Origin of the sequence: Psychrobacter sp. NC44, from assembly GCF_904846655.1 — a bacterium.
Classification (GTDB): Bacteria; Pseudomonadota; Gammaproteobacteria; order Pseudomonadales; family Moraxellaceae; genus Psychrobacter.
In genome coordinates this window covers 1-86118 of record NZ_CAJHBN010000016.1, presented here as the reverse complement: position 1 = coordinate 86118, position 86118 = coordinate 1, and the positions used below count along the sequence as shown (strand labels likewise).

Sequence of the window (86118 nt, the reverse complement as noted above, 5' to 3'; positions counted from 1 at the left end):
TCATAGGATTCTCCTGCTGATATATTTTAGCAGTTAATCTCTATTTCTAAGTGTTCTTATTTAGTGGGGGGATTACCATGTAACCAATCATTTAAAATGATGGTTTTAGCAAGTCAATCAGACGCTCAGCCACTTGTGTGCTCTCATCGCGGCTCATATTAAGCGGCGGTAGCAAGCGCACAACATGCCCACCAGTGACATTGATGATGAGCTTTTGTTCATCACGCGCACGATCAACCAACTGACTACAGTCCATGTCTTCAGGCAAAGCGATACCAATCATCATACCTGCACCACGACTGCTGACGCCATATTGTCCTAGTGTATCGACCAGCGTCTCTCGAATAAACAGCCCTTCGGTTACGGCATTGGTCATGATATCACTGTTAGCCAATACGTCATATACGCTATGTACTACACGACTGGCTAGCGGCGTACCGCCATAAGTAGAGCCATGACTACCAGCACCAAACAGGCCATTAGCGCGGCCACGTACCATACATGCGCCTACTGGAAAACCGTTACCCAAGCCCTTAGCCGTCGTCAATACATCAGGACGCGCATTACTATGTTGATAAGCGAAGTATTTACCCGTACGGCCATTACCTGTTTGCACTTCATCCAGCATAAATAGCCAGTTGTGGGCTTCACACTCTGCTTGTAGCTCTTCAAGATATGTAAATCCGTTAGCAGCAGTATTTAAACCCCCTTCACCTTGAATAGGCTCTACAAAGATGGCGCAAATTTCATCATGATCTTGCGCGGCTTGCTTAATCGCGGCAATATCGCCAAAGGGTACACGGATAAAGTCATCATCTAATGTGTAAAACCCTTCACGGGCTTTTGGGTTGGCGGTGGCTGACAATGATAATAAGGTACGACCATGGAATGACTGCTCCATAACGATGACTTTTGGGCGTTTAAAACCTTGCTGATAGGCATATAGACGCGCCAATTTGAGCGCCGCCTCGTTCGCTTCAGCACCACTATTGGCAAAAAACACACTGTCCATTTGGGCGGCTGTACATAGCACTTCACCCGCACGCTCTTGCCAGTCGATACCGAATAAATTACTGGTATGTACTAAAGTCGCTGCTTGCTGCTGAATGGCGTCAGTCACTTGCGGGTGGCAATGCCCTAGACCGCATACAGCAATACCAGTCAGCGCATCTAAATAAGGCGTGTCATCTTTGGTATATAGCCAGCTGCCTGAACCGCGTGTAAAGCTGATTGGCTGACGGTTATAAGTGGGCATCAGATAAGTAGCAGACATATAAAACATCCTTAAAATGATAAATTAGTTAAAAGAGAAGGTGTTGATTATAGCTCGTCAGAAAAAGGCGTGGTTTCTGCAGGTAAGGTATAGTCTTCATTTGCCCATGCACCTAAGTCGATAAGTTTGCATTGACTGCTACAAAACGGCTTGTATTTATTGTCTTGCCATGCTGTTTTAGTGCCACAACGTGGGCAAGGATAGGTTTTAGGGGAGGTGTGGGGGGTAGATTCAGTCATGATAAGGGTGAGAGTATCCTCGATTTATTTGTATGATGAACGTCATTAGCGAGCGGCAGTCGGTAATTGTATCTATTTTCACCTCGTATACGCTTGATAGACTACGATAGCGCGTTACTCGCTGTCGCTATATTACTATTGAAGTGGATTGGCTATATAATAGCATGCGCCCGAATAATGGCAAAAGACAAATACTTTAAGGATAGTAGATGAGCGATAATATTGAGCTTACACATCAGCAACAGCGAGCATTTCAACCAGAAAAGCTTTCAGCACCACGTGATTTTATCATGCCAAATATCATTCACGACAATAAAAGCGCTGTCCCTTTAATATTAGAAATTGGTGCAGGGAAGGGTAAGCATGCGCTTGGTTTCGCCGCAAAAAATACCGATAAGCATCTGATTGCGATCGAACGTACGCGAAATAAATTTGACGCTTTTGCCAAACTGGCAGTGCTACAAGATTCACCGAATTTAACTGCCATTCATGCTGATGCGATCGCATGGATTGTGCATGCCATTGAACCCAATAGTGTCAGTCAAATCTTCATACTGTACCCCAATCCTGAACAGCACAATCCCAACCAGCAATGGCTAAAAATGCCTTTTTTCGAGTTTTTATTGTCACGCTTGCAAGTAGGTGGAGAGGTGGTACTAGTAACCAACATCGAAGCCTATATCAATAATGCAGAGCAGCAAGCAACGGAGATATGGTCGTTGCCTAATGAGCGCTATCAAGTTGCTGATGACAGTCAGCGCACGCATTTTGAAATAAAATATTTAGCCCGTGGAGAGGTATGCTGGGAGCTTAATATGCGTAAGCCGGAGGGTTATAAAACTAGGTTTGATGAGTGGCAGGCAGATATTGTGAATCAAGTTAAATAGCCTAATTAATAAATCAAGACCAATCTTGCCGATATAAGTGCAAATTTGTAATATTTAAAATAGCCTAAGTAAATAAAATACTAAAAGATAAAACCGCCACAAAAAGGCGGTTCAAAAATTGCTTACTATTAAAGAAAATTTGCTTCAATCAAAACTATAAATAAGGTTTTACTAAAGTATCGGAATCAGTATAAGCGTCAAGCACCGTCAAAAAGGTATAAGCACCAATAAATTTTCGACTAATAAACATAAATTCTTTTGGTGGTAAGTTAAACTCAAAAGACTGCATCGCTTTTGTGGCTTGTGTTGAGAGGCGAGAGTGAAGTTTGCTGTTCGCCCAAATATAACGGTCGTCCTTATCTAGACAGTCGATAGGAATATCAGGATTGGTCGCTGGATCACTAAACGGTTCAGTTGCCAATAAAAATAGTGACGCCATATCAGAGCGTACTTTATTGCTCATACTATCAAAGAAGTCATAACCCGTCATCGCAAGCATCATCGCCTGATGGTCATGGCGGTAACCCGCTTTTAGTAAGCCATGCGCAATGGTCAAAAGGTTGTTATCAAATTGACGAATAGCACCAAAATCTAATAATACTAATTTATCGATATCGCCTTCATTTTCACTGACACGAACCAGATAATTACCAAAGTTGGGGTCCGTCTGCATTTCACCCCACACAAAAATCTCTTGCATCATGATTTCGATGGCTGCCTGACCAATAGCGTTACGACGCTCATGAGGTAATAATTGTAATGCCTCAGAAACTACGGTAATACCTGGCTCATAAGACATACAGAGTAGGCGTTTTTTGGAATAAGTGCGATTAATCTTGGGAACTATGTAACGCGGATCATTACTCAAGCGTTCATAAAAGCGTTCTGTCGTCGCGGCTTCAGCTTCATAGTCCACCTCATGATGGAGTAGGTCACGTATTTCTTCGAACCAAGCATCGAGCGAACGGGTCTGCGGAACGATATTACTAACTTTTAATAATTGCTTAAATAAAGCAAGATCTGAGTTGATCGCATCAGCAACACCCGGATACTGAATTTTTAATACAACTTGCTCGCCAGTTGCAATCACGGTGGCTCGATGAACTTGAGCGAGCGACGCAGTACCTATAGGAACCGTATCGACATCTAATTCATGTAGTTTTTCACCCAATAATTGCTGCAGCGTTTGTTGCATGGTTGGCCATGATAGCGTAGCGGTATCGTCATTGAGCGTTTGCAAGGCACGGGTGATTTCTGGTGGCAAAATATGTTCGCCATAAATCGCTAGCATTTGACCAATTTTGACGACCGAACCTTTTAGCTTACCTAGCTCTTCTGCGAGGTAGTTTGCTTGGGCTTCCATAAATACTTGGTTGCGTGCTGTGCGTGCTTCTTTATTTAAGAACATACCAGACACACTATTACCCGCCCAGCGGCGACCGATATTTAAGGAGGTTTTAGCAATCGACATTCGTCTATCAAACCCTGAGGTTTTTAAGTTATCGATGGATTGCTTGGTGCTAGAAGGTTTAGACGTATCATTTGCCATAAATATAATCATTCATCCAGTTGGTATTGATTTGTGGGTTCAAAACCTACAATACAAGGGAGATGCGATGTACGGGTACAAAATTGTATCATATAAAGCACATTTGGTTGATGAGCCTAAGCTTGCCAATAGCAGTTACTTTGTAAGCCGCAGTATATGTTTGCAGACTATAATTTCGTAAAAAATAATATCAAAAAATAAGACCTAGCATGATGCTAGGTCGAATCATAAAAGCTAAGAGTAATTTGGTGTATCAGACTAAAACTGCGAGCAGCTCTCGCCTGAGTAATATTTATTTTTAACTGTTTTCACGAGCAATGGCATGATGACCAATATCACGGCGATACTGTGCACCATCAAAACTAATCGCACCTGTTACCGCAAGTGCGGCTTGCTGAGCATCTGAAATACTATCTGCAAGAGCAGTCACGCATAATACACGTCCGCCATTCGTCACCACTTCTTTTTCACGGTCTATGGCATCACTGTCAGAAAAAGCAGTGCCAGCATGGAAGACTTTGACAGCGTTGTCATTATTGTCATCTAGTTCTGGCAAGCCAGCAATCACATCACCTTTTGATGATGTTTCAGGATAACCTTTTGAAGCAATGACGATACCGAGGGCAGGGCGGCTATCCCATTGAGCATCACTAGGCAACTGTCCTGCTAGACCTTTTGCCACCAAATCTACCATTGATGATTGTAAACGCATTAAGATAGGCTGAGTTTCTGGATCACCAAAACGGCAGTTAAATTCGATCACATAAGGGTCACCTGTTTCATCAATCATGAGACCTGCATATAAAAATCCCGTATAAGGGTGACCAGCATTATTCATTGCATCAACCACTGGTTGAATGACTTGGGTCATGACTTTTTCATGGACATCTTGAGTGACCACTGGCGCAGGAGAGTATGCTCCCATACCGCCTGTGTTCGGCCCTGTATCGCCTTCAAAAGCCCGTTTATGGTCTTGGCTCGTTGCCATTGGCAAGATATTTTTACCATCAATCATGCAGATAAAGCTCGCTTCTTCACCTTGCAAAAACTGCTCAATCACCACGCGGCTGCCTGCATCACCAAACTTATTGTCCGCAAGCATGTCATCGATGGCCTCATATGCCTGTTCGATAGTTTCTGCAACAATGACCCCTTTACCAGCGGCAAGGCCATCGGCTTTGATAACGATGGGTGCACCTTGTTCATCGATATAAGCTTTGGCAGCTACCGCTTCGGTGAAGCCTTTGTAGGCTGCGGTGGGGATATTATTTTGTTCCATGAATTCTTTGGCAAAGGTTTTGGAACCTTCTAATTGCGCACAGTATGCTGTTGGTCCCCACGCTTGAATCCCAGCATCGCGGCAAGCATCAACGATACCAGTGACCAAAGGCGCTTCTGGTCCAACAATGACCATATCAATGGCATTATTTTGGCAAAAATCGATGATTGCACTATGTTCACTAGCGTTCTCGCCCGTAGATACTAGGACAACGTTTTGGCATTTAGGTTCAAGCGCTGTACCAGCATTACCAGGCGCGACGTAGACATTATTGACCTTATCGTCTTTTGCACATTGCCATGCTAGCGCGTGTTCGCGACCACCTGAACCAATCACCAAAATATTCATCATACGTCTTGCCCTTAGCATTAAAATTAGTTATGAGTTAGCCACACACTCTCAAATATACTGGCATATTCTAACAAAAAAGTCGTACCGATTGCCATGAGTATCCACTTGCCAGCAATTAATCATCAATAAACGGAAAAACCTGTCTCATGAGCAAATGTTATCGACATGTTGCTGATTCATGAAATGATGTTGTACGCTTTAGCTGGCGCGCTATGTACGTTACACTTCACTAAATTAATGGCATTAAATCCCAATTGCGACATATTCCTAAAAACAAAGGTGAAAAAAGGAGAGAAACTTAAAATATCAAGAAAAAACAGAATAAATTGCGTAAATGGATATACTGCTCCGCAGCACCAATAATGTTTCACATATTTATGCGGTGCCATTAGTTAGTACGAATTAATAAACTTAAATAAATGATAAATTAAATCTATAAAAAAGGATGAAGGACATGCCAAACTCCCTCAGTATCGCAAAAGAGCGCATCAGCCAGATAAGCGATATTGCTACCAGTTATGTACAAAAAGACAAATCATTATTTGATCATTTTATTCATAGTTATTATCAGCCATTGCACGCAGAGGCAGCTGAGACTATCAGTAATGCTGACCTAGCGGGCATGGTATTACATCATTTTACGTTGCTCCAAGCCTATGATGGTAGCAAGCCACAACTGAAGGTGCTAAACCCCAAAGCAGAAGAGCAGCATTTTCATAGCTCACATACGGTTATTCAAATTGTTGCCTATGACAGACCGTTTTTAGTCGATACGATTTTGATGAGTCTTGAGTCTGAAGGTATCGATGTTCATCGTACTTATAACATCATTGTCAGTGTTGCACGTGATGATAATGGTCATATTACTCATGTCGAAGGCGCACATGAAAGCGCGACCTCTCATTTGTCTTTGATTCATTGTGAAATTGCCTATCAAGATGATGAAGATCTGGCTGCATTACAGCAAATGTTATTGGCAAAAATTGATACGCTAGATACAGTCGTTGGCGATTGGAAGCAGATGCGTGCGCAGTTGACGGATATCAAAGCTGAGCTATCAAACAAGCCACTGCCAGAAGTTTTTTACTCGCAGCAAGAGATACAAGCATTTTTAGATTGGATATTAGACGATCATTTTATATTCTTGGGTTATCGTGAATACCGTTTGGAAGGCGGGCAGGCTGTCGAAGTGAATGCTGAACCTGCTGATTTAGATTTATTCGCCATTGGTAATAGTGGTCTTGGTCTATTACGCGGTGCCGAAGAAGATAAACTGTCAGAAAGTTTTAGCCAATTGCCAAAAGTATTAAAGCAACTATTGACTGAACCGCGAGTATTGATGTTGTCCAAATCAAGCCGTGTATCGCCTGTGCATCGTCCCGTATATATGGACTTTTTGGGTATTCATAAGTTTGATGACAATGGTAAGCTGGTTGGTGAATATCGATTTATTGGTCTATTGACCTCACAAGCGTATCAACTAACGGTACAGCAAATTCCGCTATTACGTGACAAAGCCAATAAGATTATGGCGATGGCAGAATTGCCACGTGACGGTCATGCACACCATAAAATGATGCATGTGATTAACACCTTACCGCGTGACGACCTCTTTCAAGCCAGCGTTGAAGAGCTATATCCTATCGTTTCTGGTATCAGCCAATTGCAAGATAAAAAGAGCCTGCGCCTATTCAGCCGTGTGGATCATTATCAGCGCTTTGTCTCATGCTTGGTCTATATCCCGCGCGACAAGTTCAACACCGAGCTACGTATCAAAGTACAGAACGTCCTAAAAGAAGCCTACGGTGGCACATCATCAGGCTTTACCACAGAATTCAATGAATCAGCTCACGCACGTGTGCATGTCCATGTGCGTACGGTGCCAGGTCAAGTGAAAGACGTCGATACTGCTGCACTTGAAGCCAAACTATCTGCTTTAATGCAATCATGGAGCGACAGCTATCAAAAGATGCTGCTGGATAATGTGGGTGAGCAACAAGCCAATGCTTTAAACCGTCGCTTCTTAAATTATATCCCTGCCGCTTATCAAGAGCGTTTTGATGCCCGTACTGCGGTTGAAGACACCAAGCGTTTGGCTGTATTGACAGCAGAACAGCCGATGATTTGGCATTTATACCAGTCAACGGGCGATGCAAGCAATCAATTACACCTAAAACTGTATGGTCGTGAACAGCCTGTTATTTTGTCTAAGGTCCTGCCAATCCTTGAAAACTTTGGTGTGTCTGTCATTTCAGCGCAAACCTATGAGTTTGATTTGCCAGAGCAGCCCATTTGGATGCAAGAGTATGAACTGACACTAGAGCATGTCGATACTGTCAACATGCAAGTGGTTCGTGGTCAGTTTGAAGACAGTCTCAAACAGATTTGGGCGGGACATGTTGAGAGTGACTCCTTTAACGAATTGGTATTAACGACCAATTTAGACACTTATGATGTGGTGGTGCTACGAGCATTGTCACGCTATATGATGCAAGCAAAAGCACCATTCTCTAGTACGTATATTCAGCAAACGGTAGTAAAAAATAGCGACATTAGCGTGGCGCTCGGTAGTTTGTTTGATGCCCGTATGAACCCTAAATACAGTGAAGGTGAACGCACAGAAAAAACCGCGCAGATTCAACAGAAAATCACGGCGGCATTGGCAGGTGTGGATAGCTTGGATGAAGACCGTATCTTGCGTTGGTATTTAGATTTAATTAACGCCATGGTACGCACTAACTTCTATCAAACCGATAGCGATGGTCAGCGTAAAGATCGTTTATCGTTTAAGTTTTTGGCAGCAGATATTCCTAATCTACCAAAACCAAAACCGATGTTTGAGATATTCGTGTATTCGCCGCGTGTTGAAGCCGTGCATTTGCGCGGTGGTAAAGTGGCTCGTGGTGGTCTGCGTTGGTCAGATCGTATGGAAGATTTCCGCACCGAAGTGCTTGGTTTGGTCAAAGCACAGATGGTCAAAAACGCGGTGATTGTTCCTGTTGGTTCAAAAGGCGGTTTTATCGTCAAAACCAAAACCATGGCAGATGGTCGCGATGCATTCCAAGCCGAAGGCATTGCTTGTTATCAAGCATTCCTACGCGGCATGCTTGATGTGACGGATAATATCGTTGATGGAAAAATTGTCCCGCCAGCCAACACCGTGCGTCATGATGAAGATGATCCGTACTTAGTGGTCGCGGCTGATAAAGGAACCGCCAGCTTCTCTGATATTGCGAATGCCTTGTCTGCTGAATATGACTTCTGGCTCGACGATGCCTTTGCCTCAGGTGGCTCGGTTGGTTACGATCACAAAGCCATGGGTATCACTGCACGCGGTGGTTGGGAGTCGGTCAAACGTCACTTCCGTATGCGCGGCATGGACATTCAAAACCGTGATAACTTTACCGTGGTTGGTATTGGCGATATGAGTGGTGACGTATTCGGCAATGGCATGCTGCTATCAACCCATACCCAGCTGGTCGCTGCATTTAACCATCTACATATCTTTATTGATCCGAATCCAGACGCTGCTGCTTCACACGCAGAACGTGCCCGCTTATTTGACATGCCGCGTTCGACGTGGGATGACTATGAAAAGTCACTTATTAGCCAAGGAGGTGGCGTTTTCTCCCGCCAAGATAAGAGCATCACGCTCAGTGCTGAGATGAAACAGCGTTTTGATATCGCTGAAGACAGCATGGCACCCAATGAGTTAATCAGTGCGTTGTTAAAATCGCCTGTTGATCTTATTTGGAATGGCGGTATTGGTACTTATGTGAAAAGCGTGAATGAGAGCCATGCTGATGTCGGCGACCGTGCCAATGACGCGGTACGGGTCAACGGCAATGAGCTACGTACGGCTATCGTTGGTGAAGGTGGTAACTTAGGATTTACCCAGCAAGGGCGTATCGAATATGCACAAACGGGCGGTCGCATTTATACCGACGCTATCGATAACTCAGGCGGCGTAAACTGCTCAGATCATGAAGTGAATATCAAAATCTTACTTGGCAAAGTGGTCGAGCAAGGCGACATGACTTTAAAGCAGCGTAATGAGTTGCTTGAAAGCATGACTGATAGCGTGGCAGAACTGGTATTGCGTCAAAACTACCTTCAACCACAAGCCATTGAGCTTAGCCACATTCGTGCGGCGGCTAACTTAAGTGATCATCAGCGTTTTATTCAGATGTTAGAAGGTGAAGGGCGTCTTGATCGGGCGATTGAATATCTGCCATCAGATGAAGAAATTGCCAAACGTCAAAAAGCAGATACTGGCTTGACCAACCCTGAGCTGGCAGTTGTCATGGCTTATGGCAAAATGTGGATGTATGACAACTTGTTATCATCAGACTTGCCAGATGATGCGTACTTTATCAATGAGTTGCGTAAGTATTTCCCTGATGAGCTGGCGACGCGGTTCTTTGATGAGATGACTGAACACCGCTTACATCGTGAGATTATCAGCACCTATTTGACCAATAGTGTGGTCAATCGTTTGGGTATTGAAGCACTGTTCCGTCTTTATGAGGAAACAGACCAATCGCTGGCGACCATCGTGCGTGGTTATGCGATTAGCCGTGATGTCTTCAATGTGTCAAAAGCTTGGAACACGCTTGAAGCACTGGACAATCAAGTCGATGCTACATTACTGCTAACTCTTGAGCTGCGTCTACGTGACGCGCTTGAGCAAGGTGTTGTTTGGTTTATAAATGCCTTTGGTCAAGAATTGCAAGTCGCTGACATGATCAGTCGCTTTAGTGATAGTGTTGAGAAATTAACCAAATCAGGCGGCTTTATTGAGCAACAATTTGCAGAATACTTGCAAGAAGATACCACTAGCCTGATGCAGAATGATCTGTCTAATAATGATGCCGCGCTGTTTGCGATGCTGCCTTATCATGTTGATGCACTTGATGCCGCACTGCTCGCTGAGCAATATGAGCGTCCTGTTGATGAGATTGCAACGTTGTACTTTGATGCCTATCACGTCTTGCAGTTAGATTGGATGATGGACAACATCGCCACGTTACCACAGCAAGACTACTGGGATCGCCGCGCGCGCCATGCGTTGATGAACGAGCTGTCACGTAGTCTACGTCTACTGATGGATGCCATATTATCTAAACCAGATGCGAAGCAAGCATTTGGTGAATGGCGTTCACGTCACTTAGATCATTTGGAGTCAGTCACCACAGAGATGAGCAAGTTAGATAATCTGCATAGCAATGATGAAAATGGTCAAATTGGTCTTTCAACGTTGTCAGTATTGATGAGTGAGCTAAGCGGTTTAGTAACTAAGTAATTAGTTATTAAGTAATTACTATTAAGTACTAGTGACTAAGTAAAACGCCTAAATAAATCAATGGTCTTTGACATAAAACCCCACCGTTATAAGCTAACGGTGGGGTTTTTTATTGATTAATACTATCGATCGTATCTACAAAGTACCAAAATTAGATATTTACTCTACTGTTATCAGGGTATTTAAACGTACCAATTTTCCATTGTTCTCAAACCATACTTTATCCGCGTCATCGCGATAACTGTCAAATTTGGGTGTTAGTATCACGTCACCTTTATCATTAATCAGCCCAACCTTGCCAGCCTGTTTAAAGGTATAAAGCTGATGATAGAGCAGTTTTCTAATAGGCGCATTAGAGGAAAAAGTCAGCTTACCATTAGCAGCAACAATGTCGGCACTAATAATATACTCTTGGATATCTTCACTCATAGCAGTCGCTATGTCATCAGTAATCTCATGAGATAAGCTGCTGCGCAAAAATAGTAGTGGATTGGCGTTATTATTAAAGGACTCTATATGCTAATTGGCTGCAAATGGAATGATGACGTCATTATTTTGGTCAATCAGTGCGGTCTCACCTTGCAAACTTACTTGCAGATATAAAGGCTGACCCGTACAAGCGTTAAGCGGATTAATGGCTTCGTACTGCGGCATCACCGCCCAGTAGCCTTTATCATCAAGTAGTCCTGTCAGACTTTTATGATTGCTCGCTGCATTATCCGTTACTAAAAAATAATCTTGGTCATAATCAGGATCATAGTGCGCATGCTGGATATGAGCGTTTGCTAACGGATAAACCCACTCGCCATGACGATTGATAATACCTTGTTTGGTATTGCCCTCTGATGACTTAACGCTGACAATAAAGCTGGTCGTTATATCAGGTTCAGTTTGAATATCGTCATACTCAAAAGGCACAATTATCTTGCCAGCTGCGTTTACGACACCATATTTTCCGTTTTTCTGAGCCAATAAATACTTATCCATCAATATATAGCCGTCTGTCAATCCATCGAGAATAACGGTGCCATTTAAATCTTGTAGCTGCTGCGACCCATCTGTTAATTCGACTAACTTGCCAGCAAAGGGTACGTTAGTTTCAATACGCTCAAAATAGCTATTCGGTAAATAACCAGCGCAGCTGATGGTTGCCTGAGCGGTGCCAGTCGCGATAACCAAGACTCCAACTAAAACAACGGGCAGGGCGTTAGCAATCTTTGCGTTACCCACACTCTGTATAACTCTACTTAGCATCATAATAATATCATCATAGTCCTTTCATCTCTTTCACACTTTAAACAGCATCTTTAGTGGTGACTCTACTACAGCCTTGACCACTTATTTCACTATAACCACCTGAGAGCTTCTTCACGTGAATTTGGGTAAAAATGCGTGCTTTCAGCGCTTGCACATGAGAGATGATACCAATGATTTTACCTTCTTGTTGCAAGTTGGTTAAGGTGTCGAGGGCAATATCTAATGACTCCTCATCAAGCGTGCCAAAACCTTCATCCAAAAACAGTGAATCGACCCGCGTATTTTGGCTGGCCATTTGTGATAAGCCAAGCGCTAGAGCGAGACTGATAATAAAACCTTCGCCACCTGATAGGTTCTTGGTACTACGAATATCACCGCCTTGATAATTATCAATAACGTTGAGCTCTAGCGGATTATTAATATCGGGTGTTAGCAAATAGCGGTCACTCATTTTCTTCAATTGAATATTGGCATGGTCAATCATAATTTTAAAGGTTAAACCTTGTGCAAAATTGCGATATTTTTTACCATCTGCTGAACCGATAAGCTCATACAGCTGCTGCCACACTTGTAAGGCTTCTTTTTGAGCATTTATGGCAATATTTTGCGTTGTTTGCGCCACTTTTTGTTGTTCATTGTCTATTAGTCGCTGCTTAATTGCCCCAATTGCGCCCAATCGCTGCTCATTCTCTAACTTGAGTTCAGTATGCTTACTGGCAAGACTGTCTCGATTCTCATCTGTCAGCTCAGTTAATGCCAAAGATACCTTTTCATCGAATGCATGCTGCGTCTGTTTTAATTGCATGTTGGCATGATTTAAAGCCTGTTCAATAGAGGCGTATTGCTGTTGGAGCGTATCACGTGTCGCTTTCGGCAGACGAGCGTTAAAAAAATCAGTTTCAGTATCGAACTGCGATTGTATTAACACGCTTGAAAACTCACTTTCCTGTGTGCTAAGCGTGATAGAAATCTTACTAAGATCAGTTGATAGTTGTTGGGCACGATTCTGTAGTTGCAACAGCAACTGCTCGTTATTATCTCGTTGCCTTTGTGCTTCTACCTTTTTGGACTTCGCGTTATCAAGTGCTGTATGCAAACGATTGCTTTCTTCATCAGGATCTTTATCAGTGAATTTCTGTGTTCTATCGTCTTGTAATTGCTTAAGCGCTGTTGTTTGTTCTTCGATACTGTTGTTAAGCTTATTAAGCTCAGTATTTTCATTATCCAACTGTACTTGCTTGGCCTCAATTAGAGTGGTTAATTTACTACTTTCCGTTTGTAAGGTTTGGGCGCTGTCTTTTTGAGCATGAAAGTACTGTTTCAGCTGTTTTAAACCCAAACTTAGCTGGCGCAAATGACCAATATATGTATCACTATCCTGTTGATTAACAACTATTTTATCTTGAATGCTATTGTTTAATATTGATAAAGTATTTTTTATTGCAGTAGAATCTGTTATTACACTATGGGTTGAATCATTATCAGATATCTTGCTTAAATGATTTTGATATTGATCAGCCGGATAGGTTTCTACCACAGTCGCTACCGCAGCTATTACTGTGGTCAGCTCCACAAAACTTGCCTGTAGCACGCGATCTATGTCGTCTATTCGTTGAGTGTTGAGCCTAATATCAGTGGTTATCTTATGATTATCATTATGGTAGTGCTGCTGTTGTTTTTGAGTATTATCAAGCGCTTCGGTCGTCTCAGACAGTGTTTGAGTGAAGCTGTCATATTGGTTAAGCGTACTTTTGATCCTTTCTTTTTCTTGGCTCAGTGCTGCTTTAACATCGTTGACGGTAGATAATAAATGGCTAAGCAACTGTGGGTCTGTGCTTATACTGTCGGCAGCATCGCCAGCTAAATACTGAGTAACTGACAGTATTTTATTATTCATATCACTTATAGGCTGAACAATAGTGTTGATAGCAGTGTCAGAATTGATATTATTTTCGATATAGCTATTGATATCGCTACAAAGCGTTTGCGCTTGCATGCGTAATGTGGCGAGTTGATTGCTTTCATTTTGCAGCTGGTTTTGTTTGCCAGCATATTGACTTTGACAATCTGATAATTCGTGCGTCATATTATCTATACGCATATCAATATTAATAATCTGTTGCCGTGTTTGTTCCGTTAATGAGGTCTCATGTTGGCTATTATGACTTTCTAATAGTGGGTGCTGCTGTCCGTAGGGGTGTTCAAGCGCTCCGCATAATGGACATGGCATGCCATCCTGTAACTCGATAATATAATTCTCAAGATTAGCAACTTTCTGTAGTGCTTCAAGATAGTCTTGCTTGTCTTGGCGTTGAGTTTTTTCGCCTTTAATAGCTGATTCATGATTAGTTATTATATCTCTAAGCGTATTCAATGCTTGTTGGATATCTGGCACAGCTGCGCTAACAATAGTTATTCTTTCTGAAACGTCAGCCAGTTGCTGGAGTCCAAGGCGTATTTGTTCACTGTGCTGAGTAAGCGTGTCTATATAATCAATATCAGCACGTAGCTCATTTGGTGACTTATCTTCTAATAATGCCGTTTGCTGCTGTTGTAATTCTTTAAGTACTTGTTGTTTTTGCTCAATAAGCTTGTTATCTGCTTCTTGTTGCTGATTGAGAGTCGAAAGTTGTTGTTGCAACTGGCTATTTGAGTGTTGATACGCCTGTTTATTGTCACTTGATTGAATATTGCTCTGTAGCAATGATTTCATACGAGTGCAATTATTATTAAAGGTAATAATATCGCTATCAATATTATTTAGCGCACTACGCTCGCCTAGATAGCTTGCGATACGAGTCAGCTCACTCTTAATATCTTGCTCTGCTGTTTGATGTATCATTATTTCTTGTGATAAGCGCTGGATACTCGATGATAAGATGTTTTTGCGCTGATTATCAGCGGCTAACGTATGTGTGTGCTGCTGTATTTTGGTATCGATTTTTCGCACGCTATCGATGATGGGCTGGGTATCGCGTAGCTCATTTTCCAGTTGGGATTCAGAGGTATTGGCAACGTTAAAAGTCGTGGTCGCTTGCTCTAATAATGTTGTTTGAGTAGGGATTTTATCAAGTAAATCCTGTTGTTCATTGCTGAGTTGTTTGCTTATATCACGACTGTGCGTCAGTGCTTGAAAAGCGCCTTCAATCTCAAGCGCCTTATTGGCCGCATTTAGACGCAAAGCATTGGGAACAAAGTCTTGCTCATCTTGTGTGGCGTTGGTCAGTGCGGTGAGATTTTGCGCTAAGCTTTGCTTTAATTTCGCAACGTCATCTAGCCAGCCCAGTTGCTTAGTGATGGTATCAAAGTCTTGCTGCTGCGTTGTTTGTAAGCTTTGCTGCGTTTGTAGTTCTGTTATCAGTTGTGCTTCGTTTTCAGCACTCAATAAGGGTAAGCTATCCACACCAGCTTGCAATTTAGCAAGCTCATGCTCCTTATCCCGTTTTTTCTCAAAGACATTTTTAGATATTTGCGCATAAATATCAGTGCCAGTTATTTTCTCTAAAATAGCGGCTCTTTCCCATGTATCTGATTTTAAAAAAGCAGCAAAACCACCTTGCGCCAACATAATTGAGCGCGTAAATTGGCTAAAATCCATGCCAATGAGTTCTTTGATAAACGGCGCTGTTTTAGACTTAGCATCCTCTAAGATATCACCTGTTTCAACGTCACTGATCTCATGGATAATAGAGGCAAGCTTGCCTTTGGGTTTTTTATGCGCGCGATGCTGATACCAAAAGCAGCGATAATGCTTACCGCCAATTTCTATAACCACTTCAGCTGAACACTCGCCAGTACCTTGGGTCATCATCTCATTAGATGCACCTGTGATATCACCCAGTCTCGGAGTCTGACTGTATAGCGCTAAGCAAATCGCATCCAAAATGGTAGTCTTGCCAGCGCCAGTATGTCCGGTAATGGCAAAAATACCTTCGCTAATAAAAGCGGGGTCGGTGAAGTCAATAAGCCACTCGCCTTTGAGCGAGTTTAGGTTTTTTAGGCGTAATTCTATTAGGCGCATGGCAGGGTCTTATAAAATTTGGTAGTAAAATTAGGGTGTTTTATTTTTTGTCATCATTATTAAGCAGGGATTCGCTTAAAAGGCTTGATAAAAAAACGGAAAATAAAATTACTTATAGATTTGAATATAGAGGGTTTGTAGTCATCCAAGATGACAATAAGGCTGGGTAACTGAATTAATTTTTGAAAGCTTTTAGGTAGCACTTTAATATTATTGTGTTCAAAATTAAGTACACTGAGGTTAGTTAGCTGGCCAATACTATCTGGAAACTCATTAAGTTGATTGTTGTCTAGTGTCAGTTGCTCTAACTCTATTAAATCACCAATACTATCTGGAAGTTCAGTGAGTTGATTGTTGTCTAGTAAAAGAACTGCTAATTGATGGAGACAGCCTATATTACTAGGCAATGTGGTTATTTGATTGTTTTCGAGTGCTAGAACAGTCAACGTCGATATATTGCCAATACTGTCAGGTAATATGGATATTTTATTACCACTAAGTGTTAATAGACCTACTTGAATGTCATTTGGAAACTCAGTGATTTTATTATTATTCAACGACAATCCGTATAACTCAGAAAAATCCCTAAAACTATTGGGTAATCGCTCAATTTGGTTGTTATTTACGCTAAGCAGTGTTACTTGTGTGCATCTTGGAAGTTCAGTGAGCTGATTAAAATCCAGATTAAGCGTGTGTAATTGTGTCAAATTAGAGATATTAGATGTGATACTTGATATCTGATTATTAGGCAGATGAATATTTACTAGTGAAGGAACATTATACAAAGCTTCAGGAAATTGAGTAAGATTGTTATCGCTAGCATTAATGATAGATAGCTCGGTAAGCTTACTAATATCATTAGGTATGTGAGACAGGTTGTTTTCAGAGATTTCAAGATGCTCTAATAGATAAAGCTCAGTAATGATTTCAGGGAATTGACTGAAGCTGTTGTTACCAATACTCAGTAGTGAAAGCTGGGTTAATTTGTTCATACTATCTGGTAATTCTTTGAGTTTATTGTCAGATAGCATCAGCTCGTCCAGCGCGGTGAGATCACCAATGCTATCAGGCAGAGAGGAGAGGTTATTTTCATGTACACTTAGTGTTTTTAGTTGCTGTAGTGCACCAATCCAGCTTGGTAGTTCAAGTAATCCACAATCAGAAGCTTCAAGAACTTCTAGTTTAGTAAGGTTGTAAATACAACTGGGTAAGTGTGTTAACGTATTATTTGCAAAAGCTAACTGAGTTAGTTGTGTCAGGCTAGCTATACTATCAGGCAGATTCTTCAAACTATTAAAATTCAGGTTAAGCTTAGTGAGATTAATAAGGTTGCTAAAATTATCAGGTAAGGTCGTTAAGTTGTTAAGGCTCACATCAAGCGTAGTAAGGTTAATAAGATTGCCAAAACTATCGGGCAGATCATTTATTTGCTTGGACGCCATATTTATTTCTGTGACTTGATCCAATTGTCTGACGCTTCTTGGAATAATGTCTTCTGAAATATTATTTTTAATAGCCCAATCAATAATCGGTTTTAATTTTTCGTACTTTGTATCCCAATTTTGTTCGGTCATTATTCTGCTCTACTGTCTGTATGATGAATGGCATGCAGTATTTGCTCATAAGCGTCGCGTAGGCTCAGCTTCTGCGCGTCTGTTACCTCATTAAGCGTCAGACAGCGTTCAAATACTTCTAACTCATTTAAATCTTGTAAGGTTTCAGAGGCTGACTCTTGATTGAGCACCTTATCATAAGTGGAAAGGTTTTTGATTTTCAGTACCTCACATGGCAAGCCGTCTACTATAGCTTCTATTTGTTCACGCAGATTGGCAACAATGTCATCGCCAGTATAAATAACTTCAAGCCAAGTTGACTCTAACGATGAGCACGACTGCGTCAGCGTATGAATGGTTGTCTCAATGGTTTGCATATCACCTGAGACTTGCGCTAATGACTGAAAACAAGGAATGGGGACAGAGAGGACTTGCATGTCACGGTCAGTGTCGTGATGCAGCAATGTCGAATCTTTACTAGGGTTTTTATCTCTCGTAAGTTGAGGTAATAACTGGTGATTACTACTTAGAGGGTCGTTACTTTCTGATTCTGATAACGATATAACTTCCTCTTTAGAAGTATCTTCAAAGCCAAATAAGTCATCCATAAAGTCGTTATTGCTCTTAGTACTGCTCAAGGTTTTCTTATTTTCCGCAGGAGTAACTTCCGTTTGTAGGTCTGAGCTATTAATAACACTATCATTCATGAATTTTTCATTACCAAACCGTACCAATAATACCTGTTTTTGCTGGCGAGCTTCGCCAAAACCCATGGCAATAGGCGAGCCTGAATAGCGAATATGCTCACGTCCTCCAACGCGCTGCGGCACATGCAAGTGTCCAAGCGCCACATAATCAAAGCACTCATCAAACATATCGGCAGATATTTTACCTAAGTTACCGACATATAAGTCACGTACGCCATCATCTGCTGTTGTACTGCCACCAGCCGCAAATAAATGCCCTGTAGCAATAATAGGAACATTATGAACATGGTGCTCAATAGTCTCAGTAAGCTCATATTGCTTGGCTTTGGCAATGCTAGCCACTTCATCGTAATGAGCACGAATGCCTTTGATGACATTGGCATCTTTGCTATCAGCCGACTCGCCAGCACCACTACTTCTAACATCACGGTCACGTAAATAGGGGACGGCAGTCACGATACAATACGGAATATCGTGCTCGTCATTTAGAACCAACACTTCATCATTTAAGTCTTCACAAGCCATACCAATGACATGTACGTTTAAAAACTTTAATACTTGATTGGGCGCATCTAAAAATGTAGGTGAATCGTGGTTACCTGCCACAACAACGATATGTTGACAGCATGATTTTGAAACTTTTCCTAAAAATTCATAATATAGCGCTTGAGCTCTATTGCTTGGGGTCATGGTGTCAAAGATATCACCAGCAACAATTAATATATCCACTTTTTGCAGGCTAATGGTGTCTTGCAACCAATCTAAAAACGATTCAAATTCGTCATAACGCATTCGTCCATAAAGCCTGCGCCCCAAATGCCAGTCGGAAGTATGAAGGATAGTGAGAGGTTTGGTAGTAGATACAGGCATAATTGAGCTTCATGATGGATAAAAGACATCGATTATTCTAGCAAGAATTGGTGCGATTTGCTTTGTTATAAACTTAACAGTAAAGCAAAGTGGATACGAATGAGTAGTGACATTGAGCCGTAAATGAAACGATGAACGTTTATTAAAAATAATGGCTATTTAAAAAAGCTGATTAACAAAGCGGATTGTTAATAGTATTAAGTAACAAATAAATGGTACTAGAAAAGGTCCATATTTAGTAACATCCAAGCCATTATTAATAAGGGTATGTTATGTCGTTTATCAGATTATGCACATTGGCTTTAATTGCCACTTCCTTTTTGGCTGCTTGTAGCAGTTATGAGCAAGCAAATATGAATAATAAAACCAGTGTGAGTCAAATAAAAGATAGCACCGCGTTTGTCCATTCGATTAAACCGAGTCATTCTGACGCAATCATTGGTCAAGTGACTGAGGTCATCTCGCAAGACAGAGAGCAGCAAAAAGTTACTATCGTCGCTCAGGATGGACAGACGTATACCGCAGAAATCAGTAAAGCCAACTTTGCTCAGAAAAACGCCCATCAAATGCAGAAATTAACCATAGGCGATTATGTTGAAGTGATGGGAGAGCAATCGACATTACAATCAGAGATAGATAGTAAGCGCCACATTACTGTCCATGCGATGCCTTATGTTTTACGTAAAATCATCATCGCTGACCATCAAGTAGACTGTGTCGGTGTTGCGCCGCAATCATGTTTACTGACTAAGCCTGCTGAACAAGCTAACGCCGACTGGGAGTATCGATATAGTGGTATAGAAGGTTTTGATTTTGAACCTAATTATGAATACACTTTGCTCATCAAGAATACACCTATTAGCAATCCGCCTGCTGATGCATCATCAATTCATAGCACGCTAATAAAAGTCATTGAGAAACGAAAGACCAAATCTTAATTGTTAAAAACGAATAGCTCATAAAAGATCAATAGCGTTATACTCAAAAGCCCTGCTAATCTACTGGCAGGGCTTTTTGGAAATTTAAAATCATACTTCAACCAATCACTAACTGCTCCAAACCATCATCAGCCGTTGCTAAATTGGCCACCATTGATAACGCATGGGCTTGCTGGCTGGTATGATCTGCCTTTGGTGTAGCCGCTGTGCCACCACGTAGCCAGTTACTAGCTGTAGTGTCACTATTGTTGTTTTTCTGCTGATTTTGCAAATTATACCAAGCCAAATCATGATGGAGTGCGACCACGTCTCCCATAATGAGCAAGGCTGGCGTGGGTAGCTGATTTTTTTCTTGCAACTCAACGATGTCGGCAAGCGTTCCCGTTAATACCTGCTGATTGGGCATACTGGCATTGGAGACGATGGCGATTGGGGTGTCGCTACTGCGCCCTGCATCAATCAAGCCTGTCGTCAAACGCGCCAGCGAATGCAACCCCATATAAAAGACGACTGTTTCATCCGTATTCAAAAAGCTCTTAAAATTGCTATTGGGTGCGCCAGCCTTTAAAAATCCAGTGACAAAACGCACCGACTGCGAATGGTCACGGTGAGTCAATGGAATGCCAGCATAGCTTGCGGCGGCATTGGCAGCGGTAATACCAGGTACGACTTGATAAGGGATACTGTGCGCACGCAAACTCTCAATTTCTTCGCCGCCACGTCCAAAGATGAAGGGATCACCGCCTTTTAGGCGCACCACACGGCGACCTTCTTTTGCGCTATTGACCAACAACTCATTGATGCCCAATTGCGCCACAGCATGATTGCTACGTTTTTTGCCAACAAACACTTTATCAGCATCACGGCGGCATAGGTCTAATACTTGTGGTGAGACGAGCGCATCATAGTAGACGATATCCGCTTGTTGCATCAAACGCAGCGCTTTAAAAGTGAGCAGCTCTGGGTCACCTGGGCCTGCACCAACGATATAGACTTCGCCTATAGCGTTTTCTGTTTCTATTGGCGCATCTGATATCACGGGAGCAGAGGTTGAAGCGGATTCCGCAACAGTGCTAAGCGCATTATCATCTGCGGTATTTTTTGCAGTGATTGCCGCAGTGGTGCTATCTAGATCTAACTTTAATTGCGCAGCTGCTTCCTTTTCATTACCGGCAAACATCAGCTGACTGACTTGACCCTCAAAGGCACGCTCCCAAAACTGTCGACGTCCCGTCAATGTTGGAATTTTGGCTTTGACTTCACTTCGAAACTCGCCAGCCAGCTTGGCCAATTTACCATAACCTTGCGGAATCAAGGTTTCGAGGCGTGCTCGCAATAGACGTGCCAGCACTGGCGCTTTGCCGTTTGACGATATGCCAATCACGATTGGATTGCGATCAACAATCGCGGGGAAGATAAAATCGCACAAATGGGGCGTATCGACTACATTAACTGGAATGTTTAGCTCAGTGGCATCAGCATGTATTTGATGGTTAAGTGTCTCATCGTCAGTGGCAGCAATAATGACGCGCGAGTCTGTCATATAGGTTTTATTATAGTTTTTATAAATCAATTCGTGCTTGCTATCACTTAACAAGGCTTGTATTTCGTGGCTAATGCTTGGTGCAAGGACAATAATACACGCGCCAGCACGGCTGAGCAAATCCGCTTTACGTAGCGCCACATCGCCGCCGCCGACGATAAGTACTTTGCGACCTTCTAATTTAAAAAATAATGGAAAGGTGTTCATAGGATTACCTGTAATTCATTCAATGTAAGGTATGTCGCTATTATGATGTATCACAGGCATACGCTCACGTAGCGAATTGGCATTAGCATATTCGTTTTTGTCATGTTGGTGAGGGTTTTTGGTGTAAAAGGGAATAGATTAGAATGTGCAATCTTAGTCAATATAAGACATAATTTCAGTCTTGAAATTTAAATAGTGAAGATAAGAACCATGATTCTGAACAATAATCGCAGAAAACCAATAACATATTCTTTTGCTATATTTGGATTATCCTTTGGTTTGATGCTAAATGGTCAAGCCGCAACCAATTTAGAGTCTAAATTAGAGAAAGACGATACAAAGGAAATGGTTTATGAGAGCGATAATGATTTTTATGAAGGGATGGCAAGAATAGAGCAAGATGATAAATATGGTTTTATTGATAAGAATAATAAGATAGTCATTCCAGTTAAGTATGACGATGCCAATGCTTTTTTTAAAGGATTATCGCGAGTCAGCCTGAATGGTAAGTGGGGCTTAATTAACAAAATGAATGAACAAATAATCCCCATAGAATATGATGAAGTGAGTCCCAGCTTTGAATTTAATCTAATAGCCGTCAGTAAAGGTGGGAAATGGGGTTACGTCAATAAAAAAAATAAAGTCGTTATTCCTATAATATATGATGAAGTAGGTGGGTTTTCAGAGGGATTGGTTAGCGTACAAAAGGATGATAAGTGGGGCTTTATGAATGATAAAGGCAAGCTAGTCATACCGATAGAATACGATAATGTAAATTATTTAATAGAAGGTTTGGTTGCTGTTGCTAAAGATGACAAGTGGGGTTTCTTTAACAATAAGGGTGAGCAAATTATTTCTTTACAATATGATTACGCCAGTAGCTTTCAAGAAGGTCTAGCGCCAGTCAAGCTTCACAAAAAATACGGATATATCAATAAACTAGGTGAAGGAATTATTGACTTTTCTTATGATTCCGCTGGTAAGTTTTCTGACGGCTTAGCATTGGTTAATAATGCTTATAAAACAACGTACGAGGTCGGTACAGTCGAAAGATATAAAATGGGATTTATTGATAAAAAAGGCAATATCGTCATTCCTTTAATTTATAATTTGAGTGACAAGTTCTCTGAAGGTCTGGTTGCAGTTCATAAAAATGGTAAAGGTGGTTATCTAAATAAAGCAGGACAGACAGTCATTCCCTTTGATTATGATCAAGTTGACTCCTTCCTTGACGGCAAAGCTTATGTTTATAAAGATGGCGAAGGCTACTATATCGATAAACGAGGACAGCGACTGCATTGATTTAGCTCTTATAACTATTTATTTACAGAAAAATTTGGAGCTAAGCTAAAGTCTGATCTTGTGATGAACTTGACCTATCACGTAAGGCATTTGATTTACGTGATAGGCGTAAGAATATCAAACATCTTTAACCGGATGCCAAAACCTATTCAAACTCACTCAGCATCTTAGTCATACGGGCATCTTTTTGTTGCCAGATATCCTCTAACCAGTCAAACATCATTTTTTTGGTGGTTTCATCACGGTCATAGCCGCCGTCCATGATGGCAGCAAATAATTCGTCTGGTATCTTTAAGCGAGTCACATCGACGCCCAAACGGCGAATATTGCCTTTCCATAAATCATCATAGTCAGGCGCGCCGTCTGGGTAGACAATGGTCACGTCTAAGATAGAATCCAACTCAGTGCCTAACGCATTAATTGCTAATGACAAACCGCCAGCCCGTGGTTTTAACAAATGCTGATAAGGGGATTTTTGTTGGTCATGTTTTTCTTTAGTAAAGCGCGTCCCTTCCAAATAGTTTAATAGCGCGAAAGGTTTGTCCTTTAATTGACGACAAGCACGCTTAGCCTCAAGCAGGTTTTGTTTTTTAAGCTCTGGATTCTTGGCCATCGCTTTGGCAGAAAAGCGCTTCATCATCGGAAAGTCTAAGAAATAAAAGGCTTGACCGATAACAGGAATATAAATCAGATTAAACTTGGTAAAAAACCGTGTCAGAGGCAGCGTATCTTGGCTGATATATTGCACAATGCTGGTGTCAACCCACGATTGATGGTTGCTTACCAATAGATACTGCTTGTCTTCGCTCAGGTCGTCAGGCAGGTTAATGCGCCAGTCTTTATGAGGTAGGGCATGATCAATGACGGCGTTATTACTATTAATCCAGTATTTGGTAATCGCAATCAGCGCATCATCCGCAGCTTTTGCTCCTGTCAATACTTTTGCCGCTCCCAAAGTCCAGATGGGCAGACCCACCATCGCACTATTGGCAGTAAGAACACTCGTACCAGTTAAAAAAGAGGCGGTCTTGCCTACCGCTGGTAGCTTATCGTGCAGTTTTTCATAGAGTGAATCGATTTTTTTTATAAAAGACATAATAAATATCCATATTGATGAGCGCGAGTGCCTATAAGGAAATAAAAAAGGATGAGTAACTTTGTCCATGATGCGGCTTTATAGCGTCGGTTTAATGCCGAGCAGCCACTGAGGCAAGCCATAGAATACCGCAATGTTAGACAATAAAACGTTCAAGAAACGTTAATTATTCAAATGCTGACTTCTTTATACAGATAGAGATATTCAAAAATAATAGAAAATTGTCTATTAAGCGGAGTATTTGCTATAGTTTGGCGGCCTCTAATGAATACTTTATATAATAAGCTATTGTGAGGAAGAGTAAGATGTATGTCATGGTTCACCATAGCGTATTAAGCGAGCTGTTAAAGCAATAAACGGTAGTCAATATGATTGTAGTGCTAATCTAAGGTGTTGAACATTATTCCGCGTGGCGCCGTGCTAAGTTTAGCGTCTGCTTTGTTTGGCATCCTTTTATTATTGGCTTTTGTACTGACTCATCAAATAAGCTGGTCGGTTCTTGGCATCTATCGCTACGATCTCTTGTTGGGATACGCTTTAATTATTCAAGTCTTTTTGGTTTATTTCAAGTTAGAGACACCGCGTGAGGTATGGGTCATTGCTATTTTTCATATCATGGCCATGGCAATGGAGCTGTTTTTAACCCATCCCAAAATTGGTTCTTGGTACTATCCTGAACCATCCATTTTTAGAATTGCCACTGTGCCACTTTTTGCCGGTTTTATGTATTCGGCCGTAGGTAGTTTTTTAGCGCGTGGCTTAAGATTGTTTAATGCCTCTTTTACCGACTTGCCACGTTTACTATGGGTGAGTGTATTGGTTATTTTTTCTTATGCCAACTTCTTCACTAAGTTTTTTGTCCCTGATATTCGCAATATATTGTTCATCGCTTCAGTAGTTTTATTTTGGAAAACCAGAGTGTTTTTTCAAATCCATCACAAAAATAATCTTCAATTGCGTGATACCAAGCAATATCAATGTCCATTTTTACCATTACTGTTGTTCCTCGCTTTTTTGGTTTGGTTGGCAGAAAATATTGCTACTTTTACCAATATTTGGCGTTATCCGTCACAAGCGAATGTATGGCATATGGTAGGTTGGGGTAAGCTGGGCTCTTGGTACTTATTACTGATGTTAAGTCTAGTGTTGGTTTTGGCAGTCATGGGTAAAAGGGATGAGAAAGGCGGTTGGCAGTTAGCTCGATAATTTTGATACTTGCGTGTGTTCTCATTGTTTTGGCAGTAGCGCTAGCGCTTGGATTATAGATTCAAATTTTGTGGGACTGAATATTGAATCGAATATGAAAATAAAAAAAGCCCTCTTAAATCATAAGAGGGCTTTTACTTTATGGATTGCTGCTAAAATTACAACTGCGTATGCAAACCACACTCACGGCTTTCTTCTACTTTCGTCGGATCAAAGTAATCAAATTCATTCGGTAAGTTATGCTCTTCGAGATAAACATCTAAATCGGCGTCAGTGTTTTCAAACAATGGTGCTACTTTTAACACGCCATCTTTTGATAGGCTAAGTACATCAAGACCTTGACGGAATTCCGTTTGATCTTTACGAATGGCATTGAACCACACGTCAGGCTTTAGCTCATCTAGCGCGCGGCGGAATGGCTCAAGTTTCACTTGTTCAGTGAACTCGCCATGTTGCGGGTTGTCAATGCCTGGGATGCCATTCATGGTGGCGTCACGATGGGCAGCGGTTTGTTTTGGAATATACGTCACGACGTTGAGATCAAGATCACGAATCAATTTGTTGGCAAACTGATAGGTCGCATCGGTGTTATAGCCTGAATCTACCCATAATACGGTGATGTCAGGGCGCTGCTTGGCAACCAAATGCAAGATCGCTGACTCATAAGGACGGAAGTTGGTGGTGATGATTGGGTTTTTGGCTTGCGTCAATGCCCACTCAACGATTTGCTCAGGTGATTTACCTTGCAAATCTTGGTTTGCTTGGTCGATATCTAGGTTTGGGTGTAATTGGCTCATAATACATTCCTTAATAATTGTTAATATAAAAATAGCGATTTGATAGTGAATAATAAAATCAGTTTTTTGAGAACATCGGTAATGCTGAAGCGTCTCGACCATCATAGCTACTGGCTAGGGCAGTGAAGGCTTGGCTAATATCAGATTTAGCATCATGCTCATTGAGTACAAAGCTAGTAGCACCAGCGCGCAGCAAATAAGCGATTTGATCACGACCAAACGCGCCTGCCATGCGAATATCACCTTCATAACCAAGCTGACGCAGGGTCTGTGCAAAACTAAAACCGCGACCGTCTACAAAACTTGGGACATGAATGACGATCAAGTCTTGCGTCAATAAAAATTCTTTTACATCAGGCAGATCATCAGCATCGGTGTTGGATGTGATCCACACACCCAATCGGCTGCTGTGCTGCTTGAGGATATCCAATACTTGCGCGAGCAAACCGTTTGCCAGTTTGCCATCAGCATTTAATAAATCTGCTAGTGGGACAAGTACATCAACTTTTTCTTGTTTGTGTAACAGCTCAAGTAAGGTCAGGTTTGATAACGCGATACCGTCAGGCAGCTGCGCTGTCGCTAGCGCTTGCCAAGTATCTTCGCCACTGATGTCTGCGCCATGGCTATCAAGCACATGATGATTAGCCATAGACCTTCTCCTTAAAGGGGGCGATACCAACGCGGTCAATCACGTCACCAAAACCCTCAACATCTTGTTCGTTAGTGCCGCGTATATCGAGATACACATCTAAAATGGTTTGTAGCGTGCTGGCCACATCATCCGCTGGCACCGCTTTTCCTAAGATTTTGCCCAATTTGGCGTCATTACTAGAGTTACCGCCAAGGCTAATCTGATACCAGTGCTCGCCTTTTTTGTCCACACCCAAGATGCCGATATCACCTGTGTGATGATGGGCGCAAGCATTCATGCAGCCTGACATGTTTAGGCGAATATCACCAAGATCATACAAGTAATCTAAATCATCAAACTGCTTTTCGATTTGTTCAGCGATGTTATGCGTCGTTGCATTGGCAAGCGAGCAGTAGTCCCAACCTGGGCAGACAATCATGTCAGTTAAGGTGTTGATATTGGCACGCGCTAAATGCAATTCTGCTAGCTGCTGCCACAATTCATAAAGCTCATTGGTTTGCACATCAGCGAATACCAGATTTTGCTGATACGTACCGCGCAATTCACCAAAGCTATAACGATCAGACAAATCGGCAAGCGCATCCATTTGCGCATCACTCAAGTCACCTGATGGCACATAACGACCGTCCACCAGTCCGGCTTTTAAAGAGATCACTACCGCACGGTAACCGTCCACCTTATGTGCCACGGTGTTTTGCTTATACCAATCAGCGAAATCTTTATTGTCTGCCAATTGTGCTTGCAACTCTGATTGTACTGCGAGCGCATCAAATGACTGATAATCAGGCATGCTAAAGTAGCTAGCAGCGGTGTCAAAATTCTCTTCAGTCAAGGTAAGCGGGCCATCTTTAGTATGTGCTTCCCACTCAGCCTCCACCAATTTGCCAAACTGATCGCCACCTAAGCTATCAACCAAAATTTTAATACGGGCTTTGTACTTGTTATCACGGCGACCATGCAAGTTATAAACGCGCAAAACGGCATCGAGATAGCTGAGTAAATGCTCACGAGGTAAAAACTTGCGAATCGTTTTGCCGATAATAGGGGTACGCCCGAGGCCACCACCAACGATCACTTCAAAGCCAAGCTCGCCTGCGTCATTGGTAACGACGTGCAGACCCACATCATGGACTTGCGTCGCAGCTCGATCCGCTTCGGTACCGATGACTGCAATTTTAAATTTACGTGGTAAAAAGGCAAACTCAGGGTGGAAGGTTGACCACTGACGGATAATCTCACAATAAGGGCGTGGGTCAGCAATTTCTTCTTTATGGATACCCGCATAAGGATCCGTTGTCGTATTACGGATACAGTTACCTGAGGTTTGGATGGCATGCATCTGTACTGTCGCAAGCTCAGCCAAAATGTCTGGCACTTCTTCTAGTTTTGGCCAGTTCAGCTGAATATTGGTACGGGTGGTCATGTGCCCATAGCCTTTATCATACTTACGGGTAATCTCAGCCAATTTTCGCAATTGGTAGCTGGCAAGTAGCCCGTAAGGAATAGCGATACGCAACATCGGTGCATAACGCTGAATATAAAGGCCGTTTTGTAATCGCAGCGGCAAAAACTGCTCTTCTGGCAGCTCACCTGCCAAAAATCGCTCGGTTTGGTCGCGAAATTGGGCAACTCGTTCCTCTACCAAAGTCTGGTCAGCGTAATTATATTGATACATGACGTAATCTCAGTTTTGTTTTTAATCTTAAAATCAGCGACGAAAATGATTTGCGTGTGTAATAGGTTTTATTGCCGTTCGCAATGTAAATAATTCAGCTATACATCATATAAGCTTGTAGCCAGAAACATAAATTCCTTTCAGACATATCCATATCCAAACACAGCATAAATTTTCATAACGAAAGTTAGGTAGCCTATGCGTATCAAATTTAATGCCCAGTCGCTAGTACGCTACTTATTATCTAGCGACGGCTTTCTTCTCAGTTTTGTACATTTAATCGCTTTTGCATTTTTGCTCATCTCTTCCAACCATTCTTTTTATAAGAGGTTTTAATAACTATATGTCTCAAACTCAAAGCCAAACCCAATCACAATTCAAATCAAAGCTGGTTCCACCACATGGTAGTGCAGAGCTTAAGCCACTATTATTAAACGGTGCAGCACGTGATCAAGCATTAGAGCTTGCCAGCACATTGCCGACCATCACTCTAAGCTCACGTGAGCGTGGTGATTTAATCATGTTCGGTATTGGTGGTTTTACTCCGTTAAATGGTTTTATGAATCAAGCGGACTGGCAGGGCGTGGTAGACAACATGCGTCTGCAAAGCGGTGAAAACGCTGGCTTGTTTTGGCCAATTCCTATCACTTTGTCTGCGCCAAAAGAGACTGCGGATAATTTGAGTCAAGGCGACAAAGTAGCCTTGGTCGCTCAAGATGGCGAAGTCATGGGTATCTTGACGGTAGAAGAGACTTATACCATCGATAAAGAGCATGAGTGTCAGCAAGTATTTACGACCACGGATTCAGAGCATCCAGGCGTACAACAAGTATTAAACCAAGAAGCCGTCAATATTGCCGGTAGTGTTGAAGTACTTAGCGAAGGTGAGTTCCCAACGTTATATCCAGAAATCTACAAAACGCCAGCAGAAACGCGCGCAATTTTGGATGCTAAAGGCTGGAAAACAGTGGCGGCATTCCAAACGCGTAATCCAATGCACCGCTCACATGAATATCTGGCCAAGATTGCGATTGAAATCTGTGATGGTGTATTGATTCATTCATTATTAGGGGCATTGAAACCTGGCGATATCCCAGCAGAAGTTCGTCAAGAAGCCATCAAAACCTTGATCGACAACTACTTTAGACAAGATACCGTTATCCAAGCAGGCTATCCGTTGGATATGCGCTATGCTGGCCCACGTGAGGCATTATTACATGCGCTATTCCGTCAAAACTATGGCTGTAGCCATCTGATTGTCGGTCGTGACCATGCGGGTGTCGGCGATTACTACGGTGCGTTTGATGCGCAAACTATTTTTGAACACGTTGGTAAAGACGACCTTATCACCCAACCGCTCAAAATTGGCTGGACGTTCTGGTGTAACGCTTGTAACGCGATGGCATCAGACAAAACTTGCCCGCATGACGCCTCTGAGCACGTTAAAGTGTCAGGTACTAAGCTGCGTAAAGCGCTATCAGAAGACGAAGATGTACCAGATAACTTTAGCCGTCCAGAAATACTACAAATTTTGCGTGACTACTATGCCGGCATTGCAAAAGAAGAGCGTGCTGAAGTTAAATTAACGGGTGCATCTGCGGTATAAGGGCAGATCATCAGTATAAATAACCCGTACTAAGCCAGTCATAAAAAAGGTGTCAGACTTATTGTCTGGCACCTTTTTGTTTTTATCACTACTTTTGAAATGAAAAACACGTCCTAACACATGCTAGCGATGACTATTAAATCTCCAAACCTACTGCCAGCTTTTTATATTCTCCAGCAAGCGAGCCTCCACCTGAGCAAAAATAGTTCAGTGCATACTTGTCTGGGCTGTCGATGATGAGGGTGTCATCCTTAAATTGAAAAAAAGCCGTGCTGTCATTTACCTTTGACTGAAAAATCATACCATGAGCAGTATCTTGCCCCATGAATGTCGCTTTACCATCGAAGTGACAAGTAGGTTTTTTGATATCGCTGCGTGAGCGAACTCTAATGTCAATCTGTCGATCACCATCTGCTCGTACCATCACGCCAACCCAATCATAGCCTTGCGCGCGCTTTTCATAACCTTCATCAGCATAATCTCCAACGACTGCTTGCACAGCTGGCATGACATCGGTTATCGGTTGTTTTATAGCTTGGTGATTCACGCTAGGTGTCACGTTATTACAGCCACTTAAGGCAAACAGAGCCGCCGATGTGGTGAAAAATACTGAAAAAAAGCGTGAGTGACGAGGTGGAGACATGATCATTTAAGTACCTTTGATAAAGGAGTGATTAAGAGGAATGGTCGTTATCTAAACGCAACGCCTAACAGCATGGCTGTAAGGATATTAGTTGACCACTACAAGAGATAGTATCGTTTACATAAAGGCTCGTCTATATAGTAAGCAATACCATTACTTACTCAAAAGTGTCTGCTCATCACTATAGCGCAAAATACTTAGAAAAAATAAGCCTTGTAAAATAATTAATAAAATGACTTATGCCAAGTTAATCACTCGATAAGCGCATTTGTCACTAAGCATTTGACTCACATGCTGTTAGCATGTTTCTCATTATCCATAGAACCGCATCCAAAGAATTATGAGCATTAATAAGATTGTTAATGCTGTGGAAAACGCTTCTATTATCAACATTATCGAGAGCACCCATGCAACCAGATAACAAAAGTATTCAGCAAATATCTCAAAAGAGTCATTTTGCTAACCTGCATACCCTTATTGAGGATAAAAAGACGCCAATGCCGCTAGCCAATATCAGTGTTAAAGTTGGTAGCGTACTAGCCTTTGCCATGCTAATGACAGGCTGTAATCCTACCGAAGCCACTCAACAAGACGGCTCGAACGCGACAGGTGATGCAAAAAATATCAGTTTATTAAATGTCTCTTATGATGTATCACGCGATTTTTATAAAGATTATAACGCTTTATTTAGCGCAGATTATCAACAAAAGCATTCAGACAGTCAGGTCAATATCAACCAATCACATGGTGGGTCAAGCAAACAAGCATTGTCGGTTGCCAATGGTCTGCAAGCAGATGTAGTCACTTTAAACCAAGAAAGTGATATGAATCTGTTGGTGAAAAAAGGCTTGGTCACAGCTGATTGGCAGCAAGCGTTCCCGAACAATGCGGTGCCTTATACCAGTATCATGGTGTTATTGGTGCGCGATGGTAACCCCAAAAACATCAAAGACTGGTCGGACTTGGCGCGTAACGATATCGACGTAGTGATACCAAACCCGAAAACCAGTGGCACCGCGCGTTATGCGTTTTTGGGTGCTTATGGTTACGGATTACATCAATTTAAAGAAACGATGCAAAGTCCTGCCAAAACGGATGATTTTATCAAAAAGCTACTGGCAAACGTGGTCACTTATGACAATGGCGCACGCGCCGCAACGACCAGCTTTACTCAGCGCGGGCTGGGCGATGTGCTCATCACGACCGAAAATGAAGCGCATTTAGCCGCCAAGCAATTTGCCAAAGGACAGGTCAATATCATTTATCCCAGTTATTCTATTGTGATTGCGAACCCAGTGGCGGTCGTAACAGCCGTCACTGACAAAGACGGCAAGACGGCAGCGGCGAATGCTTACTTAAAAGGCTTATGGGACACCCCAGCACAAGAGCTGATGGCAGAGATGTATATGCGTCCAAGTAACCCACAAGTGCTGGCAGCTCACAAAGCAACTTTGCCTGATATTGAGACTTTTGAGCCGGTAGCAGTGTTTGGTTATTGGGAGCAGATCATGAGCACTTTCTTTGTCGATGGTGGGCGTTTTGATCAGCTGGCAAGAGTGAAGTAGGGAGCCGTTTATCAAGAGATTGTCAATGGCCTGATACATACTCAAAGTGCTCAATTTGTATGAGCCAGAGCGGGTAGTTAGTAGTGTGTCAGCGTTATGTATTAACGATACTATTTAAGTGATTGATAACCTTGTATTTATCCCTTTGTTATTCCATTTTGGCAATAACATACGCATATTCATCATTAAACATAATAAGATGGCACTGTTAGCATACTTGCATTACTTAACAGATACCTTTGAGGGATTTATGACATACGCTTTGCACTATCAACAAAAAAGTAAAAAACGTAACGTCTTGAGCATTGCAGGCGTTGCATTAACCTTGGGGCTGGCTGGCTGTAGCAATAGCGAGACAGAGACGACTGCTAATGCAGATGGCACCGCTGCCACAGAAGGTCAAAATATTGAGCTACTGAACGTCTCATATGATGTGGCACGTGACTTTTATAAAGACTACAACCCATTATTCGTTGAGCATTATAAAGCGGAAAATCCAAACAGCAATATTCTAATCAAGCAGTCACATGGTGGCTCAAGCAAACAAGCGCTGTCGGTTGCCAATGGTCTGCAAGCAGATGTCGCTACCATGAACCAAGGCTCTGATATTGAGTTACTTGAGAAAAAGGGTTTGGTTGAGTCAGATTGGGAAAGTAAATTCCCAGACAATGCCGTTCCTTTTACCAGCACCATCGTATTCCTAGTCCGTAAAGACAATCCAAAAGGTATCAATGACTGGGAAGATTTGACCAAAGAAGGCGTTGAGATCGTCATGGCAAATCCAAAAGTGACCGGTAATGGTCGTTATGCGTTCTTGGGCGCTTATGGTTATGGCTTACATGCTTTTGATAAAAACGAGACCAATGCCAAAAACTACGTGAAAGACATGCTCAAAAACGTCAAAGTTTATGAAAATGGCGGGCGCGCCGCGACCACCACTTTCGTTCAACGTGGTATTGGTGATGTCCTAGTGACTTTTGAAAATGAAGCCAACCTTGCCGCCACTGATTTCGGTGCGGGTAAAGTAGATATCGTTTATCCTAAATACTCTATTAAATCAGAAAGCCCTGTTGCGATTGTCAAGTCAGTGACAGATAAAAAAGGCACAACGGATGCCGCAAAAGCTTATCTTGACTACTTATGGAGCGAGCCTGCCCAGCAGCTAGCAGCCAATCTATACTTGCGTCCTAGCGTCAAAAGCGTCCTTGATAAAAATGGTGATAAATTACCACCAATCGAAACCTTCCGTCCAAATGATGCCTTTGGCACGTGGGATGAAATCATGGGTACCTACTTCAGCGATGGCGGTGTATTCGACCAGCTCGCCATTAACGCACCGCAGTAATCACTTGCTAAGTGCATAAGAGAAGCTACTGCGCTAGCAAATGCAGTCAGTCACACCGTTAGTCATGCAGAACCTTATAAAGGACATGGTCATATACGCTATGTCCTTTATACCGTAAGCACACTAATAACTACCTGATAGCATGGTTTTATGGACGACATCATCGTTAAATGCTTTCTGTTAAGTGCTCTTTTTAAGTATCAATAGTGAAAACCCACGTGAAGCAATAACAATAAATAGTAATCATCGCTAAGTACGATTGGTTAGGCAATAGGACATCATTATGAGTGCAAAAACATCTCCTGCCAGCGAAGCCCCTGCAAAAAAAGGGTGGTTAACACGTTTGCGCCAACGCAATGTGCTGCCAGGGTTCGGCCTGAGCATGGGTATCACGGTCTTTAGCTTGTCGCTACTGGTGGTATTACCGTTTGCCATGATGGCCTACACCACGACTCAGATGGGTTGGACTGGATTCTGGGAGACGATTAGTCAGCCGCAAGTCACTGCTGCTATCAAGCTAAGCTTATGGATGTCATTTTTGGCGATGCTGACCAACATGGTGTTTGGCACATTGGTCGCTTGGGTACTCGTACGCTACGAGTTCTGGGGTAAGTCGTTGATTAATGCGCTAGTTGATTTACCATTTGCATTACCAACGGCGGTCACGGGCATTTCGCTTGCGACCCTTTATGCCCCTAATGGTTTGATTGGTCAGTGGTTTGATAAATTTGGCATTCAGGTCGCCTTTACACCTATAGGTATTTGGCTCGCCTTGGTTGTGGTCAGTTTCCCCTTTATTGTCCGTGCGGTACAGCCTGTACTCGCTGAGCTATCGGTCGAATTTGAAGAGGCAGCCGCGGTATTGGGCGCCAATCGTTTTACGACGTTTCGCAAAGTAATTTTGCCAGAGCTTTTGCCCGCTTTACTCATGGGTGCAGGCATGATGTTTGCTCGTGCCACTGGCGAGTACGGTTCGGTTATCTTTATCGCTGGCAATATCCCCATGCAATCAGAGATTTTACCGCTCATTATTATTAGTAAACTAGAGCAGTTTGATGTTCAAGGGGCTTCTGCGGTTGCATTATTTATGCTACTGATCTCATTTGTGATCTTATTGACCATTAACATTGTGCAGTGGAAACTGTCGCGCCGTGTAGGAGCTCGCTAATGCAAATATCTAATAGCTATGACTACCAGAGCAATGCAGCGACTAAAGATACGCCATGGATACGCCTTACCTTTATCGTCATCGCAGTGCTATTTATGGTCATCATGTTGGTCATTCCCTTGCTGGCTGTGTTCTATGAAGCCTTTAAAGGTGGCTGGCAGTTGTATATTGCCTCGTTGGTTGACCCAGAAGCCCTGCAAGCCATTAAGCTGACGTTAATTACCGCGGCTATCGTCTTGCCGATTAATATGGTGATGGGTATCGCAATTGCATGGTTAGTGACGCGCTATCAGTTTAAAGGTAAGCAGCTGGTCACCACCTTGCTTGATCTGCCATTTTCAGTATCACCCGTCGTTGCAGGTCTGATGTTTGTTTTACTATTCGGACTCAATTCCACCATTGGCGGCTGGCTTGAAAGCATGGGATTCCAAGTTATTTATGCGGTTCCAGGTATTGTATTGGCAACGCTGTTTGTTACTTTCCCTTTTGTAGCACGTGAGCTGATACCGCTGATGCAGACGCAAGGCGACTCTGAAGAGCAAGCGGCATTGACCTTGGGCGCAACTGGTTGGCAGACGTTTTGGCATGTGACATTACCCAATATCAAATGGGCACTACTTTATGGTTTGATTTTGACCAATGCGCGGGCAATGGGTGAGTTTGGGGCGGTGAGTGTGGTATCTGGTCATATTCGTGGCGAGACCAACACCATGCCACTACTGGTTGAGATTGCTTACAATGATTATAACTTTACCGCCGCTTTTGCCTTGTCAAGCCTACTTGCCGCGCTGGCGCTCGTGACGTTGCTTATTCAACAAGTCATGACTAAGCTACAAGAGCGCAAATTTGCCAAGTCCGAACGGCTGGCAAGTGTGCCTGAATTACTGGTAAGTGCCAACGCTACGAAGGCTACCAATACTACTGATGCAACAACCGCTGAAATTTCGGATAAGTAATACTATCTACACTTGGTCTGAAAGGGCTGGCATTAGATTTAATTTAATAATGTAAATGCGGTAACCAAAAAATCTGCCACCATAGCAAAGATATAATAAGAGAACCCATTATGAGCATCGAGATTCGCAACGTTAATAAAAAATTCGGTCAGTTTACCGCCTTAGATAATATCAATATCACCGTGCCGACTGGCAAGCTGACCACTTTACTGGGACCATCAGGCTGTGGCAAAACGACGTTGTTACGCATTATCGCCGGCTTAGAATATGCTGATTCAGGGCAGATATTGTTTGATGAGATGGATGTGACCAATACGCCAGTACAAAAGCGCCATATTGGCTTTATGTTTCAGCATTACGCATTGTTTCGTCATAAAAATATCGCCGATAATGTCGCCTTTGGACTGACCTTGTTACCAAAGAATGAGCGGCCAAGTAAGGCAGATATCAATAAGCGCGTTGCTGAGCTATTAGACTTGGTGCAGTTACCACAAGTTGCCAATGCTTATCCGCATCAATTATCAGGCGGTCAGCGTCAGCGGATTGCGCTGGCACGCGCCTTAGCAGTGAAGCCAAAATTATTGTTGCTCGATGAGCCTTTTGGTGCACTCGATGCCAAGGTACGTAAAGAGCTGCGCACGTGGTTAAAGAACATCCACCATGAGCTTGGTATTACCAGTATCATGGTCACTCACGATCAAGAAGAAGCCCGCGCCGTCTCAGATGAGATCGTGGTCATGAATCAAGGGCGGGTAGAGCAGGTAGGCACATCGGAGGAGCTGATACACCAACCAGCCAATGCGTTTATTAGTGATTTTTTAGATTTGGCATAGTAAAATTTGGTGCAGTTCTTCTATTATCACCCATAAAAAAAGACCTATTTATTGTAGGTCTTTTTTTATGGGTTAAAGCAGGTCTCAATTTCATTTGGTATCTAGCGTTATTGAGATCAAATGTTGATAGCAATAATGCTAGATAGTCATCATATCTCAGCAGGCTTGGACATATCGATATCTTTGCTAGATATTTGTTTATAAGTAATATCCAAAATCTCTTGGCACCATTCTGGCAAGTCGTCAGCGACTTCATACCACATCCACGTACCGTCGCGAACACAGCTTAAAATGCCGAGTTTCTTTAAATGGTTCAAATGACGCGATATTGTTGGCTGTGGTTGATCTAGTATTTCTACCAACTCACCAACACAGCGCGATTCTTTGTTAAATAGAATTTGAAATATTTTTAAGCGCGTCGGGTCAGATAAGACTTTAAATAACTCGATAGGTCGTATCGTAAAATTATTATCAGACATAGAACAATTCCAATTGGGCTTTGTTAATAGGGGTTCAATATAACAGCAGTTATCTACAAAATCGATTAAAAAATGGGCTAAATTACAGTTCGTCGTTAATTTACTACCTTTCATCATATTCGGTTACACGCACGCTTATATTCACTTACATCAATTAACTGCGTGCAATATAACTCTACTTTGATGACTGTACTTTTATACCAATAATATATCAAATGCTATTGCAAATGATAATAGTTATCGTTATTATACATCAAGCCATAAAAATGACCGTGAATATCAAGACAAACACTCTAATCACCATTTTTATCATCAATGCACTAAATTTATGAGCAATAAAAGCAGTTACCGAATAGCGGTATTCAGAGGAGCCAGACCATGTACGTATGCATCTGTAATGACGTAAAAGAAAAGCAAATCAAAGCAGCCATTGCTTCAGGTATCGATACCCTTGACGGTCTAAAAGATACCCTCGATGTTGCGACTTGCTGTGGCTGCTGCGAACCGATGGTTAACGATTACCTAGATGAGCATCATGCGAGACTCGATGTCTTGGCTTACGCTGTCTAAGCGTTATCAAACCAGAGATTTACTACCCAGCTGTTCATCACCTCATTACACCAATATCACTAGTACGCCTCGATACCACATACATTCAATATTCCGCACTTATCCTTTGGTCATTATACATAAAGGGTAAGTTGCGAGCGTCCATATAACTTTACTCATACACCTACTACAATGATATTGAGCATCATTAGCAGCCATTGTTGCGATAAATCAGTGATTACTAAAGCTAGCTAATTATGATTCTCAATTAGCATCTTATTCTTAGTTCATAACATTACAAGCTGTATAGCGCCTATATGCTACTATATCTGTCTCACGTTGTAAGACGTTTTGTTGATTTTGATCTTTACTGATCAGTTTACCAATAGTACTATCCTTATATGGATAATTATGAATGTACGGTGATCTGTAAAATATAAATAGGGGAGTATAGGTTATGATAGGTAGCCCAAAAGTCATTGATTATTTGAATTTTTTGTTAGGCGGTGAGCTTGCTGCCCGTGACCAGTATTTTATTCACTCAGAAATGTATGCTGAGTGGCATTATGGCAAATTGTACGACCGTATCCATCATGAGATGGCAGATGAGACGCTACATGCCCAATCTATTATTCGCCGTATCCTAATGCTGAGCGGCACGCCGAAAATGACGGTAAATGCCATCAATATCGGCGCGACAGTTCCTGAAATGCTGCAACTTGACCTTGAGCTAGAGTATCAAGTACAACAGCACTTAAAAGACGGTATTGCTCTCTGTGAAGCAGAGCGCGATTATGTCACGCGTGAGATGTTGGTAGAACAACTAAAAGACACTGAAGAAGATCATGCGCATTGGCTTGAGCAACAGTTGCGCTTAATTGATATGATTAGTCTGCCCAATTATCTGCAAAGCCAAATGGCTGAAGTCACTCCCAATCTTGTTTAATGTCACGAAGATATGAACAATAACCATAGTATTTAGCATAAATAACGGCATGAAAGGGAGAGAGATAATGAAAGGGGATAAAGAGGTTATTCGCGCTTTAAATAAAGTGCTCGGACAGTCATTGATTGCCATCAACCAGTACTTTTTACATGCGCGCATTGCGCGCCATTGGGGATTAGAAGCCCTCAATGAGAGTTTCTATAAACAATCCATCGCTGAGATGAAATGGTCTGATGAGCTGATTGCCCGGATTTTATTGCTAGGCGGTTTACCAAACTTGCAAGATTACGGCAAGATGTTCATCGGTGAAGATGTGCCAGAGATTATCGAATGCAACTTGCGCCTAGAAAAACAAAAATTCGAGATCATTACCGATGCCATTACTCTATGTGAAACAAAGTCTGACTATGTGTCACGCCAGCTATTGGTGACGCTAAAAGATGGTAATGAAGAGTATCAAGACTGGTTAGAGACTCAAGAAGACTTGATCGAAAGCATTGGGGTTGAGCGCTATATCCAATCACAAATGGATGATGACGCGCCTTAATGGTTCATTGTTGATGCAATGAGCCGTAATATGCTCTAAAAATGCCAGCGTGTCTTGTGGTTTATAATCACTCACATGCTGGCATTTTTATGTCTCATATTTGACAACGCGTGCTATCTGCACTGCTGACAAAATCAACGCTTAATCAATATTTTTTCAAACTCTTTATTCAAAATCCAAATATCAGCGGCTCAGTATAAGCCGCGTCCATCTTCGGGCTTAAGTCGTAAGAAGTAAAGCCCCGAGAGAATGGTCAAGACCCCAAGTATCCAATAGGTGGTTTGAAACGCTGTCAGCGTATCCATTTGTAGCCTTTCACGTAACAGCGTCAGTACCGCTGCCCCAAAAGCAATACCGAAACTAATCGCTAACTGCTGATTGACCGCCATCAAGCTATTGCCGCTACTGGTTTGAGCGCCTTGCAAATCACCAATAGTAATCGTATTCATCGCGCTGAATTGCATAGAATTACAAGCGCCCATTATGGTCAAAATAGGGATAAACCATAACCACTGTGAGGCATCGGTAAACTGTGCCAACACAATAATGAGCGTGCCCATCAAAAACGTGTTGAAGACCAGCACTTTGCGATAAGTATAACGCTGAATAATTTTACTGACCCATGGTTTAATCCCGATAGCACCGACCGCGATGGGCGCGAGTAGCCAACCTGCCTGCGACGGTGAGTATTCAAACACCACTTGCAGCAACAGCGGCAGCAAAAACGGTACGGCGCTAATACCTAAGCGCGTGAATAGGTTACCAGTGATGCCAATACGAAAGGTGCGAATGTCAAACAAACTCAAGGGGAACAACGGTGCTTGACGACGCTTGGCGTGCCAGATATAAGCGCCTATCAATAAACTGGCCACCAAACTAAGCAACAACCCATAAAACCCTCGACCAGTCTGTGAGCCGAACTCTACAGCAAGCGTAAACCCACAAGCCGCTGCCGCAAACAATAAAAATCCTGTCCAATCAAGCCGCTTGGTATCCTCAAATAGTGCCGGAACCAGTTTTTTGCCCATGATAAAGCCAAAAATACCCATCGGTATATTGATCAAAAATATCCAATGCCAACTGGTATATTGTACGATATAGCCACCTAAGACCGGTCCTACTAGCGGTGCTACCAAAGCAGGAATTACCGCAAAGTTCATAACGGTCAGCAGCTTATTGCGTGGGTAGGATTTGACCAATATTAAGCGAGCCACAGGCGTCATCATCGCCCCGCCAATGCCTTGTATAACCCGTGAGCCAATCAAAAAATCCAACGTTGGTGACGCAGCACATAGCAGTGAGCCAATACAAAAGATAATAATCGCTGCCAAAAATACTCGGCGCGTGCCGTATTTATCCGCCAAAAAACCACTGATGGGAATAAATATGGCCAAAGTTAGCGCATAACTGATCACCGCCCACTGCATTTTTAATGGAGACTCACCCAGCGCCTGTGCCATCTGCGGTAATGACGTATTTAATATAGTGGCATCCAAAATTTGCATAAATAGCGCCACCGCTAGCACATAGGGCAAGTATTTATCTTGTGTCGGGGTTAGCGTTACCATGTAAATCTCATTAGATATCCCATCATAAAATGAACAAAATAGTCTATTGACGACTAATTCGCTATACCAACCGAGTAGTATAAGAAAGACTCAATCATAATAAAAGGGAATCAAAGTAACGGCTGGCGGTTGAGGTTATAGAATTCTGTGTTTAGAGATAATAATATTAACACTGCTTACAAGAGAGGGCTTTAATATCAGGGTTAGTTATCGTTATAGTAAACCCTCGCTAACGACTTAAGCCAACAGATATGCAGTATAGTTAATTTCATCTCAATCATATGAGATTGGATTGACTACCGACGATATAAGTAGAAGCATCAACAATACGATAAAGATAAATTGAGGATATATTATGAGTCAGGAAAATAACAAAGGTTGCAATCATACCGATGGGCAAAACGATAAATATGTACCACCAAAGGTTTGGACGCAGGACAAAGAAAACGGTGGTAAGTTTGCTAGTATCAATCGCCCAACAGCGGGTGCGCGCTATGAGAAAGCGCTGCCAGTAGGCGCTGCGCCATTACAGCTGTACTCGTTGAATACGCCAAATGGCGTCAAGGTTAATATCCTGTTAGAAGAGCTTGCCGAGATTGGTGTTAAAGGTGCTGAATATGATGCCTATAAAATTGATATCTCTCAAGGAGAGCAGTTTGGTTCTGGCTTTGTAGCCATAAACCCTAACTCAAAAATTCCAGCCTTGGTTGATCATTCTGCCGATATAGCTGGCGAGCCGATAGCACTTTTTGAGTCTGGTGCTATCTTGATGTATCTGGCAGAAAAATTTGACCAATTTATGCCTTTGTCACTTGGCAAAGCACGGGCAGAGTGTTTGTCTTGGGTCATGTGGCAGATGGGCAGTGCGCCTTTCTTAGGTGGCGGCTTCGGACATTTTTATGCTTATGCACCTGAACCGCTAGAGTACCCGATCAACCGCTATACTATGGAAACCAAACGCCAGCTCGATGTGCTGGATACCCATCTAAAAGACAGCACATATATGTGTGGCGACAACGAAGCCGATTATAACATTGCGGATATGATTATTTGGGCATGGTATGGACAATTGGTGCTTGGAAAGCTCTATGATGCCGCCGAGTTCCTGCAAGTTGATGACTACAAGCATGTGAAGCGCTGGGCACAGGCAATTGCTGAACGTCCAGCTGTTAAGCGTGCCGTAGACCTGTCATTAAAGCCTATTGACTAAACCTATCGATAAGAGACGCATTAATAAAATCAAGGCTGATAAGCAAATAGCCTATCAGCCTTGATTTTATCCGACATCTTGCTATTCTATATTCATATATGGTTATATTAAAATAGAGATATACTTACCTGTTTACACAATGATACATTAGTACAACAGATAGAAACCTTAGTACGTTAAGATAGCTTGAGTACCTCAAGCATATAACATCTTAATGAGCGGGTATCTATAGTGCTTATTTGATTGGTTTAATATTACTGGGACACCAGCAAGGCGAATAGAGCCACTTATTATAATAGACTGAGTAAATCAGACAGAATATCTGATTGAAATAAGATTGACTATATTGATGGATAATGATTATGAAGGATGATAACCGTAAACGGATCAACTTCTCACGACAGGCGATGGCTAGCGAATTAAAAGTTATCAATACCAAACTCAGCGCCATTTATAACGATCAACAGATAGATGCTGATCGATACTCAATATTGCAATACAAAGCCAACTTAACCACCCATCCTAAAAAAATAAAAAAGATACTCTTATTGATGATAAAAAATAAAATACGATTACCTATGTTTGCTGCTATCAGCGCAGCTTTATTTAGTACAGCGACGATGGCCAGCAATGGCGTTGAATTTACCAATCAAGACTGGCAGGTAGTCTGCGACAATACCCGTACGTGCCGGCTGGCAGGCTATCAAGCAGAAAACAATAGCGAATTCCCTATATCGGTATTGCTCATACGCCGTGCAGGTGCAAATGCTGGTGTGGATGGCAAGGTAAAGCTGGGCGGTGCTAAAGAAAGCTCATCTAAAGCCTTGATGCAACTTGGCAATCGTCATCGTATATCATTGTTCATCAATGGTAGAGACTATGGCGAAACCAAGCCTTTTTCAACTGCAGCAGGTAATGCTGACCTGACCCCAACACAAGTCACAGCGCTACTAGAAGCACTGACTAAGTCAAGCAAAATTGAGCTAGTGCTACGTAACTCACGCTGGCAACTGTCTGATAAAGGGGCTAGTGCCGTCATGCTCAAAGCAGATGAAGCCCAAGGTCGAGTAGGGACGTCATCTGCCTTTATCAATACTGATGGTGCCGCCAAATCAAATAGCACTGTATTGTCACTCAAGTCAGCACCAAAACTTCGCTTTGTGGCGCCCAATCCGAAAGCCGTCGCTAGTAACAATAGAAAGTTTGTGATGAAATCGTCGCAACTAGCGGCGCTGATGAAAAGTACGATGAAAGATGCGGATAGTGACTGTCCCAATCTATCAGACAAATCACCATGGCGTGTGAGCCGACTGAACGGCTCACAGCTGTTGGCACAACATGATTGCTGGACGGGCGCTTATAATACTGGTGCAGGCATCTGGGTCATCAATGACAGTAAACCTTATAAACCGACATTGATAACCACCAACGCCACTGGCTATGATAAGGGTAAAATCACTTCCGTACAAAAAGGTCGCGGCATCGGTGATTGTTTAACCAAGACTGATTGGATATGGACAGGTAAGGCATTTGAAAAAAGTCATGAAAGTACTACAGGGCTTTGCCGTATGATTGAAGCGGGCGGTGCGTGGCAGCTGCCGACGTATGTCACCGAAGTTAAAATGGTGCGATAGCCGCCAATAATACTGCTGATTGTCTTATTACTCAGCATATTGAATGCGTACATCTATAAGTAATTTTGCTCTATTTACCGAGAAATTTAATAAATAGCTACATATAATATTTTATTGTGCTATACTGCGTCGCCACGTTAGCTTAGGCTTTCGTGAATTATGAGATTGATAACATCGCCTGCGATTTTGGGTCTAGGATGACCATAAGTAATTGTTGCCGATGATTTTGTGTACTTAAATAACCTGTAATGAAAATAGCAGTTATTTTTGACTCATATCTTATCTACCGAACCATAAATGTGGTTTAAATTGGTTGCTATTCGCGATTATTTGCTTTGGACAAAGCATTAATAATACGCTTATATCAAACAAGGATGAGACACTCGGCACTACCACCAAAATACGTCAGACAGCACGAACGCATTTATTGTAGAGGCTCTAAGCTTTATTGGCTTGGCTTCTGATTATCGACACTTACATGTGGTCCGGTAATTCTTTAATAAAGGCAGCGTGGTGAACGGTTATCAGTGGTATGCATCAAGCTTGCTGAATTTACAGCAACTTATACTTACCAAGGATTCTCATGACTGATATTTTATCTGCAATCGCCGCTGAAAACGGCATCATCGAAAACACTGATACTCCAAATACTGATACTAATAATCAAGCGGCTACTCCTGACGCGACTGATGAAGATCAAATTACCTTTGCTGAACTAGACATTGCCAAGCCGATTTTGACCGCGCTTGATCGCAGTGGTTATACCAATCCAACACCTATTCAAGCACAAGCGATTCCTTTTGCTCTAGCAGGTCGTGACTTACTATTGTCTGCGCAAACCGGTAGTGGTAAAACAGCGGCATTCGTTATCCCTGTACTTGACCGTTTAAGCCGTGCCACTAGCTTTGATAAACTAACTAAAGCCCTTATCTTAACGCCAACGCGTGAACTTGCTCAGCAAGTACATGATAGCGTACGTACTTATTCTAAAGACATGCGTGGTCTATTCTGCGTACCTTTAGTTGGCGGCGCACCATACAATGGTCAGATCACTGCGTTGAAAAAAGGCGTTCAAGTTATCGTTGCGACCCCAGGTCGTCTACTTGACCATATCAATGCTGGTCGTGTTGACTTATCAAGCCTAGAAATTTTGGTACTTGATGAAGCTGACCGTATGCTAGACATGGGTTTTGCTGATGATATCAGTGACATCCTTCGTGCTGCACCAATTGATCGTCAAACGATTATGTGTTCTGCAACTTGGGATGGCCCAGTAGGTAAAATCGCTGCCAGCTTCACTAAGAACCCTGAGCGTGTATCAATCAAAGTAGAATCTGCACACATCGAAGAAAAAGTGTACTACTGTGATGATTTTGATCACAAAAACCGCTTACTTGACAAAATCGTTTGCCAGCAAGATATGGAACAGATCATTATCTTTGCTGCTACCAAACGTAGCACTGAAAAACTGGCTAAACAACTACAAGAAGCGGGTCATAAAGCCAGCTTCCTACATGGTGATTTGCCACAAAGCAAGCGTAACCGTATCGTTCAAGACTTGCGTAATGGCAAGGTCAAAATCCTAGTAGCGACTGACGTTGCCGCTCGTGGTCTAGATATCCCAGCTATCTCGCACGTTATTAACTATGACTTGCCGCGTCAAACAGAAGATTACGTCCATCGTATCGGTCGCTGTGGTCGTGCTGGTCGTACTGGTATCGCTATCAGCTTGTGTAGCATGGATGATCGTCCACAGCTAAACGCTATCAATCGTTACTTAGATCGCAAAATGGAAGTATGTATCATCGAAGGCATGGAGCCTAAGAAGACTTATGTACCTAGCGAAAACAAAGGTAATGGTCGTGGTCGTGGCCGTGGTCGTTCAAACGGCGGCGGTGGTAATGGTCAAGGCCGTGGTCGCGCGGGTGGTGGCTATCAAGGTAATCCTGCTAATGCTCGCGGTCGCTCAAGTGACAGCTCATCAACTGGTCAACGCGCTAGCAATGACAGCGGTTATCAAGGTAAGCCACGTGACACGTCAGGCAAACCAAACGAGCGTTCAGGTGGCAAGCCGTATCAAGGCAAGCGCACTGGTGCTCCTAGCCGCGGCGATAGCACTGGCGTTCCACGTGGTGAGCGTGCTGCAACAGGTCGTGGTCGTCCAAGTGGCAGCCAAGGTCGCCCAGCAGGTCGTTCTGACAGCCGTGGCCAAGGTCGTCCAAACGGCGGCAACCGTGGTAACAACTCGTAATACTGTTATATTTGGTGATTAAAGTTATTAATTGCTTGATCGCCTAAAGATAGCACTAAAAAGCCAGATACTCGTTATCTGGCTTTTTTGTGTTTATTCGATCGCTGCTTGCGCGTTTTTTTCGCCTTGTCTATACTAACAAGCTTTTATTCATCGTGTGCTGCGGAGCTATTTGATGCCCGATATTTCTCATTTAACCATTGATAGCCTGCCATTGGCCTTTGGCATCATTATGGCCATTATCGGTTTGGTTTTTTATACCCAAGGATTACCCGGTAAATTCTGGCAGCGCTTTTATGCGGTATTGCCAGGTATCGTGCTGTGCTGCTTTATACCTGCAACGCTTAATAGTTTAGGCGTCTTCGCTGACGGTATTGGCTCACAGATTTATGGCTTTACTGCCACTTATCTGTTGCCAGCAAGTTTGCTGTTAATGACCTTGTCGATGGATGTACCAAAGATATTGGGGCTAGGCTGGAAAGCCATCGCCATGTTTTTCGCCGCCAGTATCGCGATTATTATCAGTGGTCCAATAAGCTTGGGTGTCGCTAAATGGATATCGCCTGAGATGTTTACCGATGACACGCTATGGCGTGGGTTTTCGGCGGTGGCGGGTAGTTGGATCGGCGGCGCGGCAAATCAAGCAGCGATGAAGGAATTGTTTGGCGTCAGTGATGATTTATTTGGGATGATGATTTTGGTCGATACCACCAATGCTTCATTATGGTTATTGGCTATCTTGGTATTGGCGAAGCATAGCGATAAGATAGATAGGCTATTGAGGGCAGACACCAGTAGTATTGATAAAGTGATTAAGGCGGTTGAGAATTATGAGCGTGACAATGCTCGTCCAGCAACTTTAAATGACTTGATGGTGATGTTTGGCTTATGCTTTGCTATGGTGGGTGTCGCACACTTTGTTGGTGGGCAAATTGCAGGGTTTTTTGCACCCTATAGCTGGGCAGTACAATATAGCTTTGCCAGCTCGTTCTTTTGGATGGTTGTGATTATAACCTTGATAGGGGTAATTTTTTCCTTTACCAAGATACGTCGCCTTGATCATGTGGGCGCTTCCAAAATTGGTACGGTATTTATCTTTATCTTGATTGCTGCCATTGGTATGCAAATCAATCTTGCGGGTATCGTCTCGCAGTGGCGACTGCTCCTTATTGGTTTATTATGGATGAGCATTCACGTTGTCATTATCTTTGCTGTGGCTAGAATGATCCGTGCGCCGTTTTTCTTTTTGGCAGTCGGCTCCAATGCCAATACTGGCGGTGCATCATCAGCACCCATTGTCGCAACTGCGTTTCACCCATCACTAGCGCCAGTTGGGGTGTTTTTGGGCATTCTGGGCTATGCGGTAGGCACTTTCGGTGGCTATATTAGTACCCAATTGATGCGCTTGGTAGTAGGGTGAGCTCGAATATAATGCTCAGCATTGGTAACGCCAGACGCTTCTGTCATAACGCTAACTAGTCTGCGCTGTTAATTGCCAGCATATTCATATGAGTCGGACTGGTTAGTATTAGTTGATAAACAACTATGTTGACCCATCATATATCTACAGAGATAAAAACTTTCAATTTATACCAAGTTAATAACAAAAAGCCGACTTCACCGTCGGCTTTTTACTTGTAGTATCAATACACACCAAATTGAGCAAACACTCAAATTTGATATTAAATATTTTTAACTCAAAACTATAAGGACGAAACAATGCAAGCAAACTACAACCCAAAAATCATTGCTGGTGCAACATTCCCCAATATCGAAGTACCCACTTATAATGGTGACATGACGTTATTGGGCAAGCCCGAAAATGGTCATGACTGGAAAATGGTGGTTGTTTACCGAGGTCAACACTGTCCCATTTGCACCAAATACCTCAATCAGTTAGAAACATTAAAATCAGCATTTAATGAAACGGGTGTCGACGTAATCGCTGTTTCAGGTGACAGCAAAGAGCAGGTAGAAAGTCATTTGGAAAAAATAAATGTGAGCTTTCCTATCGCCTATGATCTGACCGTTGAACAAATGAAAATTCTGGGTCTTTATATCTCCAACCCACGTTCAGAGAAAGAAACCGATCATCCATTTGCAGAGCCCGGCTTGTTTGTTATCAATACAGAAGGGGAGATTCAGATTGTAGATATCTCCAACGCTCCTTTTACTAGACCTGAGCTGGAAGCCTTGGCAAATGGTCTAGCCTTTATCAGAAATCCAGAAAACAACTATCCTATTCGTGGTACACACGATTATGCTTAAGACTGTATTATTGACGACGGCATTTTTTCTTGATGTCAGACATTTAATACGCTTAAGTGTGGCTGTAAACTTAAAACTAAACTAATAAATAGTCAAAGACGTAAATTCATAGGGCAGTGCATCATAACCGATGCATTGTCTTTTTTATTGCAAACGCTCTTTATTGTTAACATTCTCTCCAAAAGCTGAAATCACAAACCTTATTTATACAGGTGTGCACTCACAGTCAAAAACTCTGCACTGTCAGCCAATTAATTTACCAAAAACCTCGCTATAGTAAAAAAGCTTCGTCATTAGGATGAATGACAGCCATATAAAGAATGAGTGTAATTGTTAAGTATTGACGGCCACATTGGGCGCTATATTTTACAGAGCCACTCATATCTTCTGATATAAATTTCTAGACAAGGAGTCTCACATGAGCAACGCTCACACTTCAATTGATCCTATTACCTTGTCCGTCGTACGTGGTGCCTTAGAAACGGCACAGCGCGAAATGACGACAACCCTAGAAAAAACCGCACGCTCTAGCGTCTTCAACTTAGCTCATGATTATAGTAATGCTTTGTTTGATCATCTGCCTGAGATGATTTTACAGGGTCAGGATATTCCTATTCATCTAGGCTCACTCATGCCAGCCATGAAAGCTGTTGCCGAATATTATGGTGATGACATTCATGAAGGCGACGTTATTTATCACAACGATCCCGTGATGATGGGCAGTCATATCCTAGATTGCTGTATGTATAAGCCAGTGTTTTATAAAGGCGAGTTGGTATTTTGGACAGTATGCAAAGGTCACGTCACTGATATCGGTGGTCCCGTGCCGGCAGGATATAATCCAGACGCTAAAGAAATATACGCCGAAGGGTTGCGCATTCCGCCTATCAAAATATGGGAAAAAGGTGTTCGACGTTGTGATGTCATTAATTTAATTCATAGTAATATGCGTTCTCGTCGTAACCAAGAAGGCGATCTTAATGCTCAATATGGTGCTTGTGCCGTCGGCGAGCGTAACATGATTGCGCTGCTAGATAAGTATGGGGTAGAGACCGTCCGTGCGGCGATTGAAGAGCTAAAGAATATGGCTGATACCCATATGCGCTCATTGATCTCATCTATCCCAGATGGTCAGTATCATGGCGAAGCAGTATTAGAAGACTCGGGTCACGGTTTAGGTGATTTGACCATTAGCGCTGATATTGAGATTAAAGACAGTGATGTACATATCAAGATTACCAGTCCACCGCAAGTACCTTACTTCATTAACTCCTATGCAGGCAACTCGATGTCTGGTGTACTGCTAGGGCTGATGATGTTTGCCCAAGTAGATCCGCCGTACAACGAAGGTTTATACCGCTGTGTCACAGTAGACTTGGGTGAGCATGGCACGCTATGTAATGCCAAAGAGCCTGCCCCTCATGTCAACTGTACCACCACGCCGATGGAAACCTTGACCGATGCCGTGCGTATGGCATTTGAAGATGCCGCGCCAGATCGTGTGATTGCTTCCTGGGGTCATGCCTCAGGTATCAACATCTCAGGTATTGACCCAAAAACAGGGGAACAATACGTCACTATGATTTTGGCCTCTATTATCTCTGGTGCTGGCGCGACTCAGCAAATGGACGGCTGGCATGCTTGCGGTACCGTATGGGAAGTTGAGCCGTTAGGTCATGAGATGACGGTAGTAGCGTTTGGAGAAGGTCGTGAGCATCCGACAATGGGCGCTGCAGGCGCAGAACAAATATCACCTGAGCTTAAGTTAGGCCGACTAGAGATTATCTATAAGGATGGCGTCACTGATCTGCATAAGCAAAACATAATAACTGAAATTCAACCGGGTGACCGTGCGCGTAATACCAATCCAGGCGGTGGCGGCTATGGCAGCTCGTTTGTACGGTCTGTACCCGCAGTATTAAAAGATGTAGAAGAAAGAGTCATATCAGTAGCAGCGGCTAAGACTGAGTACGGTGTGGTTATTGACCCACAAACGCTGGCGGTCAATGAAGCAGAGACGGATGCTTTACGTCGTAAGCTGACGGCATAAAACCCAAAACTAGCTGATGATATTACATAATTTGAGTTAAGGATGACTTATGAAAAATGATTTCCGAATTGGCGTCGATGCTGGCGGGACGTTTACTGACTTTGTTTTGGCCGAAAAAAGTGGTGATGTTCATCTATTTAAAGCGCCATCTACCCCTGAGGATGGCACCCTGGCTATCGCTAATGGTTTACAGCAAATCGCCACGCAGTTTGACCGTCCTATTGAAGAGATTATTCAAGCCTGCGACCTATGCATCAACGGTACGACCGTCGCGCTAAACGCCTTGATTCAGATGAAAGGGGTGAAGGTCGGGCTATTATGTACGGCAGGCCATGAAGACAGTATCGAGATACGTTTAGGGCATAAAGAAGAAGGGCACCGCTATGATGCTAGCTACCCGCCAGCGCCACAAATTGCCACGCGTGACCGCCGCTTCCCTATCCGTGGTCGTATTTTAGCTGATGGTACTGAGCACGAACCGCTAAACGAGCAAGACGTACTCGATGCAATCAAATCACTTAAGGAAAAAGACGTGCAGGCCGTTGCTATCTCCTTCGTCTGGTCTATTCGTAATACTCGGCATGAGCAGCGCGCCAAAGAGCTTGTTGAACAGCATATGCCAGGGGTATTCGTCTGCTGTGGTAGTGACGTATATCCACAGATTAAGGAATACACCCGTACCTCAACGACCCTAGTAAATGCTTATTTAAGCCCAGTTATGGCATCTTATGTCCATAAGATTGACGACTACTTTAAGGCGTTAGGCGCTGAGCAGCCCGTACGTTATTTCCAGTCTAATGGCGGGCTTGCAGTTGGTAGTATCATGCGAGAGCGTGCGGTAAATGCCATTAACTCGGGGCCAGCATCTGCACCACAAGCGGGTCTGTATATTGCTAACCCTTTTGGAATTGACGATATTATCACGGTCGACATGGGCGGTACTTCTTTTGACATCACCATGGCGAAGGCAGGCAGAACCAGCCTCAACCGCGATATTGATTTCTTACGTAATCGTATTGGCGTACCTATGATTCATGTAGAAACATTAGGGGCGGGCGGTGGCTCTATTGGGCATGTTAATACTTTTGGTATGCTAGAGGTCGGTCCTCAGAGTGCTGGCGCGACGCCTGGACCAGCATGCTATGGTAAAGGTGGTGACTTGCCAACCGTCACAGATGCAAACTTAGTATTGGGCTATCTACAGCCAAATGCGGTGTTAGGTGGCAGTGTGACCTTAGACAAAGACAAAGCGGTACAAGCGGTGCAAACACACATCGCTGATCCGCTAAACATCGAGTTAGATCACGCCGCATTTGGTATCAGTGCTATCGTTAATCAAAACATGTCTAATGCCATTCGCCGTATTACTATCGAAAAAGGCTATGACCCTCGGGATTTTGCGCTAGTCTGCGCAGGCGGAGCAGCTGGCATGCATATTATTGCTCTGGCCGAAGAGATGGGAATAGGGACTATTTTAATACCAAAAATTGCATCCTGTCTCTGTGCCTTTGGTCAGATTATCTCTGATATCAAGTATAACTACTTAGCGACACAAATGATGATCCTTGCACCAGATGTAGAGCTGCAAGCACTCAATACCAAGCTACAAGAACTTGAGGAGCAAGGTGTCCAAAAGCTGCTAGAAGATGGCTTTACAGATGAAGATATCACTATCGAGCGTACCATGGAGATGCGCTATGTTGGCCAGGTGCATGAATGTAACGTGCTGATACCGAATGGTAAGCTCGATGCTGATAGCGTCAGCACCATCTTAGAGTTGTTCCATCATCGCCATCGTGAACTTTATACTTATGATGAGCGTGATAGTCACGTCGAGCTGGTCAACATTGAGGTATCGGTAATTGGTAAAATCAGTAAGCCAAAACTACCGAGTCTAGTAGCACAGCAAGGGGATATCAGTAATGCTAAAACGGGTAGCCGCGAGATGCTGTTTGATCAGTCCTATGACTGGATTGATACGCCTATCTATGACGGTGAAAAATTCGGTGCTGGTGCATTGGTCACAGGCCCTGCGCTTATCCAAGAGCCAACCACTACTGTGGTCATTAAAAATGGCTGGCAAGCAGAGCTGCATGAGACTGGAACTTATAAGCTGACTCGAGCAGCATAAAGCAAGTCTATAAAAGCAGGTTATAAAGAAAAACCAACTCAAGGATTTAGGCATTAAAGAGTATTTAATGCCTAAATCCTTTTTTATTTTATGATATAAAGGAGGATTATTGATGAATAACTGATAGGATATCAGTACAGTTGTATACCATATATTGAGTGTTCAAGGATGAATGCAAATCAAAAGCCAAATCGTTATCAAAATACCTCTCATCAAACCTTGCTAGCAGATAAAACAAAAGACATCGCTGCACATGATTTATCAATGAATAAAAATCTTCTAAGCCCCTCAGGGTTAGAGATGCCAGCAACGGATCGCATGCAAACCTTAGGTGCCTTCGATTGGAAACATACCATCAATGAGACTTATTTTGATCTTGAAGTTAGTTTCAGGCAACCGAATAAGTTTTCTGGTTTTTTGCAACATGCTAAGCTTCTAAAGATAGGTGTTTCGCACTATCATGCTAATACTGTGCACTATAATCGCGGCAGACAGAGCTCTGGCTATATTGATGACAGTATTTTAATTACTTTTCCTATGACAGGCGACGTTCGTTTTACCCAAAAAGGACGGCAGCTGACCTCTAAACCCGGTCAATTTTTTATTGAACTGTCCAGCTTACCTTATGAGTTTTATCATTTGCACGAAGCATCACTGTATGTGATTAAAGTGCCTTTAGCGCTACTAACCCCGCAAATGGGTACTATAGAGCGGCAGTTTGCCCGCAGTCTGTCTATTGATGAAGGGGCAGGCAGGTTACTGGTATTTCAAATTGGTCAAATACTAACGCTTATTCATAGTAATAAGCTGGCTGAGCTCGAGGTTAAAATACTAGAGCAGCAACTGCTTAGTCTTATTGTATTGACATTAAGCGCCCCGAAAGAGGTGATGATGAGTACCAGATCCTCCATACAGTCGGTGCATCTAAAGCGCATCGAGCACTACGTCTATTTGCATCTAGAGAACCCTGATTTAACCCCAGCGATGGTCGCTGCTGCTTGTCATATCTCTGTCAGATACTTACACAAGCTGTTTTCCGAACTACCTTATACTTTTTCAGACTGGGTCAAAGAATTGCGTTTAAAGCAGGCCAATCATATTTTAAAAACCAAAAGCTACGTGACTATAGATGAGGTCGCTCATAGAGTAGGCTATACCGATCAAGGTTATTTTTCACGCATTTATAAGCAGCATTTTGGTTATTCGCCGCGAGATACACCAGGCACAGTATAGTCATTGTTATGTACTCTGTCATGCAGTCGCCGTATAATTTATGAATTGAGCATAAGTGCGTATATTAAGTTAAGGAAAAACCAAGATGACTGATACTACAAATCATAAAACAGCAAAAGTAGAGATATATGAAAGCGCTGATGGAAAAGCGCAGGTAGACGTACGTTTTGGACAGAATACGGTCTGGCTGTCACAATCACAAATGACTGAGTTGTTTGGTCGTGACCAATCAGTGATTTCGCGTCATATTGCCAATGCCATAAACGATGAAGAGATCGCTGAGAAAAGCAATATGCAAAAAATGCATATTGCAAATTCTGACCGCCCTGTGACTTTTTATGACTTAGATGTAGTTATCTCAGTAGGTTATCGCATCAAATCTCCCCAAGGTGTGCAGTTTAGACGCTGGGCAACCCAGCGCTTACGTGAATACTTAGTTCAAGGCTATACGCTCAATCAAGAGCGCTTTGATAAAAACTCAAGCGAGCTACAACAAGCGTTAAATTTAATTAGAAAAACCGCGCAAAGTCCCGAGCTTAAAACCGATGAAGGACGCGGCTTGGTTGAGATTATCAGCCGTTATACACAGACATTCTTATGGTTACAGCGTTATGACGAAGGCTTGCTTGATAATCCTGCAGGGCAAGAGGGCGGTATCTTACCCAGTCCGACTGAGGCGATGGCAGCGCTGACGGATTTAAAAGCGCAGCTGATAAATAGAGGCGAGGCGACTGAACTATTTGCCAAGCCTCGCGGTGATGGTTTGGACAGTGTGCTGGGTAATTTACAGCAAACCGTCTTTGGCGAGCCTGCATACCCGACCATCGAGAGTAAAGCGGCGCATCTGCTGTACTTTATGGTCAAAAATCATCCTTTTACCGATGGTAATAAACGCAGCGGCGCTTTTTTGTTTGTAGATTTTTTGCATCGTAATAATCGACTGCTCAATGATAAAGGTGACATGGTTATTAATAACACGGGGCTTGCCGCACTAACCTTATTGGTCGCTGAATCTGACCCCAACCAAAAAGAAACCTTGATTAAATTAATTATGAATATGCTGTCGTTAGAATCTTGATAAATAGGCTTATTGTCAGCATTATTTAACATCATAAAACGCATAACGCTAATAATAAAAAGCACAGTCCAACGATAAAATTAAAGGAAATTCAATATGTTTAGCATGATAAAAGACTGGCGCGATCAGCGTATCTTGGATAACAGCGAATTTACCCATGCTGATTGGATGCAAGCCGCTAAGCATATTGTGATACTTAATAGGCTAAACGAGAATGAGCTAACACGCCTGTTTGAGCTGGCGACGTTGTTTTTGGCTAACAAGTCAATTACTGGGGCGCAGGGTTTCGAGATTACCAATGCGGTTAGGCAGTCTATTGCCTTGCAAGCTTGCCTGCCTATCTTAAATCTAAGCCTTGAATGGTATGCTGGCTGGTCAGCCATTATTATTTATCCAGGTTCCTATAAGAGCGAAACCACCACCGTAGATGAGTTGGGTATCGTCCACGAAGGTAGCCAACACCGTAGCGGCGAAGCATGGCTGCGTGGTCCCGTTATTCTGTCGTGGAAGGATGCCAAACATTCAGGGGAGCGCGATGGTCATAACGTGGTCATTCATGAGTTTGTGCATAAGCTTGATATGTTAAATGGTCGTGCCAACGGCTTTCCACCACTGCAAGCGGATATGGATCCTGCGCGCTGGACTGAAATTATGACACGAGATTTTGAGGATTTTCAAAGCCATCACAAATCAGGTCTTGATCGTTATGGCGCGACCAATCCAGCGGAATTTTTCGCGGTACTCAGTGAAGTGTTTTTTGAGACGCCACAAAAGCTGGTCGATGCTTACCCTGATATTTACGACATAATGGTGAAGTTTTTTCGCCAAACGCCGCTTTAATCAAAATCATTAATAGTCACTATTAATGTTCGATAATGAATATATAGACATGAAAAAGCAATAAAAAGGGCAGTGTATTTATTTAATAACACTGCCTTTTTTTGGCTTATTTTTTCTTTAAGTCTATGTTTTTATAGATAAAAACTATTTAAATTGTCCATTGCTCATTCACAATAGCGACCAAATAGCGTTTACCTTGATACTCTTCAAACACTAAACGCATGATGCGCCAATCCATACCAGCGTATTCCTCCGAGCCTTTATGATAAAACTCGACAACCTCTGAATTGGGATAAATTTTCTTCAGGTTATTAATCATATTCCCACTGTGTTGGAACTCATTAATACTGATACTGGCATTGTTAAATTTGCTAGCATCAATCCACGTGTCTAAATATGTAGGTAGTGGCGTGACAAGTAGATCGCCCGTACCGTCTTTTTCACCCCAAGTAAAACGAATTTTAGACTGTTGCAAATATTGGGCGAATTGTTCACGGCTAAAGACTTTATCTGTCTCAGGACGCACATAGGCATACATCGAAAAACGGACGCCACGGGTTGGATGAATATCATTGGTGATGCGAGAAAAATCTTTATTCGCAAGCGCGCGCTGAATACGTAAGGCTTGCTGCTTAAGGGTTTGCTGACTGATATCGGAGACAACGGGCGTTGATGAATGGCCGTTAGATTGATTGGGAGTGGCTATATTGGATTCAGCAGAAGATTGACAGCCAGTTGCTGCTAGCGCCAAAGCCAATGCGCCGCCAACAGTTAATTTAGATGAACGGTCTTTGAAAGTAGATAATAGGGTCATAAAGCATCCTTATCGCAGTGGTTATCGAAATATACGTTACTGTAAATATAATTGGGCAAATTTCACAAGATTACTAAGTAAAAAGTTATTATTTAAAAGTTATTAAGTAATAGATCGTTTTTAGTAGATAAACCGGAATGATACGATAATACAGCAGAGTCATAATATGGTTATGATGTAATGGTTTATAACACTTATATCATTGAAGCTCGTAGAGAACGCTATGCCAACACATTATTCACTGACGCTGCTAGCTATGGGACTGATAGCAACCAATTCTGCTATAGCTGATATAGCAGAGTCAATTCAGACTTATGCAGCCATAAAAATAGCGACCATTAGCAACATGTATCAGCAAGACGTCAGCAATCAAGGCATGGATAATCCGGTCGTATTGCAACAGTATGCCGACCCAGATCTACAAGCCGCGATGCAGATTGAGCAAGACTATTTTGATAGAGAGCAAATATCCTGTCATGTTGATTATGATGTATTGTGGGATTCGCAAGATCCTGATTATGCCCAAGACAAACAGTTTTCGATGACTGACCAAGGATTGGTGCAAGTAAGTTTGGCACATGGCAGCAATGTTTATTACGAGTTGTCATGTAATGGTACCGGTGAGGATGCTAATTGCCGAGTGGCAGATGTGATTTTAGATGAAGATGGCAAGTCTTTGCGCAAGCATTTACTAGAAACCTGTCGCTAGTAAATAAAACTATGAGCCTAACTTCTAAAGTCATTGGTTTTTTTCGCATAATGTATATTATGTTAAAGGGACGGTACCCGATGATAAGTTCATGGGATTATGATCAAACAGTAATTTGTTAGTCAGTCTGGTTGTTAATTGCTTAACCATGATATGTGTTACCTGTTCAAATAATCATTGTAATCACCGCTAGTATAATTACTAACTGATATATCTTGAAGCCTTAATGTATAGAGTCTTCATAGATCCTAGTTTATCCGTAATCGATTAATGTATTAATTCAAGTCGCTAATAGCCTCTCTATATATTCCAGAAGCCTATTATAGATATGTTGTAGATACAGTAATTTTACTATTCATTCAAAGTTAGTCTGTTTGGTAATCTTGCTCTGCTCATCATTGCTAAGCTTATTACCTTCACAATACCTACCAAGCCCTTTGCATAATCTGTCATTTCTAATCATCACCTAATAACCGAATCACTCATCAATCGATTGTTGGTAGCTTAGCCGACTTCCTCATTAATGCGAATATGCTTGAACTACGTTAGGTACAGAAGTATTCGCCACCAAGTGACAATCAGCTCAAAGTAAAAGCAATAACCCTTCTGAATGCCTATTACTCTATATCATTGATAAGCATGTATACAAGCTCTGACAATGCGCCTACTTGGCATATCAGTAGGTCCAATCTAGATGCACCTTATAGCTGCTATCATCATAGCTAACTACGTTGTAATACGCTTTTATTTAGAGTCATCAAAAGAGCCTTCCTAATTAGTGAAACATTCATTGGTCTTTTCTAACATCTCTCGTTCTTCCTGAGATATCTTAATATAAAGCATTGAGTTGATACCTTCCAAATTTGCACAGAACAGTACTATCACCCTGATTAAGGTATTCTGTGCAAGTACAGGAGCACGGTTTTTCGTGCAAATATGTCGAAGGACTCTATTGCCAATAGCAAACAGCACTCTTACTTTTAACCTATGTGAAGTTTATTCCTTCAAACACCATATATATCAACAAAAAAATAGCTTACTCCTTCTTTCTCCACTATACTATAATTATCCCCAAGTGAAGGTTGGGGATAATTGTAATTTACAACCTTATATTTAAAGGGTTTTGTAAACTCACTAATGAATAACAGTGTCCATGTTAGTGTCCAATAGCTATCTACGTTTCCCAGAAGACGCTTCTCAGGATTTATAAAACGTGCGCAAAGATTGCTCTAAATCTAAGTATAGAGATAATAGATTAACATTCACAATTTACCTAGCTTATAAAGCTGACGGATGTACATCATGGCTGTCGATAATTTAAATGATATCAATAAACTTGAATGCCGAGATAAAGATTACTCGGTCAGTGTCTCAGGTATCGCGGGTTTAAGTATTCGTATTTATCCAAATGGTAAAAAGGAATACTACTTACGGTACGCTCATCCCCATATCGATGGTAAGCGCCCTAGAATGATGCTAGGTAAGGTCGAAGATATCAGTCTATATGAAGCTAAGTATAAAGCAGAAACTATACTTAGCATGGTCGCACAAGGCTCCGACCCTAAAGCCATTCATAAAAAAGAGCAAGTCAATAAGTATGCTCATCTAAAGAACGCCACATTTTCTGAAATCACACAAGCGTGGCGAGATCACAAAACGTCAAGTCGTCACCATAGTAAATCTAGAAAGCGCGCGTTTAGTGACTCAACCCTTAAATTTTGGGATTTGTGTCTAGGATACATGTGCCAAGAAATTGGCGACTTAAGAATGAATGATATCACGAGCGAGATGATATTGAGTGTATGTGAGGCGATTCAAAACAATGAAAATCAAGCAACCTTCGTTGGTGCCAGCACTCGGCTTTATACTGAAAAAGTCTTCTCATTTGCTGTCGCAAGAGGATTATGCGATAGAAATGTAGCTATTGATACACGTGGCGAGCTCGCACCTGCCAGTTCAGGCAACCACTTACCAGCCATTACCAAGCCTGATCAGTTTGCTACCCTCCTGAACGATATGTCCCATTTCAAAGGTGCAAGTAAAACCACATTAGAAGTGATGAATTTACTACCGTATGTCTTTGTGCGTAGTATCGATTTGCGGTCTATGCGTTGGCAAGATATAGATTGGGATAACAAGCTATGGGAGTTTTCTCCTACTAAAGGCGAAGGTCGTGAGGATATGGTATCGCACTTAGTTGTGCCTTTAGCTATTCAAGTCATTGAGCGCTTACGAAGAATACAAGCAATTACAGGTCATAAAGAATATGTATTTGCATCGATGCGTGCCTCAAGCAATAGCTATATTAGCAAAGCGACTTTAGTGCAGATATTTCATAGGCTTGGTTATAAAGATGTACAATGTGCTCATGGCTTTCGAGCATCTGCTAAAACCCTACTAATGGAGCAACCTGAGCTGCGTTACTCAGACATCGTGACTGAGCTGCAATTAGGCCATCGAATAAAAGATACGCATGGTGGCGCTTATAACCGATTAGATGAAATAGATACTCGAATACTAATGATGCAAGATTGGGCTGACTATATAGATAAGCTCCGGGGTTCAACGTAATAGTTACTTTACGTTGATCATATCACTCAACAATAATATGCCTATTAGCCTTCACAATGCACAATAATCTTTTGCATAGCATCTCATTCCCAGTCATCACATAACAACCAAAACGCCCTAACATTCGATTGTTGGTAGCTTAGATATTGGATACTTCTGCAACCTCGCGCTTGTGATCAACGACCAAGCTGACGGCTTCTAATCTCCGGTATCTTATCTGCATGAGCTCACTTCATGTACTGACAAACTCTATAGCCTCGGTTTAATTATCCAGTTTTACCAAACAGTCAGAATTAATATCAGCAATCGTTTTGGCACCAGTCAAGGTCATTGCGACGCGTATTTCTTTATCTAGCAGTTCTAACAAATTGCTTACCCCTGCACCGCCATCCGCTGCTAAAGCATAAATAAAGGCGCGCCCTAGCATGCAAATATCAGCGCCCAAAGCCAACATGCGCACAATATCTAAGCCATTGCGTATACCAGAGTCTGCTAAGATTTTAATCTCTCCTTTCACCGCATCGGCAATAGGAGGCAGAGCACGTGCACTGGATAAAACACCGTCCAGTTGTCGTCCACCATGATTAGATACGACTATGCCGTCGGCCCCAAAACGTACCGCATCTTTGGCATCTTCTGGGTCCAAAATACCTTTGATGACCATAGGCCCATCCCAGTACTCGCGAATCCAATCTAAATCTTTCCAAGAAATAGAGGGGTCAAAGTTATTACCTAGCCAGCCTATATAGTCTTCCAATCCTGTTGGCTTACCTAAATAAGCAGAGATATTACCCAGATCGTGTGGACGGCCATTTAGCCCTACATCCCATGCCCATTGCGGATGCGTCATAGACTGGAAGTAACGGCGCATAGCGGCATTTTTACCGCTCATACCGGAGTGCATATCTCGGTAGCGTGCCCCTGGTACTGGCATATCTACCGTAAAAACCAAGGTCGAACACCCCGCCGCTTTGGCACGCTCCAAGGCATTTTTCATAAAACCTCGGTCCTTTAATACGTAAAGCTGAAACCACATTGGACGGTTAATTTTAGGCGCTACTTCTTCAATCGGACAAACCGAAACCGTCGACATGGTAAACGGAATGCCTTTTTGATCGGCTGCCATAGCAGCCTGTACTTCTCCGCGGCGGGCATACATACCTGTCAGACCCACGGGTGACAACGCGACAGGCATAGACAGAGTTTCATTAAATAACTGTGTCTCAAGACTAAGCTGTGACATATCATTCAGTACACGTTGTCTAAGGGCAATTTTCGATAAATCTTCAACATTATGTTTTAAGGTATATTCCTCATAAGCACCGCCATCTATGTAATGAAATAGAAATGGTGGCAGTCGGCGCTTGGCAGCAGCCCTGTAGTCGTTTGGAGATGAAATAATCATACGCTTGCCCTTATTCTGTTAGATATCTATGTAATATTTTTGAATCTCTAATTATTTATTGATTAGCGCTAAACGATGGATGCAATTGGCTTATTTTTGAAGCGGCAAGCTTAGCCCAAACTGCCCATTACAAACAGCACGAGCAATTACGTTTGGTTTTCGACATTTTACCGATGCCGGGATTAAAGCTATTGGTTGGGTCTAGACTTTTATAGAAATTCTGCAAATCAGGCTCTGCTTCGTATAGATGACCGACATTATGCTCAGCAGGATATTTGGCTCCGCGTGCGCTCAATAGCTCTAACATCATCTTTTTAACAAGCTTGGCATCACTGCCCTTCTTCAATATATAGTCTTGATGAAACACATAACAAAAGAAATGTCCGTAATACAGCTTCTTTTCTAAGTGTTTTTCAATGTCTTCAGTCAAGCTTTCAAGCCACTCTAGCTCGTTACGTGGTATGGCAATATCCAGCGCCAATATCTCACCGACTTCTTTTTCATGTATGACTTCATAGCGTAATGCGGCACCAGCTGCTGCAAAACGATTTAAAAGCGCGCTTTCTGACTCTTCCTGACTACATTCAAAATAGTTACCCGTGTCTGAAGCAGCAAAGAACGTCTTCAGAAAACCCTGTGCTTCTGCTATACCATCGTCACTCATTTTTATGATGAGGTGATGCTCGTATTGATTGCGGTACTCCATCATGCGCTTGGGCAAATGCTTTGGAAATAGAGTAGCGATGAACTGCATGACTTTGTCAGTGAAATGCTTTGGCATCCATGACCATTTATGGAACTTTGCATCCATAGCGCCTTTGATAGAGAACAGTCTAGGTAAAGCATTTGTACCGAGATGCTTGATACTCAAGAACGTGTCTTTACCGTATTTAGCGGAGACATCAAATATATCACGGTGCATATACTCGCCCACTTCAGGGATATTGTCGAAGCGGGATAGTATCTGTCTTCTGAGCTGTGCAAGCTCACTCACACTGTTAGTGCCTATGTAGAAAGTTTGCTCTTTTGCCGCTATTGGATAAGTGTCAAGACGTACTGCAAACACGGCAAGCTTGCCAGCACAGCCGCTTGCTTCATACAGTCTGCGCTTGTCCGCATTAAAGCGACTGGGTGTGCTTGCATCAACCTCTTTTACTCGGGCGATATACTCTCTGTCAGATGCGAGCTTACCAGTGTCAGGTAATTCTCTTCTATCAAAATGACCGTTTTGCAAATTTGTTAATATTTCTTCCGGCGTATCACCCAACTTGACGTCTAGATGATTGACTAGCACCAGTTGACCGTGTTCATTTATTTGGGCAAACAACGCAAGCTCGGTATAGGCAGGCCCTCTTTTAACTAGAGCCCCACCAGAGTTATTAGATATACCACCAATAATAGACGCACCTAACGTCGAGGAACCGATGACAGAGTGAGGCGCTCTATTGACGGCATTAAGCTGACTTTGCAACTGATGCAATGTCGCCCCAGGCAAGCTGATCACTTGCTCGTTGTCATTCACCAAATACAACTGGTTTATGGCAAGCGTATTAATCACCACAACGGGTCTATCGTAGTCATTACCGCTCGGTGTTGAGCCTTCAGTCAGGCCTGTTTTTGCCGCTTGCATAATGATAATACAGTCGCCTTCAACGCACACTTCTAGGCTACGCCAAATGTCCAGCAATGTTTGTGGAAACAAAACCGCTAAAGCACTGCCGCCGCCAGAGCGCCACCCCATTCTATAGTGCTCATTTTTCTCTGGATCAGCCTGTACATTACTCGCGCCTAGCAAGTTGGTTAGTTTATCTAACACCTGATCAGGACTAAGCATGCCTTGAGAATCTTGATTTGACGAAGATATATGATGCTCCTTATCTTGTAATGGTGTGTCATTCATCATGCCAAGGGCCCTTGAAAACCAAAAATGTAAATGGCGGCCATGACGATGATGCCACAGAACAACACATAGTATATGGTGGGTAAAATAGTACGCCTCAATGTGGCGCCCTCCATACCAAGTAAACCCACCGTTGCTGATGCAGCCACCACGTTATGTATGGCAACCATATTACCGGCTGCGGCACCAACCGCTTGCGCCGCGATGATTAGAGAAGGTGAAATATGTAAGCTCATGGCGGCTTCATACTGAAACTGACTGAACATCATATTAGATACGGTATTAGAGCCTGCGATAAATGCACCTAAAGCACCAATGGTTGCACTAATCAATGGAAAAACATTGCCAAAAGTACCTGAAAACAACTCTGCACTGGCGACTGGCATACTCGCCACATCTGATAAGTTTATGCCTGAATTGATAAAAATTCTAACCATTGGAATCGTAAAAATAAGTACAAACCCAGCCCCTAGTACAGTCTTGCCTGATTCTTTAAAGGCACTGTTTAGGGCGCTGACGGGCTTTCTAGTTTGAAAAGCGGCGGCAACCAAAGCACTAATTAGTAACAAGCCGCCTGGTAAGTATAAAGGACTAAAACTGGCACTGATATCTGTCTCACCTAAAATCGAGGTTAGGTCTACTGCTACACTGTTAAGTAAAGACTGAAAGCCTGTAAATACTCTTGAAAACACCAGTAAAAGGGCAACCAATAAATAAGGGAACCACGCCATAAGGGTGGACATCTTCTTATCACTCAAGGTTAGCGTAATATCTTCTTTACTGACCACTAACTTACCAAGCCATTCACTCGGCCAGTTTTTTTGCGGTTCAAAATCCCATGTGGTTTTTGGTACCAAAAACCCTCTTTTAGCAGCATTAACAACGACAGTAATACTGACCAAGCCACCGACCAGTGACGGAAACTCTGGCCCTAAAAAAACACCGGTTATCATATAAGGGATTGTAAATGCCAAGCCTGCAAAAATTGCAAACGGCCAAATCGCAAAGCCTTCCCGCCAGCTTTTGTTTTTACCAAAGAAGCGAGTGAGCATCATCACCATAAAAAGTGGCATAAACGTACCAATGACACCGTGAATAATGGCGACTTGACTGGTAATCAGTTGTAAAAATTCACCCCACTGTACTCCTTCTTGTGCCAGTTGAGCACTAATGGCAGCTTTATCTAACCCATCATTTACCCCTATCACAATAGGCGTACCGACCGCACCAAATGATACAGGTGTACTTTGTATCATCATTCCCATCAACACCGCACCCAGCGCCGGAAATCCTACAGCCACCAGCAAAGGCGCTGCAATAGCGGCAGCTGTACCAAAACCAGAGGCGCCCTCAAGAAAACAGCCAAAGCACCATGCAATAATAATGGCTTGCACACGCCTATCTGGCGACACATTAGTAAACCCAGCACGGATAACGGCGATTGCACCAGTATGTTTTAATGTATTCAACAAAAAAATAGCCCCAAAGACTATCCACAATACCGAAACCGTAATGACCAAACCCTGAATAATAGATGATGACACTCGGTTAAGCGTCATATCCCATATAAAAATGGCAAGCGCTGCGGTAACCACTAAAATGATTGGCATTGTTTTTTTAGCTGACCATTGCAAACCTATCAGAAAAATACCACAGAGAACGATTGGTAGTAATGCCAAAAGCCCATATATTGTTTGATTCAAAATTACATCCTTTTGATTGTGTGATCTTCCCTGAACCAAGTCATCGAAGCCTTTATTTTGACGAATTCATGATGACTAAGTTGTATTAAATATTCACAAATAGGGACTGCTTATTTACTAAAGCTGTCTTGTAGACAAAGCCGAGCACGACTTGCGACAGTTTATGTCCCAATGTTAAAAATACCCTGAAATAGTCTACGCCTTGTTAATTCATTGATATATTGCATCAATGGACAATGTTATTTTCCTTTTTTGCTATAATTAGAAACACATTACTAAAATTGGAGAACAAGTGTGACCAAAGCTGACGACATGATTTTATTCGTTCAAGTTGTCGAAGAAGGGTCATTCTCTAGAGTCGCTGAAAAATTATCATTGACGAACTCGGTAGTGAGCAAGCGCATTGCGAGATTAGAAGAGAACTTAAATATACAACTGCTTTATAGAACCACTAGAAAGTTGAGCTTAACCGATGCAGGCAGGGCGCTTTATAACAAAGCTAAAATTGCTAAATCCGCCTTTCAAGAAGCTGAAAATGCTGTCACGGGTTACGGCGAAGATATGAAAGGTCATATACGTATAACCATGCCTGTGGTCTCTGCGAATTTCATATTTAGCGAATCTATTGCCGAATTCTGTAAACAACACCCTGAAGTATCAGTAGAGTTACAAATTACCAATCGATTGGTTGACTTGATAGAAGAAGGATTTGATTTGGCACTAAGGACCGCTGTGCTTGAAGATTCTTCACTCATTGCAAGGCGCCTTATAGATAGCCAGTGGATTATATGCGCGACTCCAGCCTATTTAGAGCAACATGGTGCGCCTCAAACTCCTGAACAGTTACAAAATCATGAGTGCTTGGTTTATAAGTTTGATAATACGGCTAACAGTACATGGCCGCTATATATAGACGGCAAAGAGCAATTAATATCTGTCCCTGGTCGGTTTCATAGCAATCATCTGAGTGCAATTAAACAAGCCGCGCTTAGCGATTTAGGTATCGCTTTTTTACCACAAGTGTTGATCTATGAGGAGATACAGAAAAATACACTCACGAAGATTTTACAATGTTTTACCAGCAAGAAGCTGGGCCTATATGCGGTTTATCCTAAGGCCAGACAACCGGATCAAAAGTTAAAACTGCTCGTTGCACATTTACGAGACTCATTACATCAAAAACAGGCTTACTACTACTAAGTAATAAGCCTGTTTTTGATGTATATAAAAAACTAATAAAGCGGTCTTAAAATTAAAAAGATGGTGATTAGTTTTTTATGAGCAGTAAAAATGATTGATGAGCCAAATATAATTATCATATTAGCTACATTGGCAAGTTAGGCAATCAAGTCATAACACATTGCTGTTCTGAATATTAACTTGCTTGCGTATCTATTGTCGTATTATCTTCTTCATTTGCTAGCTCAGACTCAGTGTCAAACTTACGCTGAATCTCCTGATAAAAAGAATGGCCTGCGTTGGTTAATATATAAGCTTTTTTGCTAGGTACTTCAATCATAATATCTCGATGAACCAATAGTTTCATAACCACGTCTTGTAACGTCCGCTCACCTTTTGTGATGAGTTTGGATTTCTCCAATATCTCTTTAACATGAGGCATGTCTGCCATTTTCAAAAAATCGTCTTGGGTCAAGCCACCACTTTTAGCATTGGTTAATTTACTGAGTTTAAATTTATGGTGATTAATATATTGACCAATAACAAGCAACATAGTCATCGCTTTCATTGCTAGTTCAGTTTTTGTGCCATCTAGCGTGCCTGTAGCAACGATGTAAATATACTCAGGATCATTTATTGGTGCAATAACCAGATGATAACCGCTCATTTTATACTGTTTAACGTATTCATCTTTATTGTCTATTATCTCAATAAATAATGGATTAACGGTGTCATCACCTGCATTATCAAGGAGATGTTTATTGAGCATCTTTCCATTCATTAAATGGCTATATATCTCTTTGCTTAATGTGTAATTTGCCATAATAGCGTGCTACCTGTCTATTTGAAGTAACGTTAGTATGTTTAAAGTGGGGCTTCTGCATAATCCCAAATGATATAATCAAGATAATAAACACCATCATCAATCCTATCACGATCGTTGCGGCGCTGAGACACACATGCGTCATCCAGTGCACTTAAAAAGTATTCGAGCGCATACAAAAAATCTATTATGCCCGCATTAGGCAATAACTCCTGTAGCTTCTGCCACACATAGCGTTGTACATTCTCAATCATATTATCCACTGCTATCTCATATAGCGTTATACTCAATATTTGTTCGCAGCGTTCCTCTTCAATGTCAATCTCTGGTGGTAACGCACGTAAGGGATTATCTAGCTTTTGCTTCAACGGACGTCTGAGCATCATCTCATAATAATTATTAAAATGATCCAGCCCCCCTACTTGGTGAATAGTTAAAGCGTTTCTCGTACTTTTTTTTATGATCTTCTAAACCATCAAAGGTTGTGGCAAGCTTGAATACCTCGCTGTCCGCATTTAAGTATTTATTCTGATGGCGTCCATGCCTTAAAGGCACTAGCGATTCAACCAACACCCCAAAAGCGCGCTCCATACTCAAAAAGAACTCTCTTTCTTGTGCTAAATTCACCAAATAAGCGTTTAAACGACTGGCAATGGCTCTGATGTCTTTGTAATAACAGAAGATAGCGCCAACGCGAAACTGTAGTGTTCTCGCCTTGTCTACTTCCCCTATTTCTTCAAAATAATGCTCAAGATCTTTTAGGGTTTCTGATAGATTTTTAGTCCCTTTTAATTCAAGGCTTGGGTTAATAAACTCAAGGCAAGGCGTGATGTTACGATGATATACATGCTGCGCTCTATGAAATAACTCATCTAAACCCGTCTCTAATGAGCCCATTTCACGGCTTTTATACATATCTGCAATTTCATCGACACGGTAATCTAAGACTCGCATATTTTCAGAGATATCTACTTGAATGTCGCTAAGTTTTTCATAGAAAAAAGCATAAGTCTCTTTAAAGTTAATACCCTCAATGGGCAAAGTCGTCAACTCATTTGCCAGTCGCACAACGTCTTGTCGATGCGATTCAAAAGGTTGAGAATCTAATTGTTTTTTGCGAGAAATATCCAGCCATACTAAGATGTTATAAATGTCTTTTGATAGCGTTACCATATTGGTTAAACCATCAATATTAACGAATACATTCGCCTGCAATAATGCCTCGACACTTAAGATATCTTTTAAGGCATAGTCATCATCTTGATAAATAACTTGTTCGTAAAATTTCAGATACGCTGTCATAGGAAACTGTAACGCTGTCTCGTTGGCATTAATCACATCAACGAATCTAAAAAAATGGGATTTATGCTTTAATATACCTGCTAATATCGCTTCTCGATTAATGACCATGCACAACCCTCCCCTGACGGTTGATTTGGCTCGGCATAATATGGAAGATACAATCACGAGATTTGGGCTTGCCATCGAGCAAGCTTTTATCAACTCGAATGTAATTAGGGATATAGCGTAGGGTGTCTGCATGCAAGCCCGGATTGGCGCATATAATAGTGAATCCAGCATTGCTTACCTGTTCAACAATGGTCTTGATATTATCTTTGTCAATGGTGCCCACTTCATCCACAATAATAGGCATGCGTAAGCTACTGCCTTTTTGGAAAGCTTCACTAAACAGCAATGTGGCAATTAAGGCGGTAATGGTACTGGTCGTACCGCCTGATTGTGACTTTTGTTCGATTTCACCCGTCGCCTGCGTATACTCGTAATCAATACTATCAATCAAATTACGCATTTTTAAACGTTGACTGTTTGAATGGCTAGTCTTTTCAACATAGTTGATAAGTGATTCATAAAAGCGCTCATCTAAAAGACTAGTTTGATTGGCATTGTGCTTAGCATAGGTACGCTCCAAATTCGCAAAATCAGGTGCTAAGTTAAGCTTAAGAGAGACTTGATGTAAGTTAGATATCTTATGCTCATTCAATTTTTTATTGAGGGAGCTAATCGTCGTACGTAGTAATCCAGCCGAATCTGTAATTTCTTTTAATAAGTTATCAATCACACTATTATGGGTTTTTATTTTGTCATGATAATTGCTTTTTTGAAATTCAAGCGTATCAAAGGAGTTTTTGTATTGCTGAATCACCTCTCCCAGACTATTGATACCTTCAATACGCTGGTGCGGATTAATACCCTCTACCAAAACCACTTCTGTAAAATCTGACACTTTGCTGACAAGCCTGTTAATACGCTCACTTAGCCCGCCTATGCTATTGGCGATTGTAGATGCCGCATTTAAATTAATCTCAATATCATTATTTTCTAAATATGATGCTATCTCAGGATCGTCTTCCGCTAGATAAGGCAATCCCTGCGATTTTCTCACACCTGCCAGCAGACTTGTAATGCTTTCAGCCTCTTTACCAAAGCTAATAATGTCATCGAACTGCTCTACGATTTGATTGTACTTACTGTCTGTTGATGCTTTAGATTGCTCGTTAATGGCTAGCAGGTCTTGATCCTCTGCCAGCGCCTTGTCTTTTTGGCTTATTTGCTGTGTTTTATCCTCTATCTGACTTTTGATCAAGGATAATCCTTCAAGTAGCGTAATATTGGTATCAAGCTCTACTATCTGCTCCTTAAGGGTTTGTTTTTTCCCCTCAGCAATCTTTTTACCTATGTCTGTATCAAACTGAGACAGTGCGCTGTTTAACTCTCCAATCTCTTGGCTCAATGTAAACGCTTCTTTCTTATCTTGTGTAATAGTTTTTTCAAACTGGGAGCGCTGTTTATCAGCATCATAAGGGTGATAAAATGTATTAGGTAAAGTGCACGATAAAAAGGACAAATGATTAGCATCATCAACCGTAAACAGCGCCGTAAAATCACTAATTTGACGTAGAGCTTCCTCCGTCAATGGGCTATTAGCGGTAATATTTAAAAAATCCTCATTAATACTGCCTAATATATGAGCGCTATGGGAGGGTAACTGATTGGCAAGTAACAAGTCATGATTATCAAGTCCGTTTTGAGCGGATTTTATTTTTTCCTCTAAGTCCTGTTTCTGCTTATTCTTTTGCTGAATTAAAATAACTGTATTTTCTTTAGCTTGCATGGCTTTAAAAGTTTCGTCATACCTATGACGTTGGATAGTCATTTCAGCAATAATATCTTGTGGGCTTTTGTGAGAAAATTGACCTAATATTTTCTCAGCTTTGATTTTCTGTTGCTGCAGCTGTGCTACTTCCTCTTTTAATGCTTTGTGCAGTGTACCCAATCTAGTAATCTCATTTGCAACTTGCTTTACTTCTTCTATGGCATGATTGCGTTCTCTCTCAATGTCTTCCTTTCTAGCACCAATAGCGATTTTATCTTGAGCATACTGCTGCTGCTTTAATTTAAATTCTCGTAAAAATGCCGTGTACTCTAAGACCGCATGTTTTGCATCCAGATGTAGAGCATCAAACTGCTTTTGAATAAATTCATAGTCGTCTTTATTCTCCGTTAAGCTTTTAATCTTTAAACTTTCTTCAAATAGCTGCGCGCGCTCTATCTTAAGGTCATGTACATTTTCGTTCAGCTTCTCTTTGTCTCGTCCCCGCTGCATCTCGATAATAGTCGCAATAGCATTGGGCAATTTCTTTTTCTCATCCTTACCAGCATCAAACGCTAATTCATAAACTTTGACAAAAGAGCGAATAGACGCCTCTTTTTGGTCTTTAATCGGCACCACACAAAAATGGCTGGTCTTAGATCCTCTATTACCATACATCACATTTTGTAATTCTTGCTTGGTGGTGAGGTGTAATCCACCCAGTTTTTTCTGTATCTCTATCAGGCTTTTAATACCTAACTCATCAGCAAAGTAATTGGTCTGCTCATTCCATATGAACGGCTTTATCTCTTCATAAGGCACAGGGAAGAACAAACGATGGTATTTATAATCTCCAACACGGTATAGCAGCATCGTAAATAAACCAGCGTGGTTCTTTACTTCTACGGCGATAAAAGATTCACTGATTGGAAAATAATGTTTGTAAGACTCTTCCTTGCTGTAGGGATCATTTGCTTTGTTCGTAAAGTTAAATTTGCTTTGTTCGTAAAGTTAAATTTGCTTTCACAGTTATTAAAATTGACCTCAGGGTATAAAATAAGCTTAGTCGCGGCGAGACTAGAGGTTTTGCCGCGGTTATTTTTACCAAGTAGTACTAAAGGCTCGTCGATGGGTATCTCTGAGTAAGCATGACTTGCGGAGTTAACTAAAACAATCTTATTAAGAGAATAGTTGAGTCTAAAGTCATCATTCAAATAGTCATCAATACCCTGTTCTAAGTCATTGTCGATCAATGGACTATCTTTATGAACCATAGTAGGGGCATTTATATTGTGAGCCGTAAGCTCATTAAAAGACAGGTGATGAGTATTAAAATCAGTAGCCATACAAATATGCCTCTTGTTCTAAGATAGTATTATGTTTTTTAATAATGCGTATGCAGGGGAGCAGTGCTTGAGGCATATTCTCATCAAGGTTGTATACCTTTTGCATATATTCGGGCGAACATTTATCAATAACTTGCTTAAGGCGAGACTCGACATCATTTGGAATGACAAAGTGAATCTCCATGCTTGATGGCAAGTTATTAATCAGTGAGGTTGCCGTTTTAATGCCGCCCAAGTCAAGATCTAGACATAAATACAAGGTGTTATAAAGACTTAAAAATGGAAGGTGTAAGCTATTAGTAATCTCTGTCCCTGCACCAAAGATGACGTCAATGTCTTTACGCATATCCTCAGTAATTTGGTAGTGCTCGCTCAAAAACTTAAATGTTTTATCGCTATGAATAAACAGCTCTCTGTTTTCTAATATTAACGCAGACTTATTGGTTTTATATTTAGGAATCCTACCGTCGTCTTTGAATATCAGAACGTCAGGATTGTTTTGGTATTTTTGGATAAGGAGTAGTTAGCCATTCACTTTAAATGCATGGCTATTATTTTGCATTGCTCCTGAGACTCTATCTTCACCTTGACTGTCAGCATAATGATGTAAAAAAGCCAACTTTTCAGGGTCGATATAACTTAGGATGTAAGTATGTGCACCCTTTTTAATCGATTGTAGGTCAGACTCAGCAAATCCATCAAAGGATGAAATAGACGCTATTAATTTCTGAAAAGCTCTAAGATTAACAGCTTCACCAGCGTCTATTTTTTCCAAATAGTTTTTTAAGGTTTTCGCAGCCATATATCAAATCTTTTTTAAAAGTCATATTAAAAACAGGTAACCGCAGATCATGCAAGTAGTACAATGAAGGGAGCATCATACCTAACAGTTTAGTGGTCCGCTGACTATATCATATCAGCACAGTTTCAGACATTAATAGAACAAAAGCGAGAAATACGACGACTTCACGAAGTATATAAAAAGTTCATGACGAATTGAGACAGACTAAATAAGGAAGTAAAAAGTAAAGCAGTATTTTGCTACTCCCTTACTCATAGATAGCGTACTAAAAGTTGATACCGAATAACGGCTAGGAGAATGTTGATGAATGCCTGTTTAAATACAGTCTATACCATAATGCTACAGGCTTACTATTATAAGAAATTGCAAAGGTTTTGAAAAATGTAAAAACCTTTCACGCTATTCAATAATTAGCGTAAAAGGTTTTCTGATATTATTTTTAATAATCCACAGTGTAGCTCAACCCGTAAGTTGTGCCCGATGCAGGCAGACGATTCAAGTCACCATAGGTTGTTTGATGATAGACCGTTAGATAATCCTTATTGAGTAAGTTATAAATCCCATAGTCTACTCGGCCTACCGGCATTTTGACTTGTCCTAATACATCAAGCGTCATATAACCTGTGACTGGTAATGCGCTAGAATCAGGATCTTTTTGTTGATCCTTAAAGGCTTTATCATCACCACCAATTGCTAATGCTTGTAGACGTACATTGCTGCCTTTATCAAAGTTGTATTGCGCAAATGCAGTGCCTTTAAGGGGTGTCAAGCGTACGGCATCAAGCTCCAACCAATCACCATCTTTATCATATTGGCCACGAGTATAGGCGACACTGCCACCCAATTGCCATTGATCATCAATATCATGGCTGAGCGAACCTTCTATTCCGTAGACGTGCTCATCAGCATCGACCACTTCTACCGTATAGTCATTGGTAAAACGTACCGTTTTGTCTGATTCATTATAAAAACCGCTCAATCGTGCAGCAGTATTGCCATGCTTACCTTGCCAGCCCAACTCGTAATTGTCGATTGCGATAGGTTGTACATTGTCTGAGTTGACGACAAAGCCTGCCCGTACATCACGTAGCGCACGCTGAATATCAGCAGTCGTAAAGCCTTGTGAAAAATTGGCAAATACTTGGTCATTTGGGGTTAATTGATAGCTGGTACCGATATTAAATAGGGTTTTATCGTGGTCTGTATTGCCCTTTTCCACTTGACCGGCCTGATAGTCAATGCCATAAGCATTACTGACACCGTTGATGAGAGGATCATTAAAATACTCTTCGAGCAATTGCTCATAAATGGGCGTGAAAGTAGCCGTTTCTGCTTTGAGTTTTTGATAGCGCACGCCCGCACTGGTATGCCATTTATCAGTGATATCTATATCCGCATTGACAAAAGCGCCCCATTTATCAATGGTGGTATCTGGTCCGCCATTATAAGTAAGACCATTAGTTTGAGCGCTCAAACCATTACTAGCAATAAACATGTTTAAGTCTTGGCCTTCATAGGTTTGCTCACTTTTTTCGCGTTCAAAGTCAGCACCATAGCTAAATAGCGTTTTTTTACCACCAATTTCACTATCTGTTTGCATGGCGGCACGTAAACCCATCACCTCAATGTTAGCTTCTGATTGAGTGACGACGACTGCCCCGCCCAGTAATTCTTTTAGCGTACTCTCATCGGTAAGGCCATTAGCCACCCAGACTTCGCCCGCTTGTGCAGGGAAATCTTTACCAGAAGGATAAAAACGACCTTTTTCGTCTCGATAATAACCAGTCACGCTCAGATTTGAGCCTGCAATATCATCATTATTATAATCTAGGTTCACCGATGTTTTGGTGGTATAAGGCTCGTTTTCTACGTCGGCACCGTCAATCGCTTTTAAAGATGGTGGTAGTTTTTTCGGTTTTAATAATACTTGTAAATTTTTACCATAGTCTGGACCATAGTCAGTATCCTGCTCATCATTATAGTAAGTCACTGCCAAATCAAGACGTTGGCTGTCAGTGAGCTCTATACCCAAGCTACCGTTAACACTTAGCGACTCGGTATCTTGTTGGTCAGTTTGATTGACGTCTGGACTGATGCGATTATCGTGGCTATCGAATTTGCCGCCCTTACGATCATAATCCACATCTAGGCGACCATAGACTCGCTCACCGCCATAACCCAATGTTTGCCCCACATGATAACCCAATGAATCTGAGTCAAAATTACGACTGCTACTGACGCCGACTCTGGTTTGCCTGATAGAGCCGTAACCCACCATAGATTTTGTGACGAGATTAATCAGACCACCAGCCGCGCCAGCCCCATAAATACTGGTCGCACCAGAGAGCACCTCTACCCGCTCAAGCTGCGCAGGGTCGATACTGTTTAGCTCGCGTGAAAGGCTGCGTGAGCCACTCAGTGGCACACCATTCAGCAAAAACTGCACGGGACGGCCATGCATGGTCGTGCCATAGTTACTGGTTGAGCCACTACTTGCCCCTAAACTTGGAATCAGCTGAGCCAATATATCTCCAGTAGTACGATTGCCTGTCGCCTGCATTTGTAGCTCATTTTCGGTAATTACCTGTGTGACGGCGGGCATCTCACTAATTTTTTGTGCCAAAGCCGTTCCTGTCCTTGCTTTAGCAGTGACCGTAATGGTATCTAAAGTCACGTTTGGTAACTCACTTGAGGCGGCGTTGACAGCTAAGTCTTCTGAAAGCGTCGTATTTGAAGCGATGTCCATAGCACTGACATTGTTTTGTGCATATAGTTGCTGGCTGATACAAAAGGTAAGAAAGGATAGAGCAACTTGATGGTGGCGTTTCATATTCACTTCACTTAATTGGAGGATCAAAGAGTGGTAAAAGTTATATTTAGCTAATAATGCTGTGTGTACTAACTTTGTGAACAATATTGTAAATGATAATCATTTTTGTTTCTATAATTATTTACAATATTAAAAACCCTATTGCTTCCGAAAAAATACTACTCCAGCGTCACTCAAGATTTGATATCTAAGCGGTATCCATAACTCAATTAATAGCTTTCTATATGGCTCAACACTGATATATTATTCATATCACCCAAGCGCCTGAACAAGGCTTCTTAGATCGTATGATGTCCTTGGTACGATAGAAGATGCCAAATTAAATTGAACTGACTATATTGCCGTCCTCTCAAAAGGCAAACTCATTGCTATTTTTATTTCAGTGGCTTTGTTAGTTTGCTTAATTTCGACAACGATTAGCGTAGTAGTCATGAGCTGGATGCTCAAGCTAAGGTGATTGTGATCTTGGGACGAGCGGTGGAAGCTGCTGGTGACGTCGATGTACTATGGATTTAGAACAACAATTACCAGAAGTGGCTCGCCGTGGTAGTATGCTACTGCTCATTTCATTAATATTAGTCCAATACGGTCTTATGAATTTGCCGGCAAGAGAGATAAATACTGGGCGTACAGTAGGTGTCACTTTCGTTCTGCTAAGCATGATTATGGAGCTGTGGCTCACTCCTTCATTTACCAACACAAGCAATGCTAAAGTTAACGTGGCTAGCAATTTAAGTGCCATAAAAAGCACTCCAATAGGCACCATTCTATTTATGCTTTAGGTAACAACTTGCCAGTAGAATAACGAGTAATTATTGATATCGCTAAGTCTACATCTCATCTACTTTTTGAGCCTTGAACTCACAGAAAAGTGAATTATATGCTAATAAATTTCCTATTTGGGTGCGGCAAATCTTTAGCACTCTAATTCACTAATCTATAATGATATTACAAACACGCCTTAACTCAAATTAAAAATCCATTGTGGCTGACAGCATAAATGTACGTGGCTCACCCAAACCTAGACTGGTATAATGCGGCTTTGCCCAATAAGCTTTATTCGTTACGTTAGCAACACTTGTTTTCAATGTCAGCGGCTTTTTATCAAAAGAAGTGGCATAACGTGCACCTAAATCATATACAGTGCGACCTGGTAATGACAGTGAGTTGCCTGCGTCGAGATATTGCTTAGATATCGAGTTTGCATTAGCTGTCAATGTCAAGTCTTGAATAAAAGGTAGGTCCCATTCAACGCCAAGCTTAGACTGCCATTTTGGGACACTTGTAGCTCTATTGCCCTCATTAACGCCACCAAGCGTCTTGGTTAGCTTCGCATCAATATATGAAACCCCACCCATTAGGCGTATATCTTCAATGGGTGAGCCAAAAAACCCCCATTCAACACCTCGGTTACGCTGTTCGCCAGCATAAGAAAAGATATTACTAACAGGGTCCAAATAACTATTCGGTTTCTCTATTTCATAAGCACTTAGGGTATGTGAGAACTCACCAAGATCAAGCTTTACGCCAACTTCTTTTTGTTGCGTCTTATAAGGGGCAAACATTTCACCAGCATTTTCTGCATCTATCGGTGCAGTAGAACCTTGGCTCAAACCTTCTATATAGTTAGCATATAAAGAAACTTGATCGTTTACTTTACTTAGTAGCGCTATTGATGGCGTAGTCGCACTTTCGTTGTAATCCTTTGCTGATGCCAGCATACCTGCTTGTTTACTTTCTGCCTGTTGATGTCGCAGTCCTAAAGTCAGCTGATATTTATCCTCAGCAAAAGACAGTGTGTCTGCAAGACCATAGCTGGTCAAATTCGTTTTTGTGTTCAGTAGCGCAGGAGAATTGAAGGGAATATTACGCGACTCCCATACTGGTTTATATATGTTCGTGACCCAGTCTTCAGCTAATAAACCCCTTCTAGCACTTAAATCATAATCTTCCTGATAGTCAACGATGTTAAATGCCAATTGATGATTAACTCGTCCTGTTTGGAATTTACTTTTTAACCCTATCTCAGCAGACTGTCTTTCGACTTCATCATCAACTTCTCCAAGGTTAGTCCGATAATCTCCTGCGGCATTGATAATCTGCGCGACAGAGGCACTCTGCGACTTAAATTTTGTTTTACTATTTCCGCCCGCACCATAAATCATTAAATCGTCAGTCACATCATATTCACCACGTATCATTAGCCCCTTATCTTCACTATCATTAAATGCCCAGCTTGGGTTCAGTAGCGTCTCTGGTTTGGGCGGCTTAGGAATCGACAATCCTGGTGCTAGGGTGAGACCGCGAGTCGGTCCATCGACACGATCTTTACTATGATAAAGATCTGTCGATAATCGAGCACGCTCTCCTTTCCAGTCCAGTGCAACAGAAGCCAGTTGCGCTTGTTTTTCTTGATCATTTACTGCACTATCACCCTCTCTATAAGCACCATTAATCCGAACACCAAACTGCTTGTCTTCACCAAAACGCCGTCCTACATCCACATGCCCACCAAGTTGTGAGTCTGATAAATATCTTGCCGTCACTCGCGTCAACGGCTCATCGCCTGCTCGTTTAGGCACTAGGTTGACTGCACCGCCTACTGAGCCTTTGGGCGGCATACCATTCAATAAAGCTGAGGGCCCTTTGAGTACTTCGATACGCTCAAACATCTCAGGTGAGCTACGATAATAAGGTGCCATACCGAATAGCCCGTCTACCGTAACATCACCAATGTCTGAAGAGAATCCACGGATAGAATAACTTTCAAGATTCTGGCCACCAACCCCACTGCTAAAGACGGCAGGATCAGTAGCAGCGATGACAGCCGTAATATCGATGGCTTGCTGATCTTCAATAAATTTATCGGTATAGCTGATGGCACTAAACGGCGTCTCTAAAAAATCCTTATTTCCCAAAAACCCAGCATGATTGGTATAGGTCACCTGCCCGCCTGCGTAGCTAGGATTGTCGTTGCGTTCTGCCACTACCGTTATCGCAGGCAAGGTCACTGTAGGAACGTTATTATCCTCGTCTAACGGTGGGGGTTTCGCTCCTTTGCCAGACTCAGTAGTTTGCTCACTATGTGTCACATTACTATTTGTCTGTGCATACGCTGATGGCATACAGATGAATACCGTCCCAGCGACTAGGCTCAAAGACATGGCAAGTCTTGCTGATACGATATAATTGAGCGCGAAAGAAGGATTAAGCGCAAAAGAAGGTTTGGTCAGTGTCGCCCGCTGTTTGACCCTATTTTTATGACCTAGGTGTTGAAGTTGGTGCATGGAAACGTCCTCTTGTTTTGATGGAAAATAATAATGCGAATAAAAATACAAATGATAATCATTAACAATTTAGGATAAGAAGAACCCTCTCTTTCTCACTTAATCATTCACTAGGCCGTGTCCTAGTCCTACGTTAAAAACATCATTCGTCTTAGGATAGCTTTAGAACGTTGGTTGATAACCTTTGAGGACATCGTCCATTATGATGTTTAATGAGGTTGGGCTGGCGGCTGCTATATACCACGCATCTGCATCAACAAAAACAACACGACCGTTTTTCCATGCTGCTGTTTGACGAAGTAAAGGGTTGCTCACCTCCTCAGGATTGATAATAGCGCGATGCTCCATGACAGCGGTACGGTCTACGATATAAAGAATGTCTGGATCTGCCTGCTGTATAAACTCACTAGAAATCGGTTGTCCATGTAGGCTGGTCTCTACAATCGTACTCGCAGGCTTCACACCCAAGTCATTAAAGATAAATCCATAGCGTGATTGCAGCCCAAAATTGCTAAAAGCCCCATTATTATGTAAGACAACCAGTGCTTTTTCTGGGCGGGTTTTTGTGAAGTCCTGAACCTCTTTGACTCTTGTATCTAACTGCGTGGCTTTTTGTTCTGCCAATGCCTCCTTATCAAAAATACGACCTAAAGTTAATAAGTGGCTTTTAACACTGGCTATATGCTGCTGACTGTTATTAAAATTCACATCGAAATGTAGAGTCGGTGCAATCCCTGACAGCTCTTGATAGTTAGCGGCGTGAAGCGGGGTCATCAAAATCAGATCAGGATGTAGCGCATGGATACGTTCCATATTTGGCTGAACAATAGCGCCCAAGTCCTCTACTGCGTCATCCGCTTTGTACTGCGAAAGAAAGTGCGGAATATAGTCTTTGACCATTCCTGCAATCGGAACATCGAGCTGATCCAAAAAATCAGCTTCATTCATATCCAGTACCGCGACGCGTTGCGGTCGATTATTGATGACAGTAGTACCAAGCTCATGCTTGATCGTGATGGGCGTCTCAAGTTTTTGTGACGCGTGTGCTGGCTCATTTGTCAGCTCAGTAGAAGTTTTTTCGCATCCTTGTAATGATACCGCTGCCGACATGACCAGTACCCAAACCCAATCTCTCTTACTCAAATTCATACTGCATCCCCTGATAAATTGAAGTAGTTGCACAGGCAACCACGTTCACTACGAATGATCTCAAAATCAAGATCGTATAACTCACTTAAGTTGGCTTCTGTCACGACCTGTTCAGACAGACCACTAAAGCTAAGCGTGCCATTCTTCAACGCCACAATATGGTCAGAATAGTTGGCTGCAAAATTGATATCATGAATCACCAAAATAACCGTGCGCCCCTGCTCATCACATAGACGGCGTAAGGCTTGCATGATTTGTACTGCATGCTTCATGTCAAGATTGTTTAGTGGCTCATCCAATAACAACACGTCTGTTTGTTGCGCGATGGTCATCGCCAAAAAAGCCATTTGCCGCTGTCCACCACTTAATTCATCCAAATAAGAATGACGTAGAGGCTCTAATGCCAAAAAATCAATGGCCTCATCAATGATGCGTCGATCTTCTGTGGTTAACGCACCACGGCTATACGGAAAGCGCCCAAAGGAGATCAGCTCTTCCACGGTTAATCGTAGATTAAACCCTGGAGACTGCCGTAATGTCGCAACGTGATGCGCGTATTCAGAAGTACCAATCTCACGGATGTCACGATCATTGAATGATATCTGACCACTACTTGGCTCCAATAGCCTTGCCATCATCATCAACAAGGTGGATTTTCCAGCACCATTAGGACCAATTAAAGAGGTAACACTGCCAGCCTGAAATTCTAGGCTAATATCTGATAGCACAGATTTTTTGCCATAGTTTTTATGGACATGGTTGATGGTAATCATGTGAACCCTCTAGTACGGACAGTCAGCGCGAGAAAATAGATGCCACCCACAAGGTTGACGAGAATACTGACACTGGTTTTATAATTAAAGACATGCTCAACAAAGATTTGAGCGATTAAAAATATGGCGATAGTAATGGCACAAGCGATGGGTAAGGTGACTCTATGCCAGTTACTCCCTGCAAGCGCATAAGCGATGTTGGCAATGAACACGCCCATAAATACCGTAGGACCGATCAAGCTCGTTGACACAGCCACCAAAATGGCAATTAAAGCAAGATATAACTTAACGTATTTAGGATGGTTTACACCAAGAGACAGCGACTGCTCACGGCCAAGCGCCATCACATCTAAGACAGGCAATGTTTTACGACTAACCCATAGTACGGTGGCTACCGCAAGCGCTCCATAAAACAGAGTCTCTGGCTGAGATCGATTAAACGAGGTATAGCTCAACCCCTGAAAAACCGAAAACTCTCCGGGGCTAATACGCAGCTGAATAAACTGCGTAATCGTACCGATGACCATCGTCAGTACCAAGCCAAACAACAACAAGGTATAGACATCATTTTTACATCGAGGGAAAAGCCAGTGATGAAGTGCCCAAGAATATGCCAGCATCAATACGATTGATACGATAAAATTACCACTGACACCCAGCAGCATCAGTCCATTTGTACCCATCACAAACAGCAGCAGCACTTGCCACAGTAAATAAACAGCCTCATAGCCCATGATAGAAGGTGCCAAAATACGATTGCCAACAATAGTTTGAAAGATTATAGATGAAAAAGCTAAGCATATACTACCGAGAACAATAGTCGCTAGACGCATCAAACGCTTAGGAATTAAGTAATTAAAATCTAAATCAGAGCCTATAAATAAGAAAATAAGCGCCAGCAATATAATCATTATCAAGGTCGTCCAAATCTTTGCCGCAGTACTCATCTTACTCCCCTCATGATTAACACAAGGAATATCACACCGCCTACCCCGCCTGCGGTAAGGCCAATAGGAACCTCAAAAGGATAAATGACGAGCCGCCCAAAAATATCACAAATCAGCAGCAAACAAGCACCGCCTAAGGCGACTACTGGCAGTGTCCGCGACAGGTTTTCCCCGTACTTTAGAGCGACTAGATTTGGAATAACCAGCCCCACAAAAGGTATGGCGCCGATGGTGATGACTGAAGCGGCCACCGTTACTGAGACTAGCATAAGCCCTAAGGCAGCTGTCGCCGCATAGCCGAGTCCTAGACTGGCGGCCATGTCCTCGCCCATACCCAGTACCGTAAAGCGATGGGCATAAATATAGGCTAATACAATGATGGGCAAAATAATATAAATCAGCTCGTAATGACCTTGTACAACCCTTGAAAAATCTCCCAATAACCACCCTTGCATACTTTGTAAAATATTATGGCGATACGCATAAAACTCCGCAATTGAGCTCAGCACACTGCCATACATCAACCCAAGGACAGGAATAAGAACAGCGCTCTTAAACTTAATACGGCTAATAATGAGAATAAAAAGTAAGCTTGAGGCAAAGCAAAAAACCAGCGCAAAGATCATTTTACTACTCGTACTGGCATTAGGAAGCATGGTGAGCGAGACCAAAATGCCAAGTTTGGCAGCATCCAAACCCCCTGAAGTTGCGGGCTCAACAAACTTGTTACGGACGATGTGCTGTAAAATCACGCCGCTAACAGACAAACCCACTCCTGTCAGTACCAGCGCAATCAGCCGTGGTATACGGCTCGCCGTTAGGGTCAACCATGCATCGTTGGAGAAATTAAAGAGGGCGATAAGTGAGGTCTGTTTTGAGCCCAGCATAAGAGAAACGGCACAGAGTAAAATGAGTAACAAAGATAGTGAGCGCATTATTGAAGTTCTTCTTACTTATTACGAATGACTTTTTACTACGCTGAAACATACCACCAACAGTCTATAAAACTCATTGCTAGGATTTTTCATTAAAGCATAAATGAGAATCAATCATACTATGCTTGTTTGAATAGGTAAGTTGAATATAAGGTGAAATTGGGAAGTTATACCGTGAATAAGGGAACTTATTCGGAACGACACCTCAGCATTTACCAAGGTTTAAAGATTGAATTAACTCAGGCGCAACATAGGTTTGGTATAAATAAGTCGTATATCAGCAATGCTTATTTAGCTGATTTTAGAAGATTATGGCAGCTTGACATCTATTGGTTGGCTAGATAAGTTGTGTGGGTGTAACGCCATAAAATTTGGCAAAAGCTTTACTGAAATTGCTAGGATCACGATAGCCAACATACCATGCAGTCTCTTGGACGCTTTTATATTCATCTAGCAACAAACGCATTGCTTCCTGCATACGCAGTTCACGGATAAAGCTGCCGATTGTTTTACCCGTTTGTTGTTTGAACTGTTGCTTGAGATAGCATTCGTTTATACCCACTCGTTGAGCCAACAAGGAAATTGTTAATTTATTACTGTACTCTTGGCGAATAATATCAACGGCCTGATCAATTTGGCTTTTTTGGTTTGCTAATCGGCCTGATATATCTTGAATGCCTAAAATATCTTGGCAAAGCAGCAATGCTTGACTCTCTAAAGCTAATCGATCACTCAAAGTACAGCAAGGTAAAGAGAGGATATAAGCTGCACGAGCAAGTAGACGTGGCTGGTTGGATAAGCTGACTTGAACCATTTCAGGATCTTGATTATTAGAAGGTAATAGCCATGTTGGAACAGCGAAGCTTTCTGCCCAGCGCGACAACAATGTTTGATTAAAATCGATTGTTACGATATGGCTATTTATAGGGGAATTCTGCAAATATTCAGTGTCAACTATAGAGTTTATATCACCAAAATCTCCTGATCGTCGCCAAATTTGCTGCGAATGAATACTTGTATCAGTCCGTAAATTACTAGCATGTAAGGTATAGTTCGCATCTACAATTAAGTGCATCCCTACATCACAAGAAAATGGTGCGGCGGGTTCCACCAAAGATTGGCTGCTAGCAATGCTGTTTCGACCGAGCACGATACCATTATGCAAGCTCAGTAAGTCACCATAACCAGAGCTGCCATCATAAGTTGGACGTTTAATCAAATAGTCAGAATCAGGATGATCGAAAGACCAGTATTCGGTCTGATAGTGGTCGTAAAATGCATGTAAGTTTGCCATATAAATACAATCAAGATGTTTTGGTATGTGTGTTTATGTTATATCCAGCTAAAAATAGCTTTACACGTATAAATAGCCAGTTCTCCAGTCTTGAAGCAATAATAGCATTATTAGTAATAAACAATCATCTTAATGTTAATGATTATCAATTAAATATAATTCAATGGTATTCACATACCAAAAAGGAGTAAGCATGAGTCTGCTGATAGCGAATATAAAAAAAGAGCTTGATGATATTGAACAGTTTTGGAAGCCTACTGATATCGCTCAGTTTAATCAATTAACCGTAAAACTGGCTAAATTGAAAGGTGAATATGAATGGCATAATCACGAATATGAAGATAAGCTATTTCACGTATTGTCAGGCCAGTTATTTATTATATTAGAAGACAAAACCGTAGAGGTGAACGCTGGTGAAGTTGTTGTTATTCCTAAGAACAGCAACCATAAACCTTATGCGCCTACTGAAACGAGTGTAATGTTTTTTGAACCTTTATGAATATATAGCCGGTACAATATAATTCAGATACAAGGAAGGCGAGCGAAAGTACTACAAATAGTAGACTAAGCGAGCCTGACACCGTATCTGATTTATATAGGATTGACTATAGAATTAAATCTATAACAATGTTTCTATTACAGCTATTTGATTGAAATGCATCTGAGCACTCAGTATTAATAATTTGTAAAGCCGTTAAAAATACTGCCGCCTTTGTAAATTAAATGTCGAAAATGCAATATGCATAATAAACTTATCAACCATTTATTGAATACCCACTTTGCTTTTCAAAGAGTGGTCAGCCAATCAATCTTGCAGATTTTTCTCCTAATGAAGGTGTGAATATTAGCACTCTCATTACTCGCGTTTATATTATTTCAATATCAGGATATAACGAGGCTAAGTTAACCAAATCCCTCCAATGAGTAGGAGCTTCTCTGCCTGCTTACAAAGCTATCTGGAGATATGCATATGTCAAATAGCTGGTTTTAAATAAGTCGTCATCTGCGTTTCAATGCTATTGTATTAGCATATAAACTTGATTATTTTTCCTCACGGTATAAGATGTTTTTTGCTTCTACTCTAAAATCTTCATGACTAATCGCAGGCTCAATGCTAGCTGTATTTAGGTTCACATGTGAGACAGACGCTTCTGGCTCACGATATAAGATATTCTGTGCTTCCTGTCTAAAATCACCATAACTGATAGCAGTCTCGACTTGAGCGTGCTTAGCTTCAACATTAGCCTGATTGTGATTTTTTTTAACCTCTGCTAGAGGTGAACTATCTGCTGCCGACTCGTTGATTTGATGAGTAGCTACCGTAACAGGTAGATGAACACTTACCATGGATGTTTGAGGGATTGTTGAAAAAAAACGAGCCGACACAAATATAGTCATTAACAACAAGACACCCACTATAGCAAACCATTTTACATGACTCAGCAAACTGTCTTTTGCTAGCTTTGCTGTGTCGGTTGCTAATAGTGGCTCGTTATTAGAATTACTGGATAAGCCAACACTTTTATTGATATCACTTTTATTGTCTGAGAGAGTCATAATTCAATACCGAGTCAATCCATGTTATGAACGGCCTATCACCGTATCCTTGATCTCAGGATACGGGCTCTCGGGTATGTTGCAATGATTTTTGGTATGAGCGATAGAATTGACTGATAAGCGGCTTGAAAGCACTATTATTGTATGGCTAATTGCTGATGAGCAATTTGAAAAATGGTGATAAAAATGAGATGAATTGCAGTCTAATAAGTAAAATAGCACAGACTATCTCGAGGTATTAAGCAGATATTTAACGCTGCTTGGCAAAATTCAGTCCATTTGAATTGAGAATATACCTTAGATTGAATGACTAGTTGAAATTATGAATGTGCAGCAGACCCTAATCATTGGTCTCACGATACAAGGTACTTTGGGATTCTTCTCTAAAGTCATCATAAGTGATGGCTGCCTCAGCTGCTGGCATGGTCGATGGGGCTTCAGTAGTCTCTACTCCATTAGGATTGGTGTCTGGATTCTCAGTGGGGGATTCCTCTGGTTGCGATATCACTGTCGATTTGTCTATCGCGCCTGTATCAGCAGAAGGTTGGTTGTCATCGGTTACTACTGCTTTGCCAGTGCTAACAGCTGGTGCTGCATCTGTCGTTGTTGTTTTCGTCTCTGCACTATCAGGTGCAATCGTTTTCGTTGAGGTCGATAGAACACCGGTGAAAATTAGTGTTGCTACAATAATAGCAATCAATAATGAGCCAAATATCATGCCAATAATAAGCGGTTTTTTGCTACTTACTTGCTTTTCCTTTGATTTTGCTAATTGTTTAGCAATGGCACTGTCATTTACAGCGTCGTTATTATTAGATAGTTGTTCGTTTCTAACTTTTTCCGCTGCTAATTTTTCTGAATCTTGACGTTTTAAATCATCAGCATTTGCGCTGTCAGCGATATATAAAGAAGATTTATCGTTATTTGCATCAGAGTCTAAAGAGTTGTCAGTATTAGCTATCGGTGCATGATTTGTCGAAAAACCCTCGTCTTTATCGTCATCAGAAAAATCTACATTAATACCTGCGCTCACGCTTTCTTGCTCTAAAGTAGCAAATAATTCTAGCTCTGTGGCGCTTAATGGCTCATACGATGAAAGATGATTGGTATTCTCTAGTGGTTTTAATGCATTTTCTTTGAAAGTAGCGTTATCCTCATTACTATCGACATTTTCGACACGCGTGATAAAACGCTCGTAGATATTATCTTTACGCATACGCTTACGTGGCTTAGTATTAGCAATTTTGGCTAAATTTGCCTCTAACTGCGCATTAGGGCTATTTTTTTTGTCGCTCATGAAGTATAGTCAGTTCACAATAAAATAAATACAGCCCATATCCTGAAATAGCTTAGGCAGATTATTCTCCATCCACCCTTG

At 42.0% G+C, this 86118-nt stretch carries 65 protein-coding genes and 1 pseudogene; 29 read left to right on the top strand and 37 right to left on the bottom strand.

Going from position 1 to position 86118, the window contains the following annotated elements; genetic code table 11:
* Window positions 1–91 precede the first annotated feature (91 nt).
* Window positions 92–1273 carry an aspartate aminotransferase family protein gene (locus JMX95_RS11570; protein ID WP_201560880.1) on the bottom strand — a complete coding sequence of 394 codons (1182 nt, stop codon included), beginning with the start codon at window positions 1271–1273 and terminating at the stop codon, window positions 92–94.
* A 47-nt stretch (window positions 1274–1320) separates the two neighbouring features.
* Entirely contained in the window at window positions 1321–1512 is a 192-nt protein-coding gene (locus tag JMX95_RS11565) for a DNA gyrase inhibitor YacG (protein WP_045453002.1), read from the bottom strand.
* Window positions 1513–1721: 209 nt separating this feature from the next.
* Here JMX95_RS11565 and JMX95_RS11560 point away from each other — a divergent pair, with 209 nt between their 5' ends.
* Entirely contained in the window at window positions 1722–2399 is a 678-nt protein-coding gene (locus JMX95_RS11560) for an SAM-dependent methyltransferase (RefSeq protein WP_201560879.1), read from the top strand.
* Window positions 2400–2553: 154 nt separating this feature from the next.
* Here the strand turns inward: JMX95_RS11560 and JMX95_RS11555 are convergent, their stop codons facing one another.
* Window positions 2554–3948 (bottom strand): ABC1 kinase family protein, encoded by a 1395-nt coding sequence (locus tag JMX95_RS11555; RefSeq protein ID WP_201560878.1) that lies wholly within the window; start codon window positions 3946–3948, stop codon window positions 2554–2556.
* Between the two features lie 298 nt (window positions 3949–4246).
* Window positions 4247–5575 (bottom strand): phosphoribosylamine--glycine ligase, encoded by a 1329-nt coding sequence (purD, locus tag JMX95_RS11550; protein WP_201560885.1) that lies wholly within the window; start codon window positions 5573–5575, stop codon window positions 4247–4249.
* A 457-nt stretch (window positions 5576–6032) separates the two neighbouring features.
* Between purD and JMX95_RS11545 the strand changes: the two genes are divergently transcribed.
* Window positions 6033–10880 carry an NAD-glutamate dehydrogenase gene (locus JMX95_RS11545; RefSeq protein WP_201560877.1) on the top strand — a complete coding sequence of 1616 codons (4848 nt, stop codon included), beginning with the start codon at window positions 6033–6035 and terminating at the stop codon, window positions 10878–10880.
* Window positions 10881–11039: 159 nt separating this feature from the next.
* Here JMX95_RS11545 and JMX95_RS11540 read toward each other — a convergent pair whose 3' ends face one another.
* The 5 genes from JMX95_RS11540 to JMX95_RS11520 form a co-directional block, all read right to left on the bottom strand.
* Window positions 11040–11309 carry a hypothetical protein gene (locus tag JMX95_RS11540; RefSeq protein ID WP_201560876.1) on the bottom strand — a complete coding sequence of 90 codons (270 nt, stop codon included), beginning with the start codon at window positions 11307–11309 and terminating at the stop codon, window positions 11040–11042.
* A 90-nt stretch (window positions 11310–11399) separates the two neighbouring features.
* Window positions 11400–12137 carry a WG repeat-containing protein gene (locus JMX95_RS11535; protein ID WP_193216808.1) on the bottom strand — a complete coding sequence of 246 codons (738 nt, stop codon included), beginning with the start codon at window positions 12135–12137 and terminating at the stop codon, window positions 11400–11402.
* Window positions 12138–12174: 37 nt separating this feature from the next.
* On the bottom strand, window positions 12175–16158 hold the full coding sequence (locus JMX95_RS11530; RefSeq protein ID WP_201560875.1) for an AAA family ATPase: 3984 nt from the start codon (window positions 16156–16158) through the stop codon (window positions 12175–12177).
* 59 nt (window positions 16159–16217) lie between these two features.
* Entirely contained in the window at window positions 16218–17732 is a 1515-nt protein-coding gene (locus tag JMX95_RS11525; protein WP_193216806.1) for a leucine-rich repeat domain-containing protein, read from the bottom strand.
* A complete protein-coding gene (locus tag JMX95_RS11520) occupies window positions 17732–19288 on the bottom strand; it encodes an exonuclease SbcCD subunit D C-terminal domain-containing protein (RefSeq protein WP_201560874.1) in 1557 nt (518 codons plus the stop codon). Before JMX95_RS11520 ends, JMX95_RS11525 begins: the two co-directional genes overlap by 1 nt.
* A gap of 272 nt (window positions 19289–19560) precedes the next feature.
* Between JMX95_RS11520 and JMX95_RS11515 the strand changes: the two genes are divergently transcribed.
* A complete protein-coding gene (locus JMX95_RS11515; protein ID WP_201560873.1) occupies window positions 19561–20226 on the top strand; it encodes a DUF4377 domain-containing protein in 666 nt (221 codons plus the stop codon).
* 97 nt (window positions 20227–20323) lie between these two features.
* On the opposite strand, the gene cysG is transcribed toward JMX95_RS11515, so the two are convergent.
* Window positions 20324–21976 carry a siroheme synthase CysG gene (cysG, locus tag JMX95_RS11510; protein WP_201560872.1) on the bottom strand — a complete coding sequence of 551 codons (1653 nt, stop codon included), beginning with the start codon at window positions 21974–21976 and terminating at the stop codon, window positions 20324–20326.
* 210 nt (window positions 21977–22186) lie between these two features.
* On the opposite strand from cysG, the gene JMX95_RS11505 reads away from it, so the two are divergent.
* The gene (locus tag JMX95_RS11505; protein ID WP_193007374.1) at window positions 22187–23278 is read left to right on the top strand and encodes a WG repeat-containing protein; all 1092 of its coding nucleotides are present in this window, start codon (window positions 22187–22189) and stop codon (window positions 23276–23278) included.
* A 145-nt stretch (window positions 23279–23423) separates the two neighbouring features.
* On the opposite strand, the gene JMX95_RS11500 is transcribed toward JMX95_RS11505, so the two are convergent.
* The gene (locus JMX95_RS11500; RefSeq protein WP_193007375.1) at window positions 23424–24374 is read right to left on the bottom strand and encodes an acetyltransferase; all 951 of its coding nucleotides are present in this window, start codon (window positions 24372–24374) and stop codon (window positions 23424–23426) included.
* A 390-nt stretch (window positions 24375–24764) separates the two neighbouring features.
* Here JMX95_RS11500 and JMX95_RS11495 point away from each other — a divergent pair, with 390 nt between their 5' ends.
* Entirely contained in the window at window positions 24765–25580 is an 816-nt protein-coding gene (locus tag JMX95_RS11495; RefSeq protein ID WP_201560871.1) for a DUF817 family protein, read from the top strand.
* Between the two features lie 158 nt (window positions 25581–25738).
* Here the strand turns inward: JMX95_RS11495 and JMX95_RS11490 are convergent, their stop codons facing one another.
* From JMX95_RS11490 to JMX95_RS11480, 3 genes are read right to left on the bottom strand one after another with little or no spacing between them, the layout of a single operon-like run.
* Window positions 25739–26377: a phosphoadenosine phosphosulfate reductase family protein gene (locus tag JMX95_RS11490; protein WP_193007377.1), complete on the bottom strand. Its 639-nt coding sequence runs from the start codon at window positions 26375–26377 to the stop codon at window positions 25739–25741.
* 58 nt (window positions 26378–26435) lie between these two features.
* A complete protein-coding gene (locus JMX95_RS11485) occupies window positions 26436–27026 on the bottom strand; it encodes a DUF934 domain-containing protein (RefSeq protein WP_201560870.1) in 591 nt (196 codons plus the stop codon).
* Window positions 27019–28704: a nitrite/sulfite reductase gene (locus JMX95_RS11480; protein WP_201560869.1), complete on the bottom strand. Its 1686-nt coding sequence runs from the start codon at window positions 28702–28704 to the stop codon at window positions 27019–27021. The genes JMX95_RS11485 and JMX95_RS11480 overlap by 8 nt, the downstream gene beginning before the upstream one ends.
* A 343-nt stretch (window positions 28705–29047) precedes the next feature.
* Between JMX95_RS11480 and sat the strand changes: the two genes are divergently transcribed.
* Window positions 29048–30310 (top strand): sulfate adenylyltransferase, encoded by a 1263-nt coding sequence (gene sat / locus JMX95_RS11475; RefSeq protein ID WP_201560868.1) that lies wholly within the window; start codon window positions 29048–29050, stop codon window positions 30308–30310.
* 136 nt (window positions 30311–30446) lie between these two features.
* Here sat and JMX95_RS11470 read toward each other — a convergent pair whose 3' ends face one another.
* The gene (locus JMX95_RS11470) at window positions 30447–30953 is read right to left on the bottom strand and encodes a hypothetical protein (protein ID WP_227676055.1); all 507 of its coding nucleotides are present in this window, start codon (window positions 30951–30953) and stop codon (window positions 30447–30449) included.
* 497 nt (window positions 30954–31450) lie between these two features.
* Here JMX95_RS11470 and JMX95_RS11465 point away from each other — a divergent pair, with 497 nt between their 5' ends.
* From JMX95_RS11465 to JMX95_RS11445, 5 genes and pseudogenes are all read left to right on the top strand, one after another.
* Window positions 31451–32518: a sulfate ABC transporter substrate-binding protein gene (locus tag JMX95_RS11465; RefSeq protein ID WP_201560884.1), complete on the top strand. Its 1068-nt coding sequence runs from the start codon at window positions 31451–31453 to the stop codon at window positions 32516–32518.
* A gap of 250 nt (window positions 32519–32768) precedes the next feature.
* Complete coding sequence (locus JMX95_RS11460; protein ID WP_201560866.1) at window positions 32769–33863, top strand: sulfate ABC transporter substrate-binding protein; 1095 nt, start codon at window positions 32769–32771, stop codon at window positions 33861–33863.
* Between the two features lie 283 nt (window positions 33864–34146).
* The gene (gene cysT, locus JMX95_RS11455) at window positions 34147–35031 is read left to right on the top strand and encodes a sulfate ABC transporter permease subunit CysT (protein ID WP_193007384.1); all 885 of its coding nucleotides are present in this window, start codon (window positions 34147–34149) and stop codon (window positions 35029–35031) included.
* Window positions 35031–35987: a sulfate ABC transporter permease subunit CysW gene (cysW, locus tag JMX95_RS11450; protein ID WP_045456181.1), complete on the top strand. Its 957-nt coding sequence runs from the start codon at window positions 35031–35033 to the stop codon at window positions 35985–35987. Before cysT ends, cysW begins: the two co-directional genes overlap by 1 nt.
* Window positions 35988–36097: 110 nt before the next feature.
* Window positions 36098–36817: pseudogene (locus JMX95_RS11445) on the top strand (sulfate/molybdate ABC transporter ATP-binding protein); the annotation flags it as partial.
* A 152-nt stretch (window positions 36818–36969) separates the two neighbouring features.
* Here the strand turns inward: JMX95_RS11445 and JMX95_RS11440 are convergent.
* Entirely contained in the window at window positions 36970–37299 is a 330-nt protein-coding gene (locus tag JMX95_RS11440) for an ArsR/SmtB family transcription factor (RefSeq protein WP_045456178.1), read from the bottom strand.
* A 378-nt stretch (window positions 37300–37677) separates the two neighbouring features.
* Here JMX95_RS11440 and JMX95_RS11435 point away from each other — a divergent pair, with 378 nt between their 5' ends.
* From JMX95_RS11435 to bfr (JMX95_RS11425), 3 genes are all read left to right on the top strand, one after another.
* Entirely contained in the window at window positions 37678–37869 is a 192-nt protein-coding gene (locus JMX95_RS11435) for a bacterioferritin-associated ferredoxin (protein ID WP_045447323.1), read from the top strand.
* A 436-nt stretch (window positions 37870–38305) separates the two neighbouring features.
* Window positions 38306–38794, top strand: coding sequence for a bacterioferritin (gene bfr, locus JMX95_RS11430; protein WP_045456174.1), 489 nt, complete (start codon window positions 38306–38308; stop codon window positions 38792–38794).
* Between the two features lie 67 nt (window positions 38795–38861).
* On the top strand, window positions 38862–39341 hold the full coding sequence (bfr, locus tag JMX95_RS11425; protein WP_045447317.1) for a bacterioferritin: 480 nt from the start codon (window positions 38862–38864) through the stop codon (window positions 39339–39341).
* A 191-nt stretch (window positions 39342–39532) separates the two neighbouring features.
* On the opposite strand, the gene JMX95_RS11420 is transcribed toward bfr (JMX95_RS11425), so the two are convergent.
* Window positions 39533–40909, bottom strand: coding sequence for a DHA2 family efflux MFS transporter permease subunit (locus JMX95_RS11420; RefSeq protein ID WP_055125460.1), 1377 nt, complete (start codon window positions 40907–40909; stop codon window positions 39533–39535).
* Window positions 40910–41264: 355 nt separating this feature from the next.
* Between JMX95_RS11420 and yghU the strand changes: the two genes are divergently transcribed.
* From yghU to JMX95_RS11370, 10 genes are all read left to right on the top strand, one after another.
* On the top strand, window positions 41265–42119 hold the full coding sequence (gene yghU / locus JMX95_RS11415; RefSeq protein ID WP_201560865.1) for a glutathione-dependent disulfide-bond oxidoreductase: 855 nt from the start codon (window positions 41265–41267) through the stop codon (window positions 42117–42119).
* Window positions 42120–42481: 362 nt separating this feature from the next.
* Window positions 42482–43753, top strand: a complete 1272-nt coding sequence (locus JMX95_RS11410) for a DUF1176 domain-containing protein (protein WP_227676054.1) — start codon at window positions 42482–42484, stop codon at window positions 43751–43753.
* A 583-nt stretch (window positions 43754–44336) separates the two neighbouring features.
* A complete protein-coding gene (locus tag JMX95_RS11405) occupies window positions 44337–46004 on the top strand; it encodes a DEAD/DEAH box helicase (protein WP_201560864.1) in 1668 nt (555 codons plus the stop codon).
* 175 nt (window positions 46005–46179) lie between these two features.
* Entirely contained in the window at window positions 46180–47424 is a 1245-nt protein-coding gene (locus JMX95_RS11400; protein ID WP_201553838.1) for a DUF819 domain-containing protein, read from the top strand.
* Between the two features lie 299 nt (window positions 47425–47723).
* Window positions 47724–48272, top strand: a complete 549-nt coding sequence (locus JMX95_RS11395; protein ID WP_201560863.1) for a peroxiredoxin-like family protein — start codon at window positions 47724–47726, stop codon at window positions 48270–48272.
* Between the two features lie 418 nt (window positions 48273–48690).
* Complete coding sequence (locus JMX95_RS11390) at window positions 48691–50322, top strand: hydantoinase B/oxoprolinase family protein (protein WP_201560862.1); 1632 nt, start codon at window positions 48691–48693, stop codon at window positions 50320–50322.
* A gap of 49 nt (window positions 50323–50371) precedes the next feature.
* The gene (locus JMX95_RS11385; RefSeq protein ID WP_201560861.1) at window positions 50372–52453 is read left to right on the top strand and encodes a hydantoinase/oxoprolinase family protein; all 2082 of its coding nucleotides are present in this window, start codon (window positions 50372–50374) and stop codon (window positions 52451–52453) included.
* Between the two features lie 168 nt (window positions 52454–52621).
* Complete coding sequence (locus tag JMX95_RS11380) at window positions 52622–53686, top strand: AraC family transcriptional regulator (RefSeq protein ID WP_201560860.1); 1065 nt, start codon at window positions 52622–52624, stop codon at window positions 53684–53686.
* Between the two features lie 85 nt (window positions 53687–53771).
* Complete coding sequence (gene rhuM, locus JMX95_RS11375) at window positions 53772–54764, top strand: RhuM family protein (RefSeq protein ID WP_201560859.1); 993 nt, start codon at window positions 53772–53774, stop codon at window positions 54762–54764.
* 96 nt (window positions 54765–54860) lie between these two features.
* Window positions 54861–55604, top strand: a complete 744-nt coding sequence (locus JMX95_RS11370; RefSeq protein WP_201560858.1) for a zinc-dependent peptidase — start codon at window positions 54861–54863, stop codon at window positions 55602–55604.
* Window positions 55605–55752: 148 nt separating this feature from the next.
* Here the strand turns inward: JMX95_RS11370 and JMX95_RS11365 are convergent, their stop codons facing one another.
* The gene (locus JMX95_RS11365) at window positions 55753–56418 is read right to left on the bottom strand and encodes a hypothetical protein (protein ID WP_201560857.1); all 666 of its coding nucleotides are present in this window, start codon (window positions 56416–56418) and stop codon (window positions 55753–55755) included.
* Window positions 56419–56641: 223 nt separating this feature from the next.
* Here JMX95_RS11365 and JMX95_RS11360 point away from each other — a divergent pair, with 223 nt between their 5' ends.
* Window positions 56642–57127 (top strand): hypothetical protein, encoded by a 486-nt coding sequence (locus tag JMX95_RS11360; RefSeq protein WP_201560856.1) that lies wholly within the window; start codon window positions 56642–56644, stop codon window positions 57125–57127.
* 1302 nt (window positions 57128–58429) lie between these two features.
* The gene (locus JMX95_RS11355) at window positions 58430–59698 is read left to right on the top strand and encodes a tyrosine-type recombinase/integrase (protein ID WP_201560855.1); all 1269 of its coding nucleotides are present in this window, start codon (window positions 58430–58432) and stop codon (window positions 59696–59698) included.
* A gap of 262 nt (window positions 59699–59960) precedes the next feature.
* On the opposite strand, the gene lldD is transcribed toward JMX95_RS11355, so the two are convergent.
* The 3 genes from lldD to JMX95_RS11340 all read right to left on the bottom strand — a co-directional run bounded on the left by lldD (window position 59961) and on the right by JMX95_RS11340 (window position 64706).
* Window positions 59961–61103, bottom strand: coding sequence for an FMN-dependent L-lactate dehydrogenase LldD (gene lldD, locus JMX95_RS11350; protein ID WP_060491117.1), 1143 nt, complete (start codon window positions 61101–61103; stop codon window positions 59961–59963).
* 127 nt (window positions 61104–61230) lie between these two features.
* Entirely contained in the window at window positions 61231–62937 is a 1707-nt protein-coding gene (dld, locus tag JMX95_RS11345) for a D-lactate dehydrogenase (protein WP_201560882.1), read from the bottom strand.
* 65 nt (window positions 62938–63002) lie between these two features.
* On the bottom strand, window positions 63003–64706 hold the full coding sequence (locus JMX95_RS11340; protein ID WP_201560854.1) for an L-lactate permease: 1704 nt from the start codon (window positions 64704–64706) through the stop codon (window positions 63003–63005).
* A 294-nt stretch (window positions 64707–65000) separates the two neighbouring features.
* Between JMX95_RS11340 and JMX95_RS11335 the strand changes: the two genes are divergently transcribed.
* Window positions 65001–65906: a LysR family transcriptional regulator gene (locus JMX95_RS11335; protein WP_201560853.1), complete on the top strand. Its 906-nt coding sequence runs from the start codon at window positions 65001–65003 to the stop codon at window positions 65904–65906.
* Between the two features lie 175 nt (window positions 65907–66081).
* Here JMX95_RS11335 and JMX95_RS11330 read toward each other — a convergent pair whose 3' ends face one another.
* From JMX95_RS11330 to JMX95_RS11295, 8 genes are all read right to left on the bottom strand, one after another.
* Window positions 66082–66708, bottom strand: coding sequence for a condensin complex protein MksE (locus tag JMX95_RS11330; RefSeq protein ID WP_201560852.1), 627 nt, complete (start codon window positions 66706–66708; stop codon window positions 66082–66084).
* Window positions 66709–66749: 41 nt separating this feature from the next.
* Window positions 66750–67094: a hypothetical protein gene (locus JMX95_RS11325; protein ID WP_201560851.1), complete on the bottom strand. Its 345-nt coding sequence runs from the start codon at window positions 67092–67094 to the stop codon at window positions 66750–66752.
* 13 nt (window positions 67095–67107) lie between these two features.
* The gene (locus tag JMX95_RS11320) at window positions 67108–68118 is read right to left on the bottom strand and encodes a hypothetical protein (RefSeq protein ID WP_201560850.1); all 1011 of its coding nucleotides are present in this window, start codon (window positions 68116–68118) and stop codon (window positions 67108–67110) included.
* The gene (locus JMX95_RS11315) at window positions 68108–70693 is read right to left on the bottom strand and encodes a hypothetical protein (RefSeq protein ID WP_201560849.1); all 2586 of its coding nucleotides are present in this window, start codon (window positions 70691–70693) and stop codon (window positions 68108–68110) included. The genes JMX95_RS11320 and JMX95_RS11315 overlap by 11 nt, the downstream gene beginning before the upstream one ends.
* A gap of 29 nt (window positions 70694–70722) precedes the next feature.
* Entirely contained in the window at window positions 70723–71166 is a 444-nt protein-coding gene (locus tag JMX95_RS11310; RefSeq protein WP_201560848.1) for a hypothetical protein, read from the bottom strand.
* Window positions 71156–71512, bottom strand: a complete 357-nt coding sequence (locus JMX95_RS11305; RefSeq protein ID WP_201560847.1) for a hypothetical protein — start codon at window positions 71510–71512, stop codon at window positions 71156–71158. The genes JMX95_RS11310 and JMX95_RS11305 overlap by 11 nt, the downstream gene beginning before the upstream one ends.
* A gap of 177 nt (window positions 71513–71689) precedes the next feature.
* Entirely contained in the window at window positions 71690–71968 is a 279-nt protein-coding gene (locus tag JMX95_RS11300) for a hypothetical protein (RefSeq protein WP_201560846.1), read from the bottom strand.
* 439 nt (window positions 71969–72407) lie between these two features.
* Window positions 72408–74798, bottom strand: a complete 2391-nt coding sequence (locus JMX95_RS11295; RefSeq protein WP_201560845.1) for a TonB-dependent receptor — start codon at window positions 74796–74798, stop codon at window positions 72408–72410.
* 506 nt (window positions 74799–75304) lie between these two features.
* Between JMX95_RS11295 and JMX95_RS11290 the strand changes: the two genes are divergently transcribed.
* The gene (locus JMX95_RS11290) at window positions 75305–75580 is read left to right on the top strand and encodes a hypothetical protein (protein ID WP_193007407.1); all 276 of its coding nucleotides are present in this window, start codon (window positions 75305–75307) and stop codon (window positions 75578–75580) included.
* A 189-nt stretch (window positions 75581–75769) separates the two neighbouring features.
* Here JMX95_RS11290 and JMX95_RS11285 read toward each other — a convergent pair whose 3' ends face one another.
* From JMX95_RS11285 to JMX95_RS11260, 6 genes are all read right to left on the bottom strand, one after another.
* Window positions 75770–78085 carry a TonB-dependent receptor gene (locus JMX95_RS11285; protein WP_227676053.1) on the bottom strand — a complete coding sequence of 772 codons (2316 nt, stop codon included), beginning with the start codon at window positions 78083–78085 and terminating at the stop codon, window positions 75770–75772.
* A 162-nt stretch (window positions 78086–78247) separates the two neighbouring features.
* Window positions 78248–79234 (bottom strand): siderophore ABC transporter substrate-binding protein, encoded by a 987-nt coding sequence (locus tag JMX95_RS11280; protein WP_193836977.1) that lies wholly within the window; start codon window positions 79232–79234, stop codon window positions 78248–78250.
* Complete coding sequence (locus JMX95_RS11275) at window positions 79231–80007, bottom strand: ABC transporter ATP-binding protein (protein ID WP_193007409.1); 777 nt, start codon at window positions 80005–80007, stop codon at window positions 79231–79233. Before JMX95_RS11275 ends, JMX95_RS11280 begins: the two co-directional genes overlap by 4 nt.
* Window positions 80004–80918: an iron chelate uptake ABC transporter family permease subunit gene (locus JMX95_RS11270; protein WP_372860370.1), complete on the bottom strand. Its 915-nt coding sequence runs from the start codon at window positions 80916–80918 to the stop codon at window positions 80004–80006. Before JMX95_RS11270 ends, JMX95_RS11275 begins: the two co-directional genes overlap by 4 nt.
* A gap of 32 nt (window positions 80919–80950) precedes the next feature.
* Entirely contained in the window at window positions 80951–81889 is a 939-nt protein-coding gene (locus tag JMX95_RS11265; protein WP_193007411.1) for an ABC transporter permease, read from the bottom strand.
* A gap of 337 nt (window positions 81890–82226) precedes the next feature.
* A complete protein-coding gene (locus tag JMX95_RS11260) occupies window positions 82227–83183 on the bottom strand; it encodes a helix-turn-helix domain-containing protein (RefSeq protein WP_198329938.1) in 957 nt (318 codons plus the stop codon).
* Between the two features lie 193 nt (window positions 83184–83376).
* Here JMX95_RS11260 and JMX95_RS11255 point away from each other — a divergent pair, with 193 nt between their 5' ends.
* Window positions 83377–83682, top strand: coding sequence for a cupin domain-containing protein (locus JMX95_RS11255; protein ID WP_060491130.1), 306 nt, complete (start codon window positions 83377–83379; stop codon window positions 83680–83682).
* Window positions 83683–84224: 542 nt separating this feature from the next.
* Here JMX95_RS11255 and JMX95_RS11250 read toward each other — a convergent pair.
* On the bottom strand, window positions 84225–84740 hold the full coding sequence (locus JMX95_RS11250) for a hypothetical protein (protein WP_201501280.1): 516 nt from the start codon (window positions 84738–84740) through the stop codon (window positions 84225–84227).
* Window positions 84741–85080: 340 nt separating this feature from the next.
* Window positions 85081–86037, bottom strand: a complete 957-nt coding sequence (locus tag JMX95_RS11245; RefSeq protein WP_201501281.1) for a hypothetical protein — start codon at window positions 86035–86037, stop codon at window positions 85081–85083.
* Between the last annotated feature and the right edge of the window lie 81 nt (window positions 86038–86118).

Coding starts and splice junctions, on each gene's coding strand:
- JMX95_RS11570 (WP_201560880.1), bottom strand. CDS start 1,273: ATGTCTGCTACTTATCTGATGCCCACTTATAACCGTCAGCCAATCAGC.
- JMX95_RS11565 (WP_045453002.1), bottom strand. CDS start 1,512: ATGACTGAATCTACCCCCCACACCTCCCCTAAAACCTATCCTTGCCCA.
- JMX95_RS11560 (WP_201560879.1), top strand. CDS start 1,722: ATGAGCGATAATATTGAGCTTACACATCAGCAACAGCGAGCATTTCAA.
- JMX95_RS11555 (WP_201560878.1), bottom strand. CDS start 3,948: ATGGCAAATGATACGTCTAAACCTTCTAGCACCAAGCAATCCATCGAT.
- purD (WP_201560885.1), bottom strand. CDS start 5,575: ATGAATATTTTGGTGATTGGTTCAGGTGGTCGCGAACACGCGCTAGCA.
- JMX95_RS11545 (WP_201560877.1), top strand. CDS start 6,033: ATGCCAAACTCCCTCAGTATCGCAAAAGAGCGCATCAGCCAGATAAGC.
- JMX95_RS11540 (WP_201560876.1), bottom strand. CDS start 11,309: ATGAGTGAAGATATCCAAGAGTATATTATTAGTGCCGACATTGTTGCT.
- JMX95_RS11535 (WP_193216808.1), bottom strand. CDS start 12,137: ATGATGCTAAGTAGAGTTATACAGAGTGTGGGTAACGCAAAGATTGCT.
- JMX95_RS11530 (WP_201560875.1), bottom strand. CDS start 16,158: ATGCGCCTAATAGAATTACGCCTAAAAAACCTAAACTCGCTCAAAGGC.
- JMX95_RS11525 (WP_193216806.1), bottom strand. CDS start 17,732: ATGACCGAACAAAATTGGGATACAAAGTACGAAAAATTAAAACCGATT.
- JMX95_RS11520 (WP_201560874.1), bottom strand. CDS start 19,288: ATGCCTGTATCTACTACCAAACCTCTCACTATCCTTCATACTTCCGAC.
- JMX95_RS11515 (WP_201560873.1), top strand. CDS start 19,561: ATGTCGTTTATCAGATTATGCACATTGGCTTTAATTGCCACTTCCTTT.
- cysG (WP_201560872.1), bottom strand. CDS start 21,976: ATGAACACCTTTCCATTATTTTTTAAATTAGAAGGTCGCAAAGTACTT.
- JMX95_RS11505 (WP_193007374.1), top strand. CDS start 22,187: ATGATTCTGAACAATAATCGCAGAAAACCAATAACATATTCTTTTGCT.
- JMX95_RS11500 (WP_193007375.1), bottom strand. CDS start 24,374: ATGTCTTTTATAAAAAAAATCGATTCACTCTATGAAAAACTGCACGAT.
- JMX95_RS11490 (WP_193007377.1), bottom strand. CDS start 26,377: ATGAGCCAATTACACCCAAACCTAGATATCGACCAAGCAAACCAAGAT.
- JMX95_RS11485 (WP_201560870.1), bottom strand. CDS start 27,026: ATGGCTAATCATCATGTGCTTGATAGCCATGGCGCAGACATCAGTGGC.
- JMX95_RS11480 (WP_201560869.1), bottom strand. CDS start 28,704: ATGTATCAATATAATTACGCTGACCAGACTTTGGTAGAGGAACGAGTT.
- sat (WP_201560868.1), top strand. CDS start 29,048: ATGTCTCAAACTCAAAGCCAAACCCAATCACAATTCAAATCAAAGCTG.
- JMX95_RS11470 (WP_227676055.1), bottom strand. CDS start 30,953: ATGTCTCCACCTCGTCACTCACGCTTTTTTTCAGTATTTTTCACCACA.
- JMX95_RS11465 (WP_201560884.1), top strand. CDS start 31,451: ATGCCGCTAGCCAATATCAGTGTTAAAGTTGGTAGCGTACTAGCCTTT.
- JMX95_RS11460 (WP_201560866.1), top strand. CDS start 32,769: ATGACATACGCTTTGCACTATCAACAAAAAAGTAAAAAACGTAACGTC.
- cysT (WP_193007384.1), top strand. CDS start 34,147: ATGAGTGCAAAAACATCTCCTGCCAGCGAAGCCCCTGCAAAAAAAGGG.
- cysW (WP_045456181.1), top strand. CDS start 35,031: ATGCAAATATCTAATAGCTATGACTACCAGAGCAATGCAGCGACTAAA.
- JMX95_RS11440 (WP_045456178.1), bottom strand. CDS start 37,299: ATGTCTGATAATAATTTTACGATACGACCTATCGAGTTATTTAAAGTC.
- JMX95_RS11435 (WP_045447323.1), top strand. CDS start 37,678: ATGTACGTATGCATCTGTAATGACGTAAAAGAAAAGCAAATCAAAGCA.
- bfr (WP_045456174.1), top strand. CDS start 38,306: ATGATAGGTAGCCCAAAAGTCATTGATTATTTGAATTTTTTGTTAGGC.
- bfr (WP_045447317.1), top strand. CDS start 38,862: ATGAAAGGGGATAAAGAGGTTATTCGCGCTTTAAATAAAGTGCTCGGA.
- JMX95_RS11420 (WP_055125460.1), bottom strand. CDS start 40,909: ATGGTAACGCTAACCCCGACACAAGATAAATACTTGCCCTATGTGCTA.
- yghU (WP_201560865.1), top strand. CDS start 41,265: ATGAGTCAGGAAAATAACAAAGGTTGCAATCATACCGATGGGCAAAAC.
- JMX95_RS11410 (WP_227676054.1), top strand. CDS start 42,482: ATGAAGGATGATAACCGTAAACGGATCAACTTCTCACGACAGGCGATG.
- JMX95_RS11405 (WP_201560864.1), top strand. CDS start 44,337: ATGACTGATATTTTATCTGCAATCGCCGCTGAAAACGGCATCATCGAA.
- JMX95_RS11400 (WP_201553838.1), top strand. CDS start 46,180: ATGCCCGATATTTCTCATTTAACCATTGATAGCCTGCCATTGGCCTTT.
- JMX95_RS11395 (WP_201560863.1), top strand. CDS start 47,724: ATGCAAGCAAACTACAACCCAAAAATCATTGCTGGTGCAACATTCCCC.
- JMX95_RS11390 (WP_201560862.1), top strand. CDS start 48,691: ATGAGCAACGCTCACACTTCAATTGATCCTATTACCTTGTCCGTCGTA.
- JMX95_RS11385 (WP_201560861.1), top strand. CDS start 50,372: ATGAAAAATGATTTCCGAATTGGCGTCGATGCTGGCGGGACGTTTACT.
- JMX95_RS11380 (WP_201560860.1), top strand. CDS start 52,622: ATGAATGCAAATCAAAAGCCAAATCGTTATCAAAATACCTCTCATCAA.
- rhuM (WP_201560859.1), top strand. CDS start 53,772: ATGACTGATACTACAAATCATAAAACAGCAAAAGTAGAGATATATGAA.
- JMX95_RS11370 (WP_201560858.1), top strand. CDS start 54,861: ATGTTTAGCATGATAAAAGACTGGCGCGATCAGCGTATCTTGGATAAC.
- JMX95_RS11365 (WP_201560857.1), bottom strand. CDS start 56,418: ATGACCCTATTATCTACTTTCAAAGACCGTTCATCTAAATTAACTGTT.
- JMX95_RS11360 (WP_201560856.1), top strand. CDS start 56,642: ATGCCAACACATTATTCACTGACGCTGCTAGCTATGGGACTGATAGCA.
- JMX95_RS11355 (WP_201560855.1), top strand. CDS start 58,430: ATGGCTGTCGATAATTTAAATGATATCAATAAACTTGAATGCCGAGAT.
- lldD (WP_060491117.1), bottom strand. CDS start 61,103: ATGATTATTTCATCTCCAAACGACTACAGGGCTGCTGCCAAGCGCCGA.
- dld (WP_201560882.1), bottom strand. CDS start 62,937: ATGCTTAGTCCTGATCAGGTGTTAGATAAACTAACCAACTTGCTAGGC.
- JMX95_RS11330 (WP_201560852.1), bottom strand. CDS start 66,708: ATGGCAAATTACACATTAAGCAAAGAGATATATAGCCATTTAATGAAT.
- JMX95_RS11325 (WP_201560851.1), bottom strand. CDS start 67,094: ATGATGCTCAGACGTCCGTTGAAGCAAAAGCTAGATAATCCCTTACGT.
- JMX95_RS11320 (WP_201560850.1), bottom strand. CDS start 68,118: ATGGTCATTAATCGAGAAGCGATATTAGCAGGTATATTAAAGCATAAA.
- JMX95_RS11315 (WP_201560849.1), bottom strand. CDS start 70,693: ATGCTGCTATACCGTGTTGGAGATTATAAATACCATCGTTTGTTCTTC.
- JMX95_RS11310 (WP_201560848.1), bottom strand. CDS start 71,166: ATGGCTACTGATTTTAATACTCATCACCTGTCTTTTAATGAGCTTACG.
- JMX95_RS11305 (WP_201560847.1), bottom strand. CDS start 71,512: ATGCGTAAAGACATTGACGTCATCTTTGGTGCAGGGACAGAGATTACT.
- JMX95_RS11300 (WP_201560846.1), bottom strand. CDS start 71,968: ATGGCTGCGAAAACCTTAAAAAACTATTTGGAAAAAATAGACGCTGGT.
- JMX95_RS11295 (WP_201560845.1), bottom strand. CDS start 74,798: ATGAAACGCCACCATCAAGTTGCTCTATCCTTTCTTACCTTTTGTATC.
- JMX95_RS11290 (WP_193007407.1), top strand. CDS start 75,305: ATGGATTTAGAACAACAATTACCAGAAGTGGCTCGCCGTGGTAGTATG.
- JMX95_RS11285 (WP_227676053.1), bottom strand. CDS start 78,085: ATGCACCAACTTCAACACCTAGGTCATAAAAATAGGGTCAAACAGCGG.
- JMX95_RS11280 (WP_193836977.1), bottom strand. CDS start 79,234: ATGAATTTGAGTAAGAGAGATTGGGTTTGGGTACTGGTCATGTCGGCA.
- JMX95_RS11275 (WP_193007409.1), bottom strand. CDS start 80,007: ATGATTACCATCAACCATGTCCATAAAAACTATGGCAAAAAATCTGTG.
- JMX95_RS11270 (WP_372860370.1), bottom strand. CDS start 80,918: ATGATTATATTGCTGGCGCTTATTTTCTTATTTATAGGCTCTGATTTA.
- JMX95_RS11265 (WP_193007411.1), bottom strand. CDS start 81,889: ATGCGCTCACTATCTTTGTTACTCATTTTACTCTGTGCCGTTTCTCTT.
- JMX95_RS11260 (WP_198329938.1), bottom strand. CDS start 83,183: ATGGCAAACTTACATGCATTTTACGACCACTATCAGACCGAATACTGG.
- JMX95_RS11255 (WP_060491130.1), top strand. CDS start 83,377: ATGAGTCTGCTGATAGCGAATATAAAAAAAGAGCTTGATGATATTGAA.
- JMX95_RS11250 (WP_201501280.1), bottom strand. CDS start 84,740: ATGACTCTCTCAGACAATAAAAGTGATATCAATAAAAGTGTTGGCTTA.
- JMX95_RS11245 (WP_201501281.1), bottom strand. CDS start 86,037: ATGAGCGACAAAAAAAATAGCCCTAATGCGCAGTTAGAGGCAAATTTA.